This is a genomic window from Paenibacillus cisolokensis (genome assembly GCF_050481165.1).
Lineage (GTDB): Bacteria > Bacillota > Bacilli > Paenibacillales > Paenibacillaceae > Paenibacillus_AH > Paenibacillus_AH cisolokensis.
In genome coordinates this window covers 1-88,119 of record NZ_JBCNFP010000003.1, presented here as the reverse complement: position 1 = coordinate 88,119, position 88,119 = coordinate 1, and the positions used below count along the sequence as shown (strand labels likewise).

General features: G+C 56.3%; 83 protein-coding genes, 3 pseudogenes and 1 riboswitch. Of the genes and pseudogenes, 23 read left to right on the top strand and 63 right to left on the bottom strand.

Annotated features, from left to right (window positions below; genetic code table 11):
- Positions 1-647 (top strand): annotated as a pseudogene (locus ABEV74_RS00880) (hypothetical protein); the annotation flags it as partial.
- Between the two features lie 86 nt (positions 648-733).
- On the opposite strand, the gene coaD reads toward ABEV74_RS00880, so the two are convergent.
- Both coaD and rsmD read right to left on the bottom strand, forming a co-directional pair.
- Entirely contained in the window at positions 734-1,240 is a 507-nt protein-coding gene (gene coaD, locus ABEV74_RS00875; RefSeq protein ID WP_062492527.1) for a pantetheine-phosphate adenylyltransferase, read from the bottom strand.
- Positions 1,227-1,820 carry a 16S rRNA (guanine(966)-N(2))-methyltransferase RsmD gene (gene rsmD, locus ABEV74_RS00870; protein ID WP_062492526.1) on the bottom strand — a complete coding sequence of 198 codons (594 nt, stop codon included), beginning with the start codon at positions 1,818-1,820 and terminating at the stop codon, positions 1,227-1,229. Before rsmD ends, coaD begins: the two co-directional genes overlap by 14 nt.
- A 250-nt stretch (positions 1,821-2,070) precedes the next feature.
- Here rsmD and ABEV74_RS00865 point away from each other — a divergent pair, with 250 nt between their 5' ends.
- Positions 2,071-3,003: a proline dehydrogenase family protein gene (locus ABEV74_RS00865; protein ID WP_430142796.1), complete on the top strand. Its 933-nt coding sequence runs from the start codon at positions 2,071-2,073 to the stop codon at positions 3,001-3,003.
- A gap of 626 nt (positions 3,004-3,629) precedes the next feature.
- Here ABEV74_RS00865 and ABEV74_RS00860 read toward each other — a convergent pair.
- From ABEV74_RS00860 to ABEV74_RS00840, 5 genes are all read right to left on the bottom strand, one after another.
- Complete coding sequence (locus ABEV74_RS00860; RefSeq protein ID WP_430142794.1) at positions 3,630-4,610, bottom strand: TatD family hydrolase; 981 nt, start codon at positions 4,608-4,610, stop codon at positions 3,630-3,632.
- Positions 4,607-5,398 (bottom strand): ABC transporter ATP-binding protein, encoded by a 792-nt coding sequence (locus ABEV74_RS00855; RefSeq protein ID WP_062492524.1) that lies wholly within the window; start codon positions 5,396-5,398, stop codon positions 4,607-4,609. Before ABEV74_RS00855 ends, ABEV74_RS00860 begins: the two co-directional genes overlap by 4 nt.
- Positions 5,395-6,180: an ABC transporter permease gene (locus tag ABEV74_RS00850; RefSeq protein WP_213529280.1), complete on the bottom strand. Its 786-nt coding sequence runs from the start codon at positions 6,178-6,180 to the stop codon at positions 5,395-5,397. Before ABEV74_RS00850 ends, ABEV74_RS00855 begins: the two co-directional genes overlap by 4 nt.
- Positions 6,170-6,469, bottom strand: a complete 300-nt coding sequence (locus tag ABEV74_RS00845; RefSeq protein ID WP_062492522.1) for a thiamine-binding protein — start codon at positions 6,467-6,469, stop codon at positions 6,170-6,172. The genes ABEV74_RS00850 and ABEV74_RS00845 overlap by 11 nt, the downstream gene beginning before the upstream one ends.
- Before the next feature lie 90 nt (positions 6,470-6,559).
- On the bottom strand, positions 6,560-7,597 hold the full coding sequence (locus ABEV74_RS00840; RefSeq protein ID WP_062492521.1) for an ABC transporter substrate-binding protein: 1,038 nt from the start codon (positions 7,595-7,597) through the stop codon (positions 6,560-6,562).
- A 188-nt stretch (positions 7,598-7,785) separates the two neighbouring features.
- Positions 7,786-7,907: riboswitch (TPP riboswitch) on the bottom strand.
- Between the two features lie 457 nt (positions 7,908-8,364).
- Between ABEV74_RS00840 and ABEV74_RS00835 the strand changes: the two genes are divergently transcribed.
- The 9 genes from ABEV74_RS00835 to ABEV74_RS00795 all read left to right on the top strand — a co-directional run bounded on the left by ABEV74_RS00835 (position 8,365) and on the right by ABEV74_RS00795 (position 15,455).
- On the top strand, positions 8,365-8,646 hold the full coding sequence (locus ABEV74_RS00835) for a hypothetical protein (protein WP_430142793.1): 282 nt from the start codon (positions 8,365-8,367) through the stop codon (positions 8,644-8,646).
- A gap of 220 nt (positions 8,647-8,866) precedes the next feature.
- Positions 8,867-9,244: a YhjD family protein gene (locus ABEV74_RS00830; RefSeq protein WP_213529277.1), complete on the top strand. Its 378-nt coding sequence runs from the start codon at positions 8,867-8,869 to the stop codon at positions 9,242-9,244.
- A gap of 3 nt (positions 9,245-9,247) precedes the next feature.
- The gene (locus ABEV74_RS00825; RefSeq protein WP_430142791.1) at positions 9,248-10,177 is read left to right on the top strand and encodes a DNA polymerase IV; all 930 of its coding nucleotides are present in this window, start codon (positions 9,248-9,250) and stop codon (positions 10,175-10,177) included.
- Positions 10,178-10,273: 96 nt separating this feature from the next.
- Positions 10,274-10,651 (top strand): YhjD family protein, encoded by a 378-nt coding sequence (locus ABEV74_RS00820; RefSeq protein WP_430142789.1) that lies wholly within the window; start codon positions 10,274-10,276, stop codon positions 10,649-10,651.
- Positions 10,648-11,892 (top strand): DNA polymerase IV, encoded by a 1,245-nt coding sequence (locus tag ABEV74_RS00815; RefSeq protein WP_055107622.1) that lies wholly within the window; start codon positions 10,648-10,650, stop codon positions 11,890-11,892. The genes ABEV74_RS00820 and ABEV74_RS00815 overlap by 4 nt, the downstream gene beginning before the upstream one ends.
- Positions 11,889-12,224 carry a YolD-like family protein gene (locus ABEV74_RS00810; protein WP_309478738.1) on the top strand — a complete coding sequence of 112 codons (336 nt, stop codon included), beginning with the start codon at positions 11,889-11,891 and terminating at the stop codon, positions 12,222-12,224. The genes ABEV74_RS00815 and ABEV74_RS00810 overlap by 4 nt, the downstream gene beginning before the upstream one ends.
- Before the next feature lie 245 nt (positions 12,225-12,469).
- Entirely contained in the window at positions 12,470-12,847 is a 378-nt protein-coding gene (locus ABEV74_RS00805) for an ArsR/SmtB family transcription factor (protein WP_009225274.1), read from the top strand.
- Entirely contained in the window at positions 12,837-14,975 is a 2,139-nt protein-coding gene (locus ABEV74_RS00800) for a heavy metal translocating P-type ATPase (RefSeq protein ID WP_309479942.1), read from the top strand. Before ABEV74_RS00805 ends, ABEV74_RS00800 begins: the two co-directional genes overlap by 11 nt.
- Before the next feature lie 96 nt (positions 14,976-15,071).
- Positions 15,072-15,455 carry a class I SAM-dependent methyltransferase gene (locus tag ABEV74_RS00795; RefSeq protein ID WP_309520839.1) on the top strand — a complete coding sequence of 128 codons (384 nt, stop codon included), beginning with the start codon at positions 15,072-15,074 and terminating at the stop codon, positions 15,453-15,455.
- Between the two features lie 317 nt (positions 15,456-15,772).
- On the opposite strand, the gene arsC is transcribed toward ABEV74_RS00795, so the two are convergent.
- From arsC to ABEV74_RS00780, 3 genes are read right to left on the bottom strand one after another with little or no spacing between them, the layout of a single operon-like run.
- Positions 15,773-16,201 carry an arsenate reductase (thioredoxin) gene (arsC, locus tag ABEV74_RS00790; protein ID WP_009225278.1) on the bottom strand — a complete coding sequence of 143 codons (429 nt, stop codon included), beginning with the start codon at positions 16,199-16,201 and terminating at the stop codon, positions 15,773-15,775.
- Positions 16,202-16,221: 20 nt separating this feature from the next.
- Entirely contained in the window at positions 16,222-17,277 is a 1,056-nt protein-coding gene (arsB, locus tag ABEV74_RS00785; RefSeq protein WP_309479943.1) for an ACR3 family arsenite efflux transporter, read from the bottom strand.
- A 16-nt stretch (positions 17,278-17,293) separates the two neighbouring features.
- Entirely contained in the window at positions 17,294-17,617 is a 324-nt protein-coding gene (locus ABEV74_RS00780) for an ArsR/SmtB family transcription factor (protein ID WP_213529286.1), read from the bottom strand.
- A 174-nt stretch (positions 17,618-17,791) separates the two neighbouring features.
- Here ABEV74_RS00780 and ABEV74_RS00775 point away from each other — a divergent pair, with 174 nt between their 5' ends.
- The 3 genes from ABEV74_RS00775 to ABEV74_RS00765 all read left to right on the top strand — a co-directional run bounded on the left by ABEV74_RS00775 (position 17,792) and on the right by ABEV74_RS00765 (position 20,382).
- On the top strand, positions 17,792-18,244 hold the full coding sequence (locus ABEV74_RS00775; RefSeq protein ID WP_309479944.1) for a MarR family winged helix-turn-helix transcriptional regulator: 453 nt from the start codon (positions 17,792-17,794) through the stop codon (positions 18,242-18,244).
- Positions 18,245-18,295: 51 nt separating this feature from the next.
- Complete coding sequence (locus tag ABEV74_RS00770) at positions 18,296-19,360, top strand: NAD(P)-binding domain-containing protein (RefSeq protein WP_309479945.1); 1,065 nt, start codon at positions 18,296-18,298, stop codon at positions 19,358-19,360.
- 227 nt (positions 19,361-19,587) lie between these two features.
- Entirely contained in the window at positions 19,588-20,382 is a 795-nt protein-coding gene (locus ABEV74_RS00765) for an arsenite methyltransferase (protein ID WP_026326927.1), read from the top strand.
- Between the two features lie 133 nt (positions 20,383-20,515).
- Here the strand turns inward: ABEV74_RS00765 and ABEV74_RS00760 are convergent, their stop codons facing one another.
- The 3 genes and pseudogenes from ABEV74_RS00760 to ABEV74_RS00750 all read right to left on the bottom strand — a co-directional run.
- Positions 20,516-20,716 (bottom strand): hypothetical protein, encoded by a 201-nt coding sequence (locus ABEV74_RS00760; protein ID WP_019537540.1) that lies wholly within the window; start codon positions 20,714-20,716, stop codon positions 20,516-20,518.
- Positions 20,717-20,721: 5 nt separating this feature from the next.
- Positions 20,722-21,111, bottom strand: coding sequence for a hypothetical protein (locus ABEV74_RS00755; protein WP_019537541.1), 390 nt, complete (start codon positions 21,109-21,111; stop codon positions 20,722-20,724).
- Positions 21,112-21,192: 81 nt separating this feature from the next.
- Positions 21,193-21,467, bottom strand: a pseudogene (locus tag ABEV74_RS00750) (transposase); the annotation flags it as partial.
- A gap of 292 nt (positions 21,468-21,759) precedes the next feature.
- Here ABEV74_RS00750 and ABEV74_RS00745 point away from each other — a divergent pair.
- Entirely contained in the window at positions 21,760-22,029 is a 270-nt protein-coding gene (locus tag ABEV74_RS00745) for a hypothetical protein (RefSeq protein ID WP_309479948.1), read from the top strand.
- A gap of 734 nt (positions 22,030-22,763) precedes the next feature.
- Here the strand turns inward: ABEV74_RS00745 and ABEV74_RS00740 are convergent.
- Genes ABEV74_RS00740 through ABEV74_RS00725 form a run of 4 tightly spaced genes read right to left on the bottom strand, consistent with a single transcriptional unit; the run spans position 22,764 to position 28,751 of the window.
- Complete coding sequence (locus ABEV74_RS00740) at positions 22,764-23,348, bottom strand: hypothetical protein (RefSeq protein WP_430142785.1); 585 nt, start codon at positions 23,346-23,348, stop codon at positions 22,764-22,766.
- The gene (locus ABEV74_RS00735; RefSeq protein ID WP_055107609.1) at positions 23,345-24,976 is read right to left on the bottom strand and encodes a site-specific integrase; all 1,632 of its coding nucleotides are present in this window, start codon (positions 24,974-24,976) and stop codon (positions 23,345-23,347) included. Before ABEV74_RS00735 ends, ABEV74_RS00740 begins: the two co-directional genes overlap by 4 nt.
- On the bottom strand, positions 24,976-27,471 hold the full coding sequence (locus ABEV74_RS00730; protein ID WP_430142784.1) for a helix-turn-helix domain-containing protein: 2,496 nt from the start codon (positions 27,469-27,471) through the stop codon (positions 24,976-24,978). Before ABEV74_RS00730 ends, ABEV74_RS00735 begins: the two co-directional genes overlap by 1 nt.
- Before the next feature lie 20 nt (positions 27,472-27,491).
- Positions 27,492-28,751 carry a hypothetical protein gene (locus tag ABEV74_RS00725; RefSeq protein ID WP_430142783.1) on the bottom strand — a complete coding sequence of 420 codons (1,260 nt, stop codon included), beginning with the start codon at positions 28,749-28,751 and terminating at the stop codon, positions 27,492-27,494.
- A gap of 206 nt (positions 28,752-28,957) precedes the next feature.
- Here ABEV74_RS00725 and ABEV74_RS00720 point away from each other — a divergent pair, with 206 nt between their 5' ends.
- Both ABEV74_RS00720 and ABEV74_RS00715 read left to right on the top strand, forming a co-directional pair.
- Entirely contained in the window at positions 28,958-29,383 is a 426-nt protein-coding gene (locus ABEV74_RS00720; protein ID WP_430142802.1) for a DinB/UmuC family translesion DNA polymerase, read from the top strand.
- Complete coding sequence (locus tag ABEV74_RS00715; protein ID WP_062492517.1) at positions 29,380-29,694, top strand: YolD-like family protein; 315 nt, start codon at positions 29,380-29,382, stop codon at positions 29,692-29,694. The genes ABEV74_RS00720 and ABEV74_RS00715 overlap by 4 nt, the downstream gene beginning before the upstream one ends.
- Before the next feature lie 93 nt (positions 29,695-29,787).
- On the opposite strand, the gene ABEV74_RS00710 is transcribed toward ABEV74_RS00715, so the two are convergent.
- A complete protein-coding gene (locus ABEV74_RS00710) occupies positions 29,788-31,257 on the bottom strand; it encodes a DUF2515 domain-containing protein (protein ID WP_430142781.1) in 1,470 nt (489 codons plus the stop codon).
- 114 nt (positions 31,258-31,371) lie between these two features.
- On the opposite strand from ABEV74_RS00710, the gene ABEV74_RS00705 reads away from it, so the two are divergent.
- Positions 31,372-32,052, top strand: coding sequence for an SOS response-associated peptidase (locus ABEV74_RS00705; RefSeq protein ID WP_062492515.1), 681 nt, complete (start codon positions 31,372-31,374; stop codon positions 32,050-32,052).
- A 54-nt stretch (positions 32,053-32,106) separates the two neighbouring features.
- On the opposite strand, the gene ABEV74_RS00700 is transcribed toward ABEV74_RS00705, so the two are convergent.
- The 10 genes and pseudogenes from ABEV74_RS00700 to ABEV74_RS00655 all read right to left on the bottom strand — a co-directional run bounded on the left by ABEV74_RS00700 (position 32,107) and on the right by ABEV74_RS00655 (position 44,158).
- Positions 32,107-32,394, bottom strand: a complete 288-nt coding sequence (locus tag ABEV74_RS00700; protein ID WP_062492514.1) for a stage VI sporulation protein F — start codon at positions 32,392-32,394, stop codon at positions 32,107-32,109.
- Between the two features lie 76 nt (positions 32,395-32,470).
- Positions 32,471-34,531: an ATP-dependent DNA helicase RecG gene (gene recG / locus ABEV74_RS00695; protein WP_430142779.1), complete on the bottom strand. Its 2,061-nt coding sequence runs from the start codon at positions 34,529-34,531 to the stop codon at positions 32,471-32,473.
- Entirely contained in the window at positions 34,528-35,388 is an 861-nt protein-coding gene (locus ABEV74_RS00690) for a DegV family protein (RefSeq protein ID WP_213530142.1), read from the bottom strand. The genes recG and ABEV74_RS00690 overlap by 4 nt, the downstream gene beginning before the upstream one ends.
- 19 nt (positions 35,389-35,407) lie before the next feature.
- Positions 35,408-37,168 (bottom strand): DAK2 domain-containing protein, encoded by a 1,761-nt coding sequence (locus ABEV74_RS00685; RefSeq protein WP_430142800.1) that lies wholly within the window; start codon positions 37,166-37,168, stop codon positions 35,408-35,410.
- Positions 37,169-37,187: 19 nt separating this feature from the next.
- Complete coding sequence (locus ABEV74_RS00680) at positions 37,188-37,547, bottom strand: Asp23/Gls24 family envelope stress response protein (RefSeq protein ID WP_062492511.1); 360 nt, start codon at positions 37,545-37,547, stop codon at positions 37,188-37,190.
- 249 nt (positions 37,548-37,796) lie between these two features.
- Complete coding sequence (locus tag ABEV74_RS00675; protein ID WP_430142778.1) at positions 37,797-38,963, bottom strand: response regulator; 1,167 nt, start codon at positions 38,961-38,963, stop codon at positions 37,797-37,799.
- A complete protein-coding gene (locus ABEV74_RS00670) occupies positions 38,960-40,819 on the bottom strand; it encodes a sensor histidine kinase (protein WP_430142776.1) in 1,860 nt (619 codons plus the stop codon). Before ABEV74_RS00670 ends, ABEV74_RS00675 begins: the two co-directional genes overlap by 4 nt.
- A 111-nt stretch (positions 40,820-40,930) precedes the next feature.
- Entirely contained in the window at positions 40,931-41,776 is an 846-nt protein-coding gene (locus tag ABEV74_RS00665; protein WP_062496723.1) for a carbohydrate ABC transporter permease, read from the bottom strand.
- A gap of 66 nt (positions 41,777-41,842) precedes the next feature.
- Positions 41,843-42,706 (bottom strand): carbohydrate ABC transporter permease, encoded by an 864-nt coding sequence (locus ABEV74_RS00660; protein ID WP_430142774.1) that lies wholly within the window; start codon positions 42,704-42,706, stop codon positions 41,843-41,845.
- A gap of 115 nt (positions 42,707-42,821) precedes the next feature.
- A pseudogene (locus ABEV74_RS00655) lies at positions 42,822-44,158 on the bottom strand (extracellular solute-binding protein).
- 260 nt (positions 44,159-44,418) lie between these two features.
- On the opposite strand from ABEV74_RS00655, the gene rpmB reads away from it, so the two are divergent.
- Positions 44,419-44,607 (top strand): 50S ribosomal protein L28, encoded by a 189-nt coding sequence (gene rpmB, locus ABEV74_RS00650; RefSeq protein WP_062492507.1) that lies wholly within the window; start codon positions 44,419-44,421, stop codon positions 44,605-44,607.
- A 210-nt stretch (positions 44,608-44,817) separates the two neighbouring features.
- Here the strand turns inward: rpmB and spoVM are convergent, their stop codons facing one another.
- The 18 genes from spoVM to ABEV74_RS00560 all read right to left on the bottom strand — a co-directional run bounded on the left by spoVM (position 44,818) and on the right by ABEV74_RS00560 (position 66,000).
- Entirely contained in the window at positions 44,818-44,898 is an 81-nt protein-coding gene (gene spoVM / locus ABEV74_RS00645; protein ID WP_010345573.1) for a stage V sporulation protein SpoVM, read from the bottom strand.
- A 119-nt stretch (positions 44,899-45,017) separates the two neighbouring features.
- On the bottom strand, positions 45,018-45,305 hold the full coding sequence (locus tag ABEV74_RS00640; RefSeq protein ID WP_062492506.1) for a hypothetical protein: 288 nt from the start codon (positions 45,303-45,305) through the stop codon (positions 45,018-45,020).
- Positions 45,306-45,324: 19 nt separating this feature from the next.
- Complete coding sequence (gene rpe / locus ABEV74_RS00635; RefSeq protein ID WP_430142771.1) at positions 45,325-45,969, bottom strand: ribulose-phosphate 3-epimerase; 645 nt, start codon at positions 45,967-45,969, stop codon at positions 45,325-45,327.
- A gap of 2 nt (positions 45,970-45,971) precedes the next feature.
- The gene (gene rsgA / locus ABEV74_RS00630; protein ID WP_430142769.1) at positions 45,972-46,910 is read right to left on the bottom strand and encodes a ribosome small subunit-dependent GTPase A; all 939 of its coding nucleotides are present in this window, start codon (positions 46,908-46,910) and stop codon (positions 45,972-45,974) included.
- On the bottom strand, positions 46,907-49,135 hold the full coding sequence (gene pknB / locus ABEV74_RS00625; protein ID WP_430142767.1) for a Stk1 family PASTA domain-containing Ser/Thr kinase: 2,229 nt from the start codon (positions 49,133-49,135) through the stop codon (positions 46,907-46,909). The genes rsgA and pknB overlap by 4 nt, the downstream gene beginning before the upstream one ends.
- Positions 49,136-49,140: 5 nt before the next feature.
- The gene (locus ABEV74_RS00620) at positions 49,141-49,893 is read right to left on the bottom strand and encodes a Stp1/IreP family PP2C-type Ser/Thr phosphatase (RefSeq protein WP_213530150.1); all 753 of its coding nucleotides are present in this window, start codon (positions 49,891-49,893) and stop codon (positions 49,141-49,143) included.
- 6 nt (positions 49,894-49,899) lie between these two features.
- The gene (rlmN, locus tag ABEV74_RS00615; RefSeq protein WP_062492502.1) at positions 49,900-50,946 is read right to left on the bottom strand and encodes a dual-specificity RNA methyltransferase RlmN; all 1,047 of its coding nucleotides are present in this window, start codon (positions 50,944-50,946) and stop codon (positions 49,900-49,902) included.
- Between the two features lie 106 nt (positions 50,947-51,052).
- Positions 51,053-52,855 carry a 16S rRNA (cytosine(967)-C(5))-methyltransferase RsmB gene (gene rsmB, locus ABEV74_RS00610; RefSeq protein ID WP_430142765.1) on the bottom strand — a complete coding sequence of 601 codons (1,803 nt, stop codon included), beginning with the start codon at positions 52,853-52,855 and terminating at the stop codon, positions 51,053-51,055.
- Positions 52,852-53,799 (bottom strand): methionyl-tRNA formyltransferase, encoded by a 948-nt coding sequence (gene fmt / locus ABEV74_RS00605; protein ID WP_213530154.1) that lies wholly within the window; start codon positions 53,797-53,799, stop codon positions 52,852-52,854. Before fmt ends, rsmB begins: the two co-directional genes overlap by 4 nt.
- A gap of 3 nt (positions 53,800-53,802) precedes the next feature.
- On the bottom strand, positions 53,803-54,288 hold the full coding sequence (gene def / locus ABEV74_RS00600; RefSeq protein WP_430142764.1) for a peptide deformylase: 486 nt from the start codon (positions 54,286-54,288) through the stop codon (positions 53,803-53,805).
- A gap of 48 nt (positions 54,289-54,336) precedes the next feature.
- Positions 54,337-56,823 carry a primosomal protein N' gene (gene priA / locus ABEV74_RS00595; RefSeq protein WP_430142762.1) on the bottom strand — a complete coding sequence of 829 codons (2,487 nt, stop codon included), beginning with the start codon at positions 56,821-56,823 and terminating at the stop codon, positions 54,337-54,339.
- A complete protein-coding gene (coaBC, locus tag ABEV74_RS00590; RefSeq protein ID WP_430142760.1) occupies positions 56,820-58,088 on the bottom strand; it encodes a bifunctional phosphopantothenoylcysteine decarboxylase/phosphopantothenate--cysteine ligase CoaBC in 1,269 nt (422 codons plus the stop codon). Before coaBC ends, priA begins: the two co-directional genes overlap by 4 nt.
- A gap of 700 nt (positions 58,089-58,788) precedes the next feature.
- Positions 58,789-58,989: a DNA-directed RNA polymerase subunit omega gene (gene rpoZ, locus ABEV74_RS00585; RefSeq protein WP_062492497.1), complete on the bottom strand. Its 201-nt coding sequence runs from the start codon at positions 58,987-58,989 to the stop codon at positions 58,789-58,791.
- 20 nt (positions 58,990-59,009) lie between these two features.
- On the bottom strand, positions 59,010-59,630 hold the full coding sequence (gene gmk, locus ABEV74_RS00580) for a guanylate kinase (protein ID WP_062492496.1): 621 nt from the start codon (positions 59,628-59,630) through the stop codon (positions 59,010-59,012).
- Between the two features lie 15 nt (positions 59,631-59,645).
- On the bottom strand, positions 59,646-59,906 hold the full coding sequence (gene remA / locus ABEV74_RS00575; protein ID WP_005548256.1) for an extracellular matrix/biofilm regulator RemA: 261 nt from the start codon (positions 59,904-59,906) through the stop codon (positions 59,646-59,648).
- A gap of 378 nt (positions 59,907-60,284) precedes the next feature.
- Positions 60,285-62,156 carry a bifunctional homocysteine S-methyltransferase/methylenetetrahydrofolate reductase gene (locus ABEV74_RS00570; RefSeq protein WP_430142758.1) on the bottom strand — a complete coding sequence of 624 codons (1,872 nt, stop codon included), beginning with the start codon at positions 62,154-62,156 and terminating at the stop codon, positions 60,285-60,287.
- Between the two features lie 14 nt (positions 62,157-62,170).
- Positions 62,171-63,010: a diaminopimelate epimerase gene (gene dapF, locus ABEV74_RS00565; RefSeq protein WP_062492495.1), complete on the bottom strand. Its 840-nt coding sequence runs from the start codon at positions 63,008-63,010 to the stop codon at positions 62,171-62,173.
- A gap of 206 nt (positions 63,011-63,216) precedes the next feature.
- The gene (locus tag ABEV74_RS00560) at positions 63,217-66,000 is read right to left on the bottom strand and encodes a calcium-translocating P-type ATPase, SERCA-type (protein ID WP_430142756.1); all 2,784 of its coding nucleotides are present in this window, start codon (positions 65,998-66,000) and stop codon (positions 63,217-63,219) included.
- Between the two features lie 176 nt (positions 66,001-66,176).
- Between ABEV74_RS00560 and ABEV74_RS00555 the strand changes: the two genes are divergently transcribed.
- Positions 66,177-67,928 (top strand): Rqc2 family fibronectin-binding protein, encoded by a 1,752-nt coding sequence (locus ABEV74_RS00555; RefSeq protein WP_430142754.1) that lies wholly within the window; start codon positions 66,177-66,179, stop codon positions 67,926-67,928.
- A gap of 64 nt (positions 67,929-67,992) precedes the next feature.
- On the opposite strand, the gene ABEV74_RS00550 is transcribed toward ABEV74_RS00555, so the two are convergent.
- Both ABEV74_RS00550 and ABEV74_RS00545 read right to left on the bottom strand, forming a co-directional pair.
- The gene (locus ABEV74_RS00550; protein ID WP_430142752.1) at positions 67,993-68,844 is read right to left on the bottom strand and encodes a PHP domain-containing protein; all 852 of its coding nucleotides are present in this window, start codon (positions 68,842-68,844) and stop codon (positions 67,993-67,995) included.
- On the bottom strand, positions 68,835-69,746 hold the full coding sequence (locus tag ABEV74_RS00545) for a selenium metabolism-associated LysR family transcriptional regulator (RefSeq protein WP_213528398.1): 912 nt from the start codon (positions 69,744-69,746) through the stop codon (positions 68,835-68,837). Before ABEV74_RS00545 ends, ABEV74_RS00550 begins: the two co-directional genes overlap by 10 nt.
- Before the next feature lie 188 nt (positions 69,747-69,934).
- Between ABEV74_RS00545 and ABEV74_RS00540 the strand changes: the two genes are divergently transcribed.
- Positions 69,935-70,861: a DMT family transporter gene (locus tag ABEV74_RS00540; RefSeq protein WP_430142750.1), complete on the top strand. Its 927-nt coding sequence runs from the start codon at positions 69,935-69,937 to the stop codon at positions 70,859-70,861.
- Between the two features lie 265 nt (positions 70,862-71,126).
- On the opposite strand, the gene ABEV74_RS00535 is transcribed toward ABEV74_RS00540, so the two are convergent.
- The 9 genes from ABEV74_RS00535 to ABEV74_RS00495 all read right to left on the bottom strand — a co-directional run bounded on the left by ABEV74_RS00535 (position 71,127) and on the right by ABEV74_RS00495 (position 80,888).
- Positions 71,127-71,564, bottom strand: a complete 438-nt coding sequence (locus ABEV74_RS00535; RefSeq protein WP_213528404.1) for a hypothetical protein — start codon at positions 71,562-71,564, stop codon at positions 71,127-71,129.
- Positions 71,565-72,027: 463 nt separating this feature from the next.
- Complete coding sequence (locus tag ABEV74_RS00530; RefSeq protein WP_430142748.1) at positions 72,028-73,365, bottom strand: IS1380 family transposase; 1,338 nt, start codon at positions 73,363-73,365, stop codon at positions 72,028-72,030.
- A 161-nt stretch (positions 73,366-73,526) separates the two neighbouring features.
- On the bottom strand, positions 73,527-73,790 hold the full coding sequence (locus ABEV74_RS00525) for a YlbG family protein (protein ID WP_062492489.1): 264 nt from the start codon (positions 73,788-73,790) through the stop codon (positions 73,527-73,529).
- Positions 73,791-73,869: 79 nt separating this feature from the next.
- Positions 73,870-74,352 (bottom strand): YlbF/YmcA family competence regulator, encoded by a 483-nt coding sequence (locus ABEV74_RS00520; protein ID WP_430142746.1) that lies wholly within the window; start codon positions 74,350-74,352, stop codon positions 73,870-73,872.
- A 75-nt stretch (positions 74,353-74,427) separates the two neighbouring features.
- Entirely contained in the window at positions 74,428-76,515 is a 2,088-nt protein-coding gene (locus ABEV74_RS00515) for a helicase-associated domain-containing protein (RefSeq protein ID WP_430142745.1), read from the bottom strand.
- Positions 76,512-78,239, bottom strand: coding sequence for a DNA repair helicase XPB (locus ABEV74_RS00510; RefSeq protein WP_430142743.1), 1,728 nt, complete (start codon positions 78,237-78,239; stop codon positions 76,512-76,514). Before ABEV74_RS00510 ends, ABEV74_RS00515 begins: the two co-directional genes overlap by 4 nt.
- A 126-nt stretch (positions 78,240-78,365) precedes the next feature.
- Entirely contained in the window at positions 78,366-79,091 is a 726-nt protein-coding gene (locus tag ABEV74_RS00505; RefSeq protein WP_062492485.1) for a thermonuclease family protein, read from the bottom strand.
- 92 nt (positions 79,092-79,183) lie between these two features.
- Positions 79,184-79,624, bottom strand: a complete 441-nt coding sequence (locus ABEV74_RS00500; RefSeq protein ID WP_062492484.1) for a CBS domain-containing protein — start codon at positions 79,622-79,624, stop codon at positions 79,184-79,186.
- A gap of 76 nt (positions 79,625-79,700) precedes the next feature.
- The gene (locus ABEV74_RS00495) at positions 79,701-80,888 is read right to left on the bottom strand and encodes an amidohydrolase (RefSeq protein ID WP_062492483.1); all 1,188 of its coding nucleotides are present in this window, start codon (positions 80,886-80,888) and stop codon (positions 79,701-79,703) included.
- Between the two features lie 236 nt (positions 80,889-81,124).
- On the opposite strand from ABEV74_RS00495, the gene ABEV74_RS00490 reads away from it, so the two are divergent.
- Positions 81,125-81,469 (top strand): YugN family protein, encoded by a 345-nt coding sequence (locus ABEV74_RS00490; RefSeq protein WP_062492482.1) that lies wholly within the window; start codon positions 81,125-81,127, stop codon positions 81,467-81,469.
- 13 nt (positions 81,470-81,482) lie between these two features.
- Positions 81,483-82,652, top strand: a complete 1,170-nt coding sequence (gene ftsW / locus ABEV74_RS00485; protein WP_430142740.1) for a putative lipid II flippase FtsW — start codon at positions 81,483-81,485, stop codon at positions 82,650-82,652.
- Between the two features lie 49 nt (positions 82,653-82,701).
- Here ftsW and ABEV74_RS00480 read toward each other — a convergent pair whose 3' ends face one another.
- The 6 genes from ABEV74_RS00480 to ABEV74_RS00455 form a co-directional block, all read right to left on the bottom strand.
- Complete coding sequence (locus ABEV74_RS00480; protein ID WP_430142738.1) at positions 82,702-83,085, bottom strand: Asp23/Gls24 family envelope stress response protein; 384 nt, start codon at positions 83,083-83,085, stop codon at positions 82,702-82,704.
- Between the two features lie 119 nt (positions 83,086-83,204).
- Entirely contained in the window at positions 83,205-83,495 is a 291-nt protein-coding gene (locus tag ABEV74_RS00475; protein ID WP_062492479.1) for an Fpa/YlaN family protein, read from the bottom strand.
- Positions 83,496-83,632: 137 nt separating this feature from the next.
- Positions 83,633-83,875 carry an HPr family phosphocarrier protein gene (locus tag ABEV74_RS00470; protein ID WP_062492478.1) on the bottom strand — a complete coding sequence of 81 codons (243 nt, stop codon included), beginning with the start codon at positions 83,873-83,875 and terminating at the stop codon, positions 83,633-83,635.
- An 84-nt stretch (positions 83,876-83,959) separates the two neighbouring features.
- Positions 83,960-85,075 carry an aminopeptidase gene (locus ABEV74_RS00465; RefSeq protein WP_062492477.1) on the bottom strand — a complete coding sequence of 372 codons (1,116 nt, stop codon included), beginning with the start codon at positions 85,073-85,075 and terminating at the stop codon, positions 83,960-83,962.
- A gap of 73 nt (positions 85,076-85,148) precedes the next feature.
- A complete protein-coding gene (locus ABEV74_RS00460) occupies positions 85,149-85,931 on the bottom strand; it encodes a hypothetical protein (protein ID WP_430142735.1) in 783 nt (260 codons plus the stop codon).
- Between the two features lie 64 nt (positions 85,932-85,995).
- Positions 85,996-87,921, bottom strand: a complete 1,926-nt coding sequence (locus tag ABEV74_RS00455; protein ID WP_430142733.1) for a sensor domain-containing diguanylate cyclase — start codon at positions 87,919-87,921, stop codon at positions 85,996-85,998.
- Between the last annotated feature and the right edge of the window lie 198 nt (positions 87,922-88,119).

Here is an 88,119-nt window from a genome sequence, read left to right as displayed (position 1 = left end):
GTTCCGCTCCGCGGCGGCTGCTTGGCCGCGCCGCGCGCGCGATGGCCGACAGCCGGCGCGCGGACGGCAGAAGCTTCGGGCAGGCGCTGGGAGACGCGGTAACGGGCAGCGTGCAGAAGCTGATGGCCGTCGGCGGACTGATCATCGTCTGCGCCGTGGCCGTTCGGATGCTGCAGGATGCGTTCCCCGCGGCGTGGCCGTTCGCCCTTCCGGCACTGCTGGAAGGCCATATCGGCGCCTATGCCGCCGCTTCCTGGGACGGGCCCGGCGGCACGGCGTGGACCGTCGCCCTGCTGGCCGCCACGCTCGCCTGGGGCGGATTCGGCGCCATTCTGCAGGCGTCCGTTTCGCTTGCGAAAAGCGGCTTGCGGCTTTGGCCGCTCGTTGCCGCCCGTCTCGTCCATGCCACCGCCGCATTCGCCGCCGTCATGCTGCTGTGGCGGCCGGCGGCCGCCGTCTGGACGCTCGCCGGCTTCGGCGAAATCGCGGCCTTCGCAAGCGGGACGGCCGCCATCCCCGCGGCGGTCCGGGCCGGCGATCTGCCTTCCGTCTGGCCCTTCGTGCCGATGCTTGTGGCGCTATGCGGTCTGGCGCTCGGGCTGCTCGCCCTCTGCTCGTGGCCCGCGTCGCGCTCGCGCGGCCGCTAGCGGCCATGCGCATGAACCGCCTGCCGCCGCCTCGCGAAACGATGCGGCATTTTTACGATACGAGTATAGAAATGGTTGTTTGCGATTCAATCGGAATATTTTTGCGCCAGCGCGCGTTCGACCTCCGGCGGCACCAGCTCGTGAATGGGGCCGTTGAACTTGGCGATCTCCTTCACCATGCTGGAGCTCAAATACGAATATTTGGGGTTGGTCATCATAAAGATCGTTTCAATTTCCCCGTCCAGCTGATGGTTCAACGACGCCATCTGCAGCTCGTACTCGAAATCGGTAACCGAACGGATGCCCCGCACGATGACCTGCGCCTGCCGCGAGCGCATGAAGCGCACGAGCAGATCGCGGAAGCCGTCGATCGTCACGTTGGGCAAATCGCGCGTCACCTCGGCAAGCAGCTGCTTGCGCTCCTCTATCGTAAACAGCGGATTTTTGCTCGTATTGTTCAGTACCGCCACGATGAGGCGATCGAATTGCTTCGCCGCCCGCCGGATAATATCGAGATGGCCGTATGTGACCGGGTCGAAACTGCCCGGATATACGGCGATTCGCTGGGACTGCTGCTGTTCATTCGGTTGCATGTTCGCGTCCTCCCCGCGCGCCCCGGTCCGCCCGGTACGTATAGATCGTAACCGCCGTTTCCCCGTAGCGCGAATGCTTCTGTTGAATAAATGGTCCTGCCTGTTCCGGATATGTATGCGCGGAATCGTGCTCGACGACGATCGATGCGCCATCCTCAAGCAGTCCGAGCTTGTCCATCTCCCCCATAACCTTGTCCATATCGGTCATCCGGTATGGCGGATCCAGAAATACGAGACGGAACTCCAGGCCGCGCTTTCCGAGCGCTTTGATCGCACGGTCCGCGTCGTTGCGGTAAATTTCGGCCCGGTCCGCCATGCCGGCCGCCTCCACGTTGCGGCGGACGACATCGACGCTCTGCCGATCGCGATCGACGAACACCGCCCGCTCCGCTCCCCGGCTGAGCGCTTCGATGCCGAGACCGCCGGTGCCGGCGAACAGGTCGAGCGCCCAACCGCCGTCAAAATACGGGCCGATCATGCTGAAGATCGCTTCCTTCACCTTATCCGTCGTCGGCCTTGTATTCATGCCGGGCACCGCCCGAAGCGGCCGCCCTTTCGCCGTTCCCGCGATGACTCTCACGTTGAGCTTTTTCCCCTTTCATCGGCGATTTCGCTTCTGCTATCGTACCACACTTTTCCCGGCTCGCGAAAGCCGGGGCATGCGCATTTCCCCGCTCCCGAACCGGACGAAGTGGGCAGCGGCAGCCGGCCTGTCCCCAGTCATGGCGCGTCGCCCGGCCGCCTATATATAAACGAAGGAATGCGCCCGAACGGCTTCCTTTCGGATCCGAACGGCGGCGGCAACGGCGCATACGGGAGGAGTGGTGGCGATGGATTGGGGGACGCGTCTGTTTCGTTCGATGCTGCTCGGACTGGCAGGCAACCGGCTGGCGGAATCGTTGTCCAACCGGTACGGAATGAAGCTCGGAGCGGGGCGGTTCGTAGCCGGCGAAACGCTGGAGGAAGCGCTGGAGAAAATCAAGGCGCTCAATGCCAAAGGGATCGCGGTGACGGTCGATCATCTCGGGGAGAGCGTCCGCGACCCGGCGGAAGCGGACAATTATCGGACCGAATATTTGCGGCTTGTCGACGCGATCGCCCGGGATGGCGTGACCGGCAACGTCTCGCTCAAGCCGACGCAGATGGGGCTTTCGCTCGATCGCGGCGCGTGTCTGGAACGGATCCGCGCGATTGCCGAAGCGGCAAGCCGGCACGGCATGTTCGTCCGCCTCGATATGGAGAACAGTCCGTATACCGCGGCAACGATCGATCTCGTACGCGCTCTGCGGCGGGAAGGCTTGCCCAACGTCGGCACGGTCATCCAGGCCTATCTGTACCGGAGCGGGAAAGATGTCGTCGAGTTGACGGCCGAAGGCGTCAACCTGCGCCTTGTGAAAGGCGCTTACAAGGAACCGCCGCGCATCGCCTTCCCGAATCGCCGGGACGTCGACGCCAATTTCCGGCAGCTTATCGGGACGCGTCTCGACTCCGGCGTCTATTCGGCGGTGGCGACGCATGACACCGACATTATCGATTGGACGAAATGGTATGCGAAGCGGAAGCGGATACCGCGCGACCGCTTCGAATTTCAAATGCTGTACGGCATCCGCACGCCGCTGCAGGAAGAGCTCGCCCGAGAGGGCTACACCGTGCGCAGCTATGTGCCTTACGGCCGAATGTGGTACCCGTATTTCGTCCGCCGCCTGGCGGAGCGGCCCGCCAACGTCGGCTTTATCGTCCGAAATCTGCTCGCGCGCCGCTGATACGAGCGATGTCTGCCTCCTGTCTTTGGCCGAACGATCGCGCGAACATGAAATTTTTAAACATTTTTGGGGATGCCGCGTATAAAAAAAACCTTTCCGGTTCATCATGTAATTAGCGGCGTCGAAAGATGCCGTAGACAACCGCGGAGAAGACTTACGTTTCCCCATAAGCTCTTCGTCCGGTTTCTCCTCTCCCATGAAAGGGCGTCCCGAAAGGGGCGCCCGAATTTTTTGCTTATTCGCTTGATTTTACTGATACTTACAGTGTACCGGCAATTTCGACTTAGGCCGCGGGGTTACGAATTTAATTAACCTGGAGGGGATGCTTGAGAGATGATTGATGCTGTACGAGGAGTTGTTCTTGCTACTGTTGTCCCCGGATGTGCCATCACAATAACTTACCGATGATTAATAAGAACGGTGGGTTAGTGAATTTTCTCGGTTGAGGGCAAGGATATTCTCCCCTCCCATTTCAGTCAATAAGAATGGTTTAGACTAAGGTCTATAGCTGAAAAAGCATGTATGAACTTGGCGTTAAAGTAAATTTCAACGTTACGGACGAAGCCCCGCAAGCCGCTAAGGCCGCGAGGCTTCATCTTATTGAACAGGCCGGCCGGAAGCCGCCGTCAGCCGTCCGCCCCTTCCAGCCCGTAAAACCGCCGGCCGTTGCGCAGCAGCGCCGCCGCCGTCTCTTCGGCCGAAAGCCCTTTGATCGCGGCGATATGCCGGACAACGTCCGCCGTCATCTCCGGACGGGTCTTGCGGCCGGCCATCGACCCCTCGAACGGCCACGGGCCGTCCGTCTCGGTCATGATCAGTTCGAGCGGATATCGCCGGACAAGCTCCCGAATGTCGGGCTCGTATTCGACGTCCGGCGTAACCGATATATAGAAGCGCCGGGCGGCCAGGCGGGCGATCGTTTCGTCCGAACCCTTGAACCAGTGGAAATGGGCGCGGCGGACGCCGTGCCGTTCCAGCAGCGCGCACGCCTTGTCCGCATCCTCGTATACCGCATGCAGCGCGATGGGGCGATCCAGCTCGGCGGCGAGCGCCGCGAACCGGTCGAGCAGCCGGATATACGGCGCTTCGTCGAACCGCCTGCCGCCTCCTTCCGCTTCGGTGCGCGTGTAATAGGGCAGCCCCACCTCGCCGATCGCGAACGGCTCCCCGGCGTTATGCCGGGCGCGAATCCAGGCGAACAGCCGCTCTTCCGTCTCCGCATCCGGCAGCGGCTGCTCGGGATGCCAGCCGTAAGCCGGATGAACCCGTCCCGGATAACGGCGCGCCAGTTCCGCGTTGCGCATGCAGGAAGCAAGATCCATCGACACCGCGACGACATGGGCGACGCCGTGTGCAAATGCGCGTTCGAGCAGCGGACCGCGCTCGTCTTCGTCGTACAGGTCGACGTGCAGATGGGCGTCCATCCAGACGAGCGGCCGCTCCGCCACGCCCGGTACGCCCGACGCCCCCGCCGTTTCCGGCTTTTCGGGCTTTTTCGGCGAAGCCGCGGCCACGCCCGCCTCCGGCGTCCCCGGTCTCGCCTCCGCTCCCGCCGTTTGCGGCTTGCCCGACGCTCCCGCTTTCTCCTCGTATGCCTTGACGCTCATCGCGCTCCCTCCCCGACTTCTCCGTACGCTTGCAGCCGTTCGTAAATGTCCTGCTTGATCGCATTGAATTCCGGCGACGTCCACAACGCTTCATCCCGCGGACGCGGAAACGGCACCTTCCGCTCGTAAATCACGGCGGCCGGCGAAGGCGACAGCACCAGCACGCGGTCGGACAGGAGCAGCGCCTCCTCGATGCTGTGCGTGACGAACAGCACCGCGCGGCGGTTTTGCTCCCAGATCGACAGCAGCCAGCGCTGCATCCTAAGCCGCGTCAGCGCATCGAGCGCGCCGAAGGGCTCGTCCAGACACATGAGCGGCTGCGGCGACAGCAGCGCCCGCAGAAACGATACGCGCTGCTGCATGCCGCCCGACAACAGATGCGGATACGATTCGGCATAATCGCCAAGGCCAATGCGCGCGAGCCATTCCCGCGATTGCGTCCGCGCCTCCCGCCGGGGTACGCCGGCGATTTCGAGCGCCAGCTCGACGTTGGCCGCGACCGTCCGCCAGGGCATGAGCGACGCTTGCTGGGGCATGTACGCGATGAGCCCCCGCCGTCCGTTCGCCGGTCTGCCGCCGATGCGGATATCCCCGGCGTCAGGCCGCTCGAGTCCGCCGATCAGCCGGAACAGCGTCGTCTTCCCGCTGCCCGACGGGCCGATCAGCGAGACGAATTCGCCCTCGTTCACCGTCAGCGATACGCCGCCCAGCACTTCGCGGGACGCTTTCCCCCGGCCAAAGCTTTTGCGCAGACCGGCGATTTCGAGCGCCGGCACAGCATCCTTCATTTCGGCCGCCCCCCTTCGTCTCCGCCAGCCGGACGCCAGCGGATGAACAGCCGCTCCGCAGCGGCAGCGGCAGCGAACAGCGCGAGGCTCATCGCCACGACGAGCGCCACGGCCGCGAACACCCTCGCCGGCTGAAAGCCTTTGGACGACAGCAGCATGAAATAGCCGAGTCCTTTCTCCGCGCCGATCCACTCCGCGATGACGCCGCTCATCACGCTGTAGGTGGCGGCGATTTTCAGCCCCGAAAACAGATACGGCATCGCATTCGGCAGCTCCAGCTTCCACAGCATCTCCCGCTTGTTCGCGCCGATCATGCGCATATATTCGGCCAGATGCGGATCGCTTTGCGCAAGGCCCGTCAGCATCGCCACGCATACCGGGAAAAAGCAGACGAGCGCCACGAGCAGCACCTTGGGAAGCAGCGTAAAGCCGAACCAGATCAGAAACAGCGGGCCGATGACGATAATCGGGATATTTTGCGACAGGACGAGCAGCGGATAGAGCGCCGCCTTGACGCCTGGCAGCAGATGCAGCAAGGCGGCGAGCGCAAGGCCCGCCGCCGTTCCCGCAGCGAAGCCGATCAGCGTCAGCTGCGCCGTTGCCGCCGCATGCTCCAGCAGCCGCGGTGCGATCGCCAGCGCCTCCCGCGCAATGGCGAGCGGCGACGGCAGCAGCCACGGCTCGATCAGCCCGAGATCGGAGACGAGCTGCCAAGCGGCCAGACCGAGCAGCGACAGCGCGGCCGGCGGCCAGATGACACGCAGCGTTCCTTTATTTCCCATCGGGATATTTCTCCAACAGCCGGTCCATCGAGGCGCCGGACGGATTGTAATAGATCTTGACCTGCGAGATGACGGACGGACAACCGAGCTCCGCCATCGCCTCGCTCATTCGTTCGACAATGCCGAGCAGCTCGCCGAGTTCCCCTTCCATCGTCGTCTCCAGCGGGCCGACCCGGTACGGCACCCCGGACGCCTTGATGATGTCGATCGCCCGGTCGACGTACGGATAGACGCTTTCCCCTCCCGGCGTCGTCGGCAATATTTGGATGCTTACCAGCGCATTCGCCATCGCTTGCTCTCCCCTTCACCTGAAAATATGAACAGCCGCGGGCAGCGGCGCGGGACCAACGAGCCCGTGCGCGCCGCTGAACCGCGGCGGTCAGCCCGGCAGGAAGTCGTTCGTGAACGCCTTCTCCGCTTCGAGCTCCTTCTCCAGCAGCTTATGTTCATACATCCACTCGGCATACTTTTGCCAAACTTCGAGCTTCTGTTCGCCCCAGCGGGGAGCATCGTCGCGATACTTCGGACTGAGCCACTTCTGGCTGGCGCGAACGAGCTCCGCGTTAAGATCCGGTTCGGCGGCGATCAGCACTTCGGCCGCTTCCTCCGGATTGTCGATCGCGAATTCGTATCCTTTCGCCGCGCCCGCCAGGAAAGCCTTGACAAGCTCCGGCTTTTCCGCGATCAGCGACTCGCTCGTCGTCAGCACCGGCGTATAGTAGTCCAGCTTGTCGCTATAGTCCGCGACATAGAGGATGTCCAGCTTCTCGCCGCGCAGCTCCGCTTCGATTCCCGTCCAGGCATAGAAAATCCAGGCGAAATCGATGTCCCGCTTCACGGCCGTAAAGAAATCGGCGTTGCCGATGTTAACGATATCGACCTTGCTGACGTCCGCGCCCTGCTCCTCCATAATCGAGGCCAGCATCGCTTCTTCCACCGGCGAACCCCAGCCGCCGTACTTTTTGCCTTCGAAATCTTTCGGCTCCTTGATATTTTTGTCGGCGGGAGCGGCAAAGCCCGACGTGTTGTGCTGGATGACCGCCGCGATCGACACGATCGGCACCCCTTGCACGCGCGCCAGCGTCACGCTCTCCTGATAGCTCACGCCGAATTCGGCCGTCCCTTTCGCCACCATCGCGTCCGCGCCCGCTTCGCCCGGCTGCACGATTTCCACATCGAGCCCCTGCTCCTTGAAGAAGCCTTTGTCCCGCGCCACATAGAGCCCCGTATGGTTCGTATTCGGCGTCCAGTCGAGCACAAGCTGCACTTTCGTCAGCTCCTTCTCCTGCGGCTCCCCCTCTCCCGTCTGCGCCTCCGGATCTTTGGCGCCTCCGGACGAGCCGCACGCGGACAGCAGCAGCGCGAGCGCGATGGCCGCGATCCCCCATTTTCGGCTGAAGCGTCTGTCTGTTTTCATGATGATTTCTCCCCTTCTTTTACCGGTCCTAACGACCTGTCATCCGTTCACGCAATCGCACAGTCCGAAGGCCGAAACGGAACCCGGGCGCTAGCCCGTTCAATAAAAAAAACGCCCTCCGTCTGGAGGGCGTCCGAATGCCGTACGCGTGCGTCCGCACGAGCAACCCCGGCTTACGCGCGGCAACGCGCAATCAATAAATCAGTTCCTACGCTGGCATTATCCAGATCAGGTATACGGGTCGGGATTTGTTGCGCACGCAAGCGGAATCCCCTCTCAGCCGGCCTCTCCAGCTCCCCGGTGCTATGCGGTTGTGAACAGCTGATTTCTATTATAGCAGAAGGCGGCAAAAAAGCTACCGCGATTTCCCCGACCCTATGCTTCGAATCCAGGCCAGCACGTCGGCGCAGTACGGCTCATCTTTGTAATACTCCATAAAAATATCTCTGCGATTCCCCATACCGGCCGCCAGCCGAGCCGCGACCTCGCTTTCGCGCTGTCCAGCTGCAGCATATGCGCCTCATGCGGTCCCGCGTCGACGGCGGCCGCGGCGCTCACGGGCGCCAGCGTTCCGAGCCTGGCGCACAGCCTTTCGGCTAGCTCGATACGACTCCTTCGGCAGGCTGGTATGGACTGTTTCCAAGGAACAAAGGATTGTTTTTCATCTTGTCCCGCATAATCCGGCATTTGTCCGCGAGGCATTCGCACAAGCATTAATTCCCAGTGCCCGTATACTATTGTAAGTCCAACCGAAAGGAGAGAACCAGATGTACTGTCGACCTTTTTGTCCGGACGCCGCCGTTTACGATCCGCCGCGCCGAATATACCGCGATATTTGTCACCCGCAGCGCGTCCATGTCATTCATCCGATTGAAATCGTAAACCGTCACCACTGTATCCCGGTTTATCATCACCGCTACGTTTATTCCGTGCGCGACGAAGTTGGGCCTTACGGTCCGGACGGCGGCACGCAGGGGGTCCGGGGAGCGCAAGACATACGCCGCTCGCGCGGATTCCACAAATCCCACGGTTTGAAAAAACTGAGGTAGCGGTTGCCGTTCGCGTACACTTTCGCGTTGCGAAAAGGGCGGTTCGCTGTCCCTTTCTGAGTGGGCTATTTCGGTTCAAAGGTCCGCCCGGCATAGGCCTGGCGGGCCTTTTCTCCGCCCGATTCCGCCTTCTGGCGTTATTTTTTACCACTTGCATAGCGAACGTTTGTTCGTTATATAATAATGAATGCCCAGTACCTCATAGTCGGGGGGAACCGGAATGCCGCAATCTCCTTTGCCCACGGAAGAGGAGCTGCTTCTGGTCAAAGAGTCCCTGATCATTCCGGTCATGCTCGATGTGCTGGAGCGGGACATTGCCGCCGTCGGTTCCGGCGGCTTTACGTTTCCTTCCCTTTATGCAGCCGTCCTGCGCCGGATTCAGGAAGGGGTGATCCGAAGACAACATGAGCTGAACGGCGAATTGAAATCCCGCAGCATCCAAGTATACGGGACGCGCCGCACCCGGTTTTCGCTGTCGGCCCGGTACCGGTGCCGGGGCTACGAGCACCGCATGGTGCTGCTCTGGGATCTGATCCGGGCGGAAATGGAAATCGGACTGGCGGACCGTCTGAACATCCAGATTGAAGGCGGAGATTGACAAATGAACAGCAGCGAGAAGCGCGTCATTTTCCTTGCGGACTGCCAATCTTTCTACGCATCGGTCGAGAAAGCGGCCGCTCCCTGGTACCGCGATCAACCGCTCGTCGTAGCCGGGGATCCCGAACGGCGGAGCGGCATCGTGCTCGCCGCCTGTCCGCTGGCGAAGAAGTTCGGCATTGTGACGGGGGAAGCGTTGGGCCAGGCGCTGGCCAAATGTCCGGATTTGGTCGTGCGCCGGCCGAGGATGGAAACGTACATTCGCGCTTCCATGCAAATTACGAACATTTTGGAGTCGTATTCCGATCTGGTGGAGCCGTTTAGCATCGACGAGCAGTTTATCGACGTTTCGGCCAGCCTGGCTCATTTTCAATGCACCCCGCTCGAGCTCGCCCGGCATATCCAGATACGGGTGCGCAACGAAACGGGCATTTATACCCGCATAGGGATCGGCGAAAACAAGATATTGGCCAAAATGGCCTGCGACAATTTCGCCAAAAAGAACGAAACGGGCGTGTTTCAATTAACCCGCGACAATATGGAAGAGCTTTGGGTCCGCCCGACGGACTGCCTGTTCGGCGTCGGCACCCGCACGATGAACCATCTGCGGCAGATCGGGATCGACACGATCGGCAAGCTCGCCCGCACGCCGCTGCCCGAGCTGAAGCGGAAAATGAAAACGTATATGAAGAAGCAGTGCGATATATGGAGCGAAGTGATGTGGCGGACGGCGAACGGCTACGACGATTCGCCCGTAACGCCCGACGCCTTCGACCGGCAGAAAGGGATCGGCCGCCAGACGACGCTGCCGTACGATTACCAAAATCCGGACGATATCAACGTCGTCCTTTTGGGTATCAATATTAAAATATGTGTGCATAAAACTAAAAAGCCTTTAATCGCCTGGAAAAACAGTGTTTTTTGGGCAGTTTAATATTGAGCATAAATAAATATTGAGCATAATTCTGTCTATTTATGCTCAATTTTGCGGGAAGGTGTCGAATGAGGAGTTAGGCGGGAGGCTGATTGTATGACACAAGCGCCCTTGGAGACTGAAGGAGACCTCCAATTGGTCAAAGAATACATTTTACTCCCTATTCTTTTGGATGTGTTGGAAAGGGATATTAAAGCATTAGGGACAGTAAAGCTAAAGATGGACGTTGTATATGTAAGAGCCTTACGATCTGCGCAAGATTTAATCACTGCAGACGTTACGTTGCTTCGGAAAAAAATGCGCGGCAGAGGAATAAAGGTGTACGAGCAACAGCGAACCGAATTGTGCATTGAGGCCCGTTATTTGTGCAGGGGCTATCAACATAGGTTCTCTATGCTTTGGGGTTTGGTAAAAGCGGAGCTTAATAAATATTTGAGTAAATATCTGAACGTCAACTTAAGGAGTAGCCTATGAAAAGCGATAACAAAGGTCGAATCGTAATGTTGGCGGATTGTCAATCATTTTACGCAAGTGTTGAAAAAGCCGCCCATCCCGAGTATGAAGATCAACCTGTTGTTGTTGCAGGAGACCCAGCCCGTCGCTCCGGGATCATCCTCGCCGCGTGTCCCCTTGCAAAGCAACATGGTATTACTACTGCAGAAAGGCTTGGAGAGGCACTTGCAAAATGTCCTGATCTAGTGGTCATTCGTCCTCGTATGGAGGAATACATCAGGGTATCCTTGCAAATTACAGAAATTTATCAATCCTACACTGACTTGGTAGAGCCGTACAGCATAGATGAACAGTATTTGGATGTCACGGGAAGTTTACAGCTTTTTGGCGATCCTCATGAGATTGCTAAGAGCATTCAGGATAAAGTCATGAAAGAAACGGGCGTTCGTGTACGCATTGGAATTAGTGAAAATAAGGTACTCTCCAAAATGGCATGCGATAATTTCGCCAAACGTAATTCTTCGGGTATTTTCCACTTGCCTGTGGAAGATCTGCAAGAAGTGCTTTGGCCTTTGCCGATTCATCAGATGTTTATGGTGGGCTCCCGGATGTGCCGGCATTTAACGAGCATGGGGATATATACAATTGGCCAGTTGGCTCAGACTCCCCTGGCAAAATTAAGATCCAAGTGGGGAGTGAATGGCGAAGTTCTGTGGCTTATTGCCAACGGCAAGGATAATTCCCCGGTAACTCCAAGTACACACGATTTGCAAAAAGCAATCGGCCATCAGATGACCCTTCCATTCGATTATCGGGAGTTTGACGACATCATGGTTCCCCTGTTAGAACTCTCGGAGTTAGTATGTCAACGAACCCGAACGAAAGGCTATATGGGCTCGGTAGTCTCGGTAGGTTGTCAAGGAGCCGATTTTGATCACCCTTCCGGCTTCTACAGACAAATGAAATTACCCGACCCGACGAATCTCACGGATGAGGTTTTCCATGCAGCGAAAAAACTATTTAAACGACATTGGGATGGGTTGCCCATTCGAAAAATTGGGGTCACTTTAAGTCAATTGGTAAGCGATCAGGAATATCAGCTTACTTTATTCAATAACCGCGAAGTAAAGTTAGCGTTGGAAAGAACCACTGACCGTATTAAAGAGAAATACGGAAGCACCGCGATCATGAGGGCCTCTTCTTTAAAAGCTTCGGGCCAAGCGCGGGATCGAGCGCAAAAAATTGGAGGACATTATAAATGAGTAAAAAACTGCAAGGAAATGGTCTGTTCGAATCGTCCAGAATGATGCTTCCGGAACACAGGGAGGCTTACATCCTGCACCAGCAGAACTTGCGAAAGAGTCCGCCGCCACAATTAGATGATCAAGAAATGGAACGGATATCCATGCTCATTGCTGAATCAATGCAGCTCAGGAAAGAGGTAATTTTAGTATTATTCGGTGAATTTAATGTAACGGAAATAACAGGAGTCGTGACAAAAATTGATCTACAACAAAAAAACATCAAATTCACCCATGGCAATGATTTTCGTTGGATAAAGGTATCGGACATTATTGACGGTATGTGGAAATGATTTGTAATAAGGAAAACTTGAAGAGCTATCCTTAAAAGTCATCGCAGATGGCTTCCGGTATAGCTCTTTTTTACTGAAATATGCAAAGGTCTGAAAGGAGCCAATAGATACAGAGGAACAATTAGTGGATCTCGAACCTGAATATTTTAGATGCCCTTGGGAAATAATCAAATGAGTATTTGAATAATCGATGGATTTATTGTATGATGATAATCAAATATTGATTTGATTGTTGAGGTGAGGATATGAACAGGAAAGAAAAGGATTCATGTGAAATTTACTGTTACGACGAACCTAAAGTCCGAAAGGTACAAAATGCGCTCGAAAGACAAAATATTCAAGGCATGATTAAGATGTTCAAGGTTTTAGCTGACGAAACAAGAATGAAAATCGCCTTTGCCCTGTGCGAAGAGGATGAATTATGTGTTTGTGATGTGGCTAACATCATCGGCTCTTCAATGGCCACAGCCTCACACCACCTTCGCACCTTAAAACAGCTTGGCCTAGCCAAATACCGCAAGGATGGTAAATTAGTTTTTTATTCGCTGGAAGATGACCATGTTCGTCAACTGGTGCAGCTAGCTTCTACTCATTCGAGGGAGTTGATCATCAATGGAAAATAAAATTGAAAACACCGAAGATAAAAACGTCTACAGGGTTCAAGGCTTTACCTGTACGAATTGCGCAGGCATTTTCGAGAAAAATGTAAAAAATTTGCCGGGCGTAAAAGACGCGCAAGTCAATTTTGGAGCATCTAAAATCACCGTTTATGGAAGGACTACAGTTGAGGAATTGGAAAAGGCCGGCGCGTTTGAAAACCTGAAAGTTACACCTGAAAAGCAACGATCTATTGAAAAGAAAAAGCCTTTCTGGAAAGAACATTGGAACGTACTGCTTTCGGCTATCTTGCTTGTCGCAGGGTACTTATTAGGTGAGCAGTACGGTGAGGAAAGCATCTTATCCGCTATTTCTTACGCGGCTTCTATTATTATCGGCGGTTATGAATTATTTAAAAAAGGAATCAAAAATCTTTTCCGGCTTCAGTTCGATATGAACACCCTAATGACGGTCGCCATCATCGGTGCCGCGGCGATCGGAGAATGGGGCGAAGGCGCGACTGTCGTTATCTTGTTTGCGATCAGTGAAGTTTTGGAACGTTACTCCATGGAAAAAGCGCGTCAATCCATTCGTTCCCTGATGGATATTGCACCGAAGGAAGCTCTGATCCGACGCGGTTCCGAAGAAATTACGGTAAACGTCGATGATATACAGGTTGGCGATGTCATGATTGTAAAGCCAGGTCAAAAACTTGCAATGGATGGTGTTGTTATTAAAGGAACATCAACCATTAACCAAGCCGCGATTACTGGCGAATCGGTTCCCGTGACGAAAACAATTGACGATGAAGTGTTCGCTGGTACATTGAACGAAGAAGGTTTGCTTGAAGTCAAAGTAACGAAGCGCGTCGAGGATACAACGATTTCTAAAATTATTCACCTTGTTGAAGAAGCTCAAGCTGAAAGAGCGCCATCTCAAGCGTTTGTTGACCGATTCGCGAAATACTATACACCTGCGATTATGATTTTGGCATTAGGTATTGCGGTTGTTCCACCTCTGTTCGTCGGTGCAGATTGGGGCGATTGGGTATATCGAGGATTAGCGTTGCTCGTCGTCGGCTGTCCTTGCGCATTGGTCATTTCGACACCTGTTTCGATTGTTACAGCCATCGGCAACGCGGCGAAAAATGGCGTTCTTATCAAAGGCGGCATTCACCTTGAGGAAGCCGGCAGACTATCCGCAATTGCGTTTGATAAAACAGGTACTCTGACGAAGGGGGTTCCAGAAGTAACAGATGTCGTTACTTTCGGAACGAAAAACGAAAATGAATTGCTTTCAATCGCGGCAGTTATCGAAAAAGGTTCGCAACATCCGCTCGCATCCGCGATTGTTCGTAAAGCGGAAAACCTCGGAGAAGACCTAACCCTAGTCGTTGAGGATTTCCAATCGATCACCGGGAAAGGTGTTAAAGCCAATGTAAACGGGGAATTGTATTACGTCGGTAGTCCGAAACTCTTTGCTGAACTTCATTCCGACATCAGCGTTGAAACGAATCAGCGCATTGAAGAATTACAAAAACAAGGGAAAACGGTTATGGTATTAGGCACAGAACAACAGATTCTTGCCTTAATAGCAGTCGCTGATGAAGTGCGTGATTCCAGTACAGTCGTAATTAAGCAATTACACGAAATTGGAATCAAGAAAACGATTATGCTTACGGGTGATAATCAAGCAACCGCCGAAGCAATCGGGCGGCGTTTGAATGTTACAGACGTTAAAGCTGATCTAATGCCCCAAGATAAATTAGATTACATCAAGCAGCTTCGTAAAGACTATGGTAAAGTTGCGATGATTGGCGACGGCGTTAACGACGCGCCTGCGCTCGCGGCTTCAACGGTTGGTATCGCTATGGGCGGCGCGGGTACGGATACTGCCCTCGAAACCGCAGATATTGCTTTGATGGCTGACGATTTAAGCAAATTACCCTATACGATTCGACTAAGCCGAAAAACCCTTGCAATCATCAAGCAGAACATTACGTTTTCACTTGGTATTAAGCTCTTAGCTTTGGCTCTAATTGTCCCTGGATGGTTGACGTTATGGTTGGCCATTTTCGCAGATATGGGGGCCACGCTTATTGTTACATTGAATAGCCTTCGTCTGTTAAAAGTCAGAGGTAATAATCGGATATGAATAACCGTTGGAATAAAGTGATTTATCGGTTATGGGCACCCTTTTATGATTCTCTTTTCAATTCCGGTCCTTTTTTAAAGGCACGGAAAAAGATCTTTGAGAACCTCGACATTAAGCCTAAAAGCAAAAGTTCTTTTTGTAGGCGTCGGGACAGGAGCAGATTTGCAGTTCATTATGGACAAAAATATTTCTGTATCTGCAATTGACTTATCATCCGAAATGCTTGATCGAGCTAGGAATAAATATGACTCCCCCAATTTTAAGTTCATAGAAATGGATGCGCAAGAATTGACCTTTTCACCGGAATCGTTCGATATGGTTATTGCAAATCTGATCTTATCCGTTGTCCCCGAGCCGAATCGATGTTTTCAAGAAATGATTCGGGTTACGCGAGCTGGGGGGCGAATAATCATTTTCGATAAATTTGCCCCTCCCTCGCAGGATTTGCCGGTAATAAAAAAATCCTTCGTCCCATCGTAGCAACGATGGGTACGGACATCGGACGACATTTCGAACAAATCATCATGCCGTATGAGAAACATATTCGAGTGGAGGAAGATGCATCAGCATTGTTTAACGGAATGTATCGAAAAATTATATTACAAAAAGTATAGAGTTACCAGTACCGCCAGGGGTTGGGGTAGTACCAGCGAAGTTGATACTACCCGCAAAGTAGATATATATAAAGGGAATCATTTTCTGCTCTTCGAGGACTCCGCCTTGGCTTCGTCGTTCCGAAGGCTGATGATCGCCAAACAAAAAAGCGTGCCATAACGCTGCACGCCTTTTCTGTAATTTTAGCAACCTTCGGCAAGAAACTTTTCGACACGCGACTTAATCGCGTCCCGAACCGCTCGAAATTGGCTCATGATTTCTTCCTCGGTGCCGGTTGCCTTGGCTGGATCATCGAAGCCCCAATGCCATTTCACGACGTTTTTATTCGAAATCACCGGACAATGTTCGTCTGCATGGCCACATAACGTAATCACATAGTCAGCCCGATTCAAAATCTCCGGATCGATAACATCCGATGTATGACCGCTAATATCGACGCCAGCTTCCTTCATCACCTGGACGGCACGCGGATTCAGCCCATGTGCCTCCAACCCGGCGCTTTTTACTTCGTACCGATCATTACCGAGCGCCTTCAACCAACCATCCGCCATTTGGCTGCGGCAAGAGTTTCCCGTACAAAGAAAATAAACGAGTTTTTTGTTATCTGACATGATGATTCCTCCTGTTTATGTTAAGCTGCTTCCTTCGAAAAATACTTTCGCTGAAATCGGAGCGCGACGTTGACCAAGGCAATCATCACAGGGACTTCTACAAGAGGTCCGATCACGGCCGCAAATGCAGCGCCGGAATGAATTCCAAAGACCCCAACGGCAACAGCGATTGCCAGCTCAAAGTTATTCCCCGAGGCGGTAAATGCCAGTGTAGAAGTCACCGGATAATCAGCTCCGGCTTTTTTGCCCATGAAGAACGAAATCAGGAACATAACGACAAAGTAAATCAATAGCGGAATCGCGATCCTCACGACATCCAAAGGCAATTGGATGATCATCTCGCCTTTCAGCGAGAACATGACGATAATCGTAAACAGCAATGCGATAAGTGTAATGGGACTGATTTTCGGAATAAAGACCGTTTCGTACCAGGATCGCCCTTTTGCCTTCACAAGCGAATAGCGCGTAATCATTCCGGCCAAAAACGGTATCCCTAAATAAATAAACACGCTCTTGGCGACTTCGGCCATCGTAATATCAACAACGACGCCCTCCAACCCGAACCATCCCGGCAAAATCGTAACAAAGATATAGGTGTAGACAGAGTAAAACAAAACTTGAAAGATCGAGTTGAAAGCAACGAGTCCCGCCGCGTACTCGGCATCCCCTCTGCACAAATCGTTCCAAACGATAACCATTGCAATACAACGGGCTAAACCGATCATAATCAGGCCGACCATATATTCCGGATAGCCTTGGAGAAAAATAATAGCCAAGAAAAACATTAAGATCGGACCGATAAGCCAGTTTTGAATCAATGAAATGGTTAACACTTTGCCATTTCGAAAGACACGGCCGATTTCTTCGTATCGTACTTTCGCCAGCGGCGGATACATCATTAAAATGAGGCCAAGCGCAATCGGTATCGATGTGGTTCCAACTTGAAATTCATTCAAACCGGCGACAAAGTTAGGAAATACGTAACCCAAGCCAATTCCTATCGCCATCGCAACAAAAATCCATAACGTCAAATAGCGATCCAGAAATGAAAGTCGCTTTTTCTCTTGTTTACTCACTTGCTGTACACCCCCTTTACTCGCATATAACCGTTAGTCCTTGTTGCTCCAATTCCCGCAGCTCCTCGGATAGATCAGGCAAATGGGACAAAGCATAACGAATTTCCTCTAACCGCTTTTCATTAATCGAATAGAACACCCATTGCCCCTTTCGCGTTTCGCGGACCAGTTCAGCCGTTTTCAGACGGCTTAGATGTTTAGAAATGGCTGGCTGAGAAATGTTAAAGATAGGAACCAGTTCACATACACAGCAATCGCGAATCCGGAGCAAAGAAAGGATTTTCAGCCTTGTCGGATCGGCAAGAGCTTTCAGAATATCCGCTATCTTTTCAAATTCCATTGTCATGATGATCACCTCACATAAAACCATATAACCATATTGTTATTTATGTATGGTGAAAAGTCAATATTGAAATTTGTACGTCCTTTCACAGCTCATTTTCCGGATACAAGTAAATCAATACTTGCAAATTGCAATCAAATGTTTTATAACTGTTTCATGAGGTGAAGCACCGTGGAAAATGTACGTGAACTATTTCAAATCATGACTCGACGCTTTGGCTTTCTAAATAAAAACTGCTGTTCTGCCGGTGGCTGCGACATCTCCTTAATTCAAAGCCATATCCTTTACGAAATTGATCGCCAGCATAAGCCGTCCATCCAGAAAGTAGCAGAGGCATTAGGGACAGATATAACGACATTCAGCCGACAAGTCCAATCGTTAATCAAGATGAAATTAGTGAAGAAAACGCCCGATCCAGACGACCGGAGGGTAAATCTGCTTTCCCTAACGACGGAAGGCAAGTATGTTGCGGCGTCGATTGACCAACAAATGAACGACTATTTAAACGAAATCTTTTCGCACATGAACGATTTTGAAAAAGATACCGTCATTCGCTCGATCAAGCTATTAAACGAAGCGATGGCGAAATCCGGCCAATGCTGTTCAACCCCTTCTAGAGGGTGATCTTTTTTCTATATTACTTGCATATTGCAAGTAATTTGAGGAGGAATTGGAATGTCAGCGATTTTCGATGCAATCGTTATCGGGGGTGGGCAAGCCGGTCTTGCTTCCGGATATTACTTGAAGAAGAACGAGCTGCAATTTTTGATCCTGGAAGCAAGCGAGCAGGCAACCGGTTCTTGGCCACATTATTACGATAGTCTGAAGCTGTTTTCGCCAGCTCGTTTATCATCATTGCCGGGCATGAAGATACCCGGAGCTGCAACCCACTACCCATTGCGAAACGAGGTGATCCAGTATCTAAAGGCGTATGCCCAGCGTTTTGACTTGCCGATTCGCACCAACCAGAAGGTTATTGCCGTGGAGAAAAGCGATAACGGTTTTTCGATCCGAACGGCAGCTGGAGACGAATATCAGACGAGAACGATCATCAATGCGACAGGCTCCTTTCATAATCCCTATATGCCAGACATAAGCGGAAGGGAGGCCTTTCAAGGGGAAGTCCTCCACTCTTCATCGTATCGAAATCCGGATCGTTACCGGGGGCAACGAGTGGTGGTCGTCGGGCGCGGAAATTCTGCAGTTCAAATTGCGGTAGAGCTTGCCGACAGCAGCCATACATCGCTTGCCGTGCTTCGGCCTGTTCAGTTTACGAAAACAAAAGTACTCGGAATTGATCTGCATTTTTGGATCAGAGCCGTCGGCTTCGATACCTTTCCATTCTGGCGATTTGGCAAAAAGCCTCCAAGTTCGAGCTCTGTTGCGGATTTGAACGATTACCGAGCAAGATTAAAGGCTGGGAAGCCGGATCAACGGTCCATGTTTACCTCCTTTTACTCCGAGGGCGTCGTGTGGCCAGACGGAACGGAAGAACCGGTACAAACCGTCATCTTTGCGACCGGGTATCGTCCCAATCTGACATACCTTCAGCCCATCGGGGCGCTTGATGCCGAAGGGAAACCGTTGCAGACAGCAGGAATCAGCCTTTCCGTTCCGGGACTGTATTATGTCGGTTTGGAAGGACAGCGTTCCTTTGCTTCCGCCACATTAAGGGGGGTGGGGCCGGACGCGAAATATGTTGTTCGCAAGCTACTGCGTTACCTGAAAAATCACCTTTAGGGAGGCTAGTTCCCATGAACTGAATTGGTTCGCCGCGGAATACCTTATGAAACAGGAGCAGCGTGAAATAGAGCGCTCGGCACGGGAAGCTTGGAAATGGCAAAATCCCACGGAGTTATCGAGCCGCTTCCTTCGGAGACGGCAACTCACGATAGCAAACAAAGCAGCTTGTTGTACCCCTAGCTGCTGCTGCTGATTTGATAAAAAAGTTGAAGGAGAGATGATCCATGAACCAAGTAAAGAATGATCAAATTCGTCAAAATGTACGCAGTCGTTATAAGGAAATCGCCTTGCAAGAAGTGGAGCCGGGTTCGTGCTGCTCGCCAGCTTCAAGCTGCTGCGGAACGGCCAATGACGTTTCTTCGCAGTTGGGCTATTCAACCGAAGAATTAACGGCTGTTCCGGACGGTGCAAACCTTGGTCTTGGTTGCGGTAATCCGCAAGCCATTGCGGAGCTTAAGCCGGGTGAAGTGGTATTGGACCTAGGCAGCGGCGGCGGTTTCGATTGTTTTCTGGCGGCTCGGCAAGTCGGGGAAACCGGCTATGTGATCGGGGTCGATATGACGCCGGAAATGGTGAGCCGCGCGCGCAACAACGCCGCGAAAGGCGGGTTCACGAACACGGATTTTAGGCTGGGAGAAATCGAGCATTTGCCGGTCCCGGATCAAACGGTGGATGTTATCATTTCCAACTGCGTCATCAATCTTTCGCCGGATAAACAGCAAGTGTTTGATGAAGCATTCCGCGTTCTGCGCTCCGGCGGGCGTTTGGCCATTTCCGATGTCGTAACGACGGCAGAGCTTCCTGCGGAAATCAAAAACGACTTGGATGTTTTATATTCTGGGTGTATATCCGGGGCCTCGTCCGTTGACGAGCTGAAAACGATGCTTACGCAAAGTGGATTTAAGGATGTAGTGGTCGAGCCGAAAGAGGAATCCAGGGCGTTTATCAAAGATTGGGTTCCTGGATCGAAGGTAGAGGACTATATTGCCTCTGCCGTAATCAAAGCAATCAAACCGTAATGAATGTATAAACGTTCCTCCTTTGAATAATCAAAGTGAATCGGTCAAAGCAGCTCTAGCAAACATGTCCGGAGCTGCTTTGTTCGTGCTCCCTGCATGCCTGATCATTCTATTTAAGGAAACACATCTAGGATCAATCAATTTCAATATCGATATAATGGCCACCTTTTCGTGCATGCTCATGCATTCTTATATATTTTAAGGCATGCTGAATACCCTTTATTTTCCCTTGAAGAAAGAGATCATCAGGATCACGCTGAAGTTCCAAACCTAGTTCCAACAAGTATGATTCTAAATATTCTATAAGGTGAAAAAATGATTGTTCTTCTTCCATATCTTTCAACCCCGATACTTATCTATTGCCCAACGTTCATTATATAGATTTTCAGCTTCTTCTATGGACATTTGATTCAGAAGCTGTTCAAACTCAAGAATGATCGCTGCTGCGTCCATTGAATCAACATATCCAACCTTATCGAATGCAGCTATTAACGCACCTGTCGCGTGTTTAATAGTAATCTGGTTGCTCAAAATATTAGAAAGAGCGTCTATAAACAATTCACTATTAGCAAACGCAGCTTTCTGGAGAAACGAATCATCATGCTTTAAAATGCCACATATGGATTCAAGATAATTTCTAAAGGTATCTCCACATGGGAGCTTTTGAATATGGCGATTTAAAATATCAATTAAAAAAGCGACTTTCTCACAGTCATTTAATAATGACATGTTTATTCGCCCCCGTTACCTTAATATTTGGCAGTGTCCCGTCAAGTGGTGTAAAATGAATTTCTGCTGCATGACCCGGATTTACTTCTGCAAAAGCGTGGTGGATGTAAGAGGAAGTTGCTCCCATTTGACGATTTTCGCCATGGATTCGAGACTGAATAACGACGTGCGACGGTCCATTCATCTTGCTTCTCGATTAAGATGGCACCAATCAGTCGGATAACAGATTCCCATTTTGGAGAGATTCCTGTTGCGTCTGAACGTCGACGGATTTCGCCATTTAAACGCTCTAATGGGCTGGTAAAATGAATTTGACGCCAATGCTCCCCAGAAAAAACCATGTAGGCCAGTACGTCACTTCACTTAGTAGAATTCATACCGTGGCTTTCCTTGTCAAGAAGCTCTGAGGATTTTTACACCACTACTATGGACTATAACATTTCAGTTGCTCTAATACACGGCTTTTTTTCATCCGTATGGGATTATAATAGGAGTATTTTATAAAATGACCTGCTATAATATGGATGTTTCGAGTGAAACAAGCGAACCTTACCAAAAGAGCGATCTTCGAGAAGGTGTTAACCTTACTCGATGGATCGCTCTTTTGGTTTATAATTGGGTTAAGTGACGGAGAAGGGAGGATGTGGGATGGCGAGCCGTCGCGAGATGAATAGACGTTATGCTCAAGCGGTGATTTGTGAGCTTCAGCGATTAGGTTATTCAGGTGAACATGCAACGGACGTTTTTTTTCGTCATTACCGTGATATGAAGCGTACCTTTGGGCTTGAACCGAATGTACATGATTTTGCAATGTTAATCGATGAGTTTGAACGTACAATGAATCGCAAGTACAATCCGAACGATCCAAATTCAATTTATGTCGGACATTTACGTGATCGATTGAAAAGGAAAAAATGATGGAATCAAGACGATGTGACTGAATGAAATGACTGCACATAACGAGTGTGTTATATCACGAGTTTAGAACTATGGTAAGTAACGAACGGTTTTTACGAAGCTCTTAGGAAATCGATAAGGTTGGATACCCTGAGCAACATATTTAAAATGGACCCAGATGAAAAAAATAAAGTTTGTAAAGAACGCTAGGATACTGGTAATACATATCGGGGGTGAAAGGACATTATTTTGGTGATGGCAAAACATGAATGCAGAAAAGAAAACTTGTTCTGATTGCCCGATGCAGGTATCTATTAAGGCATATTGCCGGGCTATTATTTCATTTATCATCAAATATCTTAGATCTACAGTCTCTAATCTTCAGCTATTCCTCTGAGAAACGACCATCTATGAGAAATTTTCAAAAAGAATCATCATAATTCAGATTCATGAATCATCGAGTCTATACGCCGAAAGGAAACGCGGCGCTGTGCTGCCTCAACTGGGTCAACTTTGGTCAACCATAAAAACCACGGTAGACCATCAATATTTCGAGTAGACCGTTGTCTACAGTGAAGCGTATTGAATATCCCAAACAGCGCAATCCACCAGTTATAACAAAACAAGCGATCCGTCGAGATAAAGGTTTGACCGCCGTCTCGAGGAACGCTTGTCCAGTGACCACGCTTAGTCACAATATCAATTATATCATAAGTTGTTGAATACCACAGAGGGCAGAATATGCTGGCCTCACATCAATTATCAAATAATTCGGGATACATCTTCACAATATCCGCTTTTAAGGCTCGATCCTCAGTTTTTTTATTTATGGATATGATTTTTTCAAGCCCTTCTTCCTCTTGGAAGGTCTTATATGTGCTTTTGACCGCTACTTCGAGATACTGTTTTTTTAGTAATTTAATCTCGTTCTTGAGCGTTCTAATCCGCCCTTCTTTTAACGACAATTTAGCAACTAAGTCTTGGTTTTCCTGAAGAATTGTGTCATATTTCTTAGCCTTTTGATGCAAGGCATTGAGCATCTCATTATAGTGAGCTAATGCGTTAATCAAACCCGTTTTATTGTTCCAGTATGTTTCAACAAGCTCAACAACATTTGGTAAGGGAAGTGCACCATCAGTTCCTTCAACCTCCTGCTGCACTGGCTCGTTGAGCTTCGCTATTTGCTCTGACATTCTTCGTGTCCAAATAAATCGATTTATCCCGGTCTCTCTTTCCAAGATGGAAGGATTAATCTTCTTCCCTGGATTCTTTGAGATATATTTTAATAAGATGTCTTTTAATTGCTTATCTGTATATTTTGGCGGTGCTCCCTTTTTCACAATTCATCCTCCAGAAGGTGAGAATCGACCATTGCTTTTTGATCCATCAATCTCCTCAGTTCATTGCAGGCTGAGGATAGCTTTTCTTGGCCCGTTTGCTGATAAGTCAACGTTGTACAATCGTAATTCATTGATTTTGTGACATATCGAATGAGCTCCAATTGTTCCTTAATTCTGGTTTCCAGCAAATTAGAACAATCTTTCAGCCATGCCAATCCCTTTTGTTCGTCATCTGGCGAGAAAAGATAATATTCGCAAAAGCGGCAATCCCCGACCTGACAACGCGATGGGTGATCCGTACAATAGCCGTTTTCCACTTTGTATGTCTCTTGAAAATCATCAAGTCGGTAGATTCTACTTTTAGCAATTATAGCTTGAGTGCCAACATCCCAATTTGACCGCATTAATTTCTTACGGTTCATTCGAAGCATCTGCGCCGCGTGATGGACGAAAGATGAAGCGAAGTGATCCAAATGTTTATGATAATGCAATTGGGTTTCCAGTTGGTTATGCCCGCCTATACGGGCAATAGTTAGCATATTAAACCCTTGCAACATCATGTTGCAAAAGGCAAAGTGCCTGGTATCGCCAGGCTTTATTCTTTCTAAATCACCGTACTTCGGAGTAACGATTTCATCGTAAAATCGATCAATGATATTGATAAATTGGAAAGCGCCCATTTTCTCTCGCGCTTTTTCCTTCGTTTTTATTTTTACGTATTTCCGATATGCCTTATACGAGATCAAATAGTAGGATTCAGAATCGTAAGCTGATGTAAGTTGTTTATAATCCTCAATAAATTCAAAGACTTCTTGATTTATCTGGACAGTATCCGTTATCTCGAGTTTTCCCGGAAGGGTAGATTTCTTCTTTTTTCTCGGCAAAACCATCCAATATCTATCCTCATTATCTTTGAACGTGCAATCCCGGCGTAATGAATAAAATTCGACGGGGCGCATGGGAATGATACGGGTGATTCTCCACCATAACAAGAGTGGATAAAATTTCAATTTTTCTTCGTCAGTAGTACAGGTATTAAAATATTCATCTAAAGCATGATCGAAAAGCAGGATATCATGAAAATTGGGCAATTCGCGTACATTCGAGACTTTCGTATTAAAAATTGAACACAAATCGCTATACGCATCCGAATATGGGTGATTATAATAAGCAAGAAATTCCCTTATACTGGTGGCCATGGTAAACTGTTTATGCATCCCGAAACGGTTGAACGCATCTTCTAAATGTGATAAATAATCCGGTCGAAACCCCCGGGTAATTCGTATGGCTTCTTTTATTTTTGCAACATTTAGCCGAACGGTTTGTGCTTTAATGCCATTATATATTTTTTGTACTGTATAGCATTTTAAAGCCAAGTTGACCTCGCCATAGAGTTCGCAATCAAAGCGGAAAAGAATTTTGCTGGATTCACCTTGGGTGGACCATAAGTCGCCTTCAAAAGCTCCTGTAACAATAACTCCTTTCTGTTGCAATTCTCTAAACATTTCTTTGTATTCGTGAAGATCATTTCGACTAAAGGTGATCAGCTCAATACTTTCCAAGATAGTTCGATCACTTAGTTCCTCTATGGTTTTTCTTCTGTGTAATGCCGAGTGGAATTTAGCCATTAAATTTCCTCACTAAGTAAATTTTGAATAGCAATCATCTTTTCCTTTAGATTGTTAAGATCAATAAAAGTTTGAACATAGGATCTGCCAAATTGCTGCACTGCCTGATTTAACAGATCCAGAATTTGAAACAAAAACTTGCGGTCCCTGACACGTACAGCGGGATATTTGGTATTTTGAATCGATGAAATTAAACGCTCAAGTTCATGTTGGATCGAAATCAGGATATAAACTTTTGGTATCGCATTTTCACAATGTAGGCAACTTATAGCAGTTGGGGAAGTGCAATTTGGGTATGTCAAGCATTGTACATGCTGCAACTTGGCGGGCATCTCACCCTTATAAATTTTAAATAACAATGTGTTCAAGTCTTTTTCTGTGAGATTGGATAATCGCAAAGCCAAAGATTGTCTGCTTTGTTGCTGCCGGATTAGGAAATAGCTAAGTTGTTCCAGTTGGTAAGGACTAAAATCTTTTCGAAATTGTTCGATCAACACGGTGCTTTGCTCTAACTCTAGCTGCGGCGTGTTTGGCATAGAAAGACGAATAAGAAGATGGTATAGCCATCCAAAATGCCCCCGGTTAAACAAATTCAGACTTACACGTTCTATAGAACCATCTTTGTTTACTGCTTGAATGTATGTTGCAGTCGAATTTTTATCGGTATGTCCTCTCATCCGTTGAGACAGTTCGTAAGCGATATCGGCATTCCCTTTTCCATCTACGACACTGTAAAAGAAATAAGTTAAGAGAGTCCTATTCATTTTCCGACTTTGGAAATCAACAAGATCCGGACGCTTATCGAAAAATAACCGAAAATGGTTTTCTTTTTCAAAATGGGTGAATCTTCTTCGGCCAAGTCTGACTAGTTGCTTATCATTTTCAATTCTGCGATGAATTTCCGTGATCACAAGAACGGTAGCCGTGGGGACAATCATATCCTGATTGACGAGGAAATGCCCCAGAGCACCGGTCTTGCTAATATACATTCGTTCCACCCGTTTATACAGATGATTAATGACTGCTTGCGCTTGCTCTTGAGTGATTTTCGTTTCCCTGAGTTGGTCAAAAGTCTGCAAATTGCAGGCCTCCAGCGCAATATTCGGCATCTTAACAATGTCTGATGGTCTCCATGCATCAATGACATGCATTAAGACATATAGCCATGTTACAGCATAATCCCTACTTTGGATGGCCTGCTCAATGTGAATGTCGACATCCCGAACATAATTGTAATAAGCTAAAAATTGTTCCGGACTGTACATCTCCCTGTCTTCGACAGGAAGGGGAGTGATTGCATAACTTTTCGAGAATGAACATAGCCCTTTGCCAGTGCAAAACTCCAAGAAGTAAATGAAAGTACGTTTATCCCGAATCCCCATTTCTGCACTTCGAAAGATAATTTCTAATTGATCTGCATCCATTAAGAATACTTCTGTATTTAGCAAACGGAATAATCGCTTTAATGTGCTGATATATTCTAAGGCTTGATTGTGAATCGTATGGCTGTTGCCTTGGCTGCTATTAATTTTTAACGTTACAAATTCACGGTAGAGCGCAGCAGTTTTTTGTAAAGTATCCGGTACATCCAGTTCAGCCAACCGAAATTCAAATAACTCAAGAGGTGTCGATTGTTGTCTTTTTCGTTCTTTTTCAATAAACCTGTTCGCCTCATCGGTTGGAACAATCCACTCGTTGTTGTGTTTTATACCTTTAGGTATCACGCCTATTCGGATTAATTTTGTAATCCAGGCTTTGCTAACCTCTAACTGCTCCGCAATATCTCTTCCAGAAATATAATTGCTCGGAAAGGAACGAGACTCCTTATATTCCCTTAAGGACTCAACTGGAATAATCCATCCTGCGTGATGATACGGTATTTTTTGTTTTTTTGCACCGGGAAATACTCCTTCTTTTGCCAAGGAGTTAACGGCTGTTTTGCTAAGGGATAGTTCTTGTGCAGCTTGAGCAGCGGAGACGTATCCTTCTGGCGGCGATATCGATTTTAAATATTCGTCGATGCACTCTTTTCGGATGTATCGGACGCCATTGATGACTTCCACGCCCGATAAAATTTCTCTTAACACTAATTTTCTGATCCATGACTCACCTAAGGATAAATATTCAGCGGCTTCCCGGAAGGAAAGGAATCCATCAGGGGAGGAGGAGGAAGACTGAATATACTCCTCTACAGAGATGGAGGGCACTATCCAAGAACCTCTATGTTTCTTTGCTCCAGCAAATGTCCCTCTCTTAATTAGTCTGCCAACCCAGAGTTCGGTAAGATTAAGTTGTTCGGCTATTTCAGCAATAGTTAGATATCCCTCAGGAATGTTTAACGATGCCTTGTATTCCTCTATGGCTTTGAGAGGGATTTGCCACGAACGATGTGCTTTTATTGCGCCGGTAAGCACCCCCCTTTTCAACAAGCGTAGTAAGCTTTTATAGCCTATTTCTAATTTTTCTGCAGCTTCGGCTGGATTCAAATACGACATGTTTCTTATTCTCCAAAAATTTATTTTTTAATTAAATTTGGTAAGTAATCCTTATATAAATGTTGCATGCGGTCCTCAAGTTTTTTTCTCATTCGTTCCGTATTTCCTTGATAAACAAGAGATGATGCAAGATTGGAGTCTCCTCTTGGCAAAGCAATATCGTATGGGTTATCAGCTTCTTCTGCTAAAAGATTTGTAAATATGCCCCTGCCTAGATGAGTGGACCATTTATATTCTTCCAATTTGATAGCGTAAACCAGATCATCCGGATTTGAAGAATTCCTTAGTTGCTTCAAAAACTCTCTTTTTAATTTACTGAAGTATGCCCTGTAACTTTGTCCCGACATGGCTTTGCCATCCCGATTTACAAATAACGCATCAGATCCATCCACAGGAGTATAATTTTCAATGTGGTTTCGATACAACTGTTGTAGCCAGTCTTGAATTGGAAAAACGATTTGTCTTCTTGGTTTTTTAACGCCACTTGCACCGGCACTATCTTTAATATCTGTTCTCAAGTTTCTTTTTTGTAGACGAACCACTAAACCAAACTCTCCGAAAGAACCGATAGAATTTACATCGGATCTTCGAATGTTCACAAGCTCACCTTGTCTAATTCCACCAAAGCACTGCATATAAATCCCCAAAGCAATGGGATTCGCGATCTTCACAGCCAACTCGATCAAAGGCAAAATATATCGTTCAGGTAAATCATGAGCTATATGGCCTTGCCTATTTCTCGGCATAATGACTCCTTTGAATGGGGAAACCGTATATTTTTGATTCGATTTACCGTAAAGGATCTTCTTTTTAAAGGCACTTTCGTCAACATGCTCCAACAGTTTTTTCTTCGCTAAGAACTCAAAAAATAGAGTTAAGGTTCTTTCCGCCTTTCTAACCGTCATTCTTGATTTTTCTTTTCTCGTCAAATTGTTCAAGAACTCTGTGGCATGAGAAAAGCGTAGTTCTTTTAATGAAGTAAGTTTGTATTTCATACGATTTTCAATAAGTATGTAATTTAAGAAAGCGCAGAGGTAATTAGCATGAAGTCTCTGAGAATTGTAAGCTCTGTATTTCCAGTAATGAAAAATAAATTCCGTAAGAGGATGAACAGATAGTCTACCGTTCATTTTATTTTGCAAAACGATCACAGCATGCCTATGAACGACAGGCTCGCTATCACGATGCCTTTTCCACAACTCAATTCCTACACTCTGCACACCAAAACGCAACTCATCAATTCTTCTGGAGAAAGGCACGATTGAACCACTATGGTCCATTTTATAACCCCCGAATCTATTTCAGCTTACAATTATGCTCATAGATTATCCTGTCAGTAAAAAATGTTACCATATCTATGTTATCGTGTTAAGACATCAATAATGCTCATCAAGAAAATACGATAAAAACAGTATAAACCCTAGATAAATAAAGGGTTTATACTGTTTATTAATGCACACATATAATTATGCTCATAGTTTTATAGATACTGCTGGAGCTGTCCAGCCTGATCTGCCAGCGCGCGCGCAGCAAAGGCTACATGGGCGATATTGTGCATGCCGGCGCGCAAGGGGCCGATTTCGAGCGCCCGAGCGGCTTTGCCCGGCAAATGAAAATCGACGATCCGACCCAGATTACCCGGGAAGTGTTCGCTGCGGCGAAGCAATTGTTTCAGAAGCATTGGGACCGGCAGCCGGTCCGCAAAATATGGGTGTCGCTCGGCGGGCTGCGGAGCGACGATGTCCGGCAGCTGACGCTTTTCGACGGACGCGAGCGGCGGCTGCGGCTGGAACGGACGATGGATGAAATCAGGGAGCAATTCGGACCGGCCGCCATTTTTTTCGGCTCCTCCTTGAAGCGGACGAGTCAAATGAAAGTATTGGCAACCAAGATCGGAGGACATTATAAATGAAAAAGCTGGAAGGCAACGGGCTGTGGGAATCGAGCCGGATGATGCTGTTTGAACATCGGGACGCTCTTGTCGACCGGAAAGCGAAAAAAGTCCGAAAGCCGAGGCCGCTTCTGGACGAACAGCAGCGGGAAGCGATCGCGGGCAGCATTGCGCGCGCTTTTCAAGAGAAGCGGCCGGTAAGCGTCGTCGTTTATCGCCCCGACGGCGACAAGACAGTGCAAGGAACGATCACGAAGGCCGACGCGTCGCAGGGGCGGATTCGGGTGGGCGAAACCTGGATCTCCGTATCCGATATCCTTGATGTCTTATAACGTCTGACTGGCATCTGACGCCCGGAATTCCGGGCAGCAGCGGCTACCGGCGGCGGGCCGGGCGCTCTTCCGTCCGATGATGTTCGGCTATCGTTATCGTTCTTCGCCGTTGCCATCGCTTCCCGCCGACATTTCATCCGGTTTCGGCGAAGTGCCGAGCTTCTGCGCGGCGAGCACGGCGAATTCGATTTTCGCCAGGCCGAACGCATGCTCTTCCGTCATCCGAAAACGCGCCGGCAGCGAAAGCTCGCGGAAGTAATCCGCCGGATCGGAGTAGCGGCCGAACCAGTCGCCCGGCTCCGGCGGTTCGACCGGAATGTCCGGCCAGGCTGCCGCCAGCGGCGGGCTGTACAGCCGCTCCGCGCCCGGCTGCAGCAAGCCGTCCCCGGCAAGCCGCTGCTTGTAGACGGCGGACGGAGCTTCGCGCCGGGCGGAAGCGAACAGATCCGGCGCATAATCGGCGCGCGATCCGGTATGACGGATCGAACGGGCGAAACGGACCGCCCCTTCAGCCACCTCGGGGACGCCGAACAGAATCGCATACAGCCCTTTGCCGAGTTCGATCCGCTCATGCAGGCTTGAGAAGTTGTCCAGCACGAGCCCGGCAAGCTGCAGCCGTTCGCCGTCGCGGCCATATGGAAAGACGATCTGGTTCAAATGCAGCAGCGACTGCATGCCGAAAAACAGCGTGCCGAGAACATGCTGGCGAAAATATGGATTGCGGACGACGCGCTCCTCGATATAATGCTGTTCGTTGACGATCAGCGCGACAGTCAGCGGCACGGGATCGCGATCGCGCCAGAACCGCTCCCAGACCGGCCGCATGAACGCCGACACGCCGAACGCCGGCAGCAGCCGGAACAGGCTTCGGCCGGCGTGGAGGGAAGCCTCGTACAGCCGCAGCTGCGGATAGGCGTCATGAAAAATAAGCGCGTTCGACCGCTCCAGGAAGCGGAAAGTCGCTTTGCGTTTCTCCATGCCGAGCAGACGGGGGAACCATTCCCCCTGCAGGTCGGTCATATTCCAGCCGCCGTTGCGCGACACCATATGGGCGAGCAAAGCCCAATGGAGCTCGCGGCGGCGCAGGAAGACGTCGCGGTACGCCGCCGTCCGCGTCACGTTGTTGCGGCCAAGATGCGCCGTTTCGGCGCGGATGCGGCTCACGATCGCGAGCCCGGCGGCGCCGCCGGAAACGGCGATCGCGGGCGAAACGGCGTTTCGACCGCCCGCCGCAAAAGGCAAAAACAGCGCGGAAGGCCGCGGTATGTCGGGCGAAATCGGCGCAGCCGGGGTGCCGGGCGGCGATGCCGCTTCCATGTCGACGCCTTTCGTTTTCGATGCGAGTGAGGCCGAAGACGCGCTTTTCGCCAGCTTCTTCCACGCTCCCTTCAATTCGGCCACGGCGGCCGGATGGAGCCGCGGCGCAGAGCCGGCGTCTGCCGGCGGCTTCGGGGCGTACGCGCGCTTCCGCAATTCCGCCGCACGGAACAGGGCGCGCGGAAGACGCAGCAGCCGAAGCCACCAGCTTCGCAAGCGGCCGCGTCGTTTCGGTTGGTTCTCCATGAAGGTGCTTTCATCTCCCTTCCATACTACCATTATGAGCCGGATGACCCCGGCATAACCGCAAGTATGATACAATGGTTGCATACTAATTTGGAACGGAAAGGAGAATGCGGCATGTGCGGGCGCTATACGTTGACGGTGACGCTTGAGGAGCTGATCGTCCGCTTTATGATCGAGGATGCGTTCATTCCTTTTCACCGGCCGAAATATAACGTGGCTCCGGGCCAAATGGTTCCGGCCGTCATATCGGACGGAAAACGCAACCGGCTCGGCGAGCTGAAATGGGGATTGATCCCGCCATGGGCGGACGATCCGGGAATCGGCAGCCGGATGATTAACGCGCGCGCGGAGACGGCGGCGGACAAGCCCGCCTTTCGGGAGGCGCTGCGCCGCAAACGGTGCCTCATCCCGGCCGACGGGTTTTACGAATGGCGGAAGGACGGACAGGGCAAGCAGCCGATGCGCATCGTCATGAAGGACCGCTCGCTGTTCGCGATGGCCGGGCTGTACGAGACGTGGCTCGCTCCGGACGGCCGGAAAATCAGCACCTGCACGGTGCTGACGACGGCTCCGAACGCGCTGATGGCGGACATTCACGATCGGATGCCCGTCATTTTGCGGCCCGAGGACGAAGCGGTATGGCTCGACCGTGCCAACCGGGAGCCGCAGCGGCTGCGAGCGCTGCTGAAGCCTTACCCGGAGGAGCTGATGGAGGCGTATCCCGTTTCCGCCGAAGTCGGCAACGTCCGCAACGATTCCCCCCGTTGTATCGAGCCGGTCGGATCGGTCGGGTAAAAGATCGCGCCGGTCGGCGCCTCTCCGCAAAAAAAATTCGCCGACCGCGGGCGGTCAGCGAAACATGCCCCATAATTTGAGCAAATGGAAGGTGTTGTTCGGATCGATCTTTTGGGCCAGAACGAACGCCACAATTTGCCCTTCCTGCAGCTCCGTCAGCTTCTCCCCCAAAATGCGGGCCGCCGAACGGACCAGCTTTTTGACTTTGACTCGATCCTGCAAGTCGTATTTGGTGATCCCGTTCAGCAGCTGCTTGATCTGTCCTTTGACAACCGGGTTTTTCAGCTTGAATTTGACGCGCTCGACCAAATCCGGCCGAATACCGTATTTCTGATAGCTCATCGACTTAGGCACCTCCCCCGCCGTTCGGGCAATGCGGCAATCATTTTACTATATGCCGCCCGGGAGGCATTGTTGCCTAGTCGAGCTGCTCCCCTTGAAAAACGGGATCCTGCTGCAGCCGCTCGCGCAGCGCGGCGTATTCCGGCGAATGCCAGAAGTCTTCCCGGCCCGCCAGCTCGGCTGCGTCGTCCCGCGCCTGCTCCAGAATGGCGAAATCGGCCGCCATGTCGGCAAGCCGGAACTCCGGCAGCCCGCTTTGCTTCGTGCCGAAGAAGTCGCCGGGGCCGCGGAGCTCCAGATCGCGTCTGGCAATTTCAAAGCCGTCGTCCGTCTCGGTCATCGCCCCCATCCGCTCGCGCCCGACATCGGATTTCGGATCGGCGACGAGCACGCAGTACGATTGATGGGCGCCGCGCCCGACCCGGCCGCGCAGCTGATGAAGCTGGGACAGCCCGAACCGCTCCGCATCCATAATGACCATCAGCGTCGCGTTCGGCACGTCGACCCCGACTTCCACAACGGTGGTGGCGACGAGCACTTGCACCTCGTTCGTCTCGAACGCCCGCATCACCTCTTCCTTCTCCGCCGCCGTCATCCGGCCGTGCAGCAGCCCGACGCGCAAATCGGGGAACGCCTGCTGCAGCTGCGCCTGCAGATCGATCGCATTCTGCACGTCGAGCTTGTCCGACTCCTCGATCAGCGGGCAGATGACGTACGTTTGCCGTCCTGCCGCCGCTTCGCGGCGGATGAATCCGAGCACCCGGTCCATCATCGAATGTTTGACCCAGTACGTTTTGATCGGCTTGCGGCCATGCGGCCGCTCGCGGATCGTCGATATGTCCAGATCGCCGAACGCGGTAATCGCGAGCGTCCGCGGAATCGGTGTCGCCGTCATCGTCAGCACGTCGGGATTCATCCCTTTGCGCCGCAATATGCTGCGCTGATTGACCCCGAACCGGTGCTGCTCGTCGGTGACGACCAGCCCGAGGGAGCGAAAGAAGACGTCCTCCTGAATGAGCGCATGCGTGCCGACCACGATATCGGTAAGCCCCATCTGAATGCCGGCCAGCGTCTCCCTGCGGCGGCGTTCCGTCAAACTCCCGGTCAGCAGCGCGACCTCGATGCCGGTACCGGCATACAGCTTGGCAAGCGAACGGGCGTGCTGCTCCGCCAATATTTCCGTCGGCACCATCAGCGCCCCCTGATGGCCCGATTTGACGGTCGCATACAAGGCGATGGCCGCCACGACCGTCTTGCCCGCCCCGACGTCGCCCTGAAGCAACCGGTTCATCGCATAGGGCCGACGCATATCGACCAAAATTTCGTTGATCGCCTTCTTCTGCCCCTCGGTCAACTCGAACGGCAGCGACTCGGCAAAGGAACGAATCGTATCCGCGCTCACCTGATGCGCTACGCCGTCTGTCCGCTTGCGATTGAGCGACCGGAACGCCTGCAGCTTCAATTGAAACCAGAACAGCTCCTCGTAGACGAGCCTTCGCCTTGCTTCCCGTCCATCGGACGTATCCTCCGGGTGATGGATGCGAAAGATGGCCTCGCGGCGCGGCATCAGCCGGTGGCGCTCGATCAGCTCGCGCGGCAGCACTTCCGCAATCATCGCGCCGAATTGCTCGAGCGCCTGGCGAATCGTTTTGCGCATCCACGCCTGGGTTACCGAACCGCCGACCGAATAAACGGGCTGGAGCGTACCCGACTTGGACGGGCCGCGGTCGGGGAATTCAGACTCCGCGACCGTCAACTGCAGACGCTGCTTGTCCCATTTTCCGGTCAGCACGATTTCCCGTCCGGGGACGAGCTGGTCCTGCAAAAAATGGCGGTTGAACCAGACCGCGGTAATCAGCACGCGGTTCGTCTCCACCTTGCAGGACAGCCGCGATTTGCTCCGTCCGTACCGCTGCAGCGCTCCCGCGCTGCGAATCGTTCCCCGAATCGTAATTTTTTCTCCGTCCTGCGCTTCCGTCAGTTCGCGTATGCGATAATCTTCGTACCGGAACGGATAATATTCCAGCAAGTCCGCAACCGTACGGACACCAAAGGCGTGAAGCTCACTCTCTTTCCGTGGGCTCACGCCTTTGACCTGCCTGACCGGCAGTATGGATAACGGGTCCTTATGATTCATGTTTCGCGCGCACCGTTCATGAATACGGCCGACGTTCCCGGTCCGACATGCGTACCGATCACGGCGCCGATCGTCGTATAATGAACTTTCCGGATATCGAAATGAGGACGGAGTTGCTCGAGCAGCTGATCGGCCGTATCGCGCGAGGTCGTCCAGGCCATCGTGACGTCGACCGCTTTTCCTTCGTAATCCTGCCGCAGCAGATCGACGATGCGCTGGATCGCTTTCTTCTGGCCGCGCACCTTGTCCACCGCCATCACCCCGCCATCCCGGTCGAGGGACAGAATCGGCTTAATATTCAGAAGCGAGCCGAGCACGGCGGAAGCTTTGCCGATCCGGCCGCCTTTCTGCAAATATTCCAGCGTATCGACAAGAAAATAAAGCCTTAGCCGGTTGTGTATCTCCTCGATCTCGGCCAGAATCTCCTCCTTGGACCGGCCGGCAGCCGCCATCTCTGCCGCCGCGACGACGACCGTACCGATGCCGTAGGAAGCCGACTTGCTGTCGTATACCGTAATATCGGCCTCTTCTTCGAGCATGGACGCCGCGAGAACGGCCGATTGATACGTTCCGCTCAATACGGATGCGAGATGGATGGAGATGATGGAAGCGCCGGGATCTTCCCGCAAAATACGCTCGTACACCTCCGAAAATTCGGTCGGCGACGGCTGTGAAGTCGTCGGCAGCGAAGGCGCCTCGGCCAATTTGGCATAGAACGAATCGGCGTCCAGGTCGACAGCGTCGAGGTAGGACGCTTGTCCGAACAGCACTTTCAGCGGCACCATCTCGATGCGCAGCCGTTCCCGAACTTCGCGGGGAATATCGGCGGTGCTATCCGTTACAATCCGGACTGTCATGGTCACAGCTCCCTTCGGTTTATTCGACGGCGAACAGGTAAGGGTAAAGCGGCTGCCCGCCCTCATGGATTTCCAGCTCCACATCGGGCCAGGAAGACGCGATCCAGTCCGACAGCCCGGCCGTCTGTTCCGGATCGGCATCCGCGCCCGTCAGCACCGTGAGCAGCTCGCCGCCCCCCTCCAGCATATGATTCAGCAGCTGCCGGCATGTTTCCAGCAAATCCCCGGAAGAAACGACGATCGTCTTCTCGCTGATGCCGATGTAATCCCCTTCGCGAATGTGAACGCCGTCGATCGTCGTATCGCGAACGGCATGCGTCACTTGTCCCGAACGCACCTGTTCCGCGGCCGCCTTCATCCATTCCGCGTTCCGCTCGGCGTCCTCCTCTTCCTTGAAGGCGAAAGCCGCAGCCAGCCCTTGCGGAATGGTGCGGGTCGGAATGACCGTCACCTGCCGGTCGCTGAGCTCCGCCGCCTGCTCCGCCGCGAGCACGATGTTGCCGTTGTTCGGCAGCAGGAAAATATGCTCCGCCGGCAGCGACTCGATCGCCTTCAGGAAGTCTTCCGTACTCGGGTTCATCGTCTGGCCGCCGGAAAGCACGATATCGACGTTGCTCGAGCGGAAAATTTCCGCCACCCCTTCGCCGAGCGCAACGGCAATAATGCCGAACGGAGCCCATTCGTGCACCTGCTCCGGCGGCGTTCCGGCTCCTGTCGGTCCCGCGAGCACTTCCACGGACGCGAGGCCGGTGACGGACCCGGGATCGTCGTCGGCGCCGGAAGACAGCGCCTCGTCTTCGCGATGGAGCAAGTCGCGGTGCTGCTCCCGCATGTTCAGAATGCGCAGGTCGGTCAGCTCGCCGTACGGAAGCGCGTAGTTCAGCACATCGCCGGGCCGCCTCGAATGGACATGCACCTTGATGATATCGTCGTCGGCAATGACGATGATGGAATCGCCGTCCCGGCCAAGCGCCTTTCGGAAGGCCGCCTCGTCGAAAGGCGGCGCTCCGGAACCGCCCAGCTTCCGGTTAATAAAAAATTCCATATCGTACAGATACTCGATATGCTCCGTCTCCAGCCGGGATTGCGCCGAGGTTCGTTCCGGCTTGCGCGGCGCGATCGCAGCCCCCGGCTGCGCGATCAAGGCCGTATCCGCCGCGCCTTCGCCGGCCAGACTTCTCCAAAATCCTTCGTAAATATATACGAGTCCCTGGCCGCCGGAATCGACGACGCCGACCTGCTTCAGAACGGGCAGCATTTCCGGCGTGCGCTGAAGCGTCTCATGCGCCTTGCGGTGCACTTCCCGCATCAGTTCGGCCGCATCGTCCGTCCGGCGGGCGATCTGCACCGCGTGGCGGGCCGCTTCTTTCGCCACAGTCAAAATCGTCCCTTCGACCGGCTTCACAACCGCTTTGTACGCGGTATCGACGCCATGCTGAAGCGCAGCCGCGAGCTGAACCGAATCGGCTTGCTCGAGACCGGATAGCGACTTGGCCACGCCGCGGAACAATTGCGACAGAATGACGCCCGAATTTCCGCGCGCTCCCATAAGCAGCCCTTTGGACAATGCCTCGGCCGCTTTTCCGATGGCGGGCGACGGTTTGCTTTTCAGCTCGCGTACGCCCGAATCCATCGTCAAGTTCATATTCGTTCCCGTATCGCCGTCCGGCACCGGAAACACGTTTAATGCGTTTACCTGTTCTGCGTTCGCCTGCAAATATTCGGCGCCCAGCAGTGCCATACCGGCGAAATCGGAACCGTTAATGAAGCGCTTTCTCAACAAATATTCCCCTTCCTGCCTACCTGGATACCCGCACACCTTGCACAAAAATATTAATATGATCGACCTTCAGACCAATCACTTCATTCAATACGTATTTGACTTTCGCTTGAATGTTGTGCGCGACTTCGGATATTTTCGTACCATAGCTGACGATGATGTACAAATCGATATGCACCATGTCATTCTCCCGGCGCACTTCGACGCCGCGGGACAAATTGTCCCGTCCCAGCAATTCCGCTATGCCGTCCTTAAGCTGCTTGCGCGAAGCCATACCTACCAGTCCATAACAATCCAATGCCGCCGAGCCCGCAATGACGGCAATGCATTCGTCGGTTACATAAACTTTTCCGAGTTCGGTGCTAAGCTGCAGAGGCATGGAAATCCACTCCTTTTTACTCTGTGCATTATGGACTATTCCACATTGTACTATAAAATCGGGCATTGTTGAAGTCCGTACGCGATGATGCGACACAATTATGGCCCGTTTCGGGGCAAAATATTCGATTTTCACCGATTTTGGCGCAAAAACGCCGTCAGCCGGCCGCGCAGCCGGTTGACGGCGTTCGAAGAAGGAGGACCACCGCGAACGGACGGACATGCCGCCGCCGCAGCCGTTTCGCTCCTCTTATCCGTTCATCTTCTGTCTGTATTCGGACGGTGTTACATTGTACTTTCTGCGAAACAACTGGGAAAAATGGCGCATATCCTGATACCCGCTTCGTTCGGCCACATCCGCCAGCTTGATCCGGGGATTGCGCAGCAGCTCCCGGGCGTACTCCAGACGAAGCTGCGTCACGTATTCCTTGAAGCCCCGTCCGGTCTTTTGCTTGAACAGCTGGCTGAAATAGACGGGGTTCAAATAAACGACCGCAGCCACTTTTTCCAGTGTAAGCTCATCCCGGTAATGGGCTTTGATATACTGCAGCGCCACTTCGATCGCCTGATCGCCGCCGCTGGCATAATGTTCGAACGATTGCGTCGCCGACGCCTCGCCGAGTTCGCGCACCCGCTCGGGCACTTCGCCGAAATCGCGGATTTCATCGGTATACAGCACCTGGAACGGCACCTTGAGGCAGCGCCTCAGATGCTTCTTCAGCTCGTCGACCAGGCCGGAAACGCCGTCTCCCGCCTCGACCGCCACAAGTCCGAGCAAACTGCTGCCGCCCTGGCTCGTCACGAAACCTTTGCCATACTGGCCGATCAGCTCGGAAAGAACGTTTTCCACGATAAAATGCTCGAGCTGCATCGCGCGGTCGCTCTCCATTTTGACCATGACGAGATGGAAGCGGGGGTAGTCTTCAATAAACGATTTCATATCCAGGCGGCCGATGTCGAGCCCCGAAACCCAGCGGCCGAACACGGCCTCGCGCAAATATTTCAGGTTCGTCTCGAGCAGCGAGCGGGCCCGGGACCACTCGCTTTCCCTGGCGATCTCTTCCCCCACTCGGGCGATCAGCTCGACCAGCGCCTCCTTGCCGATCGGCTTCAGCAAATAGTCTTTGGCGCCGAGACGGACCGCTTCCTGGGCATATGCAAATTCGGAATAGGCGGATATGACGACCCATTTGATATCGGGATGGCGGCCTCGCGACATGTTCATCAGCTCAAGCCCCGTCATGCCCGGCATCCGGATATCGGTCAGCACCAGATCGACCGGCTTTGACCGCAGCAGCCGGACGGCCTCTTCGGGTCCCGCCGCCAAATCGATCCGGTGTTCCGGAAAATGCTTCTTCAGCGTCCGTTCGATCCCTTCCCGAATGACGCTTTCATCGTCCACAATCAAAATATTCATCGGTCTCTCTCCTTCCCGGCAAGCGAAGCGGCTTCGCTTCGCAGCGATTGGGCTCCTTCCTTCGAATCCGTCCCGCTTCGCCACGTCTTGGGAATCGCCACCACTACGGTCGTGCCGCTTCCTTCGGCGCTGTCGATCCTAAGCCCGTACGGCTCGCCGAACATGAGCCTGATCCGGCGGTGCACGTTCTGCAGCCCGATCCCTTTTCGTCCGGCTTCCGCCGTCCTTTCCCCGTCTTCCTCCGCTTGCAGCAAAGCCCGAAGCCGCGCCAATCGCGCCTCGTCCATTCCCGCTCCGCTATCTTCGACGACGAGCTGCAGCTCCGGCCCGGCCACCCGCGTATAAACGCGCAGCGCGCCGCTGCCGCTCAGCGGCTCTATCCCGTACTTGACGGCGTTTTCGATAATCGGCTGCAGCGTCATCTTCGGCAGCGGCGCTTCCAGCCAGGCGGGGTCCGCCGCGATTTCGACGCGAATCCGTCCGGACAGCCGGATTTCGATAATGGTCAAATAATGCCGCATCTGCTCGAGTTCGGCGGCCAGCGTCGATTGCGCGCCCTCTTCCCATTCGCTGCTGTAGCGGAACATATGCGATAACGCCAGAATGACCCGGCCCAGCCTGTCGTTCTCCCGCTCGTCGAGCATCCAGTAGATCATATCGAGCGTATTGTACAGAAAATGCGGGTTGACCTGGGACTGCAGCGCCTGCAGCTGCGCGTTTTTCTCGCTTGTCGAGGCCAGCTTGATCCGCTCGACCAGCTCATCCATGCGGCCGACCATCCGGTTGAAGGAGGCGACCAGAATGTTGAGCTCTTCATAGGAATTGACATCGACCGAGCCTTTGAAATTTCCCGTTTCGACCTTCTTCATTTGCTGAATGAGACGCTTGAACGGGTTGGAAAACGAGCGCGAGACGAACGTGGCGAGCAGCGTGGAGACGATGACGAGCGCCGCCACAACCGTCAGCAAAAACTGCTGCGTCTGCCTGAGCTCCAGATTGATTTCCTCCTTCGGCGCGCGCAAGCCGATCGTCCAGCCGGTCATTTTCACTTTGGCCGCCACGACAAGCGATTTCTTCTCATGGGCGATGCGGACCTCCCCGTCCTTCTGCGGAGCTTCCGGCGCTTCGCGAAGCGGCTCATCATGCTCCCTGTCCGTCCCGGTCGATACGATGACCCGGCCGTCCTGTCCCCAAATCGATACGCTGCTGCCGGCTCCCAGCTTCGCGTTCGAGAGCGCTTCCAGAATCGGGCCGGCATCCGTCTCGATCAATACGATGCCGACCCGCTTCAGCGTATTCAATTCATAAAGCTGGCGGCCGAAGGAGAATACCGGCTCCATATGGCCTTCGCTCATCAGCGAATGCGGGAAAACGCCGAGCCATTTCATTTCGCCCGACGTTTCTTTTAAAATGCGGTACCAGTCCTCCTGCGCGAACTCCTGTCTGGCGGCTCCCATCTTGCGTTCGAAGCTGTAAACTTTGCCGGCGTACGTCATGACGTGAATGCCGACGATATCGTCCCGGGAGAAGAAAACGGAGCCCAGAATATCCGTAATGCGCCGCTCGTAATTGACGCTGAGCACCGGATCGTCCGTTCCCCCGTTTTGAAGCAGCCGCATCAGCTCGTTGTTGCTGTTCAGCGTCTTCGTGACGCTGTCGTAGCCTTTCAAATAAAGGTCGAACAGACCGGCCGTCTGCGAAATGTTTTTTTCGGCCGCCTCCGTCATTTTATCCCGTGTCTGTTCCGTCGCCCGCTGGTAATAGATGAAGCTTACCATGAGCAGCAGACCGAGCATACAGAAGAGAAACAGCAGGAAGAGTCGATTGTGTATAGTGCGAAAGCTTCTCCTTGCCAAATGCGGTTCCCCTTTCAACTGACCGGCGCTTTGTTTCCCTATTATCACAGACGGTCGGCCTGCCGTGCAATCGTCAAAAATTCCCGGAGCATTCGCGGCGAAGAGCAGCGGCTAACCTTTGACCGCGCCTGCGACCATCCCTTTCGTAATCCGTTCGGCGAGCAGGAAATAGATGAGAATGACCGGCGCCGCGCCAAGGACGAGATAGGCGCCGATCGCGCCGTAATTGGCGGAATACTGGCTGACGAAGCTGTAAACGCCGAACGGCAGCGTCTTCAGCCGTTCCGCCGAAACGAAGGTGGCCGCAAGAATATATTCGTTCCAGATGTTGATAAAGGTCAAGATGCAAACGGTCATGAGCGGCGGCACCGAGATCGGCAATATGATGCTGCGGAAGATGCGGAACACTCCCGCTCCGTCCACCACCGCCGACTCCTCGATTTCGTGCGGGATCGTGCGCATGAATCCGCTCAGAATAAATACGGAAATCGGCATCTGGAACGCGATGTAAGGCAAAATGAGCGACAGATGCGTATTCAAAATGCCCGCATGTTTAAATACGACCATCAGCGGCAGCAGCGTCGCCTGCATCGGGATCATCATGCCGACGAGAAAAACGAGCATGACGAGCTGTCCGCCCTTCCAGCGGAAACGCGTAATCGCAAATGCGGCTAGCGAACTCAGCAGAATGACGCCGGCCATCGTCAGCGATGTCACAAGCAGGCTGTTGCCCAGATAGCGAAAATAGTTGCCGGCCTCGATCGCGTCCGCGAAATTGCGCCACTGCGCCGCAGACGGCAAGGAGAAGAAGCTGCCGGACAATATTTCCTCATTCGTCTTGAGCGAGTAGGCAAACAGCCACAGAAGCGGATACAGCTGCGTCACGAGCAGGACGGCCAGCAGCAGCAGCACCAGCCCTTTTTGAACAGGGTAAAAAAAGCCGCGGGCGGTCCGCATCCGGCGTGCGGTTCCGGTACCGGCTGCGGTTGCGGTCTGACGCATGGTCCCCCTCCTCTCTCTGCTTCAGGAATATCGTTTATCCAGCTTGCCGAACAGAAAATTGATCGCCAGCGTCGCGACAAGGCAAAGCCCGACAAGAAACACCGCGATCGCGCTGCCGTAGCCGTACTTCATGGACAGGAACGACATGTTGTACATATGGGTGGAAATGACGTCCGTCGCATGCGCCGGACCGCCGCCCGTCATGACCATGATCAGGTCGAACGACTGCAGCGAACCGATGAAGGCCAGCACCATCGAAATTTTGAAAATCGGCACGATCAGCGGCAGCGTAATGTAGCGGTCCGCCTTCAAGCCTTCGGCGCCGTCGATTCTGGCCGCTTCGTATATATCGGCCGGAATGTTGCGGATGCCGGTAAACTGGATCAGCACATGATAGCCGATATACTGCCACAGCGCGACAAAATAAATCGCGTAGATCGCCACGTCCGGATCGGTCAGCCATGCCCTTGTCAGGTCGCCCGCCCCGATCGCCGTCAGCAGCTGATTGAGCATGCCGCCGAGCGAAGTCGGGTTATAAATCGTTTTCCAAAGCTGTCCGATGATGACGACCGACAGAATGACCGGCAAAAAATAGCTGGATACGAGAAAGTTCGGCCTGCGGATGAAACGATTGAGCAAAATGGCTACGAACAGGGCGAACGGCAGCTGCAAGCCCATCGATAATACGGCCAGTACGAGCGTCCGGCGGACGGACGGCCAAAACACCGGATCGGCCGTAAACAGCCGGATATAGTTGTCGATTCCGACAAATCGGGATTCGCCGATCCCGTTCCAGTCCAGAAGGCTGCTGTATACGGACACCAGCACCGGAACGAACACGAGGCCGGCATAGAAAATCAGGCACGGCAGCACAAAAAGCGGCAATCGTCCAGCGGGACACCTTCAGCACGTTCAACTTCTCCCGCCTCCTTCCCAACGTTCCGATGCGGGCGGGAAGCGCCTTCCGCGAGCTCCCGCCCCCATCGCTGTTACCCGCCGCCTATTTGTTTTGCTCGTAAGCGGTCTGATCTCTTTGGCCACTGCCGCGGCATCCGTCTTCTGCACGAACAAGTTTTGAATGCTGGACAAATGCGCTTGCGCCGTGCCGGGGTTCATCGTATTGTCGAACGCCAGATCGCCGCCTTTGACGTCTTCGAACATGGCGAGCACTTCCATGGCCATATCGGAATAGCCGGCCGCTCGGAAATCGCCTTCGACTTTCTGGGCGAGACCGACGGCGCCTTTCAGCTTGAACGCTTCCTTCGGGTAATTAAGCATGTAGTAGTTCAGGAAGTCTTTCGTTTCCTCGAGATGCTTTCTGTCTGCCGATATCGCGAACGCACTGCCCGGAGCCAGCATAAATTCGTTGACATCGCCTTTGCCGTTCACGGTCGGAAACTTGAAGACGCCGACATTACCGTTCTCGTTGGCCGACGAAGTCTCGATGCCGCCCGTCGCCCAGCTGCCCATGAAATACATGGCCGCCTGTCCCGTCTTGAACAGGTTCTCGCCGGCGTTGTAGTCGAACGATGTCGCCCCTTCCTGGAAGGCGCCGGCCTGAATGAGATTCTGGAACGCGTCGACCGCCTCGATGAATGCCGGGTCCTCGAACGTTTTCTTTCCGTCAAGCACATCCTGCAGGAAGCCGGGGCCGCCGTTCGTCCGCAGCAAAATGTTCATGAACAGGAAGGAGCCGGTCCACGTATCTTTCTCGCCGATCGCCATCGGTTGAATGCCCGCATCCTTCAGCTTCTTCACCACTTCGATCATTTCCTCGAAAGTGGTCGGAACCTCGACGCCGGCCTGCTCGAACAACTTTTTGTTGTAATAGACGAGCGCGATATTGTTGCCGTCCGGCAGCGCATACAAATTTCCGTCAAACGTATAGTAGTCGAGAATGCCTTCCTGGAACGTATCCTTCAGGCCGTTCTGCTCGACCATGTCGTTCAGCGGCGCGAACAGCTTCGCATCGACGAACGGCTGCATTTGCGCCGCCGGATTGACAACCGTAATGTCCGGCACTTCCCTGGAAGCGGCCTGGGTTTTCAGCTTGAGCTTTTGCTGGTCGGTGTTTAATGAATCGAGTTCGATCTTGATGTTCGGATGCTCTTTCTCGTAGTTGTCCACGATCGCGCGGAGCATCTTGTATTTCGGATCGGTCTGATCCGGATAAATGTTCTGGAACGTAATCGTGATGTTTTCCTGCTTCGGCTCGGCTCCGCCTTTCGCTGCCTGGCCGCCGCCTTCGCCGCCGCTGCCGCTTCCGCCTCCGCAAGCCGTCAATCCGACTGCGACAATGCCTGCCATCGCCAGGCCGAGCCATTTCGATTTGCGCATTTGATACAAGCCCCCTCTGCTGATTTATAATTTCATTATGGTTGTCGGACCATAACGAAACAATGCGGGAAATTAGGGAGTGATGTTGATTTTTTTCAGATCGTCGGCGTCTTTTCCTTGGCGTATTGGGCTTGTAGCCTACCGGCAACTATGGTATGATATTCGAGTGTGTTTGTTTCAACCCGAAGCCATGCTTTGCAGCCTTGACGGTGCGAACCGTTTAACGCTCGGCATCGTTTTTTTCAAGGGAGGTGTATGTCATGTCTCGCAAATGTTTCATTACGGGCAAAAGCCCGGGAAAAGGCAACCACGTGTCTCACGCCAACAACAAAACGCGCCGCACGTGGGGGGTTAACGTCCAAAAAGTCCGGATCCTCGTCGACGGCAAACCGAAGCGCGTATACATCAGCGCCCGGGCTCTGAAATCCGGCAAAGTGACTCGCGTATAACCGACCGATAGCAAAAAGCACCTGGAACATGAACATTCCAGGTGCTTTTTTTAAGCCGAAACGCCGCTTCGCCGCCCGATCCGGCGCAAGCCGTTTCGGCGACCCTGCCTCTCCCAAAGACCAATACGGCGGCCGCTCGCAAGCCGGCAGCCGTTAACCCGTAACCAGCAGCCCGAGTACCCACAATCGTTCGACGGCGGTTGCTTCGAATTAATTTTTTTGGAAGGTGTTCAGAATCGCTTTGACGAAACCGCCCAAAAACTTCGGCAGTTTGATCGTATAAAATTTCATGCTCCATCCCTCCTCGAACGCGCTCATCGAAACAGGACCTCTGTTTATGTAACATCCTATGCGGTGCGGGTCCGTCCTATTCCATCCGGGAGCGCCCATTTGGCGGGAGGAATAACGGATCAGGCCGGGGGCGGATTTTCCCGAATGTATGCGATCATCGCAATGACAATCGTGGAGCCGAAATACCAGAAAATCGCAAGCACGATAAACCAGATGCGGGGAGCGAGACGTTCATAGCGGCGAAAAAACCGGATGCCCAGATACAGCGCAAGAAGCGAGAAAACATACCGCATCAGATTCGCCGTCAAGGCAAACATCGCGAGCAGGCTGCCGCAGACGATGCTGTAAAGGGCAATGTAGGCGAACGTCTTCCATTTGCTCTCTTCCAATCGGTCGTAGTCCTCCATCCGCGAATCGTCTCCTCCCTTATCGCAGCGCCGCGATCGCAGCCGCCCGGTCCTTCTCGCCGAATACGGCATTCCCGGCGACCAGCACGTTCGCCCCGGCCTCCCGTACGAGCGGCGCGGTGTCGGCATTAATGCCGCCGTCGACTTCAATATGAATCCGGTCCAGCCTGCGTTGCCGCAGGATGGCGGACAGCGAACGGATCTTGTCGAGCGTCTGCGGGATGAACCGCTGTCCGCCGAATCCCGGATTGACCGTCATCACAAGCACGAGATCGATGTCGTCCAGCACATGCTCGACCGCGGACAGCGGCGTTGCCGGATTGAGGGCGACGCCTGCCGGCAGCCCGTGCTCGCGGATCAGATGAACGACCCGGTGAAGATGGACGCACGCTTCCGCATGGACGGTTATCCGGTCGGCGCCGGCCGCCGCGAAGGCCGGAATGTAGCGCTCCGGCTGCTCGATCATCAGATGGGTGTCGAAGGTCAGCTTCGTGTAGGGGCGCACCGCCTCCACGACGAGCGGACCGAACGTCAAATTCGGCACGAAATGACCGTCCATGACGTCGATGTGGATCCAGTCGGCGCCGGCGCGTTCCGCTTCGGCGATTTCCTCGCCCAGACGGGCGAAATCGGCCGACAGGATCGAAGGGGCGATAATGGACATGGTCAGTACCTCCGTTTTTTCTCTTTCATCTCGTTCAAAAACTGCACGTAATGCTCATACCGCGATTCGCTTACCACCCCTTCCGCTTTGGCGGCCAGAACGGCGCAGGAAGGCTCGTGGACGTGCGTGCAGCCGCGAAACCTGCATTCGGCCGTAAGCTCCCGCATTTCCGGGAAACAGCGTCCGAGGTCCTCAATCCCGAGTTCCGCGAAATCGAGCTGGCTGAAGCCGGGCGTATCCGCGACGAACGAGCCGTTTCCGAGCGGTATGAGCTCCACATGCCGCGTCGTATGCTTGCCCCGGCCGAGCTTCATGCTGATTTCGTTCGTCTCCAGCGAAAGCCCCGGCACCAGGGCGTTGAGCAGTGACGACTTGCCGACGCCGGACTGTCCGGCGAAGACGGACAGGCGGCCTGTCAGCCGGTCCCGCAGCTCCTCGACGCCTTCGGCCAGGCGGGCGCTCGTGCCGATTACCTCGTAGCCGATCGGCTCGTAAATTTCCCGTACTTTCCTGGCCGCCTCGCGCGCGGCGTCCGCTTTCTCGCCACTCGCTGCAAGGTCCTGCTTGCTCAGGCAGAGCACCGCCGGAATGCCGGCATGCTCGATATGCACGAGAAACTTGTCCAGCAACTGCAAATTAAGCGCCGGCTCGAGAACGGAGAACACGAGAACGGCCTGATCGACATTGGCGACCGGCGGACGAATCAGTTCGGATGTGCGGGGCAGTATTTCGTCCACCGTGCCTTCGCCGTTCTCCGTCACGCTGTAGACGACTTTGTCGCCGACGAGCGGGCTGACGCCCTTCTTCTTGAAGATGCCCCTTGCGCGGCATTGCAGCAGGGAAGCGGGCGCCGAACCGTTCTCCCGGTCCGGCTGAACGTAATAATAACCGCTTAACGCTTTGACGATTCGTCCCGTCATACGGCTCTGTCTGTCTTTCATGGCTCGCCGTTCTCCCCGTCGCGATTATCCCGCTTGCCTCTGCCCCGGTCTTCGCCTCTGCCGCGCTCGTCGTCGTCGTCCGTTTCTCCCGTATCCGGCTGCTCGCCGTCAGGCGGCGTCTCGTCCTGGAAGAAGCCGTTTGACATTTCGAATCCGGGAATAAATACGGTGCCCGGATGCTCGCCCGAAACCGCCTCGTCGTACGTGATCGAGGACGAATCCATAAAGACGCCGTCGCGTTCGATCGTCACGGTCGCTTCCGTATTCGGAACGAGTACAAGCTTGACCTGGAACGTCTTCGTATTGTTGATTTTTTTCGTTCCCCAGTCGATATTTTCGCCCCGCGCGTCGGAGTAGACGATGTGAACCTCGCTCGTCCCTCCTACTTCGGCGGGACTGATGACGACGTTGTACGTGTACTCGATCGCGTCCTTCGGCGGTCCGGAGCTGACCGTAAGCGTCACTTCGGCGTTTTTCGTCACTTCGGCGCCCGGAGCGTACGGATACTGCTCCATCACCTCGCCTTTCGGGACGGTGAAGCTCGGTTCGTATACGACCTCGTCTCCGGTCAGCCGCAGGCCGAGCGCCTGCAGCTGGCTGCGCGCCTGCTCCTCGTTTTTGCCCCTCAGATCGGGCATCTTGAACGTAGCCGGCCCTTTGCTGACCGTCAAAGTGATGTTCGTCTTCTTCGGATCGAACTGCTCGCCGGCCGCCGGCGATTGATTGATCACGGTGCCGGGATTGGTGTCGCTGTGCTCTTCCTGCTTCTTGATATTCGCCTCAGGCACGCCGAGCGCCCGCAAAGCTTCCACCGCATCGCCGTAAGACGACTCCGCGAAGGACGGCATTTCTTCCATGCGCGGTCCCAAGCTGACCCACAGCTGGATAAGCGCGCCTTCCTTGACCCGCATGTTCGATTTGGACTGGTCGAACACGATGCCGTTCTCGACGTCGTCCCGATGCTCCTTAACGGGCGGCTCCTCAACGCGCAGGCCGGCGTCCTGCAGCATTTTGCGGGCTTCGTCCTCCGTTTGGCCGACGACGTACGGGACTTCCACCTCCGGCACGTCGAGAATCGCCAGCACGGTGCGAACGCCCCAAAACACGAGCGCGATGATGACGAGCGTCACCGATACGGTCACGACGGGACGCACCCATTTCTTCTTCGGCTGCGCGGCGGCAGACGGTTCGTCCGGCTCTTCGTCCTGAACGGGCGCAGCGCCCGCAGTGCCCGTGGCTCCCACGGCGCCCGCGGCGCCCGCAGCGCCTGCGCCTGCCGGCGTCGGCCGCGCGCCGGACGACGGTTGCGAATCGCGCAGCGCGCCTCCGATGGCCGGCATGATGCGCGTTTCATCCATATCCGCTTCGGCGTCGTTGTCGAAGACGAGTTTGGGCTCGTTCAGCCGGTCCGGCTGCAGGCACGTTTCCAGATCGCGCAGCATTTCGCCGGCCGACGTGTAGCGCTCGCCGGGATTTTTGCGCATCGAGCGCAAAATAATATTTTCCACGCTTTGCGGAATGTGCGGGTTGACGACGCGGGGCTCCACGAACGTCTCCTGCAAATGTTTAAGCGCCACGCTGATCGGGCTTTCCCCGTGGAAGGGCAGCTCGCCTGTCAGCATCTGATACAGTACGACGCCAAGCGAGTAAAGGTCCGACTGCTCTCCTGCGCTGACCCCTTTGGCATGCTCCGGCGAGAAATAGTGCACGGAGCCGACGACCGAACCGGCTTGCGTAATCGTGGCCGACGTCACCGCGCGGGCAATGCCGAAGTCGGTCACTTTGACCCGGCCGTTCTTGCCGATCAATATGTTGTGCGGCTTGATATCGCGGTGAATGATCTGGTTCTGGTGCGCATGTTCGAGCGCGTCGCAAATTTGCTGCGCGATGCGCACCGCCTCCTCCGTCTGCAGCGGCGCACGTTCCTGGATGATTTCATTGAGATTATGACCTTCGATATATTCCATGACGATATAATGGATATCGTCCTGCTGCCCCACATCGTAGATGCTGACGACATTGGGATGCGACAGCGATGCGGCGGACTGCGCTTCGCGGCGGAAACGCCGGATAAATTCTTCGTCGTGTACGAACTGCGAACGCAATACTTTAACTGCAACACGGCGGTTCAACAAAATGTCGTGCGCCTTGTAGACGAGCGCCATGCCGCCCCCGCCGATGCGGGAGATGATTTCGTACCTTCCACCCAAGTCCTGCCCGATCATCGCGCTCACCCCTCCCGCTCCGTACAGGCATCCTTCAGCAGAATGACCGAAATGTTGTCATCCCCTCCGGCTTCCAGCGCCAGCTCGATCAGACGCTCTGCCTGACCGTCCAGGTCGAGATCTTCGCGGCGCAGCGTGTCCAGCATCTGGCTTTCGCTGACCATGTTGGTCAGACCGTCGCTGCACAGCAGGATCGCTTCGCCCGGGGCCGTGTCAATCCGGATCACGTCCACCTCGACGTTCGCGTCCGTGCCGAGCGCGCGCGTCAGCACGTTCCGGCGCGGATGATTGAGCGCTTCTTCGGCGCTGATCTGCCCCGCCTTGGCCAGCTCGTTGACGAGCGTATGGTCTTCCGTCAGCCGGACAAGGCCATCGGCGGTCAGTTTGTACGCGCGGCTGTCGCCGATATGGCCGATCACGGCGCCGTTCCGCTTCAACAGCGCGGCGACGACCGTCGTCCCCATATTATGATACTGCTCGTTGCGGGAAGCCATCTCGTAGACGATCGCATTGGCCCGCAGAATGGCCTGCCGCATATGATCGGCCGCTTCCTCGTCGGTAAGGTCTCCTTCCAACTGCTGCATCGCTTCCCGGAAAGCGTCAACCGTCATCTGGCTGGCCACATCGCCCGCGCGGTGTCCGCCCATCCCGTCCGCGACGATGGCGACCGTCAAGCCTCCGGCCGTCTCCCCCACCCAGCTGCGGTCTTCGTTCACGAGCCGAATCCGCCCGGTATCGCTTCGATTTGCCGTCCTCAATTCCGATCACCTCGCCATAGAATCCATATGCTTCGCCCGCAATTGCCCGCAGGCGGCCGCGATGTCATGACCTTGCTCCCTTCGGATCGTCGCGTTGATGCCGTTGCGGACCAAAATGCGGTGAAATTCGAATATATCGTCGCGGGACGTTCGCACGTATTTGCGCTCCGGCACATGGTTGACCGGGATCAGGTTAACGTGGCAAAGCATCCCTTTCAGCACTTCGGCCAGCTGCTGCGCATGTTCGGGGCGATCGTTCACATTGCCGATCAGCGCGTATTCGAACGTAATGCGCCGCCCCGTCTTCTCCAGATAGTACCGGCAAGCTTCCATCACATCCGCGAACGGATAGCGGCGGTTGACGGGCATCAGCTTCGAGCGGAGCTCGTCGTTCGGGGCGTGGATCGAGATGGCCAGATTGATCTGGGTGTCTTCGTCCGCGAAACGGTAAATGTTCGGCACGATGCCGCTTGTCGATACCGTAATATGCCGCTGCCCGATGTTCAACCCTTTCTCATGGATCATAATGCGCAGAAACGTCATCGTCTCTTCGTAATTTTCGAACGGCTCGCCCGAGCCCATAATGACGATGCTCGATACCCGCTCGCCGGTGCGATCCAGCATCTTCTGGGCGGTGACGACCTGGGCGACGATTTCGCCGGCCGTAAGATTCCGCTTCAGACCGCCGAGCGTCGAAGCGCAGAACGTACAGCCGATGCGGCAGCCGACCTGCGTCGTCACGCAGACGCTGTTGCCGTAGTTATGCCGCATGATGACCGTCTCGATCGCATGGTTGTCGTGCAGACCGAACAGAAACTTGACGGTGCCGTCCTTGGACTCCAGCCGGGTAATCTCATGCAGCGCGGCAAAACGGAACTGGTCGTCCAGCTTTTCGCGCAAGCCCTTCGGCAAATTGGTCATATCTTCGAATCGCTCGACCCGCTTCGCGTAAAGCCAGTCGAACAGCTGGTCGGCGCGGAACGCCGGCTCGCCGTTCTCCTTCATCCAGTCTCGAAGCCGTTCCAGCGTATAGTCGTAAATGATCGGTTTCATCTTATCACACCTGTTGGATTTGTAAGGCGGCGGAGCCGCTATCGATTCATTTTACCACAAACGCCCATGACAGACCACTTTGCGGATTGTCACGGGCGTTTGCTGGTTATGAATCGGACCGTCTGCGCAGGCGGGCGATGAAGAAGCCGTCGCTGCCGAAATGATGAGGCAAAATTTGGGCCATTCCCGGAAACGGGCCGCCGCCGATCGCGCCCGCCCGCCGCAGCGCGGCGAGCGTCCGCTCCGGCCATGCCGGATCGGCCGCGAATTCGGGATGGCGCTCGAGAAACCGCGCGATCTGGTTCTCGTTCTCTTCCGGCTCGATCGTGCATGTGCTGTAGACGAGCGTGCCGCCCGGACGGACGAGAGCGGCCGCCGTTTCGAGCAGCCGCCGCTGCAAGTCGGCAATGGCGGCTATATCTTCCGGCGACTTCGTCCATTTGATGTCCGGCTTGCGGCGGATGACGCCGAATCCGGTGCACGGCGCGTCCAGCAGCACGACGTCGAACGAGGCCGGATCGAACCGCCGGTCCAGCTCCGCCGCGTCGCCGGTGATCGCCCGGACCGAGGCGAGGCCGAGCCGGCCGGCCTGGTCCTCGATCAGCTTGCGCTTATGCGGGTGCAGGTCGTTCGCCCACACTTCGCCGCGATCCTCCATCAGCTCGGCGAGGTGGGTCGTTTTGCCGCCCGGAGCGGCGCAGCAATCGAGCGCGCGCATGCCGGGCCGGGGCGCCGCGACTTCGGCGACGAGCATGGAGCTCTCGTCCTGCACCGTCCACAGCCCCGCCCGGTAGCCGTCGCTGTCGGCAAGATTGCCGCCCCGCCGGACGACGATGCCGGCCGCGGCCGCATCGGACGGACGGGCGTCGAAGCCGGCCGCCGTCAGGCGGGCGAGCGCCTCCTCCGGCGACAGCCGCAGCCGGTTGACGCGCACGCTCGCATGCGGCGGCTCGTTGCCCGCGGCGCAAATCGCCTCGGTCCCGGCTTCGCCGAAGACGGCGATCCAGCGGCACACGAGCCACGCCGGGTACGAATGGCGCAGCGCGATTCGTTCCGCCGGATCGGCGAGACCGGCCGCCGCTGCAAGCACGATCGGCGCCTCCGGCCGGCCGCCTGCGTTGCCGGCGTGCCCGGCTGCGATGCCGGTTCGCCCGGCTGCGTCGTCGGCGTGCCCTGCTGCGCCGCCGGTTTGCCCGGCTGCGTCGTCGGCGTGCCCTGCTGTGCCGCCGGTTTGCTCGACCGTCCTGCCGGTTCTCCCGGCTGCGTCACCGGATCGCTCTGCCGCGCCGCCTTCACCGGAAGCCGTCTGTGCGATGCTTCGCTGCAAGCTCCGCAGTACGCCGTTAACCATCCCCGCGATGCCGGCGTGCCCGCGCTTCTTGGCGATCGCAACCGCCTCGTTCACGGCCGCGTGAGGCGGCACGCGGTCGAGGAACACAAGCTGGTAAGCGCTCATCCGCAGCAGCTCCAGCACCCACGGCTGAAGCCGCTCCAGCCCTTTGGCGACGAAGCGGGCAAGCAGCGCATCCAGCGTATGACGGCGCTGAATCGTGCCGTACACCAGCTCCGTCGCCAGCGCCGCGTCGACCCGGGACAGCCCTGACGAGCGAAGCGCCCGGTTCAGCTCGAGATTGCTGTAGGCGCCGGCCTCGGCTACGCGGAGCAGCGCATCGAGCGCCACGGTCCGGGCCGACCGGCCCCGTTCCGGATGCGGCCGGCCGTCCGCCTTGCGCGCCGCGCGCTGCCGGCGATCGTCCGCTCCCGCTTCCGCCGCGCTTACGCCGGATCGGCCGCTCGCATGTCCGCCCGGCCGATCCGGCGAAACGGATGGCCTGGTTCGACGCTCCGCCGGCCGCGGCTGTCCGCTCCGTCCATGTTTGCCGTCGCGGCCGCCGCCGGGCGCGGTCATAATTCGCCTCCGCCAAACACCGTGCCGACCGCGAGTCTGGCGCCCTTGAGCCATTCGGCCGCCGGCATCGCACGCTTGCCGGCCGGCTGGATTTGCGTCAACAGCAATACGCCGTTTCCGGTCTGCACGGCAATCCCCTCGCCTGTGACGCGTACCACCTCTCCCGGCGCCGCGGCCGTATCGGCTGAATCATCGGACACCGCGCACGCCCAAACCTTGAACGGCTCGCCGTTCCACAGGGTGAACGCGCCGGCGAACGGGGACAGCCCTCTCACCTGATTGTAAATTTCCCTGGCGCTCCGGCTCCAGTCAATCCGCTCGTCGTCTCGCGTCAAGTTCGGCGCATACGTCGCCTCGGCGTCGTTCTGGGGAACGGCAACGGCCGTTCCGTCGGCGATCGACGGCAGCGTGCGGCCGAGCAGCTCGGCGCCGGCGACGCTCAGCTTGGCGAACAGCGTGCCCGACGTGTCGTCATCCGCGATCGGTACTTCGACCCGGCTGATCATATCGCCCGTATCGAGTCCTTCGGCCATATACATAATCGTAACGCCGGTCACCCGCTCCCCGTTCATAATCGCCCGCTGGATCGGCGCGCCGCCCCGGTACTTCGGCAGCAGCGAGCCGTGCACGTTAATGCAGCCGAGGCGCGGCAGCTCCAGCACCGCAACAGGCAATATTTGCCCGTACGCGGCCGTCACGATCAGATCGGGCTTGTACGCAGCTATCGCTTCCACCGCTTCCGGACGGCGAATCCGCTCCGGCTGAAGGACAGGCAGACCGTGCTTCAGCGCGACCTCCTTCACCGGCGGCGGCGTCAGCGTGCGCTTGCGCCCTTTCGGCCGGTCGGGCTGCGTGACGACAGCCGCGACGTCGTACCCTTCGCGAATAAGCAGCTCCAGCGACGGGACGGCGAATTCCGGCGTACCCATAAACACGATGCGCATCGGTTATTCGCCGCCTTTGTCCCGTTCGGAAATATCGTATACGCGCTCGGCGATATCGGTGAACAGTATGCCGTTCAGATGATCGACCTCATGCTGGAACGCCCGCGCCAAAAAGCCGGTCGCCTCCACGACGAACGGGTTGCCGTGCCGGTCCTGGCCTTTCACCTTCACCCGGTCCGCGCGCCGGACGTCGCCGTTCAGGTTCGGAATGCTGAGGCAGCCTTCCGGCCCGAGCTGTTCGCCGTCGGCTTCAATAATTTCCGGGTTGACCATTTCGATCAGTCCGGTTTCCTCGTCGCCGACATCGACGACGATGACGCGTTTCAAAATGCCGATTTGCGGAGCCGCCAGGCCGACGCCCTCGGCGTCGTACATCGTGTCGGCCATATCGTCGAGCAGCTTGTGCAGATTGGCGTTGAATTTCGTTACTTCTTTGGCAACTTCCCGCAACACGGGATCGGGAACTTTCACTATCATTCGAATGGCCATCGTTTTCCCATCCTTTATTCAACCGTATCGTGACGGACGGATGCCGTCCTATAAAATGACTTGCGGGTCGACGTCGACGGCGAACTGCACCCTGCTTCGCGCCGGGCCGTCCGCAAACGACGCCAGCGCTTGCCGGACGAGAGCCGGCGCGTCGACGCTCCCCCGATATTTTATCATACATTGAAAACGGTAGCGATCTTTCATCCTGGCGATCGGCGAGGCGACGGGGCCGAGCACGTCGAAAGCGGCCGGACCCGGCCTGTCGAGCGGACCGAGCACGCCCGCTCCGGCGGCAAGCCGGCGCAGCGCTTCCGCAAACCGCTCGCTCTCCGCCGCCAATAGCGGCAGCTCTTCATGCGACATCGTAATCAGAATGAGACGGCAGAACGGCGGATAGCCCATCGCCCGCCGGTGGCGCAGCTCATGGCGCACGAACGAATCGTAGTCGTGGCGCGCCGCCGCTTCGATGGCGTAATGCTCCGGCGCGTACGTCTGCACGACGACCTCGCCGGGGAGGTGGTGCCGCCCGGCCCGGCCGGCCACTTGCGTCAGCAGCTGGAACGTCCGCTCGCCGGCACGGAAATCCGGCAGGTTGAGCGACGTATCCGCGGCAATGACGCCCACAAGCGTCACGTACGGAAAGTCGAGCCCCTTCGCGACCATCTGGGTGCCGAGCAGCACGTCCGCCTGACGGTTGCCGAACTGCTTCAGCCATTTTTCGTGAGATCCTTTCTCCGTCGTCGTATCGACGTCCATCCGGATAACCCGGATGCCGGGAAACAGCTTCGCCAGCTCTTCTTCCACCCGCTGCGTCCCCGTGCCGAAAAAGCGGATATGCTCCCCATCGCACGACGGACATCTGTTCGGCGCTAGCTCCGCATGTCCGCAGTAATGGCACCGCAGCGCTCGCGTCTTCTGGTGATAGGTCAGCGATATGTCGCAATGGGGGCAGACGGCCGTATAACCGCATGTGCGGCACATGACGAACGTCGAGTAGCCGCGCCGGTTGAGCAGCAGCACCGCCTGCTCGCCCCGTTCGAGCCGCTCGGCCAGCGCGTCGTGCAGGCGGCGGCTGAACATCGAGCGGTTGCCGCTGCGCAGCTCTTCGCGCATGTCGACCACTTCGACCGGCGGCAGCGGCCGTCCTCCGACGCGGTCCGGCATCGGCAGCAGCGCCGTGCTCCGGCCTTCTCCCGCCGGCCGGTGAGCGGCGGCGTACGTCTCCAGCGAGGGGGTCGCCGATCCGAGCACGACCGCGGCGCCGTGCTGCCGGGCGCGGCGGATGGCTACGTCGCGGGTATGGTATTTCGGGCTCTCTTCCTGCTTGTACGACGCTTCATGCTCTTCGTCCATAATGATGAGGCCGATTCGCGGGAAAGGCGCGAAAATGGCCGACCGGGCGCCGATCGCCACCCGAACCCGACCCTCGCGTATTTTGCGCCACTCATCGTACCGCTCCCCGTTCGACAAACGGCTATGCAGCACGGCGACCGCATCGCCGAACCGCCCTTTAAACCGCTCCACCATTTGCGGCGTCAACGAAATTTCGGGCACCAGCACGATCGCTTGCCGCCCTTGATTCAGACAATGCCGTATCGCCTGCAAATAGACCTCGGTTTTGCCGCTGCCCGTTACACCGTGAAGAAGAAAAAATCCGGCTTCGCCGGATTCGATCGCCTTGGCGATTTGCTCGTACACATGCTGCTGTCCTTCCGTGAGCGGAAGCGGCGAGGTCGTCGCGAACTCGCGTCCGGCATAAGGATCGCGTTCCTGCTCGGTCTCCTCGATGCGGACGATTCCCCTGTCCGCGAGCGCCCGCACGCTGCCGGCGGATGCGCCGGCTTCGGCGAGCAGCGCCTGAAGCGGCACCGGACCGTCTTTCTCCAGCAGCAGCCGGAGCAGTTCCCGCTGCTTGCCGGCGCGCGCGGGCAGCTGCTCCAGCGCGTCGCGCGCCGCCTCGCGATTCTCGGGCGGGTAAACCGTCAGCACTTTGCGAATCGACAGGCGGTCGCGAATCGCCGAGCGCTCCGCCAGCACGCCTGCGCGCAGCGCTTCCTTCACCTCCGCCGCACATTCGGGAAAGCGCTGGCGAAGCGCATCGAGCTTCACCTCTCCGCGGCTTTGCAGCCAACGCAGCAATTCGCCCGGAAGCAGCTCTTCGGCTTCGCGTCCGCGCTCCCGGGCCAGCGATACGTACCGCTCGGCCCGGCCCTTCAGCGCGGCCGGAATCATCGCCTGCAGCGCGGCCGTCCACGTGCAGCAATATTTGACGCTCATCCACTCGGCGAGCGCGACAAGATCGGCCGTCAGCGGCGGCACCGGATCGAGCAGCTCGTCGACCGGCTTGAGCCGGTCAAGGTCCACATCGGCCTCGTCCGCAAGCGCCGTCACGAAGCCCTGCACGACCCGGCCGCCGAACGGCACGCCGACGCGGCTGCCGACCTCGATCCATCCCGCCATCGCTTCCGGAACCTCGTAGTCGAACGGCCGATCCGTTTGCCGGGACGGCACATCGACGATCACTTTGGCAATCATCGGCGCTCCCCGTCCCTGTCCGCGTCTGCGGATTTCCCGGCAGGCTGGACGTTCGTACCGCTGTCGCCGGTGCCGTCAAGCCGTTCGGCGACAAGCTGCATAATGCGCTCCGCCGCCTCGCGCTTGCTCATCAGCGGCAGATCGGCCACAAGTCCGCTACGATCATAAATTTGCACGATATTCGTATCGACGTTGAAGCCCGCCCCTTCCGCCGCGACGTTGTTCGCCACGACAAGATCGCAATTTTTCCGCTGCAGCTTGTCCATCGCATATTTCTCGATATCGCCCGTCTCCGCTGCGAAGCCGACGAGAAACTGGCGGGTTTTCCGCGCGCCGAGCTCCTGCAAAATGTCGGTCGTCTTCACCAGCTCAAGCGTCATCGTATCGCCGCTCTTCTTGATCTTCCGGTCCGATGCCGCGGCAGGCCGGTAGTCCGCCACCGCCGCCGCTTTAACGACGATGTCCGCTTCGTCGAAACGGGCGACGACTGCGTCCAGCATTTCCGCGGCCGATCTGGCATGGACCAGCTCGACACCCGCAGGCGGCATGCCTTCCGTACGTCCTGCGACGAGCACGACTTCGGCGCCCATGTTGCGGGCCGCTTCGGCAATGGCGAATCCCATCCGGCCGGAGGAATCGTTCGTCAGGAAGCGGACCGGATCGAGCCGCTCCACCGTACCGCCCGCGGTGACGAGCACCCGCCTGCCGGCCAGCAGCTCGCCTTGCCGGAACAGCCTTTCCGCAGCGGCCACGATATCCTCCGGTTCGGCCAGCCTCCCTTTGGCGACATAGCCGCAGGCGAGCTGTCCCGTACCGGGCTCGACGAAACGGACGCCGCGGGAAGCGAGCGTCTGAATGTTGGCGACGACTGCGGGATGCTCGTACATATGAACGTTCATCGCCGGCGCGACAATAATCGGCGACGTTGCCGCGAGCAGCGTCGTGCTCAACATATCGTCGGCAAGTCCGTTCGCCATCTTGCCGATGATGTTGGCCGTCGCGGGCGCCACGATGATCAGGTCGGCGTGGTCCGCCAGATCGATATGCGCGACGACCGACGGGTCCTTCTCGTCGAACGTGTCCAGATAGACGGGATGGCGCGATAGCGTCTGCAACGTCAGCGGCGTAATGAATTTGGTCGCGGACTGCGTCATGATGACGCGCACATTGGCGCCTGCCTGCACCAACCGGCTGCACAGGATGGCGGCTTTATACGCCGCAATGCCTCCCGTCACCCCGAGCAGAATCGTTTTCCCCTTCAGCATGGCCTTCCCTCCGCCTTTCTTTCAAATCCTGTCTGCCTGTTCCGCACCGTACTGCCAGGCATCGCTTCTGCTGCGCATCGTGCTCAGCGCTTCCGTTGCGCATCTGCGCATCGCTCCTGCTGCACATCGTGCTCAGCGCATCTGGAGGGCGTTCTCTCCAGAGGCGGCCGCCAGGCGCCGAAGCTTGCAGTTTCTTTTGCTGAACAATTCTGCAAAAGTGCAGTATTTTCGGGCGCAAAAAAACAAAAACGCGAAAATTACTGCGATTATGCAGTATTTTTGACCCGTTCAAGCCAGACAAGCGAAAATTACCAAAAAATACTGTATTTTTGCAGGATTCCGCGCCATATTCGGACATTCGGGCCAAAATTCCTGCACTTTTGCAGGATTTTGCACCATACCTTCCATATCTTGCCACATCCTCAACTTTCCTGCACTTTTGCAGGATTTTGCACCATATCTTGCCACACCCTCAATTTTCCTGCACTTTTGCAGCTTTTCGCCAAAGCAATCTGCCAGGAGATGGGGGCGTTGAAGGCGGGGCACACCGACGGACCGGAGACGATTTGACGGGTGGCGCGGACGGTTAGACAGGCAAATAGGAAGTAAATTTTACACTTTCTTTTATCTTAAAAAAATAACAACCTTACAGGTTGTCATTCGGTTACATTTGAAATTCGGGCAAGCCCCGGCCCTTCGTTTACTTGTCGGGCTGCTCGATGACGATGACGTCGTGATAAATCTCTTCCAACGCCACGCCGACATGCTTGTGCGACTTGACCTGCTGCAGCTCCGTCTTGCTTCCGTCGCGGAGCATCCGGGCGCGGCGGGAAGCGGCAACGACAAGCGAATATTTGCTTTCGACTTTCTTCATCAGTTCATCAATGGAAGGATAAAGCATCCATGTCACCTCTCGATCTGTCATGCTTTCTTCGTGGAAGCGTGCTGCATGGCGGCGAAATCTCCCATGACCCGCTCCCTGCGGCAATGCTCGGCTACAACGATGCACTGAATCCGGTGGCAGGCGGCCTCTATGTCGTCGTTGGTCACCGCATAGTCGTAATGGCGCAGCAACCCGATCTCTTCGATGGCGACCGACATGCGATGATCGATCGCGTCTTTGCTTTCCGTGCCGCGTCCCTCGATCCGCTGCTTCAATTCGTCCAGCGAAGGAGGCATCAGAAAGATAAAGACGCCCTCCGGAAATTTCTCCTTGACCTTGAGCGCACCTTGCACCTCAATTTCAAGAATGATGTCCTTGCCGCTTTCCAGCGTCTTCTCGACGAAGTCGCGCGGCGTACCGTAATAGTTACCCACATATTCCGCATATTCCAAAAGAGCGTCGCTGTCTATCATCTCCTGAAACTGCTCGCGGCTTTTGAAAAAGTAGTTGACGCCGTCGATTTCGCCTTTGCGGGGCTTGCGCGTCGTGGCCGAAACGGAATAGACGAGATCCGGCACCTTGCGCCGGAGTACCGAACAAACCGTTCCTTTGCCGACGCCCGACGGACCGGACAATACAATGAGCAATCCTCTCTTCATAATACTCCCCGTCAATTATTCGTCGTTATCGTCATCCTTGGTGGAAAGCCGGTGCGCGACCGTTTCCGGCTGCACGGCCGACAGAATGACGTGATCGCTGTCGGTAATGATGACCGCGCGCGTGCGGCGGCCATAAGTCGCGTCGATTAGCATATGCCGGTCGCGCGCCTCTTGAATGATCCGTTTAATCGGCGCCGATTCCGGGCTTACGATCGAAATGATGCGATTCGCGGAAACGATGTTCCCGAACCCGATATTAATGAGCTTGATGGCCATAATCAGGTTTCCCCCTCCGGTCTTCCTTCGTGCAACTGATCGAATGAATCGGTATATCGCAAATGATACGCAAGTACGCTAAGTCCTTCCGGCATTCGTCCGGATCAGGCAGACCATTTGCACTATTCTTGACGAAAAAAGTCCGGAGCATACGTTCCCCCATGCCATTTTCGTCCTAGACGGCAGCCTTAACGCGCCAGTCTGTCCGTCCGAGCAAATTACCGACAAGTGTAAATCGGCATTCATTTCCTTATTCTAATGGATTTTGGGCGAACGAACAAGTAGGAGCGAGAAAATAAAAGAAAAAAGCTCGATTGGCGGCCGCCAGCCTGCTAAGACTTCCATGGCCTGCCAATACGAGCCGATTTTCACCAGCGGCTATCTCTCCGTCTTCTTCCAAACGTATTCCGTCAACCGGACGGCCATATCGTAAAACATAAAAGGAGTCATAATATAAATGCCTTTGAAATGAGGCAGCGCCGCATCGATCAGCTCCTCGGCGATACGGACGCCTTCGGCTCGGCCCGCTTCGCCTTCCAGGCCGGCCATTCGGCGGCGAACTTCGTCGGACAGCTGGATGCCGGGCACTTCGTTATGCAAATATTCCGCATTCCGTCCGCTGGCCAGCGGCATGATGCCGATAAAGATCGGAACCTTGATATGCTTGGTCGCTTCGGCGATCCGGGCAATCAAACCGGCATCGTAGACCGGCTGGGTCATAATGTAATCGGCGCCCGTCTCGACCTTCCGCTCCATCCGCTTGACCATCTTGTCGAGATTCCGCACGTTCGGGTTGAACGCCGCGCCGATCACGAAGTTCGCCTTTTGCTTGAGCGGCTTGCCCGAAAACGCGATTCCCTCGTTCAGCTGTTTGATCATCCGAATCATCTCGAACGAGGTCAGGTCGTAGACCGAGCTGGAATCCGGCAAGTCGCCGAATCTCGCCGGATCGCCGGTAACCGCCAGCACATGGTCGATGCCGAGCGCGTCGAGCCCCATCAGATGCGACTGCGTACCGATCAGATTGCGGTCGCGGCAGGCGATGTGCACGAGCGGGCGCAGACCGAGCCGCTCCTTGACGAGCGAGGCGAGCGCCAGATTGCTCATGCGGGTGACGGCCAGCGAATTGTCCGCCATCGTGACCGCATCCACCCGCGCCGCTTTCAGCGCCGCCGCGCCGGCCATAAATTTGCGGATATCGAGATCCCGGGGAGGATCGAGCTCGACGATAACCGTATGCCGCTGCCGGACGAGCGTCGTCAGCGGCGGCTCTTCGATCTTCGTAACGTGCAGCTCCGGCTGCGAAACCGGCGGAACCGGCGGCGCCGTTTCCGCTGCCGTCTTCTGCCGATCGCCTCCGTGCTCCGCCTCTCCGGGCTGCGGCACGTAGCCGGCCAGCGAGGCGGCGACGGCGGCGATATGCTCCGGCGTCGTACCGCAGCAGCCGCCGATCAGCCGTGCGCCGCGATCGGCAAACCGGCGCGCCATATCCGCAAAATATTCGGGCGACGCCGTATAGGAATATTTCCCGTCCACATAATCGGGAATGCCCGCGTTCGGATAAACCGACAGCGGCAGCGAAACGGGCGCTTCGATCCGGTCGATCGCCCGCAAAATGCCGTTCGGCCCGGTACGGCAGTTGAAGCCGACGATGTCCGCGCCGCCGTCGCGCAGCTGTTCGAACGCTTCGTGCAGCTTGACGCCGTCACGCGTCCTTCCGGTCTCCTCGACCGCAAACTGGCATATGGCCGTAATGCCGGACAGCTCCCGCACGATGCGCAGCGCGAGCGCCATCTCTTCGAGATCGTAGAACGTCTCCAGCAAAATGCCGTCGACGCCTTCATCGATCAGCGCGCCGATCTGCCGTTTGAACGACCGTTCCAGCTCCGGTATGCCGATATTCTGACGCTTGCCGGCGCGAATGGAACCGACCGCCCCGACCACATAAGCGTCCGCGCCGACGGCAGCCCGCGCCACGCTGACGCCCGCCCGGTTGATCGCCTCGGTCTCGTCCTCCAGCCCGTAACGGGCCAGATTTTCCGGGTTCGCCGAGAACGTATTCGTTTCGATGACGCGCGCCCCCGCTTCATAATAACGCCGATGGACTTCCTCGATGACGTCCGGCCGCAGCGTATTGAATTCCTCGTAGGAAACGCCGACGGGGAACCCCATCTGATACAGATAGGTCCCCATTGCCCCGTCGCCTATGAGGATGCGGGTTTGGAGCGCTTCCCGCAAATCCGGCTTCATGCTCATCCCACCTATCACAATCCTTCCCAGGTGCCGCGAAACACTTCCGCAGCGGGCCCGGTCATATAAACATGATTGTCGCGTTCGTCCCATTCGATCAGCAGATCGCCGCCTTTGAGCGAAACGGTGACCGTGCGGTCCGTCAAACCGTTCAGCACCGAAGCGACGACCGTTGCGCACGCGCCCGTTCCGCATGCGAGCGTCGGACCGGCGCCGCGCTCCCAGACGCGCATATCGGCCTGATTGCGGGAATTTACGGTAACGAATTCGACGTTGATTTTGCGCGGAAACATCGGATGATTCTCCAGCTTCGGCCCCCATGTGCCGAGATCGAAGTTGACCGCGTCGTCCACATAGATGACGCAGTGCGGGTTGCCCATCGATACGGCCGTAAAGCGGAATTCGCGTCCGTCCGCTTCGATCGGATGGGCGATGACGGGATTGGCGTCGACCGTCGTCGGCACTTTGAGCCCTTCGAGGATCGGTTCGCCCATATCGACCCGTACCAGAGCCGCCTTGCCCGCCTCCGCCGTCACCCGCACCTTCTGTACGCCGGCGCCGAGCGTTTCGATCGTAATTTCGGTTTTGTCCGTCAAGCCGTTGTCGTAAACGTATTTGGCGACACAGCGGATGGCGTTGCCGCATTGCTCCGCCTCCGAGCCGTCGGAATTGATAATCCGCATCCGGAAGTCCGCCTTCGAGGAAGGCAAAATGTATACGAGGCCGTCCGCGCCGATGCCGAAATGGCGATCGCACAGCTTGACGGCCAGCTCCGCCACGCCGTCCGGCAGCTTGTCCTGCCCGGCGACCACGATAAAGTCGTTGCCCAGTCCATGCATTTTCGTAAAATTCATCGTCGCACCCCTTGCTGAAATCCATACCTGCAAATTCCGACAATATCCTAATAAAGCATACCGCAAAAGGCGGAAAAGCGCCATGGCAAATTTCATATATTGTTTGCACTCTATCACAAACGCCGGACGCCCGCAAGCTTTCGCCTGCGGGCACCGTTGTTGGCCGTTTTCGGAATATATAGAAGGCAATGCGCAGCGCGCAATCCTTAGCGGGCGACCGGCCGGGAGCCGCCGATTTTGCGCGCGGCGGACTTCTTCTTGCCGCCGGGAGAACCGAGGACGCTGCCGATGCCCATGACGAAGGTCGGGATGCCGGCCGCCACGAGCACGAGGCACCAGTCGCGGAAGCCGAGCGGCACCGTTTTGAAAATCGGCTGCAGCGCATCGATATAGAGAACGCCGAGCATCAGGATAAGCGACGACAACACGGCGAATACGAGATACTTGTTCTGCAACGGATTGCGGTGGAAGATCGAACGCGAACTGCGGCAATCGAATACGTGGATCAGCTGGGCCATGACGAGCGTAGCGAACGCGACGGTCTGCGCATGGACAAGCTGCGTCTTGCTGTCCGGAGCCCCGCTCAATGTAATCCAGAACGCCGCCAGCGTGCAGACGCCGATGAGCACGCCGCGGCTTATAATTTTCCAGCCGAGACGGCGGGCAAAAATATTTTCTTTCGCAGGCCGCGGCTTCTGCCGCATCAGATCCTTCTCCGGCTGGTCGACGCCGAGCGCCATCGCCGGCAAGCCGTCGGTGACGAGATTGACCCACAAAATCTGGATCGGCACGAGCGGCAGCGGCAGCCCTGCCATCATGGCGAGGAACATCGTCAATATTTCCCCCACATTGGAGGCGAGCAAATAACGGATAAATTTGCGGATATTCTCGTAAATGCCCCGCCCTTCTTCGATCGCCGAGACGATCGTCGCGAAGTTGTCGTCGCTCAGTACAAGCGAGGAAGCTTCCTTGGACACGTCTGTACCGGTAATGCCCATCGCGATGCCGATATCGGCCGCTTTGATCGCCGGCGCATCGTTGACGCCGTCGCCGGTCATCGCCACGACATGGCCGCGGCGCTGCAGCGCCTTGACGATGCGCAGCTTGTGCTCGGGCGATACGCGGGCGTAGACGTAGATATTGTCGACGAGCCGGTCGAGCTGCTCGTCGTCCATCACGGAAAGCTGTTTTCCGCTGACGGCCAGCCCGTTGCGGGGAATGATGCCGAGTTGACCGGCGATCGCTTCGGCGGTCGATTGGTGGTCGCCGGTAATCATAACGGTGCGGATGCCTGCGAGCCGGCATTTGGCGATCGCATCCCGCACTTCCCGCCGCGGCGGATCGATCATGCCGGTGAGACCGACGAACACAAGCTGGGATTCCGCTTCGCTTTCGGTGCCGCATTCGTCATGCGGCCGCAGATCGCGGTAAGCGAAGCCGAGCACGCGCAGCGCGTCCTGCGCCATCGCCTCGGCGGCTTCGGCCGTCTTCTGCTTCAGCGTGGCGGTGAACGGAACGACCTTGTCGTCCCACAGTATGTAGGCGCACTGCTCCATCAGCACATCCGGCGCGCCCTTCGCACAGACAAGCCGGCCGCCCTGGTGCTTCACGATGACGGACATCCGCTTGCGCTCGGAATCGAACGGAAATTCCTTCTCGCGGGCGTACAAGCTTTCCAGCGATTTGGGCGGCACGCCGAGCTTCATCGCCAGAACGGTAAGCGCCCCTTCGGTCGGATCCCCTTTGAGCACCCATTCGGCGACCGGTCCCCCGTCCTTGCGCTTCTTTCCGTCCGTCTCCTGCCGGGAGACGGACGCATTGTTGCAGAGGGCCGCGATTTGCAGCAGGCGGCGCACCGTCAGATCGTGCTTGACGTCGATGACGTCGCCGTCTTCGAGCGCCTCTCCTTCCGGCTCATAGCCTTCCCCCGTCACTTCGATCTGGCGTCCTCCGATCCACATCCGTGTGACGGTCATTTTATTTTGCGTCAGCGTACCGGTTTTGTCGGAGCATATAACCGAGGCGCAGCCCAGCGTCTCCACGGACGGCAGCTTGCGGACGATCGCCTTGCGCCTGATCATCCGCTGCACCCCGAGCGCCAGCGCGATCGTCACAATCGCCGGCAGCCCTTCGGGAATGGCCGCGACCGCCAGGCTGACGCCGGCGAGAAACATGCCATATAACGGCTGGCCGTGCAAAATGCCGGCAGCGACGACGAGCACGGTCAGTCCGAGCGCCACGGCGATCAGCACCTTGCCGAGCTGCTCGAGCCGATGCTGGAGCGGCGTCTCCATCTCCTCGGTCTGCTGGATCAGATCGGCGATCTTGCCCATCTCCGTCTCCATGCCGGTGCGGATGACGATCCCCCTGGCCGTTCCCCTCGTTACCATCGTGCCCATGAAGCCGATATTGCGCTGGTCGCCGAGCGGCAAGTCCGCATCCGCGAGCGTCTGCGCATGCTTGGCAACCGGAACCGACTCCCCGGTCAACGCCGATTCTTCGGCATAGCAGCTGTTCGCCTCGATCAGACGGACGTCGGCCGGAATCCGGTCGCCGCTTTCGAGCAGCACGACATCGCCCGGCACCAGCTCCCGCGCCGGCAGCGTCACGACTTCGCCGCCGCGCAGTGCGCGCGCCGTCGGCGCCGACAGCTCCTTCAAGGCGTACAGCGAACGCTCCGCCCGGTACTCCTGGATAAAGCCGAGAATCGCGTTCAGTACGATAATCGCAATGATCGTAATTGCGTCCAGATACTCGCCCAGTAATCCGGACAGAAGAGTCGCCCCGACTAGCACTAGCACCATAAAATCTTTGAACTGATTGAGCAGCAAGGCAAGCGGCGATATGCGCGCTCCTTCCGTCAACTCGTTGGGGCCGCGGGATTTCAGCCGCTCCTCCGCCTCTTTGGGCGATAGGCCCCGATCGGGGACGCTGCCGAGCGCATCGCTCAGCGCATCGGTGTCCAGCTGATGCCACTTCAATTGTTCCATTTCCTGTCTCCCTCCCGTAACTGCCGTGCTGGCGCGCGGCTGCCGACGGACAGCCTTCCTAGCCTAAATGTATTCGGACAAACCGTAAAATATCACCGAGCAAGGGGTTAAGTTTTTCTCCGAACTATGGCATGATAGAAATTACACGATTCGCGATAAAGGAGATTACCGATACGATGGCATTGGACGGTATTGTTATCCGCGCCGTCACGCACGAGCTGCAATCGTGCGTCGGCGCCCGCATTCATAAAATTCAACAGCCGGGAGACCGGGAGCTTGTACTGCACATTCGCGGCGGCGGCACAAACGGCAAATTGCTGATTTCCGCGAATCCGACATATCCGCGTCTGCACTGGACGCGCCAAACCTTCGTCAATCCGCTCGAAGCGCCGATGTTCTGCATGCTGATGCGCAAGCACTGCGAAGGCGGCTGGATCGAATCGATCCGGCAAGTCGGCAACGAACGGATCGTTCATTTCAACATCCGCCAGCGCGACGAGCTGGGCGACCTGTCGCTCAAGACGATCGTCGTCGAGCTGATGGGACGGCACAGCAATATCATATTGCTCAACCCCGCAACAGGGACGATCCACGACGGCATCCATCACGTCACGCCTGCGATCAGCAGCTACCGCGTCGTCCTTCCCGGCGCCCGCTATATCGCGCCGCCCGACCAGGGCAAGACCGACCCGCTGACGGTGGATTCGGAGCGGTCGTTCGCCGCTTGCCTCAAGCCCCTGGCCGAGAACGGCGATATGCCGGCGGAGCGCATGCTCGTAGCCGCGTTCAGCGGCTTCAGCCCGCTCATCGCCCGCGAAATCGCCCATCGGGCCGGCGTCGCGCCGGGCGAGCCGGCGGCCCCGGAGCGGCTCTGGCCGGCTTTCGCCCGCATGCTGGAGGATATCCGGATGCACCGGTACGAGCCGGTCATCGTCGATGCGGAGGGCGGCAAAAGCGTGTTCTCGGCTATTGCGCTGACGCATGCGGAAGGCAGGCGGGAAACGTACGCTTCGATCAGCGAATGCCTCGAAGCCTATTACGGCGACAAGGCGGAGCGGGACGCGGTCAAGCAGCGCGCGGCGGACCTGATCCGGTTCATCCAGAACGAGAAGGCCAAAAACGAGAAGAAGATCGAGAAGCTTCAGGAAACGTTGGAGGAGGCGAAGGACGCCGACAAGTACCGGATCATCGGCGAGCTGATCACCGCCTATATGCACCAGATCCGGCAGGGAGACAGCCGGGCCGAGCTGATCAATTATTACGACGAGGAGCAGCGCCCCGTCGTCATCGAGCTCGATCCGCAGCTGACGCCTTCCGAAAACGCGCAGCGCTACTTCCGGCGTTATGCGAAGCACCGCAACAGCCTTGCGGTCGTGACCGGGCAAATCGAGCGGACGCGCGAGGAAATCGAATATTTGGCCGCATTGCTGCAGCAGCTGGACACCGCGTCGCTGGCCGATATCGAGGAAATACGGGAGGAGCTGGTGGAGCAAGGCTATATCCGGGACCGCGGGAAACGCGGGCCGAAGCGGAAAAAGCCGGCGCGGCCCGCGCTCCTCTGCTACACCTCGTCGGAGGGCGCGACGATCTACGTCGGCAAAAACAATACGCAGAACGAATATTTGACAAACCGGCTGGCCTCGCCCGGCGATACGTGGCTGCATACGAAGGACATACCCGGTTCCCATGTCGTCATACGCGGAGACGGCTTCGGAGAGACGACGCTGGAGGAAGCGGCGATGCTCGCCGCCTATTACAGCCAGGCGCGCGAGTCGAGCCGGGTGCCGGTCGATTATACGCTGATCCGCCACGTCCGCAAGCCAAACGGGGCCAAGCCCGGGTTCGTCATCTACGACAATCAAAAAACGCTGTTCGTCACGCCTGACGAACAGCGAATCCGCTCGCTTCCTTCCGTTATTCGCGCCTGACGCCGGCCGAAGCGGCGGCCGACCGGCCGGCGGTTGGCGTTTCCCGGGCTTTCGGCCGTCCGGGCTAGCCGCCTCTTGCCGCCGGATTCAACTTGCGCAGCACCGCAGCGTCGACCGTTCGTCCGCCGATCGGACCGTGGAACGCCCCGCTTTCCCGCTCGCCGTGGAAATCGGAGCCGCCGGTGACGATCAGTCCGTACCGCTCCGCAAGCGCCGCGTACCGGTTTTCCTCGTCTTCGCCGTGATCGGAGTGGAATACTTCGATCCCCCGGACGCCGTATTTGACGATCTCTTCCACCAGCGCGTCATTGCCGTACAATCCGGGATGAGCGAGGACGCTCGTGCCGCCGGCCTCCCTTATCCAGTCTACCGCCTCGAACGGATGGATGCGCGGCGGATTGACGTACGCAGCGGCTCCTGCGGCGAGATAGCGGTCGAACGCTTCCCGGACCGATCCGACAATCCCTTTGTCGACCAGCACCTCCGCCATATGGGGACGGCCGACCGTCTTCTCGGGATCGTCAAGCTTGCCGGCCTTACGTTCCACCTCTTCCAGCGTGATCGGGATGCCGAGCCCGCGCAATTTGGCGATCATCCGCGCATTGCGGTCGGCCCTCGTAACTCGCAGGCCCGCAAGCCGGGACAGCCACTCGTCGTCGCGCCAGTCCGGATAATAGGCGAGCACATGTACGTCGATGCCTTCCGCCGAGGTGCTGATTTCGACGCCCGGCACGACTTCGACGCCGAAACGGCGGCCGGCCTCCACCGCCTCTTCCGTCCCCGCCATCGTATCGTGATCGGTAACGGCAATGGCAGCAAGCCCGGCTTCCTTCGCCATCCGCACGATATCCGCCGGGGCATGAAGCCCGTCCGACGCCGTCGTGTGTATATGCAGATCCGCACGGTTCATAGCCATTGCTGCAAATCCCTCTCTCTCAGGAAAGTCAGAAACGTAACCGCCGATATCGGAAGAAGCGCCGATTTCAGGTAAATGGAATAAAACTGCCGCTTGAACTGAATGCCTTCGATCGGCACCATCCGGATCAGCCCGAGGGCGACCTCATGCTTGACCGAGGAGGCCGAGACGAAGGATACGCCGAGCCCGGCTTCGACCGCCGATTTGACCGCTCCCGTGCTGCCCAGCTCCATGACGATCTTCATGGCCGACGGGTCCGCCCCCATTTTCATCAACTGCTCTTCCATGACAAGCCTCGTTCCCGACCCTTGCTCCCGCAGCACGAACGGGCATTCCATCGCCTCCTGCAGCGACACGCTCTCCCGCCGGGCGAACGGATGGGAATTGGCCACGATCAGTTTCAGCTCGTCGCTCAGCACAGCCTCCATATGCATGTCGGGATGGTTCACCGGCGCTTCGATCAACCCGAAATTCAATTGATGGTTCAAAATTTCCTCCATAATTTGCGCGGTGTTCATCACCTTCATGCTGATGGAAATATGCGGATACTCCTGACCGAACGGTCCGAGCAGCCGCGGCAAAATGTATTCGCCGATCGTCAGGCTGGCTCCCAGCTGCAGACGTCCTTTCAGCTGACGCGTAAACTTCGACATGCTGGCGTCCGTCTCCCGGATCAGGTCGATGCTGCGCTTGGCGTACGGCATGAGCGCGCGCCCCGCTTCCGTCAGCTCGATCCGCTTGGTCGAGCGCCGCAGCAGCTTCGTGCCGAAGTAATCCTCGAGTGATTGCACCTGCATCGTCACCGCCGGCTGGGTCATATGCAGCGCTTGCGCGGCCGCGGAGAAGCTGCCCTTTTCGGCCACGGTGTAAAAAATATGAAGTTGATGAAAATTAAGTGCCATTCGCGATAACCCCGTCCTTTCGTATCCCCATTATACAACGAATACGGCTGCAAAACCGATATCCGGCTTGCGCGGGCCGCCATTTTTGCATCATTACCGGCTCATATCCGTGTTGCTTGCGGCTTGCATTCGGAAGATAATGAAAGTTACGCGCCTGCCGCTCCGACAACCGACAGAAAGAAGGGTAGATGGTGAAACAGCATTCGCGATTGTATACGGCCGTTTTGATTGCCGCTCTTGTTCTCATCTGGGGAGTGTCCTGGCCGATCTACAAAATCGCCCTGAACTATACGCCGCCGGTTCTGTTCGCCGGAATGCGGACATTTCTCGGAGGACTCATGCTGGCGCTGGTCGCCCTGCCGCGCCGGAAGCAGATCCGGCTGAAAGAAAATGCGAAAATTTATTCGATATCCGCGCTGTTCAACGTGCTGCTGTTTTTCGGACTGCAAACGATCGGCCTGACCTATTTGCCGGGCGGCCTGTTTTCCGTTCTCGTCTATTTGCAGCCTGTGCTGGTCGGCCTGCTTGCCTGGCTGTGGCTCGGAGAAGCGATGTCGTTGCCGAAAATCGCCGGGTTGCTGCTCGGATTTGCCGGCGTCGCCGTCATCAGCGCCGACGGCCTGAGCGACAACCTGTCAGCGACGGGCATCGTTCTGGCTCTGCTCACAGCCGTCTGCTGGGCGTTCGGCGCCGTATATTTAAAGAAAGACGGCGGGAAAGCCGATCCGCTGTGGCTCGTCTCCATCCAGAGCATGACCGGAGGCGCCATCCTGACCGCTATCGGTTCCTGTGCCGAATCGTGGACGTCTATCGTCTGGAACGGGTATTATTTGTCCGGCCTGCTGTTCGGAGTCATTCTGGGCGTTCCGACCGCCTGGGTCATTTATTTCATACTGGTCCGTTCGGGCGAAGCGAGCAAAGTGGCGACCAGCACGTTTCTCACGCCGCTCATCTCGGTCATCGCGAGCACGCTTTTCCTGCACGAGCCGTTCCATGCCTTGCTGCTGGTCGGTATCGTCATGATCGTGCTCAGCATCTATTTGGTCAACAGAACGGCCGGCCGGTCCGTTTCGGCTGACGGCCTGACCGGCACGCCGGGACGTAAAGCCTTGTAACGGCGCGGAGCCGCTTATTTCCAAAACGACGAACGGTTCGATCGTCTCGGCGAAGACAAGCATCGAATCGTTCGCTGCCGTTGAACCGAAAAAAACAAACCGCCCGGAACAATACCGGACGGTTGCGGGGTTATCAAGGCGTCATGAAGTATGCGGTTCGAAAGAAACCGCTTTACGGAAATCGAATTAGCGTTCTCGGCCTCTTCCAGCAGGACAAGGATCTCGCATTCGGACTGCAAAACGGGATGGATGTCGGCTTGCCGGGTTATTTGCGCTTCCGGCTGTTTTTGATCAGCGTCATCCTTCTGGAATGACGAAGCCAGGAGTAATAGGATTTGAGGTCTCTCAGTTCGATCGTTTCCGACATTCGTCCCAGAAACGTAACGACGATCATCTTGTGCAGCGGATTGCCGGCAATGTCCGTTTCGCCCTCCAGCTCGGAAAATTCCGCAACAAAGACAAGATCTTCGTCAATCAAATATACGTCTTCCTCGTTGCGGTAATATGGCGTGATCCGGCCCTGCTTCAAACATTGCCATATAAAGCCGGCGATGTCTTCATACCCGGTTTTTTTATGTTCGACCCGGTCAGCCCAGCGGATTTTGGCGTGGTTCGTGATAATGACATCCGCTACTTTTTTGTCGCCCAGCAGGATATGAAACGACTCATAAGTATTCCATCTTTCCGTCACTTTGTCCTTCATCCCGATCCACTCCTCCCCTGGAAGCAGGTCTTTGGTTCCACTCACGATGATAAGTCCATTGTATCATTTTTAACAGATATTTCAACGAAAAACCGTAACCGCCCGCACATGTTGCGCCCGTCAAAGCGCGTTTAACGCGCTTTCATTTTTGACATGCGCCGCTGCATCTCGAAAGGCATAGGAACCGCGCGACTTCGTGCGCTCGACGCATCGCGTTCCCCCGAGCCGGGCATGTCCGACCGCTTTTATGTAAAAACCTGAATCCGTGAATTTGTACTGATGACCGCGTCTAAAAACGGATTTAATGATTCATTTTGCAAAAAGTGCATCGTAAGAACCTGGATCCCTCATTTCAGTATGCATTCGGTGCAGGCTAACCCGTTTTTTAGGGACATCAAATAACCCTCGCCTTTTACAGGGGGGATATGAGAGAATCCGATTGTGGTCCGTTCTTCTTAGCCGGTTAGGCAAACGCCAGATACAACCGGCGGGCGGTGCGGAACCATGGGCTGTTGCTGCCAAAATTCAAGCAGATGTTCCGCGCATGGCGGACGTAACGCGCCGCCATATAGACGATGTTTTGGATCACAGTCCGAATCCGGCGGCGCTTCACATTGCCCCGGATTGGCGCATCGTCCTCACGAAGACTTTCTTGTCCCATGATGCGCAGCAGATTATAGGCGAACAGCCCCGTATGCAACACCAGATCGTTGGTCGCGAATTTACCGGCGGGCAGACGCTCCAGATCCAGGTCGGTCTTAATCTCGCTGTGAAATTGCTCGCTTGTTCCATGGTCGCGATACAATTCGATCACGCGCCACGGTGCACAGCGAAGCGATGTCCAATACACGTGCACTTCAATATCCGGCATGAGGAACAATTGTCCGTCACGAGACATGGTTCGTTTGATCACATGAAACACTTGACGCAGCGGTTGGTCGAACCCTTTTTCTTGAAATTCAATCGCGCCGACGTATTCGATTTTTCCTTCACGCTGCTCACACGCGATCCCTTTCGTTTCAGCGATGTTTAACCACATCTCTTTAGGCGATTTGCGAAGGTTGACCTTGATGATGTAGTCGGTTCCTGGATTCCGATGGCAGACACGCAAATTGTCCAGACTGTCATTGCCCGCATCCATGCGGACGAGCAGCTTTCGGTCCGTAATCCGCCGGGCATAGTGTATGCTTTGTTCCAAGAACGAATCGGTTCCCTTTTGGCAATGCACGCTGCCTTCCCGCAGCTCCACGTTGACGCCGTAACCTTCTTGGCCCAGGTAGGCAAAGATCGGTGCGTACCCATCCACGCCTTTGTAGGTGCGGGAAACACCTTCCTTCTTCGTACCGGAATTGTCGAACGGGGATACGTCGATGTCCAGGGGCAAGTATTGCTCGTTTCCTGCTGTTACAGCCGTTAAAGGAACGTTGATGTTCCGCAGCAGATCGGCCGATTCTTCCAGCAAGATGCTGTTCCAGTTCGCTTGTTTAGCGGCAGCGGCGGCATCCAACCGTTGACGCAACGTGGGGCTGGACGGCACCTTACGCAACTGAAGGCAAATGGGAAAAACGTCATCTTGACGAAAGGGTTCGATGTGGTCGAAGTCACTTTTTCCTTGACAGAGCAAACCGATATAACTTTTCATGACGTCAGCATGGGTATGGTAGGGACTCTCGAATTCTTTGATGACCGAATGATCCAGCCGTTTTGTTAGCTTTGTATGAGCAAGCAAGGCACCAACGGTAGCAAGCCCCGCATGAGTGGTTAAGATGAGTTCTTTTGTTTGGACAAATCGAATCTTCATGGCGCACCTCGATGGTGAAAAGTTGAAATCGTCGGAATACCTTACCAATTCTCCATCGAACTGCGATTTCCTTTTGTTTTCTCAATTTTTCAAGGACGAATCATCACGGATTCAGGTAAAAAGACTTCCGACCGGGCAACGGCGGAAGTCTTGTTCCGCAACTACAAGCTGTAAAAGCGGGTTTTATCCGGGACGTTCTGCGTATACTCCGTCTTGATTTCATTACGGTAAGAGCGCTCGATTTTTTTGACGTAAGGAAGCCTTTGAATGTTGCGGATCGTTTCTTCCGACCGATCGGCGTTCATATACATGACGACGTAATGCATCTTTCTCGACATATAATGGACAGTTCCGTATTTGTCCAGCGCTCTTGCCGCCTTCAGGTCGGTCACCCATACGATATATCCCGTCCGTTCGGCAATCATTTTGCATCCTCCTAAAACTTTGCGCAGCAAAGTCGCTTCGTAAGCAAACGCTTAAAATTTTGCGAAGCGAAGCCGCTCGTCAGCATCGGATAAAACGTTTGCGAAGAAAGCCGCTGCCGCAGCCCAGCCCGATCTTGTCGTTGCCCGGCACTTTGACCGAATCCGACACGGCCCGGGCAAGCAACACGGCGACGTCGTACAGCAATTCATCGACCGCCTTTTCAGCCTGCTTGAACCGGCGAACCGGCTCGAGCGCGTCCAGCGCCCGCTCCGCGGCCTTGAGCGCGTCTTTCGCCTCATGGTAGTCAGGATGAAAACGCCCGAACCTTTCGCAGTCCGCAAATTTTTCCTTCAAACGGGCAAATTCGGCGGATTGCCGCCGCACTTCCTCATCCATTTCTACGACAGACTTCCAATATAGATATTCGGCAACTTCGGCCGAACTGTTGATCAAATCACCAAGCTCGTATGCACGAAGCAGCACGGCCGCCATATCCAGCGGCTCGCCGACATGATCTGTTGCGGATACCGCATATTCCGGAAGCCGTTCTGCGTTTGCCATGCCCTCACCCCTTCCTGTCGCCTTGCACTTCCTATCATATCACATGGAACGCCGGCTGCGATAGAGAGTTTGCGGCTATGGGGAGACACCCGGCACGATCAACATCATTTCGTTCCACATTTCGGGCGTCAGCCGCACTTTGGAACAGTTTTCCGTTCCCCGCAATGTGCCGGTAACCGCCCAGTTCGTTCCCCCGGTCCCTTCAAGCGATCCGGGGATGAAAGCGAAGGCGCCCGCTTCCGTTCGCAGTTTGAGCGGCGTCTGCCACAAGAGCGCCCGCTCCACCATTTCCCGGCGGGTGGAAGGGTGATACGCGCGCATTTGGCGAAGCCACATCGCCGGCGTTTTATCCAGCTGGGGAAACCACTCGTGCGGCTGCGGGTGCTCAACGGCCAGCTCGTACAGCTGCAACCGGCGCGGCTCCTCGATAAATCCGCCGAATCCGTCCCCGCCTTCCCCGTTCCGCATCTGCGCCGGAAGCGCGGCGCCGCTTCGCCCGCCCGCGTCTTTCACCCGCTGCTTGTCGCCGCCCGCATCGCCGCCTAGCGCCGTCATCCGAGACGACAACGGAAAGCCGAGCGATTCCAGCCGTTTGCGTATAGCCGCAAGCTCTTCCCTGTCCACGGCAAAATGAAGCGGACCGATACGCTCGATAAAAAGCGGCGCCAGCGCCGGGTCGCGCTCCAGCGCGTCGGCAATATCCGCCGTATCGCAGCGCAGCAGCACCGCTTCGGCGATAGCGACGCGCCCCGCCCGCATCGCCCATTCGGCCAGCGCGGCGTCGACCGCCGGCGGCAGCGGACAGCCGGAGGCGCGCTCCAGAAAACGGCGGATGCCGTCTTCCGTTCGCCCCTCTTCGCGGGCGCGGCCGATCGACTTGGCGCTTAGCCGGTACACGTTCACCAGCTCGTCCGACACTTTATCGGCAATCTGCTCCAGCTCCCAGCGAACGGCATAGCCGACCAGCGGACCGGCGAGCAAATCCCCGTCGGGCTGGATATAGAGCGGTTCCTCCGCGTCCCCCTCTCCGAATCCGACGCACGAATCGGCGGCGGCATCTCCTACGGCTCCGTCTTCGGCCGCGTCGCGGGCGCCGGGCGGCTCCCACAGCCAGCGGACAAGCGGTTCGCCCGTCCCGTCGCAGCCGCGTTCCATCCAGCCGAAGGCGGAAAGGGCGTTAAGCCAGCCGTCCAGCGCGCCCCCGATGGCGGAAGCCGCTTCGGTCCGGTCCGCTAACGGCGCCGCCAGCTCCGACAGGCGGGCATGTATATCGGACACGCGGTACCATCTGAAAGGCTGCAGCGCTTCCAGCAAAGCGGCGGATTGCGAGAGCGGCGCGGCATTGCGGGCGTAATGGACGGCGCACAAGCCGATCAACCGCTTCTCCCGCTCGGTGTGGCCGAGGGCGAACCATTCGTTCGCCGCCTCGTCGCGCCATTCGAAACATCCGGCTTCCGGCGCGAATCCGATCATCCCGAGACGGAAGCCGATATCGAGCGCAAGCGCCGCCGGCAGCGAATGGACGACGCTGCCGCTCGGCTTCAAGCCGAGCGCCGCCAGATCATCCGCTGCGACGGCGAGCTTCTCCTCGATCGCCGCCGCCGTGCGCCGGGGAAGGGCCGACTTTGCCGTAAGCCCCGCTCCGCTGCGAAACATCGCCGCCCAGGCTTCGAGCAGCCGGCGGCTCAGCGGCACGTCGCTCCCGGACTTCCCGGCCACGGGAAGGGCCTGCCGTTCCGCATCCGCATCAAGAGGGACGAGGCGGCACGGATAAAGCGACCGCAGCCAGACGCCGTATATATCCGCCGGCAGGAATGCCATCCGGTCGCCCCAGGCTTTGCGCACGGCGAACAGGATGCCCGCGCCGTACAGCTCGAGAGCGCCGAGCCTTGCCTCGGAACCGGCAAGACCGGCCGCTTCCGCAGCCGCCTGAATGAGCCGCTCCTCGTCGGCGGCCCCGGCGCCGAAACGGCAAACCGCCGTGCGCAGCACCGCCTTCGCCTCGTCCGACATGCGCTGAAGCGCCGCCTTGGCGGCGGAAGGACTCGCGACGAGCGACGGCCAGCGCCGACGCTCCGGCGGCACCGACGACCATAACGCCGAATCCGCGAATAATTCCCGGTCGCGCGCGGACAGCCGCTGTTCGAGCTCGTTAATTTTCATCGTCCTCCCGCCTCCTTGAATGCCCCCATCGGCTCGCCGCTTCCTTCCGCCAGGCGGACAAGCTCGTAGCGGTACCCTTGCTCCAGCATGAACAGCTGACGCTTGGCGGCAAATTCCGTCTCCTTCGACTGGGCGGTTACGAGCGTGTAGAACCACGCCGCATTGCCTCCGGTTTTCGGGCGGAGAATGCGCCCGATCCGCTGCGCCTCCTCCTGGCGGGAGCCGAAGCTGCCCGACACCTGGATCGCAACCGCCGCATCGGGCAAGTCGACGGCGAAATTAGCCACCTTGGAGACGACCAGCACCGGGATTTCGCCGCGCTTGAACGCCTCGTACAGCCGTTCCCGCTCCTCCTGCCGCACTTCGCCGGTCAGTACCGGCGCGTTCAGCTTCGCGCCAAGCCGGTGCAGCTGATCCAGATACTGGCCGATGACGAGCGCCGGCTGCCCGGCATGCCGCCGCAGCAGCTCCTCCACGATCGGCAGCTTGCCGGCGTTTTCGCCTGCGAGCCGGACCTTCGTGCGCGCATCGGCGGCATAATAGCGGGGACGCTCGGCTTCCGGCAGCGGCAGCCGGATTTCACAGCATCTGACCGATGCGATCCAGCCTTTGGACTCGAGCATTTTCCACGGCATCTCGAATAGTTTCGGTCCGATCAGCGAAAACACGTCTTCGGCGCAGCCGTCCTCGCGAATAAGGGTGGCGGTCAGTCCGAGCCGCCGCGTCGCCTGAATTTCCGCCGTCATCCGAAAGACGGGGGCCGGCAGCAGATGGACCTCGTCGTAAACGATCAGCCCCCAGTCCCGCTGGCGAAACAGCTGCATATGCGGGAACTCGTTCCCTTTTCCTTTGCGCTGGGTCATCATCTGATAGGTGGCGATCGTAACCGGCCGCACTTCTCTGCGCGCTCCGCAATATTCGCCGATATCCCCGTCGGTCAGCGTCGTTTTGTCCAGCAGTTCGCGCTTCCACTGCCGGACCGATGTCGCATTCGACGTCAGGATGAGCGTCGCGCTGCGCAGCCGGGCTATCGCGCCGACCCCGATGACAGTTTTTCCCGATCCGCACGGCAGGACGATAACCCCGCTTCCGCCGCTGTTATCCTGATCGCGATAAAACAAGTCGAGCGCCCGTGCCTGGTAGTCCCGCAAAGCGAAACCGCCGTCACCCTGCCGGAGGGCGACCGCGAGCGATTCGCCGGCATGATAACCGGCCAGATCGACGACGGGATAACCGGCCCGCACCAACTCCCGCTTGATCGCGCCGCGCTGTTCGGGCGGGACGGTCCAGCCGGCGGCCGTTCTGCCGTCAAGCCGGCCGGCCCATTCCGGCGATTCGGCCAGCTCCCGGAACAGCTCCTCCGGTCCTTCGAGCAGCAGCGTCCCGTCTCCGTTCCGCCGCAGCACAAGGCGGCCGTAACGATCCGCCAGCCGGCGCACCGCTTCCTCGATCTGACGCGGCAAGCCGTAACGGCCGTAAGCGGTCAGCGTTCCGACCATTTCCTCCGCCGTCGTGCCCGACGCGGCGGCGTTCCATATCGACAGCGGCGTTATCCGGTAAGTATGCATAACCCCCGGCCGCTTGATCAGCTCCGCGAAGCCTGCAAGCTTCTCTCTCGCTTCTTCCGCAAGCGGATGCGAATCGTCGAGCAGCACGGAGAAATCGGACTGTACGATCAGCGGCCCGTCCTTTTTGCGCAGCACAGCTCCAATCTCCTTTCGCATTTGGATGCCTTTTCCTGTCAGTATGGAGCATCGACTGCCGTTTTATGCGACTATGGCGCGGGGCCGCTGCTTTCGGCTGCATAGACGAGCCGGGCGAAAAGCCGGGCGCAGCGGCGGCTTTTCGATTCAGTTTTTGGCTTTCCTGAAGCCCGCCGCGACCGCTTCCTCTTCCGTGCAGAACATCATTTCGGCCTTCGTCTGTTCGTAATGCCGTCCGTCCGGCATATGATAAATTTTATCGCCGCGGGAATTGATATTGCCTTTGATCCGCGGATTTTCGCAAGTTCCGGACACCGATGCGTCCGGTTCCGCCGTTCCGCTTCCCCATAGCCCGCGGTTGCCGTTTCTCGCCGACCGTTCCGCCTCCTTGAACCGGTCCGCCAGCATCACGTTCGGCGGTACGGTCATCATATGGGCATAGCCTTCCGCCACAAGACGCTCGTTCACCATCGCCGCGTCGCCTTCGACAAACACGTAACGGAGCAGCCGCCCGTAGCGGTCGGTATTTCCCGCATCCCGGAACAGGTACACCTTCTTCCCTTCCAGCATGCTCCGGCTTTTCGCCGCCGCTTCCTTGCCGTACCGCTCCACCTTGCCGCCCGTCGACTCCGGCGTATCGATGCCGATCATGCGGACCCGGTCATCCGACCGAAGCACGAACGTATCGCCGTCGACGACCCGTTTTACGGTTCCGGTTTCATACGCCGAGCCTTTCAGTTCCGGATAGGCGCGGTAAACTTCCTTTACGAACTCGTCGGATGAAGCGCTGTCCGAAACGCCGCATCCGCCCAAAGCCAAAATTGACAATATCGACAATACCGCCAATACCAATACGTTTCGCCATTTCTTCATTTTCGTTTCCCCTCGATAACAAACATAAAAAAGGCGCGCCGGCAGCCGATCGACCCCGGAGCGCCTGTCAGGTTTATCCTAAGCTCGCTCGTTCAATGCGCGGAAGCCGGATTGCGGTGTTCGTGCTCGGAGATGCCGCTGAGCGCTTCGCCGGCTTCGTTCACAAAAATTTCCCGTACGGCCAAATCGCCGATGGCCACGACACCCACCAGATCGCCGTTTTCGACGACCGGCAAACGGCGAACCTGATTGGACGCCATAATTTTGGCCGCTTCGTCGACCGATAACGACGGCTCGATCGTCATGACGTCCGTCGTCATCACCTCGGAAACCGCAGTGGAGCCGGAATGCTTCTCGGCATAACCGCGCACGACCAAATCCCGGTCGGTTACGACGCCGATCAGCTTCTTGCCCTCGACGATAGGCACAAAACCGATATCATGCTTCTTCATCAATACCGCCAGCTCATAAATGTTGTCCTGCCGGGTAGCCGTGACGCAATCGGTGGACATAATATCTCGAACGGTTCTCATGATGCGCTGCCTCCTTCTCGTTTACGGCCTGATACGCCGATTATCCGAGAATTAGGATGGCCGAAACGCGCCAATATCATGCGCTTTCCGCAACGAAATTCTCCGCCATGGCCGTCATCAGCTCCGCCGCGCGCAGCATGGCGCGCTCGTCGATGTCAAAACGCGGGTGATGATGCGGATAAATGGCGCCGCATTCCGGATTGCCCGCGCCGACGAACATGAAGCAGCCCTTCGTTCGTTGGACGTAATAGGCAAAATCTTCCGCCGCCATGACCGGTTCGGATTCCTTGACCGCCTCTTCGCCGAACAGGCCGGCCGCAACGCGGAAAAATCGCCCGGCTTCGCCGTCGTCATTGACAAGCGCCGGATAGCCTTCCCGGAATTCCAACTCGGCGCTCGCGCCGTATACGGCCGGGGCGGCAGCGACGATTTCCTTGAACCGCTTCCTGGCAAGCTGGCGCGTCCGTTCGTCGAAGGAGCGGATCGTCCCTTTCATCACGCATTGCTCGGCGATGACGTTGCCCGAAGCTCCCGCCTGGAACGAACCGATCGTGACGACCGCCGGCGACAGCGGATCGACGTTGCGGCTTACGATCGTTTGCAGCGCCTGAACGAGCGCGGCGCCGGCCACCACCGTGTCGATCGCATTATGCGGCAGCCCGCCATGGCCGCCTTTGCCCGTCAGACGGATCGTAAATTCGTCCGTCGCCGCCATGAAGGGGCCGCTTCTTGTGGCGACCGTTCCGTAAGGCAGCGGCGTCCACAGATGAACGCCGTAAATCGCGTCGATCCGATCGATCGCCCCTTCTTCGATCATCCGGATTGCGCCGCCCGGACAAATTTCTTCGGCAGGTTGAAACAACAAGCGACGTTCGCCTTTCAGCGAAGGAGCGATAGACCGGTACAGCGATGCGATGCCAAGCATCGTCGCCGTATGGGCGTCATGCCCGCAAGCATGCATAACTCCCGGAACGGTCGACGCATAATCGCATGTTTTCTCGTCCTGAATGGCCAGCGCGTCGATATCCGCCCGGAGTGCGACATTCGGTCCCGGCTGGCCGCCCCGAATGACGGCCACGACGCCATGACCGCCGACGCCTTCGCGCACTTCGCAGCCCATTTCCCGCAATTTCCCGGCGATCCACGCCGAGGTACGCTCTTCCTGAAAGGACAGCTCGGGATGACGATGCAAATACCTCCGCCACTCGACCATCCGGGGATAAAGCTCTTTCAGCCGTTCGGTCCGCGCTTCGTTCTCCGTCATGAATGCTTCTCCTCCCTGCTCCCCTTGACTTCATGTTCGTATTTTACCAGATTTCGCGGTGCCGGCGAAAGTCTTTCGCCGCCGCGACGCCGAAAGCCGGCCCGCATCCTGCCGCCGCCATGTCAAGTTCGAATCCCGTCCGCGATCCGGAGTAAGGCTTGCGTACGCCGGGGAAACATACTATCATGAGAAAAGACCAATGAACATTTGCAAGACAAGTCGAAGGAGGAGCTTCCATGATTATTGAAAATACAGGCTTGAACGGGATGACGAGCGATTTTGCCCATCTGGACGAATCGATGGACAAGCTCGGCTTTTATCGGGGGCAATGGGAATATTACAGAGCTACATACGATCTGAAGCTTGAAGACCGCGCGAGCGGCAACACGTATTATCTCCGTATCAATACGCGGGTTGTCGAGGGCAAGCTGGAATCGCCGGATGCCATTCTGACCATCGAGGCCGTCTACATCGGCCGGGCAACGTTCCCCCACGGTCTGGAGTACGAATCGCCCGTTCCGCAAGCGATTTTGAATATTGCGACACAGCGGTTGCAAGAACTGAAGAAGCTTCTTGCCTGACGGGGATTTTCCGATGAATGCGCCGCAGAAGAAAGTCCGGGGCAGGCCGGATTTTCTGCTACTTATTATGACGCTCGTTCTGGTCGGATTCGGGCTCGTGATGGTTTTCAGCTCCAGTTCCAGCATTGCGATCGCGTCGGACAAATTCGGATACGATGCGTTGTATTTTACGAAGCGGCAGCTGATATGGGCGGCACTGGGCATCGCGTCGATGCTTTTTCTGATGAATATTCCTTATAAAAGGTTCAAGAAGCTGCATGTGCTGTTTCTTATCCCGGTACTTCTGATGCTCGTGCTCGTTCCTTTCATCGGAGAGGAAAGGAACGGCGCCACAAGCTGGTTCGGCGTCGGCGGTCTGGGCATACAGCCGACCGAGCCGGCCAAGCTGGCGCTCATTCTCTATTTGGGCGCGCTTATAGCGAAGAAGGGAGAGAAATTCCGGGATTTCAAAAAAGGGCTGCTGCCCGTCATCATCATCGTCTCTTTTTTCTGCGGCCTTATTATGCTGCAGCCCGATCTCGGGTCCTGCCTGGTGCTTGCCGCCTGCGCTTCGATCATGATACTGGCCGGCGGCGCCAACCTGAAGCAAGTAGCCGCAACCGGCCTCATCATGCTGGTCGTTTTGGCTGTCTTGTTCGCCATATGGATTATGGCCGATCCCGGCGGATGGACGTACCGGTTTGACCGGATCACCTCCTACATGGACCCATTGGCCGACGAGCTCGGTTCCGGCTTCCATCTCGTCCGGTCGCTGCAGGCGCTCGGCCACGGCGGTCTGACCGGCGCAGGGTTCGGAGAGAGCGTACAGAAGCTGCATTATCTGCCTTATCCGTACAACGACTTCATATTTGCGATTATCGCCGAGGAATTCGGATTTATCGGCAGTACGCTGTTCCTCCTGTTCTACTTGTTTTTCCTTTGGCGCGGACTTCTGATCGCCCTGCGCTGTCCCGATATATACGGTACGATCGTCGGCGTCGGCATTATCGGTCTGATCGGCATGCAAGCGGTGATCAATATCGGCGGCGTAACCGGCACGATCCCGATAACGGGCGTTACGTTGCCGTTTATCAGCTACGGCGGCTCGTCGCTGCTTTTTACGCTGATGAGCGTCGGCATTCTGCTCAGCATTTCGCGCGAATACAACCGGCAGGAGCGGATGCGCGACTCCGGCCGCAAATAAAGGGGTACCGGCCGTCGTCATCGGGCCGGTACCCCTTCCGTTTCGGTTGTTATTTCACTCGATGCGGCTCTTCCGGCGACTGTTCGTCCTCCTTGAACGCGACGCCCTCAACCTTTACGTTCACTTCCACCACATTCAATCCCGTCATATTTTCTACCGCTTCCTTCACGTTGCGCTGAAGCTGGCGGCAGACCTCCTGAATCGGGATGCCGTAGTGGACGATGATCCGCAGATCGATGGCCGCTTCAAGCTGGCCGACCTCGACCGAAACGCCTCGCTGTACATTTTTGCCGCTCAGCCGCTTGGCAAGTCCTTCAGAGATGCCTCCGGACATGGCGGCGATGCCCGGGGTTTCCAGTGCGGCAAGACCGGCGATGGTTGCCACAACGTCGTCGGATATGCGAATAACACCCGTATCGAAGCCTTCGGTCATATCGTTCACTCCTCATTCACCATATGATTCCATTGTAATGGATACGACAGGCGCAAAGCAAGGAGCCCGGTTTTCGCCGACGGGGACGACGCAAAAAAAGAGCAACTCCCTAACGAGAGTTACTCGCTTCTATTGTTCAGCGCTTCGTACAGCTGCGCCAAGTTGCGTTCAAGTCTGCTGACAATTTCCTTGCCGACGGGTTGCGGAACAAGTCCCGCCCGCACCGCAAAATCGACCTGACGAGAAAATCCGTACATCTGCGTGTCCAGCACTTCCTCGTACAACGGGCATTGACGCGTCGTCAGGTTCTCCATTTGAACCTCAATGAGCTTTTCGATTTTGTCCGCGTCCTCTTCAAGCAGCTGCAGCGCTTTGTGATGCAAATGGATCATGACATCCGATGAAGACATCGTATCCCCCCCTGTGCGCGATCCTCGCCGTCTTCTATACCCTTTATATTAGACGAAAAGAACGCAATACACAAGGACAAAACGGAAGCCGGCCGCAATTCGAGCAAATGTTTGCGCGATTGCCGTCCGGGTTTCGGTCAGTCGGAAATAATGTTGACGTGCAGATTATGCTTGGCGAATACGTCGGCCATCGCTTTCTTGGCTTCTTCGGCGTCCGGACCGTGAACGTGCAAATCATAGGCATGTCCGCTGATCAATGTCGTGAACAGCCCGAGGATGCTTTTGACATCGATATATTTGTTCTCGGCTTGAAGAACGATGGAAGAGCGAAAACGGCTTGCGGTTTGGGAAATTTCGACAATTGCCGTATTGTTGGACATGGAAATCCCTCCATTTGGGTTAGTAAGTCTTTCCTTCCTCATAATAACCCGAACATTGGCTCCGTTCAAGAGCAAAAGGCTTGTCTATTTCAGGTTTTCCGGATTTAACCCTTCAAGCTCCGGTACGACGAAGCGTCCGTCCTTGCGGATAAGCCGGCCGTCAAAATAAATTTCCCCGCCGCCGTATTCTTCGCGCTGAATAAGCACGAGATCCCAGTGTATGGACGAACGGTTTCCGTTATCCGTCTCCTCGTAAGCCTGACCCGGTGTAAAATGCAGACTTCCGGCGATCTTCTCATCGAACAGCGTATCGTTCATCGGGTGAAGAATGTACGGATTGAAGCCGAGGCTGAATTCCCCGATATAGCGCGCCCCTTCGTCCGCATCGAGAATTTCGTTCAGCCGCTTCGTGTTATTGCTGGTCGCCTTGACGATTTTGCCCTGCTCAAACGTGAATGCGATTTGGTCGAACGTCACGCCCGAGTAAACGCTCGATGTATTGTAGGTGATCGTTCCCTCCACGGAATCGCGGACCGGAGCGGTAAATACTTCGCCGTCCGGAATGTTGCGCTGGCCGGAACATTTTTTGGCGCCGATGCCGCGAATGGAGAAACGCAGGTCCGTTCCCGGTCCGACGATACGAACCTGGTCGGTCCGCTCCATCAGCTCGCGCAGCGGCTCCATCGCCTTGTCCATCCGGGAGTAGTCCAGATTGCATACGTTAAAGTAAAAATCTTCGAACGCTTCGGTGCTCATTTTCGCCAGCTGCGCCATCGATTCGTTCGGATAACGCAAGACGACCCATTTCGTATGCTTGACCCGCTGCTCCAGATGAACAGGCCTTTGATAAATTTGCTCGTACATCCGCATCTTGTCTTCCGGCACATCCGCCAGCTCGTTAATATTTCCGCCCGAGCGGACAGCGATATAGCCGTTCATCTCTTTCATGCGCCGAAGATCGCGTTCGGCCCACAACTCGAGCTGTTCCTTCGTCGCATGCAGAAGCAGCGTGCGCAGCACCGAACGGTCGCTCAATTCGACGAACGGTCTGCCGCCGCGTCTCGCCACTTCTTCCACGAGACATTTGGCCAGCTCGCGCTCGGCGCCGATCATGTCGATCAGCACGTTGTCGCCAGGCTGCACGTCGATCGAATAGCCGACCAGATTGGCCGCCAGCTTTTGCAAACGAGAATCCCGCATCATATTCACCTCTTGCTTCGTAAAATGGCTAGCGTCACCATCGTAACACGGAGGGCGGCATACCGCCAGCCGGTTATAAACCGAATGTGACGTTCGTCGTCCGGCTTTCCCGGCATGTCTGCCCGTCTCTCTCGTACTGGAGAGTGGTCAACTCCGTAATTTCAAGAGGTAGCATGCGCCTGCGGTCAATCGCAACAATATAGGTAGACTGCACGTTCAGCCCTTTCATCATGCGCTCAAGCTCCTTACGGGACATCGCGATTTCGGCGTTCCACTCACGCCTGAAATCGTCGTTCCGGCTGACCGGCAATTTCGCGATCGACGTCTGGGCCGCTTGCACGGCCGACTCAAATTCCCGTTCCAACCGCCGCTTCCAATCCCGGGTAGCATGTGCCGCTTCCAGATCGGCTTTCACGATCCAGGCGCGGTTCTCAGGCCTGCGCGGCAAATAGGCAACGTTTTTGGGGGCGCCGACAAGCCGCTCGAGCGTCTGCACTGCGTTCCAATCGGCGCCTTCCTCCGCTTCCTTCATACCGTCGCGGGCGATCCAGCGATCGGGGCCTTTGCGGTCGATTTGCATCCATTGCCCCGTTTGAACGTCTTGCGCCCCTTGCACGTGCACGGACAAATTGCGATGGTTCCGAATTTCGCCTTCGAATTTCGCGGTCCTCGCGGAGCGGCCGTCCGCCAGCAGCAGCGTCGTCTCGCCGTCGAACGTATAGCGGTCGACGCCCGACAACCCGGATACGGCCAGCGCCAGCAGCTCTTCGGCAGACCGCTCCGACTTGTAGAACGAGCAGGAGGTCAGTAGCAGCAGCGGAATAAGACAGGCCGTCCATCGCGCTCGTTTCTTCATGATGCAGCCCCCTTGCGGGCGCGAGCCGCCCTTTTTCCCTTATCGTCCCAAGAGCGGCAAACAATTATTCGGAGGCGCATCCTCCGATACAGATGCTGTTCCGGCCTTTGTTTTTGCTTTCGTACAGTGCCATATCGGCCTGATAGAACAGCGATTCGACGGTGATCTTGCCGCTGACGCGCGTCCACTCCGCCAAACCGCATGATATCGTTACGCGCGGAGCGGTCTCGCTTTCGACGCGGGCCCGGATCCGTTCGGCTATGCGGTACGCCTCCTCCGCGCGAGCTTCAGGGAAATAGACGGCCAATTCTTCTCCTCCCCAACGCGCGGCGATATCGTCAGGACGTATGGAAGTTCGGATAATTTCGCTGACCTGGACCAGTATCCGGTCGCCGATCAGATGGCCGTGGGTATCGTTAATCGTTTTGAAGTAGTCGATATCGATCAAGAGCAGCGAGCCGCATGACTCGAATCGCTGTCGGAGCTGGATTTGTTCGTTCAAAAAGTGGCGGGCGTGCAAACCGGTCAAATTGTCGGTAATGACCATGCGGCGGACTTCGGCATGCAGCGAGGCGTTTGTCATCGCCAAACCGATATGGGTTGACAGTACTTGCAGCAGCTTGTAGTTGTCGTAAGAGAAGTAGTTCGGACTGCGGTGGGTAATGAGAATGACTCCGACAACACGGCCTTCGGCCAAAATTGGCGAAGCGATCAGGGAGCGCGATCCGGTCATCTCCATCAGTTTGGATTCCACAAGCGGATTTTGCCAGTAATCGGACAGGATGAGCGGTTCCTTGTTGTTGTATATGATCCCGCAAAAACCATAGTCCGTGGAGTAATCCTCCTCGTCGGCAACCGGAAAATTGCATGATACGACTTGAAAACGGCGGCTTGCCGGATCCAATTGCAATACCGAGCAATAATCGGCGTTGAATATCGCAAGCAGCTCGTCGGTCGCATATTGGAATATTTCATTCAGACTGAGCGAGCCGTTCAGCCGTTTCGTCAGTTCGTTGATGAGCCTCAGCTCCTTGATCAGCCGGTCGGATTGCTCCAGCAGCTTGGCGTTTTCGAACGCCGTGCCTGCGGTGTCGGCAAGCCATCGCGCGGTCGACAGATACGAATCACGCCATTGCCGCGCATCCATGGAGAGACGGAGAACGCCGTAAACCGCCTGCTTGCCTGCCATCGGCAGCGCCATGACAGCCTGCTCTTCCACGCGGACAACCGGCCTGCCGTTCAGGAAAGCGTCCGTCACCACGTCGGACCCCTGGCCGCCGAATGCGAGAGGCCGAACCCGGGCATCGCCGTTCAAATGATCCTGGGACAAAAACAGGCAAATGGACGATTCCGGATAAAACCGCTCCAGACTTTGCAGCATTTCCGTCAGGACCGATTCGACGTCGTCGCAATTGTACAAACGGTTCGCAGCAAGAATCAGCGCTTCCTTCTGATGCGCCTCCCGGTCCGCCCGGCGCTTCTGCCTGTATGCCTCTTGCGCCTTCTCCCGCTCCAGCGCGGCTTTGATGCTGCTTGCAAGATGAAGCGCGGCGGCTTGCAAAACGGCTTCCTCGGGCTTCATGGCTTCCGGCCAGGCGCCGGCCACGGCCGCATACGGACGGGAAGGACGAGCACGGGTCCATAGCGGCACGGCCGTCATATAGAAACCGTCGGCCGTATTCGAGCGGAACGTCCCTTCGCGGCACGCATCGACCGCCAGCCTGGACAGCTGTTCCCCGTACGGCCGGCGTCCGTCCCCGGCATCCGCTGCGGCCTCCCCATCGGCATTCAGCAGCAGCAGCGACGCGCTTTTCCCCGCATGCAGCAATCCCCCGATTTCCTCCAGCCATTCGGCGAATGTCGCGGCCAGAACGGACGGAAGATCGAAAATGGCGTCATCGGGAATCTCCATATGCCGTTTCGATTCCCCCTCGTTCATCATGAGTTCGCTCATACGCAGCACCCGGTCCTTCCAACTCTTTCTCGTCAAGGTGTGAGCATCCCGAAATGAATTGGCTTCTTTATGATACTTGAATCCAAACGGTTTTGCACTACTTTTCCGGATTTTCCATAGGTCTTTAGATATATTTTAGAAAGGAGAATAAGCGTCTATGGTCCTGTTATTTTGCGCATCGGAATTTGCAACGCCAATCCGTGTCAACTCATATAAAAATGTTACCGAAGGATA

Coding starts and splice junctions, on each gene's coding strand:
- ABEV74_RS00540 (WP_430142750.1), top strand. CDS start 69,935: ATGGTGAAACAGCATTCGCGATTGTATACGGCCGTTTTGATTGCCGCT.
- ABEV74_RS00850 (WP_213529280.1), bottom strand. CDS start 6,180: ATGGGAAATAAAGGAACGCTGCGTGTCATCTGGCCGCCGGCCGCGCTG.
- ABEV74_RS00535 (WP_213528404.1), bottom strand. CDS start 71,564: ATGAAGGACAAAGTGACGGAAAGATGGAATACTTATGAGTCGTTTCAT.
- ABEV74_RS00525 (WP_062492489.1), bottom strand. CDS start 73,790: ATGATTGCCGAACGGACGGGATATATCGTATGGGTGACCGACCTGAAG.
- ABEV74_RS00680 (WP_062492511.1), bottom strand. CDS start 37,547: ATGCCTCTGCAGCTTAGCACCGAACTCGGAAAAGTTTATGTAACCGAC.
- ABEV74_RS00515 (WP_430142745.1), bottom strand. CDS start 76,515: ATGAAAATTAACGAGCTCGAACAGCGGCTGTCCGCGCGCGACCGGGAA.
- ABEV74_RS00755 (WP_019537541.1), bottom strand. CDS start 21,111: ATGTCATTATTAAATGACTGTGAGAAAGTCGCTTTTTTAATTGATATT.
- ABEV74_RS00545 (WP_213528398.1), bottom strand. CDS start 69,746: ATGGCACTTAATTTTCATCAACTTCATATTTTTTACACCGTGGCCGAA.
- ABEV74_RS00760 (WP_019537540.1), bottom strand. CDS start 20,716: ATGGAAGAAGAACAATCATTTTTTCACCTTATAGAATATTTAGAATCA.
- ABEV74_RS00830 (WP_213529277.1), top strand. CDS start 8,867: ATGCCGCAATCTCCTTTGCCCACGGAAGAGGAGCTGCTTCTGGTCAAA.
- ABEV74_RS00840 (WP_062492521.1), bottom strand. CDS start 7,597: ATGAAAACAGACAGACGCTTCAGCCGAAAATGGGGGATCGCGGCCATC.
- dapF (WP_062492495.1), bottom strand. CDS start 63,010: ATGAATTTTACGAAAATGCATGGACTGGGCAACGACTTTATCGTGGTC.
- ABEV74_RS00805 (WP_009225274.1), top strand. CDS start 12,470: ATGAACAGGAAAGAAAAGGATTCATGTGAAATTTACTGTTACGACGAA.
- ABEV74_RS00500 (WP_062492484.1), bottom strand. CDS start 79,624: ATGAGAACCGTTCGAGATATTATGTCCACCGATTGCGTCACGGCTACC.
- rlmN (WP_062492502.1), bottom strand. CDS start 50,946: ATGAAACCGATCATTTACGACTATACGCTGGAACGGCTTCGAGACTGG.
- remA (WP_005548256.1), bottom strand. CDS start 59,906: ATGGCCATCAAGCTCATTAATATCGGGTTCGGGAACATCGTTTCCGCG.
- ABEV74_RS00465 (WP_062492477.1), bottom strand. CDS start 85,075: ATGCGGGATTCTCGTTTGCAAAAGCTGGCGGCCAATCTGGTCGGCTAT.
- ABEV74_RS00555 (WP_430142754.1), top strand. CDS start 66,177: ATGGCATTGGACGGTATTGTTATCCGCGCCGTCACGCACGAGCTGCAA.
- ABEV74_RS00460 (WP_430142735.1), bottom strand. CDS start 85,931: ATGAAGAAACGAGCGCGATGGACGGCCTGTCTTATTCCGCTGCTGCTA.
- ABEV74_RS00780 (WP_213529286.1), bottom strand. CDS start 17,617: ATGGAATTTGAAAAGATAGCGGATATTCTGAAAGCTCTTGCCGATCCG.
- rpmB (WP_062492507.1), top strand. CDS start 44,419: ATGTCTCGCAAATGTTTCATTACGGGCAAAAGCCCGGGAAAAGGCAAC.
- rsgA (WP_430142769.1), bottom strand. CDS start 46,910: ATGAAAGACAGACAGAGCCGTATGACGGGACGAATCGTCAAAGCGTTA.
- ABEV74_RS00770 (WP_309479945.1), top strand. CDS start 18,296: ATGTCAGCGATTTTCGATGCAATCGTTATCGGGGGTGGGCAAGCCGGT.
- rpe (WP_430142771.1), bottom strand. CDS start 45,969: ATGTCCATTATCGCCCCTTCGATCCTGTCGGCCGATTTCGCCCGTCTG.
- ABEV74_RS00815 (WP_055107622.1), top strand. CDS start 10,648: ATGAAAAGCGATAACAAAGGTCGAATCGTAATGTTGGCGGATTGTCAA.
- coaBC (WP_430142760.1), bottom strand. CDS start 58,088: ATGCTGAAGGGGAAAACGATTCTGCTCGGGGTGACGGGAGGCATTGCG.
- ABEV74_RS00745 (WP_309479948.1), top strand. CDS start 21,760: ATGGCGAGCCGTCGCGAGATGAATAGACGTTATGCTCAAGCGGTGATT.
- ABEV74_RS00640 (WP_062492506.1), bottom strand. CDS start 45,305: ATGGAGGACTACGACCGATTGGAAGAGAGCAAATGGAAGACGTTCGCC.
- ABEV74_RS00715 (WP_062492517.1), top strand. CDS start 29,380: ATGAAAAAGCTGGAAGGCAACGGGCTGTGGGAATCGAGCCGGATGATG.
- recG (WP_430142779.1), bottom strand. CDS start 34,531: ATGAATCATAAGGACCCGTTATCCATACTGCCGGTCAGGCAGGTCAAA.
- ftsW (WP_430142740.1), top strand. CDS start 81,483: ATGAATGCGCCGCAGAAGAAAGTCCGGGGCAGGCCGGATTTTCTGCTA.
- gmk (WP_062492496.1), bottom strand. CDS start 59,630: ATGAAGAGAGGATTGCTCATTGTATTGTCCGGTCCGTCGGGCGTCGGC.
- ABEV74_RS00710 (WP_430142781.1), bottom strand. CDS start 31,257: ATGGAGAACCAACCGAAACGACGCGGCCGCTTGCGAAGCTGGTGGCTT.
- arsC (WP_009225278.1), bottom strand. CDS start 16,201: ATGTCAGATAACAAAAAACTCGTTTATTTTCTTTGTACGGGAAACTCT.
- ABEV74_RS00765 (WP_026326927.1), top strand. CDS start 19,588: ATGAACCAAGTAAAGAATGATCAAATTCGTCAAAATGTACGCAGTCGT.
- ABEV74_RS00520 (WP_430142746.1), bottom strand. CDS start 74,352: ATGGCAAACGCAGAACGGCTTCCGGAATATGCGGTATCCGCAACAGAT.
- fmt (WP_213530154.1), bottom strand. CDS start 53,799: ATGCGCATCGTGTTTATGGGTACGCCGGAATTCGCCGTCCCGTCGCTG.
- ABEV74_RS00725 (WP_430142783.1), bottom strand. CDS start 28,751: ATGGACCATAGTGGTTCAATCGTGCCTTTCTCCAGAAGAATTGATGAG.
- ABEV74_RS00480 (WP_430142738.1), bottom strand. CDS start 83,085: ATGACCGAAGGCTTCGATACGGGTGTTATTCGCATATCCGACGACGTT.
- priA (WP_430142762.1), bottom strand. CDS start 56,823: ATGATTGCCAAAGTGATCGTCGATGTGCCGTCCCGGCAAACGGATCGG.
- ABEV74_RS00530 (WP_430142748.1), bottom strand. CDS start 73,365: ATGAAGATTCGATTTGTCCAAACAAAAGAACTCATCTTAACCACTCAT.
- pknB (WP_430142767.1), bottom strand. CDS start 49,135: ATGATCGGGCAGGACTTGGGTGGAAGGTACGAAATCATCTCCCGCATC.
- rpoZ (WP_062492497.1), bottom strand. CDS start 58,989: ATGCTTTATCCTTCCATTGATGAACTGATGAAGAAAGTCGAAAGCAAA.
- ABEV74_RS00560 (WP_430142756.1), bottom strand. CDS start 66,000: ATGGAACAATTGAAGTGGCATCAGCTGGACACCGATGCGCTGAGCGAT.
- ABEV74_RS00470 (WP_062492478.1), bottom strand. CDS start 83,875: ATGTCCAACAATACGGCAATTGTCGAAATTTCCCAAACCGCAAGCCGT.
- coaD (WP_062492527.1), bottom strand. CDS start 1,240: ATGCAACCGAATGAACAGCAGCAGTCCCAGCGAATCGCCGTATATCCG.
- ABEV74_RS00865 (WP_430142796.1), top strand. CDS start 2,071: ATGGATTGGGGGACGCGTCTGTTTCGTTCGATGCTGCTCGGACTGGCA.
- ABEV74_RS00730 (WP_430142784.1), bottom strand. CDS start 27,471: ATGTCGTATTTGAATCCAGCCGAAGCTGCAGAAAAATTAGAAATAGGC.
- ABEV74_RS00505 (WP_062492485.1), bottom strand. CDS start 79,091: ATGAAGAAATGGCGAAACGTATTGGTATTGGCGGTATTGTCGATATTG.
- ABEV74_RS00675 (WP_430142778.1), bottom strand. CDS start 38,963: ATGAATATTTTGATTGTGGACGATGAAAGCGTCATTCGGGAAGGGATC.
- ABEV74_RS00705 (WP_062492515.1), top strand. CDS start 31,372: ATGTGCGGGCGCTATACGTTGACGGTGACGCTTGAGGAGCTGATCGTC.
- rsmB (WP_430142765.1), bottom strand. CDS start 52,855: ATGACCGCGCCCGGCGGCGGCCGCGACGGCAAACATGGACGGAGCGGA.
- ABEV74_RS00490 (WP_062492482.1), top strand. CDS start 81,125: ATGATTATTGAAAATACAGGCTTGAACGGGATGACGAGCGATTTTGCC.
- ABEV74_RS00835 (WP_430142793.1), top strand. CDS start 8,365: ATGTACTGTCGACCTTTTTGTCCGGACGCCGCCGTTTACGATCCGCCG.
- ABEV74_RS00510 (WP_430142743.1), bottom strand. CDS start 78,239: ATGCGAAAGGAGATTGGAGCTGTGCTGCGCAAAAAGGACGGGCCGCTG.
- spoVM (WP_010345573.1), bottom strand. CDS start 44,898: ATGAAATTTTATACGATCAAACTGCCGAAGTTTTTGGGCGGTTTCGTC.
- ABEV74_RS00820 (WP_430142789.1), top strand. CDS start 10,274: ATGACACAAGCGCCCTTGGAGACTGAAGGAGACCTCCAATTGGTCAAA.
- ABEV74_RS00735 (WP_055107609.1), bottom strand. CDS start 24,976: ATGGCTAAATTCCACTCGGCATTACACAGAAGAAAAACCATAGAGGAA.
- ABEV74_RS00495 (WP_062492483.1), bottom strand. CDS start 80,888: ATGACGGAGAACGAAGCGCGGACCGAACGGCTGAAAGAGCTTTATCCC.
- ABEV74_RS00700 (WP_062492514.1), bottom strand. CDS start 32,394: ATGAGCTATCAGAAATACGGTATTCGGCCGGATTTGGTCGAGCGCGTC.
- ABEV74_RS00800 (WP_309479942.1), top strand. CDS start 12,837: ATGGAAAATAAAATTGAAAACACCGAAGATAAAAACGTCTACAGGGTT.
- ABEV74_RS00570 (WP_430142758.1), bottom strand. CDS start 62,156: ATGAAGCCGGATTTGCGGGAAGCGCTCCAAACCCGCATCCTCATAGGC.
- def (WP_430142764.1), bottom strand. CDS start 54,288: ATGGCCATTCGAATGATAGTGAAAGTTCCCGATCCCGTGTTGCGGGAA.
- ABEV74_RS00665 (WP_062496723.1), bottom strand. CDS start 41,776: ATGCGGACCGCCCGCGGCTTTTTTTACCCTGTTCAAAAAGGGCTGGTG.
- ABEV74_RS00690 (WP_213530142.1), bottom strand. CDS start 35,388: ATGACAGTCCGGATTGTAACGGATAGCACCGCCGATATTCCCCGCGAA.
- ABEV74_RS00855 (WP_062492524.1), bottom strand. CDS start 5,398: ATGAAGGATGCTGTGCCGGCGCTCGAAATCGCCGGTCTGCGCAAAAGC.
- ABEV74_RS00860 (WP_430142794.1), bottom strand. CDS start 4,610: ATGAGCGTCAAGGCATACGAGGAGAAAGCGGGAGCGTCGGGCAAGCCG.
- ABEV74_RS00845 (WP_062492522.1), bottom strand. CDS start 6,469: ATGGCGAATGCGCTGGTAAGCATCCAAATATTGCCGACGACGCCGGGA.
- ABEV74_RS00550 (WP_430142752.1), bottom strand. CDS start 68,844: ATGGCTATGAACCGTGCGGATCTGCATATACACACGACGGCGTCGGAC.
- ABEV74_RS00475 (WP_062492479.1), bottom strand. CDS start 83,495: ATGTCTTCATCGGATGTCATGATCCATTTGCATCACAAAGCGCTGCAG.
- ABEV74_RS00825 (WP_430142791.1), top strand. CDS start 9,248: ATGAACAGCAGCGAGAAGCGCGTCATTTTCCTTGCGGACTGCCAATCT.
- ABEV74_RS00810 (WP_309478738.1), top strand. CDS start 11,889: ATGAGTAAAAAACTGCAAGGAAATGGTCTGTTCGAATCGTCCAGAATG.